The sequence below is a fragment of the Pantoea sp. CFCC18177 genome, from assembly GCF_059412425.1.
The window spans coordinates 1-115,343 of sequence record NZ_JBNBPL010000013.1; the positions used below are offsets into that span (position 1 = coordinate 1).

The window sequence follows — 115,343 nt, forward strand, 5'->3', positions numbered from 1 at the left end:
GCATAGTGAGTCTCCTCTGCTATGCCAATTTATAACTGTTACCCATGTGCCCGGTCTAAAGTGTTACCTATGTGCCCGGTTTGCACCTTTATGCGCACCTGCAAATTCATCAACACAGTTCGAGGTGAACTTCGTGCTGCTCAATCACCTTCAGGACACTGGCCGGTGGGGTTTTATCGGTATACATATAGTCAATCAGGCTCATGCTGCCGAGGTTCACCATCGCATTACGACCAAACTTCGAGTGGTCGACAACCAGCATCACGCAACGCGAGTTTTCGATGATGGCGCGTTTGGTGCGGACTTCGTGGTAATCGAACTCCAGCAGCGAACCATCCATATCGATGCCGCTGATGCCCAGGATGCCGTAATCCAGGCGGAACTGGGAGATAAAATCGAGCGTGGCTTCCCCCATGATGCCACCATCGCGGGTACGGACTTCGCCACCCGCAATGATCACGCGGAAATCCGGCTTCGCCATCAACAAAATCGCGACATTCAGATTGTTGGTGACGATGCGCAGATTATTATGATTCAGCAACGCATGCGCTACCGCTTCCGGCGTGGTGCCGATATCAATAAACAGTGTCGCGCCATCCGGGATTTGGCTCGCCACGCGCTCAGCGATACGCGCTTTCTCTGCCGACCACATCATTTTGCGGTCTTGCCACGCCGTATTTTCGGAGCTGGAAGGTAGCGCCGCACCGCCATGATGGCGCTGAATTTTATTCTGATCGGCCAGATCGTTGAGATCGCGCCGGATAGTTTGCGGGCTCACCTCAAAGTGATCCACCAGCTCTTCCGTGCTGACATATCCCTGACGCCGGACCAGATCGATAATGGCGTCATGACGTTGCGTCTGCTTCACATCCCTCTCCTCGGCTTAACGCCGTTTTCTTCTTTGTTGTCTAACGACGCGCGATATTGCGCGTATCGACAAAGGCCATAGCAAGGCCCACCAGCAAACCAGTGACGTGGGCGGCATTGGCAATCGACAGGCCAAAGGCGCCGTACCAGCCAATAATCAGCCATACAATAGCGAAGCCCATCAAACCACGCTCCAGATAAATGCCACTTTCGGGATCGCGCTCGCCTCGCAACCAGCAATATCCCATCAGCGCGTAGACCACACCGGACAATCCGCCGAAGAGTACGCCGCTAAACTTGGCCTGCATCCAACCGCTTAAAAGCGCGGAAATGAGCATAATCACAAACAGCTTTCCGCTGCCAATGCGCTTCTCAACTGCACCACCGAGATACCACCACCACATCAGATTGAACAAGATGTGCAGCAGTGAGAAATGCAGCAACGCATGGCTAAACCAGCGCCAGACCTGGAAATACTGTGAGGAGTCGGCCGGCCACGCCAGCCAGTCGAGTGCCACATCATCACCCACAATCTGCATCATGATAAACACCGCCACACAGGCGATCATGATGGTCATGGTGAGCGGGCCTGCGCGTTCACGAATGTTCGCCCAGATGTTGCTGCGCTCATAGCGTAAGCCCGATTCGGTGCTGCCGGTGTGCCAACTGGCGGCCTGATAACGCGGATGGTTGGGATCGCGAACGAACTGCGCAAGTTCGTTTTCGACCAGCGAAAGCTGCGTTTCATCATCCAGCATAATCACATAGTGACTTTCGCGCTCAATGCGCAGCGTGACGCCACGCGTGGCCATGTAATCGACAAATGCCTGCGCCATACGAGGATGGTTAAATTGGGTAATGCGCATCGTGCGTACTCTCCTTCCTTTTAGAGATCGGCTCAGACGCTGCCTGTTGCAACCTGCGCCGGAAAGGCAGCACGCCACGCGTCAAAACCGCCATCAATGCTGTAGGTCGCGTTAAACCCTTGTCCTGAAAGGAATTGTGCTGCGCCTTTACTGCTGTTGCCGTGGTAGCACATCACCAGTACCGGCAAGTCGTGATTGGCCTGTGCAATAAAGTCAGCGAGGTTGTCGTTAGAAAGATGTAGCGAGCCCGTAGCATGGCCCATTGCAAAACTTTGCGGATCGCGGATGTCCACCAGCTGTGCGCCTTGTGCCAGGTGCTCGTTAGCCTGCTGAACCGTAATACATTCGAAGTTTTCCATGGTGTCTCTCATTAGGTCGTCACAATTAACGCCTAGTTTAACCTGAGAAGCCGCCGCGATAACCTGACAAAAGTTAAGGCTATGGATTTTTTTTCCTGCAGGAATGTTAGCTATATCACGCAAAAATGTTTTTATTGAGTTAAGCGCTGGCATCAATGTTGGTTTCCGATTATCATTACGCTCGAAAACGAACATTTTAGAACTATTCCGAACATCGGAGGAGATAACGTGGAAACCAAAGACCTGATCGTGATCGGCGGCGGCATTAACGGAGCCGGCATTGCAGTGGACGCTGCAGGACGCGGACTGTCAGTGCTGATGCTGGAGGCGCGGGATTTGGCCTGTGCTACCTCCTCCAATAGCTCAAAGTTGATTCACGGTGGCTTGCGCTATCTGGAACATTACGAATTCCGCCTGGTGGGCGAAGCGTTGGCTGAACGCGAAGTGCTGCTGAAAATGGCACCGCATATTGCCTTCCCTATGCGCTTCCGCTTGCCGCACCGTCCGCACCTGCGTCCGGCGTGGATGATCCGTCTGGGCCTGTTTATGTACGATCGCCTTGGCAAACGTACCACTTTACCCGGCAGTAAAGGTCTGCGTTTTGGCGCGGAATCGGCCCTTAAGCCTGAAATCACGCGCGGATTCGAATATTCGGACTGCTGGGTGGACGATGCGCGCATGGTGGTGCTCAATGCACAAGAAGTGGTGAAGCAGGGTGGTGAAGTCCGCACCCGTACCCGCGTCAACCGCGCATGGCGCGAAGGCGGCTTGTGGATGGTGGAAGCCGAAGATATCGATACTGGCAAAACCTTTACCTGGCGCGCCAAAGGCCTGGTTAACGCAGCCGGCCCATGGGTAAAACAGCTGTTTGACGACGGTCTGAAGTTGAAATCGCCGTATGGCATTCGCTTGATCAAAGGCAGCCACATTGTGGTGCCGCGCGTACACCGCGAAAAGCAGGCCTATATCCTGCAAAACGAAGATAACCGTATCGTGTTTGTGATTCCGTGGATGGATGAATTCTCCATCATCGGCACCACTGACGTGGAGTACAAAGGCGATCCGAAAGATGTGAAGATTGATGACAACGAAATCAGCTATCTGCTGAAGGTGTTCAACGGACACTTCAAACAGCAGTTGAGCAAAGAGGACATTGTCTGGACTTACTCTGGCGTGCGTCCGCTGTGCGATGACGAATCGGATTCGCCGCAGGCGATCACCCGTGATTACACGCTGGATGTGCATGACGACAACGGTCAGGCACCGCTGCTGTCCGTGTTTGGCGGCAAGCTGACCACCTACCGTAAGCTGGCCGAGCACGCGCTGGAAAAACTGGCCAAGTACTACCCGAATGCGGGTCCAGCCTGGACCAAAACGGCGGTGTTGCCGGGCGGTGATTTCTCCGGTTCACGTGAAGATTACGCCGCAGGTCTGCGTCGTCGTTATCCGTTTATAAGTGAAGGGATGGCGCGCCACTTCGCCCGGACTTACGGCAGCCGTACTGAAGTATTACTGGAAGGCGCAACCAGCCTGGCTGATCTGGGTGAGAACTTCGGCCATGAGTTTTACGAAGCCGAACTGCGTTACCTGGTGAAACACGAGTGGGTGCGCGAGTTGGATGATGCCATCTGGCGTCGTACCAAACAGGGCATGTGGTTGACGGAAGCAGAGCAGGCGCGCATTCGCGAATGGCTGGCGGCCAACGGTCAGAAACCGGCGCTGTCACTGGCATCGTAAGCTGAACTCAATTGAAAGGCCGCGATCCCTTCAGGAGAGCGGCCTTTTTTATGTGCCATTGCGCGATAAATCGCGCCGCTGCGGTTATGCACACACTGTAGCGGCGCAATTTATTGCGCGTTGTTGACCTTACAACCCGGTATTCTCACGGATATATTTACGCGCTTTGACCGCATATTCGAACGGGTTGGCCAGCGCCGGATCCTGTTCTGCTTCAACCACCATCCAGCCTTTGTAGCCGTAGTCGTCAAGGATTTTGAACACCGGTTTAAAATCAATCACACCATCGCCCGGTACGGTGAAGGTGCCTTTCTTCACGCCATCGAGGAACGAAAGCGACTTGGCACGCACTTCGGCCACCACGCTGTCACGCACGTCTTTCAGATGCACATGGAAAATACGTGGCAGATATTTGGTCAGCACATCCAGCATCACCTGCTGTGAGCCTTCGGAATAGTAGATGTGGCCGGTGTCATACAGCAGGCCCACGTTGTCATTGGTCGATTCCATAAAGCGATCGATTTCAGCAGGTGTCTGAATGCCAGTGCCCATATGGTGATGCAGCGTCAAACGCATACCTTTCTTCGCCGCGATCTCAGCCAGTTCGTTATAACCTTCTGCCGTCAGACGCCACTCTTCATCAGTAAAGATCGGCTTCTGTTCCAGCACCGCCAGCGTGGTGCCCTGAATGCTTTTGCTCTGCTCTGAGCAGCCAATTACGCGCGCGCCCATCGCATGCAGGAAGTTCATGTGATTAGTGAACTCGTCGATGGTTTTCGCCTTGTCACCGTTTGCGAAGAAGGTGCTGAACCACGCGTTGCAGATTTGGATGCCGCGAATATCCAGCATCGGTTTCAACACCGCCGGATCTTTTGGGTATTTACTGCCCACTTCACTGCCGGTGAAACCCGCCAATGCCATTTCGCTGACTGTCTGCTGGAAGGTGTTTTCGCTGCCCAGCTCTGGCATGTCATCGTTGGTCCAGCCGATTGGCGCAATCGCCAGTTTTACGTTGTCTTTGTTCATTGCAAATCCCTGATTCTTTGAGAGAAGAGTAAGCTCAATTACTTCGCGTAAAATGCCGGGCGTGGCGGCATGGCAACGGCCTCAATCGCACCGCTGTTCTGTGCTTTCAGGCAGGCATCTGCCGCAACAGAAGCGGCGAAACCATCCCAGGCTGAAGGGCCGGAAAGTTGACCCGCTTTCACATCATTGATGAATGCCTGCAGCTCAACGTCGTAAGCTTCGATAAAACGATCTTTCCAGTCGGTCAGCAGGGCATTACCGAGACGCGCGTTTTTGCGCGTTTGGATGGCAGAAGGCTCAGGCAGTTTGGCAATGCCCTCTTCGCCCACCACTTCACACTGAATGTCGTAGCCGTAAGCGCAGTTCACGAAGATCTCGACATCAATACGGATGCCTTTCTGCGTTTCAAACAGGACAATTTGTGGATCTTTCAGTTTGGCGTGTGATTTCGACGTGGTACGTGGGAAGACCACCTGAACGGTTTTGTAGTCGTCTTCTGTTAACCAGCGTAATACATCCAGCTCGTGGATCAGGGTATTGGTGATAGCCATGTCCGTGGTGTAATTCTCACCGACGCTCTGGTTACGGTGCGCACAGTGCAGCATCAGCGGCTCGCCGATTTCACCGTCGGTGATCACTTTCTTCAATGCACGGTAGCCCGCGTCGTAAGGACGCATAAAGCCCACCTGCACCAGACGCTTACCGTGTTTGATCTCAGCGTCAACGATGCGACGGCAACCTTCAGCGCTCAGCGCCAGCGGTTTCTCACAGAATACCGGTTTGCCTGCCGCGATCGCTGCCAGCGTAAACTCTTCATGTGTTGGATCCCATGAGGTGACCAACACCGCATCAACGTCAGGTGAGTTGATGACTTGGTGGCCATCCTGATACACCTCAGCGTCGATATTCAGACGTTGCAGCGCAGCACGCGCCCCTTCCACGTTGATATCTGAAACCGCCACCACTTTCGCGCCCTGCAATACGTTATTGCAGCGACGAATGTGTTCCTGGCCAATTGCACCGGTACCAATTACACCGAGTTTGAGCGTCATAGTTACACCTGTAGAGTCGGATATAGAGAGTAAAACAAGGCCGACGGACGCCGGCCTAAAGGGTATTAGTACTTACGTGCTTGTTGGATGTGCACGTTAAGCTTGTCTGCCACTTCCTGCGTACGCTCGGAGGTGGAGGTTTGCGCCACACCCACGTGCCACCAGCTGAAGTATTTGTGCACCATGGTTTTTGGCAGCACTTTGATGTCGAACAGCACTGAAACGGTTTGTTTCTGCGCATCAATCAAGGCGGCTTCTAACTGCGCCAGCGTGGTGATGCGATAGGTTTTGCAGCCGTAACCGCCCGCGATTGCGGCGAAGTCTACCGGGACAAAACCGCCATCCAGCTTGCCACCTTCCGGGTTACGGAAGCGGAACTCGGTGGTGAAGCTGTCCATGCCGTGTTCCATCTGCAGGTTGTTGATACAACCGTTGGTCATGTTATCCAGCAGCACCACGTTGATTTTTGCGCCTTCCTGGATCGAGGTCACCAGCTCGGAGTGCAACATCATGAAGGAGCCATCCCCCACCATCACGTAGACTTCACGCTGCGGCTGCGCCAGCTTCACGCCCAGTGCAGCGTTGACTTCATAACCCATGCACGAGTAGCCATACTCAACGTGGTACGAGTTGTAATCTTTGGTGCGCCACACGCGCTGCAGGTCGCCCGGCAGACTGCCCGCTGCCGCCACAATCACTGCATCCTTTGGGAGCTGCTCGTTTAAGGTGCCCAGCACGCTACTCTGCGTCAGCACCGACTGGGTCAGGCGCTCGAACTCAGCAAACAGCGCTTCACGGTCGGCGTGGTCGGCGATTTCAGGAATGAAATCATCCGTGTTATAAGTGGCGGCATACACACGCTGCGTTTCTTTCAACAGCTTGCTTTGCGCCTGGTCAATCTGACCGCCCCAATGGTTTTCGAAGCCTTTCAGACCACTTTCCAGCGCCGTCAGACCTTCGCGCGCATCGGCCAGCAGCTGCACCGCATCCAGTTTGTAGCTGTCAAAGTTGCTGACGTTGAGGTTTAGATAGCTCACCTCTGGATTCTGGAAAATCCATTTCGATGCCGTGGTGAAATCGGTGTAGCGCGTACCGATACCGATAACTAAGTCGGCCTCTTTCGCCAGCAGGTTAGCCGCCAGACAGCCGGTTTCACCCACTCCACCCACATTCAACGGATGATCAGACACGATGGTGCCTTTCCCCGCCTGCGTCTCTGCGAACGGAATGTTAAAGCGCTCGGCAAATTTCAGCAGCGCGTCACCCGCATCTGAATATTTCAGGCCACCACCGACAATAATCAGCGGCTTGTGCTTACGGGCAATTAACGCCAGCGCATCTTCCAACTGGGCAGCCGTCGGTAAGCGACGGTCCAGACGGTGTACGCGCTTCTGGAAGAAATATTCCGGGAAGTCCCAGGCTTCACCCTGTACATCCTGAGGCAAGGCGATGGTAACCGCGCCGGTTTCAGCAGGATCGGTCAGTACACGTAAGGCGTTGATACAGGCGGTCATCAGCTGTTCAGGACGACTGACGCGGTCCCAGTATTTGCTTACGGCACGGAAGGCGTCATTGGTGCTGATGCTAAGATCGTGACTCTGTTCAATCTGCTGCAACACCGGATCAGGCTGGCGCGTGGCAAACACATCGCCAGGCAGCAGCAGTAAAGGAATGCGGTTAGCCGTTGCGGTAGCGGCGGCGGTGATCATGTTCGCGGCACCCGGTCCTACCGATGAGGTACAGGCAATGATCTGACGACGCAGTGATTGCTTGGCAAAACCAATCGCCGCGTGGGCCATGCCCTGCTCATTTCGGCCCTGATGCACCACCAGATCGCCGCTGTCTTGCTCCAGCGCCTGTCCGAGTCCCAGCACATTGCCGTGACCGAAAATGGCGAAAACGCCTTTCACAAACTTGGTTTCAACGCCATCTACGTTCAGGTACTGATTATCAAGGAATTTCACCAGCGCCTGTGCCGTGGTAAGTCTGATTGTGCCCATATGCTTCTTCCTTTACATGCTGGTACCCAGGTGATGAGTACAACGCGGTTCGGGTTTCGCTGCCGTAAATGGCGCCCGCGGATAAGTGAAACGTGTGGCGATTATAAACAAATATTTTTTTCATTAAACACGATTACAGAAGAAACATTTCATTTTGCGATGGAGATCAAATTCAGCGATGAAACGTGGGATACGGGAGTAAAGATAAGGAAGAAAGTGGAACAGCATGCTGCCATTTAACCGGGATAACGAAATTTCATTTCACTTCAGTAGCTTCCTTTATTTCACGGCATTTTCCTGCGACCTGGCTCACAAGCCAGAGCATCCGTGAAACTCATGCTGTATGACCGACCGAGACAGCGCATCAATCAGAGTTTTACCTGGCTCACAAAATCGCGATGGATGTTTCATTTCATATTGTATTTGGAATTTTTATTCCTCATACTGCCACCAAAGCCAATAAGGCACCTTGAGAACCCGGAAGCATAGCGCTCGATGTAGGGTGGCCTCGCCCGCAGTGTCTGCTTATCACAGAAGGAAACAATAGGTATGAGTACACAACAGAAGCGGCTTGATGTGATTTGTATCGGACGCATCGCCGTCGACCTCTACGGTCAGCAAATCGGATCACGCCTGGAAGATATGACCAGCTTCAATAAGTATCTGGGCGGCTCCTCCGGCAACGTGGCATATGGCACCGCGATTCAGGGTCTGAAATCGGCGATGCTGGCGCGCGTAGGGGATGAACACAACGGCCGTTTTCTGCGTGAAGAACTGCAGCGTGTCGGTTGCAACACCGACGGGCTGATTACGGATAAAAACCGCCTGACCGGCCTGGTGATACTCGGTATTAAAGATGAAGACACCTTCCCGCTGATTTTCTACCGCGACAACTGCGCCGATATGGGCCTGGTGCCGGAAGACATTAATGAAGAATTTATCACCTCTTCTCGTGCCGTGGCCGTGACGGGTACGCATCTGTCACATCCTCAAACGCGTGCTGCGGTGCTGAAAGCGCTGGATATCGCCAAACGCAACGGGCTGCGTACCGCGCTGGATATTGATTACCGTCCAGTGCTGTGGGGGCTGACTTCACTGGGTGATGGCGAGACCCGTTTCGTTGAATCCGGTGAAGTGACCAAACAGCTGCAGGAAGTGCTGCACTATTTCGATTTGGTGGTCGGAACGGAAGAAGAGTTCCATATCGCGGGCGGCAGCACCGATACGCTGACGGCTCTGAAAAATGTGCGCAAGGCGAGCAAGGCGACGCTGGTGTGCAAACGCGGTCCGTTGGGTTGCGTGGTGTTTGAAGGCGATATTCCAGATAGCTGGGAACAGACCAGGCTGCAAACCGGCGTGCGTGTCGAAGTTCTGAACGTACTGGGTGCCGGTGATGCCTTTATGTCAGGCCTGCTGCGTGGCTGGCTGAACGACGAGAGTTGGGAGCAGGCTTGCCGCTACGCCAACGCATGTGGTGCCTTGGTGGTTTCACGCCATGGCTGCGCCCCAGCGATGCCAACCAAAGAAGAGCTGGACGATTTCCTTAGCCGCGATAAAGACGTGAAACGTCCCGATCTTGATGCGCGTCTGAACCATTTGCATCGCGTCACCACGCGTAAACAGCAGTGGCCAGAGCTGAATGTGTTCGCGTTCGACCACCGTAAGCAGTTGGCTGACATGGCCCGTGAAGCTGGCGTCAGTGAAGATCTCATTCCGCAACTGAAAGTGCTGCTGTTGCAGGCTGCGCAGGAAGCGGCAAACGAAGCCGGTTTGAATGAAAAGAGCGGTATTCTCGCGGATACCACTTACGGTCAGAAGGCGCTGAACGCGATTACCGGCAAAAACTGGTGGATTGGTCGCCCAATCGAACTGCCAAGCTCCCGCCCACTGCGTTTGGAGCACGGTAATATCGGTTCGCAGCTGGTCGATTGGCCGGCAGAACACGTGGTGAAATGTCTGGTGTTCTACCATCCACACGACAGTGCCGAACTGCGTAAAGAGCAGGATGAACTGGTGCTCGATGTGTGGAACGGCTGTAATAAGAGCGGCCACGAATTGTTGCTGGAAGTGATTCTGCCGGAGAGTAATCCCGACCGTAATGAATCTTACTATTACGATATGCTGAGCCACTTCTACAGCCTCGGGATTCAGCCAGACTGGTGGAAATTGCCGCCGCTGTCCGCGGAAAGCTGGCAGTCAATCAGCGGGCTGATCGAACAAAACGATCCCCACTGCCGCGGCATTTTGCTGCTCGGCCTCGACGCGCCGGAAGAGAAACTGAAAGCCGGTTTCGCCGCCGCCGCACAGGCACCGTGGGTGAAAGGCTTTGCGGTGGGTCGCACCATCTTTGGTCAACCTTCACGCCAGTGGCTGAACGGCGAATTGGATGACAAAGCGCTGATTGAAACCGTGAAAGGCAATTATCTGCGATTGATTGGCTACTGGCGCGCAGCTCGCGGCTGACAGGTTGTTATCTTGGTAGTGGCGCACCTTGGTGCGCCTGAAGGCGGCTGCAAAGCCGCCTCTTCTTTGGCTTCCCAACCTTCCCGTAATTAACCACCTTATTTTGTGAGGCATTTCATAAACCGATGAAATAAGCGTCACGAAAGCGTCAAACGAATGAAATTTTCCATCCATCTGGTACTATAGCGCTCATTATCCAGCCATATTTTCTTTTTTAGCGGGCCGAAGTAATGACCAATAATCCAACCCAATTAACCTTGTTACAGGACGATATCCGTCGTCGCTACGAGACGCTGAGTAAACGCCTGAAGCAAGTGGCTCGTTATATTCTTGATAACAGCAACAGTATCGCCTTCGACACCGTGGCTTCTATCGCGCAACAAGCTGATGTGCCGCCCTCCACGCTGATCCGCTTTGCCAATGCGTTTGGCTTCAGCGGCTTCAACGAAATGAAACAGGTTTTCCGTCAGCATCTGATGGAAGAGACCGTGAACTACACCGAGCGCGCACGCCTGTTCCGCCAGACAGCCACGGACGACAGCGCCAGCTCTCCTGAGAGCCCAGTTGAAATCCTTAACGTCTTCACCATGGTGAACAGCCAGGCATTGCAACAGTTGGCGATGCAGGTGAATCCTGACCAGCTGAATAAAGCCGTGAAGATGCTTAATGAAGCGGAAAACATCTACATTATTGGTCTGCGCCGTTCATTTAGCGTTGCATCTTATCTGGTGTATGCGTTGCGCCATCTGGAGCGCAGAGCCTTCCTGATTGACGGCCTCGGCGGCATGTTTACCGAGCAGTTGAGCATGGTGAACCCAAAAGACGTGGTGATTGCAATCAGCTACTCCCCGTATGCTCGTGAAGCGGTGGAATTAGTCGAGCTGGGTGCCAAACGTGGCGCACACCTCATCGCCATCACCGACAGCCAGGTGAGCCCGCTCGCCGCCTTCAGCGATGTGTGCTTTGTGGTGCGTGAAGCTCAGGTGGATGGCTTCCGTTCACAGGTTGCCTCTCTCTGCCTGGCGCAAACGCTGGCCGTCTCTTTAGCGCTGAATAACACCACTACCGGCGAGTGACTTAGCCGGGCGTGATGCATACAAAAGGGCAGCCATTTGGCTGCCCTTTTTACATCTGCGTCATACTGTGTCTGCCTGGTGCGCATCAATGCGCACCCACGGAAACGGCACAACGAGCAGGTTACTTGCTGCGCGGATACTGGTCGCTGTTCACCCAGGCGTGATCTTTCTCCCAGGTAAATTTCCACAGACGCACCGGACCGGCCATCACGTTCAGATAGTAGTTATCGTACCCCGCGATAGTGGCCACCGGGTGATAGCCACGCGGCACGGTCACGACATCGCGGTTATACGGCGCCATGCACTCATCGAGTGAACGGTCGTCGGTGTAAACGCGCTGCATGGCGAAGCCGGGTTCTGGATCGAAACGGTGATAATAGGTCTCTTCCAGATAGGTTTCGTCCGGGCTGGTTTTCTGGTCATGCTTATGGCTCGGGTACGAACTGGTCGCACCCTCGTCGGTATACACTTCCACCACCAGCAAACTATCGGCTTCTTTGTTGTCCGGCAGAATGTTGTGCACCAGGCGCTGGTTGCGCCCTTTGCCTCGATGCTCCACACCGACATCTTCCGGCGCAATCAAGCGCGCCGGTAGGTTACCCTTGCTCGGTGCATTACAGACAGCCAGCTCCAGATCGCTATCCGCGTAGACTTCCACTTCATCGTTGTGCGGCACGTAAACTGAGTAAGGCGGAATACGCTCGAACGGTGACAGACGTTTGCCGAGGTTCGGGAACTCCGCGTGACGGGTTTTCACCGACGCGAATCCGGCCACCAGCACCAGGCACAGCTCCTTATCGCCACTGCTCAGTTTCAGGCTTTGGCCCTTCTTCAGCAGATAGGCATCAAAACCGACGTACTCCCAGCCTGCACTTTCAGGCGTCACATGCTGAATACGACCGTTGCTGTCTGGCTGCTGCACTTTCGAAATCAGAGACATCCTCTTCCTCCTGTTTGCGCGAGATTAGCCCAGCGTTGGCATGCTGAACTCAGAAACCGTTTGCTGACCGCTCGGCCAACGCACAGTCGCCGTTTTCATGCGGGTGTAGAAGCGCACGCCATCTGGACCATGCACATTCAGGGCACCAAACACCGAACGTTTCCAGCCGCCGAAGCTGTGGAAGGCCATTGGCACCGGCACCGGTACGTTGACACCCACCATGCCCGCTTCCACGTTCTGGACGAATTCACGTGCAGTATGGCCGTTGCTGGTGAAGATCGCGCTGCCGTTACCGAATTCATGGCTATTCACCAGTTTCAGTGCGCTATCGAAATCCGTCGCACGCATGATGCTCAACACCGGTCCGAAGATCTCTTCGCGCCAGATCACCATGTCAGGCGTCACGTTATCAAACAGGGTACCGCCAACGTAGTAACCTTCTTCATGGCCAGCCACTTTGATACCACGGCCATCCACCACCAGTTTCGCGCCTTCAGCTTCACCTTTGTCGATGTAGCCCAGCACTTTCTTCTGGTGCGCCGCAGAAACCACCGGCCCCATTTCGTTCTCTTCAGCCCCTTTCTGGATGCCAGGACCCACGCGCAACGCTTTGATCAGCGGCGTTAAACGCGCGATCAGTTTGTCTGCAGTGTCGTTGCCTACGGCAACCACTACAGGCAACGCCATGCAGCGTTCGCCAGCTGAGCCAAACGCGCCGCCCATAATGGCATTCACGGTGGCATCCAGATCGGCATCTGGCATCACGATAGCGTGGTTTTTCGCCGCACCAAACGCCTGAACACGTTTGCCGTGGGCGCTGGCGGTTTTGTAGATGTGCTCAGCCACACCGGAAGAACCGACGAAGCTCACCGCTGCAATGCGCGGATCTTTGTACAGCTGTTCGGCATCTTCGTTGGAAGAGTGCACCACGTTGAACACGCCATCTGGCAGGCCCGCTTCTTTCAGCAGTTCCGCCATACGTACAGAGGCTGATGGGTCCAGCGCCGGTGGCTTCAGGATAAAGGTGTTACCGCAGGCCAGTGCGATAGGGAACATCCACAATGGCACCATTGCCGGGAAGTTGAATGGGGTGATACCGGCGACGACGCCCACCGGCTGCATCAGCGAGTAACTGTCAACGCCCGTTCCCACGCTTGGGGAGTTCTCACCTTTGATCAGGTGCGGAATACCGCAGGCAAACTCGATGACTTCGATACCGCGCGTCAGCTCGCCCAGCGCATCTGACCACACTTTTCCGTGCTCAGAGACAATCAGCGCAGCCAGCTCATCACGGTGTTTTTCCATCAACGCTTTGAAGTTGAACATCACGCGGGCACGACGCAGCGGCGCAGTTTTCGACCATTCAGGGAACGCAGCGTGAGCGATTTCAATCGCTTTTTCGACTTCAGCAGAGGTGCTCTGGGTGAGTTCACGCACTACTTTGCCGGTGGCCGGATCGTATACCGGAATAGTTTCATTGCTGGCGCTGTGGGTAATCTTGCCGCCGATAAAGTTTCCTACGATAGTCATGTCGTTGCCTCTTTGATGTGAAGTTCCCTGCAGGCAGTCGATTAACACCGCAACGCCACCTGATCAGGCAATACGAAAAGCGTGCTATGAAGCTATTACAATGAAATAAATTTTTCAAATACTTCTTTTTGGAAAATTTCCTTTTAGCGGCATGGATCGCATTTTTTCTCTCTACGCTGCCATACGGGCGCAAACCCTGTTCCACAGGCGCTAAGCCCACCGACTCCTCCGCGAATGCTAACCCTCTGTGACAACACTGATTCCCCCGAAATCACGCCAGCCTGATACTACGCGAAACGAAATATGAAATTTTTGCGAGGGAGATCCAATATCTGATATTTCATAATTCACTAACAATGAAATAAATGTTCTCTTTGCAGCATCTTACCCGCATACTCTTACAGGAGCCGAATATGGCCATCGATCCAACCCGTTTCTGTATCAACCGTAAAATTGCGCCGGCCCTCTCGATTGAGGCCTTCTTCCAGTTGGTACAACGTCTGGGATTGAGCAAAGTCGAGCTGCGCAATGACATGACTGGCGGCAAAGTCACCGACGACCTGAGCGCATCCCAACTGCGGGCGTTGGCGGACAAGTACCATATTGAGATCGAGACCATTAACGCGCTTTATCCGTTCAACCGTCCTGATGAAGCGTTACTGGCGAAAGCCACGGCCCTGTTGCAAGAGGCGAAAGCCATTGGCGCTAAAGCGCTGGTGATGTGCCCATTGAATGAAGGCATCGCGATTTCGCCGGAACAGACACAGGAAGCGATGCAAAAGCTGGCGCCGCTGTTTGCTGAATATGGCATTCAAGGCTACGTGGAACCCTTGGGTTTCCCGGTGAGTTCGCTGCGTTCTGCGGTACTGACACAGAAATTAATCGCCCAGGCAGAGGTGCCGTTCAAACTGCTGCTGGATACGTTCCATCATCATTTGTATGAGAACGCTGAACAAGAATTTCCGCAGGAAATTGACGTAAACCGTATTGGTCTGGTGCATCTCTCTGGCGTGGAGGATACCCGCCCAACAGCAGAGTTGACCGATGAAGAACGCATTATGCTCAGCGACAGCGATGTGCTGAACAGCGTGGCGCAGGTGAAACGCCTGGAGATGCTCGGCTACAAAGGCATCTATGCATTTGAGCCGTTCTCGTCTGAGCTGGAAAAATGGGGCGCGAAAGAGATAGAACGCGAAATTCGCCGCAGCATTGAGTTGCTGCAAGCCTGAAACGAACCCTTATCTGTGTCTAAAACAAGACACTTTTGTTAGTGTTGGCCTCGGTCGGAGGCCTTTTTTTCATCCTCGTCATAGTTAAAGCCATAGCGGCGTTGGCTGCGTTTGCGCACCCCAGTCACTTACAGGCGTAAGCTCCTGAGGATTCGCCCGCTTGCCGCCTTGCTCTGACTTAAACTATTTAGGGGTATGTGTGAGATAGAGGATGCCTGAGCTATACACACTAAGCATTTTCCTTTATCTCCACCCTCGCCTCCTCTGGCATGCGCTTCATCATGCGCAGTGTGCAAAACAGCGCTAAACACACCAGCAACGCGGTCAGCAGATACACCAGAGACACGCCGGCATAGCTCATGATGAAACCCGCGATCGGTCCGGTGATACCCAGCGACAAATCCATAAACGCAGTATAGGTCGCCAGTGCGCTGCCTTGGTTTTGCTGCGGCACCACTTTCACCGCCACCACGCCAATCGCCGGGAACACCAGCGAGAAACCCGCGCCTGTCAGGAAGGCACCCATCTTCGCCATCCAGGGATCGAAGGACCCAGCCACCAAAAACAGACCCACCGCTTCCACCGCAAAGCAGATACTGGCCACGCGCAGGCCACCGAGCTTGTTAATTGAGTTGGGAAACAGCAGCCGCGTGCCGACAAAGGCCGCGCTGAACAACGTCAGTGCAAAGGCGGCACCATCCCAGCCTTTATCTTGATAAAACAGGGTGATAAAGGTGGCGATCACACCAAAGCCCGCCGAACCCATCGCCAGAATCAGGCCAAAACCGTAGATTTTCCCCAGCACATCGCGAAACGGCAGCGGTTTGGCTTTGCTGCCTTTGACCGGCGCACGCGGCAGAGCCAGCGCAATTGCCAGCACACAGATGGCAATAATAATGCCAGAGAGCAGCAGCAAACCACCGCTGCGGAAGATCACTACGCCAAGTGGTGCACCAATCGCCATCGCGCCGTAAGTCACGATGCCGTTCCACGAAATCACCCGGCCAATGTGCAGCGAGCCCACGCGCGCCACTCCCCACAATGAGGTGCCGGTGCCGGAGAAGCTCTGCCCGACGCCGAGGATCACACGCCCCAGACAGAGCAAAATCAGACTGAGCACGCCCTGACCTTCAGTGAGCGCGGAGAGCAAAATACAGATGCCGCTGATCAAGCAGCCCACCAATCCCAGTACCACTACTTTTTTTGGCCCCCACATATCCGCATATCGACCGGCATGAGGACGGCTCAGCAGCGTGGCAATGTATTGCAGGCTGATAACCAGCCCTGCCCAGAAGGCGCTGTAGCCCAATCCATCATGGACATAGCCGGGCAGCACGGCTAACGGCAAGCCGATAGTCAGATAGCTGGCAAAGTTGAATTTGACGATAGAGAGGATCAGGAGATTCAGGCGAAGTCGGCCGTGTTCAGGGGCGGCGGCAGGCTGGTCAGGCATGAGTGATTGCGCTCGTGGGTGACGGAATTTTTGTATAGGAGACTAACTATACGCCTTTTCACGCGCGGTGCATCCGCAGAACGCCCTAATTTTTGGTCATCATTTCGTCATAACGCCCCCTTACACTCGCCACCAACGAAATCCCAAAGAGGATATACCCGTCATTCTTCACGTTGAAGCAGCGTTGGCTGCGTGTGCTCATCCCCATCACTTACTTGAGTAAGCTCAGGGGAATTCACACTCTTGCCGCCTTGCTACAACGAGAATTATTTAGGGTATTAAGGAAATGTTATGACGCCCCTGATTTGCTGTCAGGCGCGCGTGCTCCCGTGCCACTCCTTGACCGGAGGTGGTCTGTGAAGCATGCCGTGCCTATCGAACTGAAAAACCTCAGATGGTCGGTGAACAACCTGACTATTCTGCACGATCTCTCCCTGACCATTCCCGCAGGGGAAATTCTTGCGCTGCTCGGCCCGAGCGGCTGCGGCAAAAGCACGTTATTGAAACTGCTGGCGGGCTTGCTGCAACCCACCGCAGGCGAGCTGTGGATTGGCGATCGCTGTGTTGCTTCTGCGCGTCACTGTGATGCCCCGGAAATGCGTAACCTCGGTATGGTGTTCCAGGATTACGCTCTGTGGCCGCACATGACCGTGGTGCAGAACGTGGCGTTTCCGCTGCGCATGCGCGGAATGAAAAAAGCCGCCGCCCAGCAACAGGCCGATGCCGCGCTCGCGCAGGTCGGTCTCGCCGATTTCGGCGATCGTAAACCGGCGTTGCTCTCAGGCGGACAGCAGCAGCGTGTCGCCCTGGCCCGCGCCCTGGTGGCCAAACCCGCGATTTTACTGTTCGACGAACCGCTCTCCAACCTTGACCGCGACCTGCGCGAAACCCTGGTGCACACCATGGCGGATCTGCTGCGCGCGTCGGGCATTACGGCGGTGTACGTCACGCATGATCGCGAAGAAGCCAACACGCTCGCCGACCGCATTATTCACCTGGCTCAGGGCCAGATTGTTTCCGTTACTCACCTCTCAGGGGACCGCAATGCCATCTCTCAAGTCAGTTAAAAACGCCATCAGCCACAAAGGAGCCATCAGCGCGATGATTTTGACTTCCGCCATGATGATGAATGACGCCCACGCACTGACGGTGTACACCGCGGGTCCGGGCTCGCTGTCGAAAAGTCTTGCCGCCGGATTTGAAAAACAAACCGGTATAAAAGTGAATATTTTCCAGGCCACCACCGGTAAGGTGATGGCGCGTCTCGAAGCGGAGCAGGCGAATCCACAAGCCGATGTGTTGATCTCCGCGTCATGGGATACCGCCGAAGATCTGCAAAACCGTGGCTGGTTGCTGCCTTATCAGAGCAGCAACGCGACGAAAGTGCCGGATCAATTTAAAACCGCCAACTACGTGGCGCAGGGTATTTCCGCCCTCGGTATTGTGTGGAACACCAAAAGCGGCACGCCTGAACCTAAAACCTGGCAAGACCTGACCGCACCGGCTTTCAAAGACAAAGTCACTACGCCGGACCCCGCGCTGTCTGGCGCGTCTCTCGATCTGCTGATTGGCCTGCAAAACAGCGAAGGTGAAAAAGCCTGGCAGCTGTTTGATCAGCTGAAAGCCAACGGCATGGTGATGAGTGGCCCAAATGCGCAGGCGGTCACGCCAGTGTTGCAGGGGGCAAAAGCGGCGGTGTTTGGGGCCGTGGATTACGTTACCTATAACAACATCGCGCAGGGTGAGAGCGTGAAAGTGATCTTCCCTGAGAATGGCACCGTGGTCGCGCCGCGTCCGATGATGATACTGAAAAGCAGCCAACACGCCGACGATGCGAAAAAATTCGTCGATTATGTGCTGTCAGATGAAGGTCAGGAGCAGGTTGCCAAAGCCTGGTTGATGCCCGCGCGTACCGATATCAAAGCGCAGCGTCCGCTGTTCACCGAGATCAAACTGCTGCCCGCCAATAACGACGGTAGCAGCGAACGTGCGGCAGTGCTGAAGCGCTTTGGCACATTGTTCGGACAGTAAGCCATGTCGCGTGCCCTGAATGGATTGATTCTACTGGCGCTGGTGCTGCTGGTGGCGCTGCCGCTGCTGTTTATTGTGCTGCAAGCGCTGTTTCCGCAGCTGGGTGAGGGAAACTGGAGCGGCGCTTTTAGTGCATTACCGGCGCTATTCAAGGATCCACAGCTGATGCCGATGTGGCTGGGCACGCTAAAAATCGGTGCTGGCGTCGCGCTGTGCAGTTTGCTGCTGGGCTTACCGCTCGGCGCACTGCGCGGCCTGTTTCGCCTGCCGGGTGCGGCGCTGTGGGACCTGCTGTTCCTGATCCCCTTCCTCACCCCACCCTATATCGTGGCGCTGTCATGGACGCTGGCACTGCAACGCAACGGGTATATCGAACAACTCACCGGCGTTAACTTTGACAGCCTGCTGTTCAGCAGTAGCGGCATGACGCTGGTGATGACGCTGAATATCTTCCCGGTGGTCTATTTTGCCGTGTCGCGTTCGCTGATGGCGAGTGGGCAGCGTCTCGCCTGGGTTGCCCGCGTGCATGGGGCTTCGGCGTGGCGCGCTTTCGCTCAGATTACGCTGCCACTGACCTTGCCCGCTTTGGCCGGTGGCGTGCTATTAGCGTTCACCCTCGCGATTGAAGAGTACGGCGTGCCCGCCGCGCTGGGTACCCAGGCACATCTCACGCTAATGACCGTCGGTATCGAGACCAAACTGGCGGACTGGCCGATTGATTTACCGGGTGCCGCTTCACTCTCCTTGATGCTGAGTTTGGTGGCGCTGACGGCCTGGTTCCTGCAGCGGAAACTCACTGGCAGCAGTGATGTGACAGCGGTCAACGGCAAACCCGTGGTGCAGGAACTCGCCCATGGCGGTCGCTGGTTACCGCTGATGATATTGCCCTTCGCACTGACGCTGGTGTTGGCGGTGATCCTGCCGCTGGGGGCAATGACGCTGAGCGGATTACAGAATACCCTCTCCGGCGGCTTGCATCTGGATAACCTGACGCTGCGCCACTTCGGTGCGCTGTTTAGTCAGCAAGGCGATGCACTGGCGGCTTTCTCCACCAGCATTGGGCTAGCGCTCGGGGCGGCACTGCTGACCGGCCTGCTCGGGTTCCTGATTGCCTGGCGCGTCTCAGAAGGCAAAACGCGCCTGCTGGCAATGATGGATGGGCTGGCGCTACTGCCGGCGGCAATGCCGGGCGTGGTAGTCGGCGTTGGGTTGATTTTGCTGTGGAATCGCGGCTTCTGGCCGGTATCGCCTTACAACACGATATTTATCCTGCTACTTTCCTACAGCTGCCTGTTATTGCCATGGCCAGTGCGCTATGTCAGTAGCGCGTTGCGTCAACTGGCTCCGACGCTGGAACCGGCGGCGCGTGTGCATGGCGCTTCACGTTTGCAGGCACTGCGTTTGATTGTGCTACCGCTGGTGGCTCCCAGCCTGCTGGCAGCGATGATGATGGTGTTCGCGGTAGCTTCACGTGAGCTGGTGACCTCGTTACTACTGGCGCCCGCTGGCACGCAGACCGTGGCGATTTTTATCTGGCGGCAGTTTGAACAAGGTTCAGTAGGCCAAGGCATGGCGATGGCAACCGTCACGCTGTTTGCCAGCCTGACCTTGATGCTGGGCGCTACCGCTCTGATGCAGCGTCAGGGGAAATAACAACCTTGGTCGCCATAAATGGCGCCCCTACATTTTATCCCCCCGTAGGGTGCGCATTTATGCGCACCTGGTTGAGGTCCGCAATGCAGCGTTTCGCTTATTCCTAATTAAACAACCACTTACTCTCATTCAACTACACTCTCCTGAGCCATAAATGACTCAGGAGAGTGCATGAACAACCTGCCACAGGAAAAAATTGGCCAGAACATGCTGGTCAAGATGGCGATGCTGGTGATCATTCTGGCGGGCATTCGCGCCGCATCAGAGATTCTGGTTCCCTTTCTGCTCGCCAGTTTTCTGGCGATTGTGCTTAACCCGCTGGTGACCCTGTTGATGCGACGCGGCGTGCGGCGCAGCCTGGCGATCGCCCTGGTGATTAGCGTGATTTTCATCTTCATATTGCTACTGATTGGTGTGATGGCCAGTTCAGCCAGTGACTTCAGCGATACCTATCCGCAAATTCGTAGCTTGCTGGAGCAGAAACTCGCCGTGGTTCAGCATGTTGCCGCGCGCTTTCATATCAATATCTCTACCGAAGCGCTGGCTGCACGGCTCGATCCCAATGTGATGATGGATATGGCCACCACGCTGTTGAAGCAGTTTTCCGGTGCCATGACCAATGTGCTTCTGCTGATCCTTACCGTGGTATTTATGCTGTTTGAGGTGCGTCATCTGCCTTATAAGATGCGTAATGCCATGATTAACCCGCAAATCCGCATTGCCGGGCTGCATAAGGCCTTCAAAGGCGTCACACATTATCTGGCTCTGAAAACCCTGGTCAGTTTGATTACCGGTGCTGCCGTGTGGCTGGTGCTGGCGTTGATTGGCGTGAAGTTTGCGCTGTTCTGGGGCGTCGTCGCCTTTATCCTTAACTTCATTCCCAACATCGGACCGATTATCGCGGGCATCCCGCCGTTTGTTCAGGCACTGGTGCTCAACGGTGTTTACGATGCGCTATTTGTTGCGGCGTTATTTGGTGCGATTCACATGGTGTTTGGCAATATGCTGGAGCCGAAGCTGATGGGGCGCGGATTAGGGCTTTCGACGTTGGTGGTGTTTCTGTCACTGATTTTCTGGGGCTGGCTACTCGGGCCGATAGGAATGTTGCTGTCGGTTCCACTGACCAGCGTCACCAAGATTTTAATGGAGACCACGCCGGGCGGCAGCCGTTTAGCTATTATGTTGGGCAACGGACGGCCGGGATCGCGACCGCGTTAATCGAATGAAATCGCGCAATACCGCTTACCTAAGCCAAAAATATTTATGCTGGTGCGCATAAATGCGCACCCTACGATAAACCCTACCCATTCTTGCAGGGTCGCCATTCATGGCGACCGTCAGCCGCTTTACTGACAAGCATTACGCACTAACATGCGTATTTCTCGCGCATGTTCAAGGCTGAGAAACAAACACGCTGTTATCCGTAATCGCCTGCACATCGACTTTATTGGGCAGAATCTTCAACTCACTAAACAAATCCGACACCTTCTGCACTTTCGCCACATCCTCCGGTGTCACCGGGCGGATACCGTGGGAAATACGCGGCGTTATTTTCTGCGCATCCTCCGGTGAGAGCCGCGTCAACTGTGCATACACCGCATTGTACTGCTGTGGATGTTCCAGCGCCCACGCACGCGCCTTGGCTAAACGCTGCGTGAAATCAGCAATCGCCGCGCGCTTAGCGGGGTCGTCGAGCGAACTTTGGGTGGCGGTGACAAATGACAGTGCGGTGGTTAAGCCTTTACCGTCACGCAGTAAACGCGCGCCGTGCTGTTCTGCAATGCCCAGATAAGGGTCAAAGGTGGCCCAGGCGGCGATTTGCCCGGAGTTAAATGCGGCGCTGGCGTCGGTCGGCAACACAAAACGAACCGGCACCGCATCGCGTTTTATCTGCGCCTCTTCCAGCGCTTCATACAGCAGATGCTGTGAAATACTGCCACGCGCCGATGACACCACCACTTCCTTTCCAGCCAGATCTTTCACGCTGTGGATCGGTGAATCCGCTGGGACGATCAACCCATTAGAACCGGCATCTCCCACGTTAGTGGCAATAATCTTCAGCGGCACGCCGCCAGATGCCGCCATCAGCACCGGTAAATCTCCAGCGTAGGAAGTATCCACCGCGCCTGCACGCTGCGCTTCAAACAGCGGTGCCGCACCCTGGAAGTTGGCCCAACGATAGTGATAAGGGGCATCCTTCATCACATCGGCGGCTTCAATCAGCGAGCGTAAATTGCGCGCCTGATCCCCCAGCACCAAGGTGACGTTGGTTAAATCAGGCGCCGCCTGGCTGGCAAATGACGCGCACAGCAGCAGCGCAGAAACAGTCGGTTTCAGCCATTTCATGAAGAGACTCTCAAAGTGCGTTGCGGTTGAGCTGACGGATGTAAGCATCCCAGTGCAGCTGATACTTGTGGTTGCGAATGCTGTTATCAAACGCCTGCGCAGCTTTTTCCGCCACCTCATCCGGTAGGATGATCAGATCCGCGCCACCCGATTGGGCCGCCAACTGAGCCTGGCAGGCGCGCTCAAGGTAGTACAGATTGTAAAACGCCTCTTCAATGCTGCCCCCGCTGGTGAGCAGCCCATGGTTACGCAGGATCAAAGCATTAAGATCGCCGAGATCGGCCACGATGCGCTGCTGTTCATCAAGATCCAGCGCGATACCTTCATAATCGTGGTAGCCAAGACGGTTGTGGAAACGCGTGCTGTGCTGCGAAATCATCAGCAAACCGTTGCGCTGTGCCGAAACGCCAATGCCCGCCGCCGTGTGGGTATGCAGTACGGCATGCGCATCCGGGCGCGCGCGATGAATCGCGCTGTGAATCACAAACCCAGCGCGATTGATCCCCAGCCCAGTGGGATCATCGATGATGTTACCGTCGATATCGATTTTCACCAGCGTCTCTGCTGAAATCTCATCAAAGGTTTGCCCAAAAGCGTTGATGAGAAAATGGGGCTGGTCACCCGGCACGCGCAGGGAAAAATGGGTGTAGATATGGTCAGTCCAGCGCAGTTTGGCCGCCAGATGATAGGCCTGAGCCAGTTTTACTCGCGCTTGCCATTCGCCCTCGCTGATCCGCTGCCGCAGTGAAGCAACATCCAAGGTTTCCGTGCTCATTTTCACTCCTCATTTCAGGTCAATATGCTTTCCTGACATCGTGGCACAGCGCTTTTCCCGCAGGGAAATGCCAATAACGGCAAAACATTGTCAATTAACGCAAAGCGACGCGGTAAATTGACCTGTATCAGTTCAGAGGAAAATCAAATCGCTACCATGCACGGCCCCGGGAAGTGATATGCTGCTGACGCCGCAGCGTATTCAGTATCCTGTTGCTTAAACCGACCGAGGAAAGTCTGGTGCCTCCGCAAAAACGAACGCGTGATTTTCGCTGGCTGTTAATTGTCTGTGCCGGGTTATTACCCTTGGTACTGGGCATCCTTTGCACAGCCATCGAAGCGCGCCATACGGTGAGCCAGCAACAGATTTCCACCGCTAACGCCCTGTTAGCGCAAGCCGAAAAGATGAGTGATAACGCCTGGGATATGATTACCCAGTTGCGTCAGTACCATTATCAGCCTTGTGAAAAAATCGAGAACCAACTGCAACGTGTCGGCACGCTGAACGCCTATTTTCGTTCGGTGGGTTTGCTGCGGGGTGAAGATATCAGTTGTTCCTCGGCCTTTGGTTTGACCAATGGCACGCTCACCCAGATGATGCTGCAACCTCCCCCCATTACCGGCAAGGCCTGGTGGAGTGTGTCAATCAAGGGGACTTTTGGCGTACCTGACCGTCCAGCGGTGGTGTTTGTGCGCCAACTGCCCGATACCACCGGCTTTTGGGCAGTGATTGATGGCCAGTATTTAATGGACTTTATGCAGGCGATTGGCGAATCACGCGGTTATCAGATGAGCCTGCAGTTCAGCAACGGCGCGGTGATTGCCAGCGGGCCAAGTGAAGTTGCCCCTCAACTCTATTTCAAGAGTGAAGCCTATCGGGCGGAATCAAACCGCTATCCCATCAGCGTCACCGTCTCCATTCCAGGGTCGGAACTGCTCAAAGCCTGGCGCCAGGCACTGTTTATCTTCCTGCCAATGGCCGCCATTTTCTCGATTTTGTTGATGGTGCTGACGTCCAACTGGTTGCGCCGCCGCATTTCGTGGGGCGATGAGATCCGCCGCGCCATGCGGGGTCGTCAATTTTCCGTGCATTATCAGCCGGTTTACAGCACGGCGCTGCAACGCACCAGCGGCGCAGAGGCCCTGCTGCGCTGGCAGTTGCCGAATGGAGAGATGATTCGGCCAGACATCTTTATCAGCCATGCGGAATCTGAAGGCATGATCGTGCCGCTCACCCAGCATCTGCTGGATCTGATGGCGGAAGATATTCAAAGCTGGGAGGTGGAACCCGGCTTCCACATTGGGCTGAATGTGGCGGCAGAACATTTGCAGCACGCCGATTTTGTGCAGGATATTCAGCGCTTCGCGCGCCGCATTAAAGATAAGCAGATGGTGGTAACCTTAGAACTCACCGAACGCAGCCTGATTGACGACGGTGAACTGGTGGCTCGCAAGCTGCGCCATCTGCAATCCCACGGTATGAAAGTCGCCATCGATGACTTCGGTACCGGTCACTGTTCGCTCTCCTATCTACTGACTTTCCCACTGGATTATCTGAAAATCGATCGCGGATTTATCAACGCCATTGAAGGGCTGGATGTGGAAACGCCAGTGCTGGATGCCATCATCAACCTGTGCCACAAGCTGGAACTGGACGTGTTAGGTGAAGGCGTTGAGACCTCGTTACAATTTGCCTACCTGCAACAACGTGGTGTGGTATTTATTCAGGGCTATTATTATGCCCGTCCGATGGATAATGACCGGCTTCGTGCCTGGCTCAATGAGCAGGGTTCTCAGCCGCTTCTCGTTGAGGAACACCATGAGTCTGAACTGCATCATTCTTGATGATTACCAAAACGTTGCGCTGTCGCTCGCCGACTGGGCAACGCTTGAACCCACCGTTCGCACGACCGCACTCACTCAACACTATGACAATCAGGACGAGCTGGTCAGTCACATTGAACAGGCCGATATCCTGGTGGTGATGCGTGAACGTACCCCACTCACCGCCGAACTAATTGGTCGGTTGCCGAATCTCAAACTGGTGGTCACTTCCGGCATGCGCAATGCCTCCATTGATCTGCACGCCTGCGCCGAACGCTACATCGCGGTATGCGGCACGGCCAGCAGCAGTGCAGCGCCCATGGAACTGAGCTGGGGTTTGCTGATCGGCCTGGCTCGTCACATCTATGCCGAACAGCAAGCACTGCGCAGCAACGGACCATGGCAGCACACGTTAGGACTCGGTTTGCAGGGCAAAACGTTGGGCCTGCTGGGATTAGGTAAAATTGGTGGCGAAATGGCAAAAGTGGCGCAGGCGTTTGGCATGCGCGTCTGCGCGTGGAGCCAGAACCTCACTGAGGCACGTGCGGCGGAATGCGGTGTAGAGCGCATGACCTCGCTGGATGCTTTGCTAGCCGCAAGTGATGCTGTTTCAGTGCATCTGGTGTTGAGTGAACGCACCCATCATCTGATCGACAGCCACGCTTTCGCGCAGATGAAGCCGGGAGCATTGTTGATCAATACCTCGCGCGCCGGGATTGTCGATCAATGCGCGATGATTGCCGCGTTGCAATCCGGCCAGTTAGCCGGTGCCGGTTTGGATGTGTTTGAACAGGAGCCGCTGCCTGTTGACCATCCGCTGCGTCTGCTGCCCAACGTGCTGGCTACACCGCATCTTGGCTATGTTGCTGACAGCAACTACCGCACCTACTTCACGCAGGCCGTTGAAGATATTCAGGGATGGGTCACCGGCGCACCGCTGCGTTCGCTACTCTGATCGGCGGCGTTTTTCAGCGATACGTAACGCCACTTCCAGGCTGTCCTCCGGCATATTGGCGGGCTGCCGCTGGGCGTTGAGCCGTTGGTTAATCCGTTCGAGGGTTGGCGTTAATTGCCCAACCAGCTGTTGATACTCTTCAAGCTGCGTGATGGGTTGGTTACGCGCAATGCTGGTTTGCGTCAGACGTTGAAGTTGGCGAAAGCTCTCTGCGGCCTGGCGCGTGAGCAACCCTGCTTGCCGCCAGTCTTTTAAGCGTTTAAGCAATTCATCAGGCTGTTGTGCCAGTAAAGCTAACTGCGCATCGGCACGCTCCCCGCAGTCAATCCAGCCAACTGGAGGTAAAGGAACAGACGCAACACGCCGTGTATCAGGCGCGTAATTGATAAGATTCCTTTCTACACTGTCGATTTGCGACAGCCAGGGATTCTCAAACAATCGGGCGTTTTTTCTCGACATGAACACTCCACCTGAGCCAGGCGGCAGAGTATTACTGAATGATGACACGCTGGCAAGTAAAGCTTACCGTCTCGCTTATTGATAAGATTTTCTTATTTATTTGTGCAACAATTTTGGCGCTATCACCACATTAAAGCATCTCAGCACATTTGATTGTTCAATCACCGGTCCACAGCTGATAACACCAACAATTCGGCCTGCTTACGCCCGGCAATCGCGAAAAAATATAATTTTTGTTTAGCCACGCGCTCATCAATGCAGAGCATCAGAAAACCTGCGCAACATGCGGCCTTGCGCACGATCATCATGATTATATTTGCTGCGCTTTCCATCTGTTAAACCCCTATCTTTAGCCAAAAAATGGTCAACTAACGGCTTAAACATGACAAATATCACACAAAAACGGTATACTCTGTCGCGTAATGTAATAATTACCCCCCTAATTATTGCTATGGCTGGCCAGGGAAAAATGCTATTTCGCGGCTATGCTTTAATTTTCTCAACGCCGCGGACTATCGCTAAATGCTAGTCCGCAGCGTTGAGGACTTTGTGAATTTCAATACAGGGTAACCTCATGAAACTACGTAGGAAGCGTGTAAAACCTATTGGGCTGGATGATGTCACGATTATCGATGACGCCCGTTTACGTAAAGCCATTACCGCCGCGTCTCTGGGTAACGCGATGGAGTGGTTTGATTTCGGTGTTTATGGCTTTGTGGCGTATGCGTTGGGTAAAGTGTTCTTCCCTGATGCTTCGCCAAGTGTGCAGATGATTGCTGCACTGGGTACGTTCTCCGTTCCCTTCCTGATCCGTCCGCTCGGTGGCCTGTTCTTCGGCATGCTCGGTGATAAGTACGGACGCCAGAAAATCCTCTCCATTACTATTGTGATCATGTCGATCAGTACCTTCTGTATCGGCTTAATCCCCTCTTACGCCACCATTGGTATCTGGGCTCCTATTTTGCTGCTGCTGGCGAAAATGGCGCAGGGCTTCTCGGTGGGTGGTGAATATACCGGTGCTTCGATCTTTGTGGCGGAATACTCACCAGACCGTAAACGTGGCTTTATGGGCAGCTGGCTCGACTTCGGCTCGATCGCCGGCTTTGTGCTGGGTGCGGGTGTCGTGGTGCTCATCTCCACCGTGATTGGTGAAGCGAAGTTCCTTGAGTGGGGCTGGCGTCTGCCGTTCTTCCTTGCGCTGCCATTAGGCATTATTGGTCTTTATCTGCGCCATGCGCTGGAAGAGACCCCAGCGTTCCAACAGCACGTTGATAAGCTGGAGCAAGGCGATCGTGAAGGTCTGCGCGACGGTCCGAAAGTGTCGTTTAAAGAGATCGCCACCAAGCACTGGAAAAGTCTGCTGGCTTGTATCGGTCTGGTGATTGCCACCAACGTGACCTACTACATGCTGCTAACCTACATGCCGAGCTACCTGTCGCATAACCTGCACTACTCGGAAGATCACGGTGTACTGATCATCATCGCGATCATGATGGGGATGCTGTTTGTACAGCCGGTGATGGGCATGCTAAGTGACCGCTTCGGTCGCCGTCCGTTTATCATCATTGGTAGTATCGCGCTGTTTGCCTTCTCGATTCCGGCCTTTATGTTGATCAACAGCGGCGTGCTCGGCCTGATTTTTGCCGGCTTGCTGCTGCTGGCGGTGATCCTGAATGCCTTTACCGGCGTGATGGCTTCTTCTCTGCCCGCGATGTTCCCGACACACATCCGCTACAGTGCGTTGGCCAGCGCCTTTAATATCTCGGTACTGATTGCCGGTTTGACACCGACCTTTGCCGCGTGGCTGGTCGAGACAAGCAATAATCTTTACATGCCGGCTTACTACCTGATGGTGGTGGCGGTGATTGGTTTGATCACCGGCGTCTACATGAAAGAGACCGCCAACAAGCCGCTGCGCGGTGCCACACCTGCGGCTTCAGATATTGAAGAAGCGCGTGAAATCCTGCAGGAGCATCACGACAATATTGAGCAGAAAATTGAAGATATTGATGAAGAGATCGCCAAGCTAGAGGCGAAACGCAAAAACCTGGTGCAGCAGCACCCGGACATCAACGAGTAATCTTCTCACATCTTTTGTAGAGGGCGCGCCAAGGCGCGCCCCTTCAATCCAGCCTCCGTTCTTCCCCACGCAGCACACAATCCTTCATCCCCGCTGGCTAAAAGGGGTAAACTGTCGTCACTTTTTTCACCAGCATAAGTTGTTTAAGCATGTCTGAATTCAATCTGACCCAGCGCCCAAGAAGACTGCGTAAAAGCGCGTCGATGCGTGAAATGTTCCAGGAATCCCACCTCCGTCTGAGCGATCTGGCCCTGCCGATCTTCGTGGAAGAAGGCGTGGATGATTACGTTCCAATCAATGCGATGCCGGGCGTGATGCGTATTCCAGAAAAACGTCTGGCGTATGAAATTGAACGTATTGCCAAAGCAGGAATCCGTTCAGTGATGACGTTTGGTATTTCCCATCACACCGACGCCACCGGCAGCGATGCGTGGAATGAAAACGGCCTGGTGGCGCGTATGTCACGCATCTGCAAAGACACCGTGCCAGAAATGATCGTGATGTCTGACACCTGCTTCTGCGAATACACCAGCCACGGCCATTGCGGCGTACTGTGCGATCACGGCGTTGATAACGACCAGACGCTGATCAACCTCGGCAAACAGGCCGTTGTCGCTGCACAAGCCGGTGCCGATTTCATTGCGCCTTCTGCGGCAATGGATGGTCAGGTCAAAGCCATTCGTCAGGCGCTGGACGCCGCCGGTTTCACTGATACCGCCATCATGTCTTACTCCACCAAGTTCGCTTCCTCGTTCTACGGCCCGTTCCGTGAGGCAGCCGGAACGGCGTTGAAGGGCGATCGTAAAACTTATCAGATGAATCCGATGAACCGCCGTGAGGCGATTCGCGAGTCACTGATCGATGAAGCCGAAGGGGCCGATTCACTGATGGTAAAACCGGCAGGTGCCTACCTGGATATTCTGCGCGATATCCGCGAGCGCACTACTCTGCCGCTGGCTGCGTACCAGGTGAGTGGTGAATACGCGATGATCAAATTCGCCGCTCAAGCCGGTGCTATCGACGAACGTAATGTGGTTCTGGAAAGCCTTGGCGCGATTAAACGGGCCGGCGCTGACCTGATTTTCAGCTATTTCGCCCTTGATCTTGCCGAGCAAAAAGTGCTCTGATAATCGTTACGCTTAGCAACGGACATCGCAGCTGTTGCTAAGCGCTTTATGCCCTCGTGGCAGTAAAACACCAGTGATGTTGTACCCGAATAATTCAAAAGAAAGAGTAACGCGATGAAAGCACCTGCACTGCCTGCGGACGAGCCACATCGTCTGGCCCAGTTACGTGCGCTCAACATTCTGCATACGCCTGCAGAAGAGCGTTTTGACCGATTAACTCGCCTTGCCCGTCGTTTGTTTGGCGTGCCGGTGGCGCTTGTCAGCCTGCTGGAAGAGGACCATCAATGGTTCAAGTCCATTGCCGGGTCCAGCGGTACCACCGCCCCTCGTAATACCTCGTTCTGCGGCCACGCCATCTTGCAGGACGATATCATGGTGGTGGAGAACGCCCTCGAAGATGAGCGCTTCCACGATAACCCCTTAGTGAATACTGCCGATAACCCAGTCCGTTTCTACGCGGGTTGTCCGCTGCGCACGCCCGCGGGTGCGAAGGTCGGCACGTTGTGCATCGTTGACCACCATGCACGCGAATTTAACGCTGACGATATGCATACGCTGCGCGATCTCGCGGCGATGGCCGAAGCGGAGCTGGTGGCTTTCCAGACCGCCACCTCGGATGAGCTGACGCAGATCACCAACCGCCGTGGGTTTATGACACTCGGCCAGTTGGCGCTGAATGAGTGTCAGGTGAAGCAGCTGCCAGCCAGCTTGACCTTCCTCGATCTTGATCGCTTTAAAGCCATCAACGATACGCTGGGCCACCGTGAAGGCGATCGCGCACTGATGGATTTTGCCGATGCGATGAAGGTGAGCTTCCGCCATGCCGATATCTTTGCCCGCTTAGGCGGAGACGAGTTTGTGGTGCTGTTCAACGGCTTGCAGCAGGACGATGCGGAAGGGGTACTGGCGCGTTTTGATCGCTTCCTGCAACAGCAAACCAGTGACCTGGAACGTCGCTATGCGCTGCACTTCTCGTCCGGCATCGTGGAATTTGACCCGGACCATCCGCAATCGCTGGAACAGTTGCTGGAGAGCAGCGATGCGCGCATGTACGCCGCCAAGAACGGCAAAAAGCAGCAGGCGCGATAACATCATGGGCGTGCCAAGTCACGCCCCTACGAACAGCTGCGGCCAGTAGGGTGCGGCTCTCAGGCCGCCCTTCCGCTCGCGCCTTCAATCACTGCGCTAAATCGCTAATTAACGTCTGATTAAATTTCTGCGGCTCTTCCATCTGAGGCGCGTGTCCCAACCCCGGGAACTCGATTAAACGCGCGCCGGGAATCATTTGTGCAACTTGCTTGCCCAACACGTTGTAGTGTCCCAACTGCGCTTTAATGGCTGGAGGCGCGATATCGCTGCCAATCGCCGTGGTATCCGCCGTGCCGATCATCAAGGTGGTGGGTACTTTCAGGTCTTTAAATTCGTAATAGACCGGCTGGGTAAAGATCATGTCGTAAATCAGCGCCGAGTTCCACGCCACTTTCTTGTGGCCCGGTCCGCTGTTTAACCCCGCCAGCATATCCACCCATTTGTCATACTCTGGCTTCCACTGACCACTGTAATAGGTGTTCTGCTCGTACTTTTTAATGCCCGCCGCATTCAGCTTAAGCTCACGTTGATACCACTGATCCACCGAGCGCCATGGCGTACCTTTCGCTTTCCAGTCTTCCAGACCAATCGGATTCACCAGCACCAACTTCTGCGTCTGCTGCGGATACATCAGTGCATAGCGCGTGGCCAGCATACCGCCGGTTGAGTGCCCGACGATAATGGCTTTCTCGATACCCAACTGCTGTAACAGCTGGTGCGTATTCAGCGCCAGTTGCTGGAAGCTGTATTGATAGTTAGCGGGTTTGGTTGAGGTGCAGAAGCCAATCTGATCCGGTGCGATGACGCGATAGCCCTTTTGGCTCAGTGCATTAATGGTGTCGTCCCACGTTGCGCCGCAGAAATTTTTGCCGTGCAGCAACACCACCGTTTGACCATTGGCCTGCTGCGTGGGCTTCACATCCATGTATCCCATGCTGAGCGACTGCTGCTGAGAGGAAAAATTAAAATGTTGCAGCGGATGCGGGTAGGAAAAGCCTTCCAGCTGCTCGCCATACACCGTGGCGGCGAAGGCTGGGGCAGCTTGCAATAACGACATTGATATCAACGTTGCCGCAAGTGATTGTTTTACAGAGAAATGAAAAGCCATGCGTGCCTCTCCTGGACAGTGAAAAAACCATCAGTCTGGCATGTTATTCGCTCTGGCGTATTGATGAGGCGTGCCTGCCCCGATTGGATTTTTCAATGTTAAGCCCGGCAAAGCGATGGAAAATTTGAGTTAATAATAACGGCAGTGATTAGGCTAAATAAACAACATCCACACAACAAGAAATTGTTTATTTTCACGAAAACCAAGACCAGTCTTGATGACAAATAATAAAACAGTCAATTCCTGATAAAACTTTACGTTATTCGGATGATTGGAAAGATTAATTATTTTACACTGTGAGCAGTTAATGGAGGATCACAATGATGCAGAAAAAATACAACGAAGGGGTTATTGATTCGGTGACCAAATGGATTATGGAGAACCTGGATCAGCGTTTGAGCATTGATGATATTGCACTGAAGTCTGGTTATTCAAAATGGTATTTGCAGAAGTTATTTGCCCGTTATCATCATGAAACGCTGGCGCATTACATCCGTAAAAAGAAACTGGTTTGTTGTGTTAGCGAGCTGAAATACAGCAACGCACCCATTATCAGTCTGGCGGTTAAATACCATTTTGAAAGTCAGCAATCGTTCACGCGCTCGTTCAAGCAGATGATGGGATGTACCCCGCTCGCCTGCCGCAAGCGCCAGCTCAGCGCTGACGTCCAGCACGCTTTCCAGGAGAGCACCGATCCCTGTGCCATTTGCCGAAAGCAAGAATTTAACAGCACTGAAACGGTGAAAGAAATACGTGTACCGGTAACTCGAAATGGGAAATTTCCCGCACGCATAGATTGTGTAATGCGTTAATAACTGAAGGAATTACTTTCCTTATTAACCTCTACCATTTTTTAATTTATCAAATAAATATGCGTGAGATTATGACGGGTGATGCGTCACCCGCTCGCATATTGCAATGGGAATCATTCACATCAAGAAAATATTCAGACCCTAATTGAAGTTCGTTGCTTTGCCATTTAAACACTTTAATAAAATGAATACTGAGTAACGACAGAAGGCTCACACGCGCCCGCGAAACGTTTTCCGGTAAAGCAGCGGCGAGGTATTCAGATGTTTTTTAAAATGTCGTCGTAACATTAAGGGTGAAGAGAACCCGGCTTTTTCCGCAATCAATTCCACAGGTTGATCGGTTTTTTCTAAAAATCGCTGTGCCAGTGCCAGCCGTTGATTCACCAGCCATTCGCTGAAGCAGCCACCGGTAGTCTGGGTAAAACGTCGGGTGAAGCTGCGGCGGCTCATTAATGCCTTTTCCGCCAGTTGCTCCAGGGTAAGTACCTGCTGCAAGTTTTCTGTTGCCCAGCTCAACGCTGACATAAAGCGATCGTTGCCCGCCGAGTGATACACCGGCTACTCGATGTATTGCGCCTGGCCGCCCTGCCGATGCGGCGGCACCACCAGCATGCGTGCCACGCTGTTCGCCACATCCACCCCGCACTGCTCTCGTACCAGATGCAGGCAGCAATCGATACTCGCCGCCGTTCCTGCCGAGGTCACAATCTGCCCTTGGTCGATGTAGAGCACATCGCGATCAATCTCAACATCTGGATAAAGCCGTTCAAAGTCAGCCATCCAGCGCCAGTGGGTTGTGACACGCTGTTGATGCAGCAGCCCGGCAGCGCCTAGTACAAATGCGCCGAGACATAACCCCACCATCTGCGCACCACGCTGCGCAGCCTGCTGTAGCGCCTGCAATAACGCGGGCGGTGGAGCGACAGTCGGATCACTCCAGCTCGGCACCACCACCACATCGGCCTCAGCTAGCTGAGCCAGATCATGCTCAGCGATAATCGAAAAACCGCTGTTGGTCTTGAGCGGCCCTGCATGGGTTGCACAGATCATTAACTGGTAGCACGCGCTGCCATCTTCCCGTTCCGCCTTCTCAAATACCGCACAGGGTACGGAAAGGTGGAATGGGATGATGTCGTCAAACACCACAACACCCACTTTTATCGGCGCATCTGCGCGAGCCACTTTTGGCGCAAAGTGAACGCTATTTGTCATGCCATGTACTCCTTCACTCTGGATGGAATCGCCATACTGCTGGGCATCGGAAGTCACCCTGATTTCCTCTTACCCCAGGATTACAAACTATGAAAAACTTCTTTGCTTCAAGCACCCTGGCATTAGCGATGGCAATTTCAGGTTGTGCCATCGCAGAAGAGCGTACAGCAGAAAACGCACCGACTATTCGCACCATGAGCGGAGCCACCGCCACCACGCAACTCACCGCTAAGCAAACCGCCGTTATTGTTATCGATATTCAAAACGAGTATTTCCCCGGCGGTAAGATGCCCATTCCGAATGGCATGCAAGCGCTGAAGAACAGTAAGCGTATCGTTGAGTTTGCCCATAAAAACGGCATGCCAGTGTTCTTCGTGCAGCATCTCGGCGCGGCGGATGGCCCACTGTTCGCCAAAGGCAGCCGCTTCGCCGAATTCCACAAAGATTTGCAGCCAGGTAAAAATGACCGCGTGATCAGCAAAGCCACGCCAAGCTCGTTTGTCGGCACCGACCTGCAACAGCAGTTGGACGCACTGGGCATTAAACAACTGATTGTGACCGGCCTGATGACGCATATGTGCGTTTCTTCCACCGCGCGAGATGCAGTGCCGCTGGGTTACTCGGTGATTATTCCCGAAGATGCCACTGCCACGCGCGATCTGGCCACCTGGGATAACAATGTAGTCGACCATAAAGTGCTGCAACAAAGTGCACTGGCGGGCGTTGCTGACGTCTTTGCTGAAATCAAAACCACCGACGCGGTATTAGCGCTGCCGGTGCAGTGATCACTGAACCGCTTTACCCGGCAGTAATTTCTCAGACATAACGCGTCGGCAGGAGAGACTCTCCTGCCGCGCTTGTTGCTGCTGTTCTGGCGCTAAATCCTGCCACACGGTTTGCAAATGCTCTGCAAGACCTGACTGAAAATGAATTTTCTGCAGTGCGTAATCGGAATTACTGCCTTCAATAATCTGCTGCATCGCCTGTGTTGAGTTGTCGCGCCCATCGTGCGTCAGCGTACAAAACATGGCGATGTAATAGCCTTTGTCTTCATCACTGTAATGCGGCATCAGCCACCAGACCACGGCACTGATAACGATAACCGCAGGCAGCAAAAATTTGAGTTTTAACATATTGAGATTGACCGACTTAAAAAGAATCGCGGCGATCTTAACAGATTTGCCGGTTAACAGCGGCTAAACGCTTGCTTTGCAAGGCACGGATTTCTGTACCCTCTGCGTATTCTCTTAAAGTTGGATTTTTCGGGTTTATTTATTGAGCAGTTCGGCGCTGTTTGTTAATTTTGAGCCACTTTTCGGGCCATTATCGGCTCATTGCGCCAGCTGTTTCAGGGCCAGTTTAGGTCCAGATTTGGGCAAAAACTGGGACAGCGGGCGACCTGGTTACAGGAATCACCATGTTCGATAATAAACTCAAATTACATCTGGTCTCGTTGGCTTTGCTGGCAGAAAAAAAACTGACAACCCGCAAGCGCCTCCCCGACTACAACAGGATCGCCGAGCAGGATATCCATTTTCAGGCCCGTGCCAATTCTCCTGCGCCGATTCCGCGTCAAATTTGGATGTACTGGGAAAGTGAAAAGCTGCCCGCTGAAGTACAAATCTTTGTTGATAAAATAGCGCGTGAAAACCCCAGTTATGCGCTGACGGTCATTAACAACCTCAACATGCACGAGTATTTGCCGGACCTGAAGTTTGTTCACCCGGATATGCGTGCTTCGCATAAAAGTGATGTGATCCGTCTGGAACTATTACACCGCTATGGCGGTGTCTGGATGGATGCCACCATCATTCTCAATCGCACGCTGGATGAACTGCTGGCGGTCAATGCGGATCAACAATATGACCTGGTCGCCTTTTATCGCGAGGAGTCGATTCGCGATCGCGATTATCCGGTGATTGAATCCTGGTTCCTGGCGGCACCGAAAAACAATGCCTTTATTGGCCGCTGGCTACAGTGTTTCCGGCCTATCGTCGAGTTAGGTTCTGCCGCTTTTTTCCAGCAACTGCTGGCGCTGCCCAACTACGACACCATTCTGCAGGGGATTAAAACGCCAGATTATCTGGTGGTCTATATCGCTCAGCAACAGGCGTTGCGCGAAGAGAACCAGTACAACTTCTATTTACGTAAGGCGGAAGCCGGTGCGTTGCTGTATCAAACCCTGAGCGGCTGGCGCCCGGTAAAACTGAGTCGCATGCTGATGGTGGATGCGTTGCCGGAGATTTTGCCGCCGGTGTATAAACTCACCAGCTTTGACCGCAAATATATCGCCACGCACCTGAAATACGGCGTGGTGAACAGAGATAGCCTGTTGGGACGTGTGCTGTTGCAGGATCACTCTAGCGAACTGGCACCCGCCTCGACATTGGCGGGAAAAGCCGCGCAATAGCCAATTCATGTTGGCGTGTGCTGTCACGGAAACGGTCGCCATTGGCCAGGTGCGCATAAATGCGTCATTGCATCCGATGCCGCCATTGGCCCGGTTGTACCTAAATGCGCACCCTACATTTTCCTTGTAGGGTCGCCATTTATGGCGACCGTCTCCAGGGTGCAGATATTTACAGCGCCTGCGCGCACGCCCAGGCCGAACTCCATGCCCACTGGAAGTTATACCCGCCCAGCCAACCGGTGACATCCACCACTTCACCGATAAAGTACAGTCCAGGCACGTCGCGCGCTTCCATGGTTTTTGATGAAAGCTGGGTGGTATCCACACCGCCCAGAGTCACTTCCGCCGTGCGATACCCTTCGGTGCCGTTGGGCTGCACGCGCCATTGATGCAGCGTATTCACCAGTTCACCCTGCTGTTTGCTGTTAAGCTGTTTCAAGGTGACATCCGGGATCTGCTTCAACTCCTGCAACACTTCCACCAGCCGCTTCGGCAAGATTTTTGCCAGGCTGTTTTTCAGGCTGAGATTGGGATGCGCCTCGCGCTGCACGTTGATGAAATCCTCCAGCGAGGTTTCCGGTGACAGGTTGATGGTGACGAATTCCCCAGGTTGCCAGAAGCTGGAGATTTGCAACACCGCCGGGCCGGACAAACCGCGATGGGTAAACAGCATCGCTTCTTTAAACAGCGTGCCGTCTTGTGCTGTTATCGTGGTCGGCAATGCCACGCCCGACAGCGTGTTTAGCTGATCCAGCAACGGCTTGTGCAACGTGAAAGGCACCAGCGCGGCGCGTGTCGGGAAGACTTTCAGGCCAAACTGTTCGGCGACTTTATAGCCAAATGGCGTAGCACCCAGCCCCGGCATCGATAATCCACCGCTGGCGATCACCAGTTTTTCCGCCTGAACCTCTGAGCCGTTGAGTTGCAGCGTGTAACCTTTCTCATCACGTGCCACGCTCAGCACTTCGCTACGCAAACGCAACGTCACCTGTCCGGCTTCACACTCTTTTAAAAGCAGATCGACAATCTGCTGGGCCGAATCATCGCAGAACAGCTGGCCGAGGGTTTTCTCGTGATAGGCAATGCCATGACGGTTCACCAGATCGATGAAATCCCACTGGGTATAACGTGCCAACGCCGATTTACTGAAATGCGGATTGTGCGAAAAATACGCCGCCGGTTCGGTGTACATATTGGTGAAATTACAACGACCACCGCCCGACATCAGGATTTTGCGCCCGGCCTTTTTGCCGTTATCCAGCAGCAGCACGCGACGACCTAACTGTCCTGCCTGCGCTGCGCAGAACATGCCGGCTGCGCCTGCACCAATAATGATAACGTCAAACTTGTCCACAGCTCTTAACCCACCTGATTGAAAGGCGCTGATTGTAGAGATCTGCGGCAATTCGCGCCAGCGTCAAAAAAATGCCGCAAATGTGTCATAATGTAACTGCCTTATTTTTCAGCCTTTTTGCCTTGTCTTAGTGCTTACATTGCAATTTTAAGACAAAAAGGGACTATATTTTCCTTTCACATCATGCGTGTTGTCGCAGATAATGCGCCGCGTTCATGTCCTCCAAAATGGCGTAACGTTTATGCTGCATCTGTTTGCTGGTCTTGACCTAAGCACCGGCCTGTTTTTGGTTATTGCTCTGCTGTTCGTATTGTTCTATGAAGCAATCAACGGTTTCCACGACACGGCTAACGCAGTCGCTACTGTCATTTATACCCGTGCGATGCGGGCGCAGTTGGCGGTTGTGATGGCTGGTGTTTTCAACTTCTTAGGCGTTTTGCTGGGCGGTTTGAGTGTGGCCTATGCCATCGTGCATATGCTGCCTACGGATCTGCTACTGAACGTCGGTTCCGCACATGGCCTTGCCATGGTGTTCTCCATGCTGCTGGCAGCCATTATCTGGAACCTGGGTACCTGGTATCTGGGTTTACCGGCCTCCAGTTCGCATACATTGATTGGCGCCATTATCGGTATTGGTCTCACCAATGCCCTGATGACCGGCACCTCGGTGGTTGACGCGCTCAACCTGCCGAAAGTGATCAATATTTTCCTTTCTCTGATTCTGTCACCGATTGTCGGACTGGTGATTGCGGGTTCGCTGATTTTCTTGCTGCGTCGCTACTGGAGCGGCACCACGAAACGTTCGCGTATCCACATGACCCCTGCAGACCGTGAAAAGATCGATGGCAAGAAGAAGCCACCGTTCTGGACACGTATTGCACTGATTGTCTCAGCAATCGGCGTGAGCTACTCGCACGGTGCTAACGATGGTCAGAAAGGCATTGGCCTGATTATGTTAGTGCTGATTGGCGTAGCACCGGCCGGTTTCGTGGTGAACATGAATGCCTCCGGTTATGACATCACCCGAACACGTGATGCCGTTAATCATCTGCAGCAGTACTATCAGCAGCATGGTGATTCTCTGACGCACATCGTGCAGATGGCGCCCCCTGTGGTGCCGACGCCGGAAGAGTCAGTGGGCGGTCCGCATGAGTTCCATTGCGACAGCAGTCGTGCCCTTCAGGCTATCGACCGCGCACAAGGCTTGCTGGCTAATCTGAACAGCTACGATCAACTGACCGTTGATCAGCGTAGCCAGATGCGTCGTTTGCTGATGTGCGTATCGGATACCGCTGACCGCGCGGCGAAGCTGCCGGAGACCAGTGCTGATGATAAGCGCTTCCTCAACAAGCTGAAGGGCGATCTGCTGGGCACCGTGGAGTACGCACCGGTCTGGATCATCATGGCGGTGGCGTTAGCGCTGGGCATTGGTACCATGATTGGCTGGCGTCGTGTGGCGACCACTATCGGCGAGAAAATCGGTAAGAAAGGCATGACCTATGCGCAGGGCATGTCTGCACAGGTCACCGCTGCGGTCTCTATTGGTATCGCCAGTTATACCGGTATGCCGGTGTCGACCACGCACATCCTGTCGTCATCGGTTGCCGGCACCATGCTGGTTGATGGCGGTGGCTTACAAAGCCGCACCATCAAAAATATCGCCATGGCATGGGTGTTCACCCTGCCGGTGTGTATTGTGCTGTCAGGTTCGCTCTACTGGATTGCCCTGAAGATTATTTAAGCCATCCGTAGAAAACAGAGGGGCGACAGCAATGTCGCCCTTTTTTATTGCCAGATCGCCATGGCTATCAGGCTCACCACCACCAGAAAACACAGCCCACTGGTCAGCACAAACTGCCCACGCACGCGCTCGCAGCGGCGAATGAATTCGTCGTCGTGATGATCGCGATAGCGCTTATCCCAGATATAACGCACCAGCCGCACCTGCTTACTGGGCTGGCCATGAGACGTGAAGAACCCCGCCCCATCCACATATTGATACAGCAGCGGATCACAACCGCGCAGCACAGCCAATAGCGAGCGCAAAGAAGAGAAGTAGCGCGCCATATTCACCAGACAAACCACACACAGAGCCCAAAAAAGCGCGATAGTGCTGATCATGTTCCCCTCCCAGCTGGAGCCGCAATGACGTCGAATGCAGCGGGGAAATGCTGTAGACGCCCCACGGGAAATAAACCAGCCACAGATGAATCGAATTGCATTGTTGTTATGCGAGCCCGAGCGCGTAACCCAGACGGCGGTGGCACTCATTTTCAGTGTAGGAGATCTGTTCAATTTTTTTCCAGCGATGATTTTCGTTCACCGCGAGTGAAAATCGCGATAGCGCTTGATCTTCCTCACAAGCGAGCCGCAGATTGCAGCATTTGTTAACAACTCTGGCTATACTCAAAACATAACAACATACGCCTGTAGGCATAAATTGTGGCTGGCGGCGCTTCATCGCCATTGTGCGCAAAGGACAACGCCCGCCGTGAAGGCAAACTTCGGGTTGCCCCCAGAATCTTGAGAAAGGAGTTTTATCATGGCTTATAAACACATCCTGATTGCAGTAGACCTTTCCCCGGAAAGCCAGTTGCTGGTTGATAAAGCCGTTTCGCTGGCCCGCCCCTACGACGCTAAAATCTCTCTCATCCACGTTGATGTGAACTATTCAGACCTCTACACCGGGCTGATTGACGTCAACCTGGGTGACATGCAGAAGCGCATTTCCGAAGAGACCCACACCGCACTGAAAGAGCTGTCAACCAACGCCGGTTATCCGATCAGTGAAACCCTGAGCGGCAGCGGCGATCTTGGCCAGGTGCTGGTGGATGCGATTAAAAAGTACGATGTGGATTTGGTGGTGTGTGGCCACCATCAGGATTTCTGGAGCAAGTTGATGTCTTCAGCACGCCAGCTGATCAACACCGTGCACATTGATATGTTGATTGTGCCGCTGCGTGATGCAGACGACGAATAAGCCGCAACCGTCTGTTTGGTCGGCATTTATGCCGACCTTTTAACAGGAAAGCATTAAACCAATGGCGGATAAATATCAAACCGATGGCTTTTGGTGACCACCGCAGATTGAGTTTCCACACCCGCCAACGGCGGTGCGTAATCCGGGCGTTTTACCACGATGCGTTTTTTTGCCAGACGGCGCGCCGGTTCCAGCAACGCATCAGCGTCTTCATCCGGGCCCACCAGCGACTGAAACACGCGCATCTCCTTCTTCACCAGCGCGCTCTTCTGACGATGCGGATACATCGGGTCGAGATACACCACATCCGGCGCGGGTGTGATATCACTCAACGCCTGTTGGCTCACCACATGCAGCAACGTCAGCCGTTCACGCAGCCAGCCGCCAATCTCAGCATCTTCATATCCCCGGCGTAAGCCATCATCCAGCAACGCGGCGACCACCGGATGGCGCTCCAGCATGCGTACGCGGCAACCTAACGCCGCCAGCACAAAGGCATCACGCCCCAGCCCCGCCGTTGCGTCAACCACATCCGGCAGATAACCACCTTTGATGCCCACCGCTTTTGCCACCGCTTCACCCCGACCACCGCCAAACTTACGGCGGTGCGCCATGGCGCCAGAAACGAAGTCCACAAAGATGCCGCCTAGTTTCGGCTCATCCCGTTTGCGCAGCTCAAGATGCTCCGACGTCAGCACCAGCGCCATCACGGACTGATCGTCATGCTGCAAACCCCAGCGCTGCGCCAGATGTAATAAGGCGCCGTCTCCGGCGCCTGTTTCATCGATTAAACCGATATTCACAAGCAGGCTTATCCCTGAATTCCGTAGTGTTCCAGCATCGCATCCAGTTGCGGTTCACGGCCACGGAAGCGTTTGAACAGCTCCATTGGCTCTTCTGAACCGCCGCGCGTCAGGATGTTATCGAGGAACGACTGACCGGTTTGACGGTTGAAGATGCCCTCTTCTTCGAAACGAGAGTAAGCATCGGCCGCCAGCACATCCGCCCACAGATAGCTGTAGTAACCGGCGGCATAACCGCCCGCGAAGACGTGGCTGAAGGCGTGTGGGAAACGGCCCCACTCTGGACTTGGCACCACGGCAACCTGCTTCTTCACTTCACGCAACGTTTCGAGGATTTGCGCACCTTTTTCTGGATTAAATTCCGTGTGAAGACGGAAATCGAACAGGCCGAACTCCAGCTGACGCAGGATAAACAGCGCCGCCTGATAGTTCTTCGCCGCCAGCATCTTATCCAGCAGATCTTTTGGCAGCGGCTCACCGGTTTCGTAATGGCCGGAGATAAACGCCAGTGCGTCCGGCTCCCAGCACCAGTTTTCCATAAACTGGCTTGGCAGTTCGACCGCATCCCATGGCACACCGCTGATGCCCGACACGCCAGGCGCTTCGATGCGCGTCAGCATATGGTGCAGGCCGTGACCAAATTCGTGGAACAGCGTGGTCACTTCATCGTGGGTGAACAGCGCAGGCTTGCCCTGCACCGGACGATTGAAGTTACAGGTGAGGTACGCCACTGGCTTCTGCAGGCTGCCATCGGCTTTACGCATCTGGCCGACACAATCATCCATCCAGGCGCCGCCACGTTTGTGCTCACGCGCGTAGAGATCGAGGTAGAAACTGCCACGCAGCTCACCACTTTCATCAAACAGATCGAAGAAGCGCACATCCGGATGGTAAACATCGACGTCTTTGCGCTCTTTCGCGGTAATGCCGTAAATGCGTTTGACCACTTCGAACAAGCCGCTGACCGCACGCTCTTCTGGGAAGTACGGGCGTAGTTGCTCATCGCTGATGGTGTAAAGATGCTGCTTCTGTTTCTCGCCGTAGTAGGTGAGATCCCACGGGTTCATCTCATCAACGCCAAACTCTTTTTTGGCGAAGGCTCTCAGCTGTGCCAACTCTTTCTCGCCCTGAGGACGCGCACGCTTGGCAAGATCGGTCAGGAAGTCGATGACCTGTGCCGGGTTTTCCGCCATTTTGGTGGCAAGGGATTTATCCGCGAAGGAGTCGAAGCCCAGCAGTTGTGCCAGTTCGTGACGCAGTGCCAACTCTTCCGCCATCACCGGGCCGTTATCCCACTTACCGGCATTTGGCCCCTGCTCAGACGCACGCGTCGAGTACGCACGGTACATCTCTTCGCGCAGGGCAGCGTTATCACAGTAGGTCATTACCGGCAGATAGCTCGGGATATCCAGCGTCAGCAGCCAGCCTTCTTGCTCTTTAGCTTCGGCCTGCGCTTTTGCCGCCGCCAGCGCGCTCTCTGGCATCCCCGCCAGATCCGCTTCATCGGTGATTAGCTTGTTCCAGCCCATGGTAGCGTCGAGCACGTTGTTGCTGTAGGTCGAACCCAGTTCAGACAGACGCGCCGCGATTTCGCCATAGCGCTTCTGCTTCTCTTTATCGAGGCCGATACCAGACAGCTCAAAATCACGCAGCGCGTTATCGACGGCTTTCTTCTGTGCGATATCCAGTGCGGCATAGCTGTCGCCCTGTTTTAAATCACGGTAAGCCTGATACAGGCCTTCATGCTGGCCTACCCAGGTGCTGTATTCTGACAGCAGCGGCAGCGTCTGCTCGTAGGCTTCACGCAGTTCCGGGCTGTTTTTAACCGAATTCAGGTGACTGACCGGGGAGAAAATACGGCCCAGGCGGTCATCCACTTCAGCCAGTGGCTGCACTAAATTATCCCAAGTGTAAGGTGCACCCTGCGCCACCACGCGTTCAACTTCGGCACGGCAGTTGTTCAGCGCTTCAGTGACAGCGGGAACCACGTGCTCAGGTTTGATGGCAGAAAACGGCGGAAGCGAAAAAGGGGTGAGTAACGGATTGGTCATAAGCGCAGTCCTTTCATCGTAGTGTTCGGGCGCGAGATTCGCGCGACGCAATCTTTCTAACATGCGGTCAGAGAGCCTGAAAATCAATGCCACTAAGGATGGACCGACGAAGAAAAAAGCGCGAGCGCCAAAACGTCAGCAATTTTTACGCAGCACGGCTATAATCGCGCCACACACGATGTTTTTTACTCCTTTTGATCCAACCGCGGACCTCTCTTTTTTATGCTCAGTTATCGCCACAGTTTTCATGCCGGCAACCACGCCGACGTGCTCAAACATACCGTTGAAAGCCTGATCCTCACCGCGTTGATGGAGAAGGAAAAACCGTTCCTGTATCTGGATACGCATGCCGGTGCCGGCCGTTACCAGTTGAGCGGAGAGCACGCCGAGCGTACCGGTGAATATCTGGAAGGCATTGCGCGCATCTGGCAGCAGCCGGACACGCCAGAGCTGTTGAAGCCCTATCTGTCGGCGGTGCGCAACCTCAACCCGCATGGCAACTTGCGTTACTATCCCGGCTCACCGCTGATCGCACGCCATCTGCTGCGTGAAGATGACAAGTTGGAACTGACCGAACTGCACTCCAGCGATTACCCGCTGCTGCGCAACGAATTCAGCAAAGACAGCCGTGCGCGGGTGGCACGTGGTGACGGCTATCAACAGTTGAAGGCCAAACTCCCGCCGCTGAGCCGTCGTGGTTTGATTCTGATTGACCCCCCGTATGAGCTGAAAAGTGATTATCAGGATGTGGTGAAAGGGATTCAGGAAGGCTACAAGCGTTTTGCCACCGGGGTGTATGCGCTGTGGTATCCGGTGGTGCTGCGCCAGCAGATCAAACACATGATCAAAGACCTGGAAGCCAGCAACATCCGCAACATTCTGCAGATTGAACTGGCGGTGCGCCCAGATAGCGATCAGCGCGGCATGACCGCCTCGGGCATGATTGTGATTAACCCACCGTGGAAGCTGAAAGCACAGATGGAAGAGCTGTTGCCTTGGCTGCATCAGAAGCTGGTGCCAGCAGGAACGGGCCATTACAGCGTGACGCAGATCGTACCCGAGTAAACACATCCCTTGCCAACGCGCGCGCCAAGGCTCGCCCCTACAGATGATTTGTAGGGGGCTCCCTTGGGTCGCCCAAGCCGCCTCTCTTTCAAAGGACCCTTGTTATGTGGATCATTCTGGCTGGTGCGCTTACGGTGCTGTCGCCTGCCAAACGTCTCGCCGTGCTGTTGCTGTTGCTGGCGACGTTGATGGGCCTGTTTCAGGATGTGCTCAACTGGCCAGCTATTGCCATATTGGGTGCTATTGCGTTGCTGGCGTGGATTCGGGTAGAGAACCCGACTAACCGCGTGGTGTTGGTCATCTGTGAAGCTTTACTGGTGCTAATCGCCGGCAGCCTGCTCCTGCACCTGCTGCCCGGCTTCAACAACCCGCGCCAGATCGAAGAGCTACAGGTTGGCCCCAACAGCGCGCCGTTCAGCTTCTACTACAACTTCGATAAAGCGCTGATTCCGTTTGTACTGCTGGCGGCGTTGCCGACGCTGTTCCGCACACAAAAGTTCCCCCCAGCGCACAAGATCCTCTGGCTGCTGCTGTTAGCGGCAATCCCGCTACTGCTGTATGTCGCCGTGATGTTGGGTGGACTGGCGATTGAGCCGCACTGGCCTGAATGGCTCGGCAGCTTTATGCTGGCGAACCTGTTTTTTGTCTCGCTGGCGGAGGAAGCCTTCTTCCGTGGCTATCTGCAACAGCGTCTGCGGCAGAAAATCGGTGGCGTGGCAGCACTATTAATCGCCTCACTGCTGTTTGGCCTGGCACACTTCCCCGGCGGCATGTTGCTGGTGATTTTCGCCACGCTGGCTGGCCTGATATATGGCCTGGCGTGGCACTGGAGCGGACGCGTGTGGGTCGCCACCGGCGTGCATTTTCTGCTGAACCTGACGCATCTGCTGTTCTTCACCTACCCCGCGTTACAGCATTAAATCTCGAATACTGCGAAATCACGTGCCAGCTCGGTAGCCATAAACACCGACTGGCACTCCGCCAGCAATCTCTCCCGATCACTCGACACATAGCGCGAACTGAAATGCGTGGCGATCATGCGCTTCACCCCCGCCAGCCTGGCCACTTCGGCCGCCTGGACCGTGGTGGAGTGGCCGCGACCATTGGCTTTCTCGGCCAATGCCGCTTCCAGCGTGGTTTCATGCACCATCACATCCGCGTTGGCTGCCAACTGCAGTGCCACATCGGTAGGGCCGGTATCACCAAAAATCGCCACCACTTTGCCTTTGGTGGCGGGCCCAAGATACGCCGCACCGTCGATTTCACGTCCATCATCCAGTTGAATACGTTTGCCCTGTTTTAAATCCTGATACCACGGCCCACGCGGCACACCCTCGGCTTTTAACCTTGGTGCATCCAGAAAACCCGGCTTGTCATGCTGTTCGATGCGGTAGCCATAACACTCCACCACATGATTCATCGGATAGGCGGTGACGCGGAATTCACCGTCATCCAATACCTCACCGGCTTCGATTTCGATTATCTCCAGCGGAAAGCTGGTGTAAGAGCCGCTCAGGCTGAGCGCCGTCTCGATAAACTGTTTGATACCTTGCGGACCATAAATGGTCATCGGCTCCAGCAATCCCGCCATTGAGCGGCTGGTGAGCAAACCCGGCAGACCGAAAATGTGGTCACCGTGCAGGTGGGTAATGAAGATTTTTGCCAGCTTGCTGGGCTTAAGCGCGGAGCGCATAAACTGATGCTGTGTCGCCTCACCGCAGTCGAACAGCCAGGTGTCACCGCGTTTCGACAGCGTCAGCGCAATGGCGGTGACGTTGCGTTGCAGGCTCGGCGCACCCGCGCCGGTGCCAAGAAAAGTGAGATGCATAGTTTTCTTCCCTGTGAGCGAAACCTGAATAACACCCTATCATAATCATAGGCTGAACCTTTGCGCCGCTTGCGCAAGCAGCGTTACACTCTATGCCAATTTTCTTCCAACAGATGGACATTCCGGATGACCCGACATTTTGATTACCTCGCGATTGGCGGCGGCAGCGGCGGTATCGCCTCCATTAACCGTGCGGCGATGCATGGCCAGAAGTGCGCCTTGATCGAAGCGAAAGAATTGGGCGGTACCTGTGTCAACGTGGGCTGCGTCCCGAAAAAGGTGATGTGGCATGCGGCACAGATTGCTGAAGCCATCCACTTGTATGGCCCGGATTACGGTTTCGACACCACCGTAAACCGTTTTGACTGGCCTACGCTGGTGAAGAACCGCAGCGCCTATATCGATCGTATTCACACCTCATACGATAACGTGCTGGGTAAAAATAACGTTGAAGTGATCAAAGGCTTCGCGCGCTTTGTTGATGCCAACACTGTGGAAGTGAACGGTGAAACCCTCACCGCCGACCATATCCTGATTGCCACAGGCGGCCGCCCGAGCCATCCGCACGTACCTGGCGCAGAATACGGTATCGATTCCGACGGCTTCTTTGAGCTGGATGCGCTGCCAAAACGTGTTGCAGTGGTCGGCGCCGGCTATATCGCGGTGGAACTGGCGGGCGTGGTGAACGCACTGGGAGCAGAAACCCACCTGTTTGTGCGCAAACATGCACCGCTGCGCAGCTTCGACCCGTTGATCGTTGATACGCTGGTGGAAGTGATGCAAGCCGAAGGCCCGACGCTGCACACTGAATCGATTCCAAAAGCGGTGATCAAAAATGCTGACGGCAGCCTGACGCTGCAACTGGAAAACGGCCATGAGCAAACCGTTGATTGCCTGGTGTGGGCGATTGGTCGCGAACCGGCCACCGATAACCTTAACCTCTCCGTGACCGGCGTTGCGCTGAACGAGAAAGGCTATATCAACGTGGATAAGTTCCAGAATACCAACGTGAAAGGCATCTATGCAGTGGGCGACAACACCGGTGCCGTCGAGCTGACACCGGTGGCGGTGGCTGCTGGCCGTCGTCTCTCTGAACGTCTGTTCAACAATAAGCCGGACGAGCATCTGGACTACAGCAACGTGCCGACCGTGGTGTTTACTCATCCGCCGATTGGTACTGTTGGCCTGACCGAGCCTCAGGCGCGCGAGCAGTATGGCGACGATGAGGTAAAAGTGTATAAATCCTCCTTCACCGCCATGTACACCGCCGTCACGCAGCATCGCCAGCCATGTCGTATGAAGCTGGTGTGCGTTGGACCGGAAGAGAAGATTGTCGGTATCCACGGTATCGGCAACGGTATGGATGAGATGCTGCAAGGCTTCGCCGTGGCGCTGAAAATGGGTGCCACCAAGAAGGACTTCGACAACACCGTGGCGATTCACCCGACGGCGGCGGAAGAGTTCGTTACCATGCGATAATCCGGGTGCGCATCAAGTTGCACCCTACAAAAACCTCGCACGATAGCCCTAGGGTTGCCACTTATGGCAACCGAAAGCGCTAAACTGACGAGCAGTGCGCCATTTATGGCGACCAGAGATAAGGCGGAATGAAATCCGCCTTTTTTATATCTGCAGCACCGGCACTTCCACCACCTGAATCGCTTGCTCACCGCTCTCAATCAGACTAAACACCCTGTCCATCATGCTTGCCACATCCTGTTTCACCATGGTGATGTCTTTGCACAGCAGCGCTACAAACGGGTCCCAATCGAAGCAGCCGATGACGGGATGCTTATCATCCGTTAACAGATTCTCCGCGCGCAGAAACTGCACCACCCCTTCCAGCGAAATCGTGGAGTTTACAAACAGACCGAACTGCCGGACAGGATGCTGCTGAAAGTAACTTTTCAACGCGGTTTGCGCTTTTTCTGGCTCATAACCGCACAGCAGCACATTCTCTTCCGGCACCGCAATTTGGCGTTCCTGATGCGCCGCCAAAAAGCCGCGCAGACGCTCTTTACTGTTGTGGTCACTGGCGCGTCCGCCGATAAAAATCAGCGCCTGCGGGCATTTCTCCAGCAAAGTGCGCGTCAGACTCAGTGCGCCATTGAAGTTATCTGAAATAATGGAAGGAGCCAGCGAACCGGGTAGGTCCAGATTGAGCGAAGGCACGGAAGCGTTCTGACACAGTACAGTGATGCGATCCGGGTCAGTTGCGCCAGTTACCACCATATAATCCACTTGCCAGGACAGCATGGTTTGCACGGCTTCCAGCTCTAAATCGGGATCGCGCTGCGTACAGGTAATCACCGGGAACAGGCCGCGATCGCGCGCCATCTGCTCAAACTTTTCCACAATCGAGCCAAAATAACGGTTGTCGTATTTCGGCACGATCATCCCGATGGTTTTCGAGCGCGTCGTGCGCAGCATGCTGGCCTGCCGATTCAGCGCATAGCCCTGCTCTTGCGCAATCCGGCTCACTTTCTCGGCAGTACTGGCACTGATGCGCCGCTTCTTCCAGTTACCACTCAAAATCGCGCTTACCGCGCTTGCCGAAACCCCTGTGAGTTCCGCCAGGTCATAAATGGTGGTTTTCTTGTTTTTGCCGATCCCCGTCACAGAACCCATCCCTTTATTGCGCATTTTGTTGCTGGTTAGAAGTGGGGGTGATAGTTGTGCTTCATCGATTGAGCACCACCTAAAACGCCATTGATAAAGGATTATAAGATGAACTCGAACCTCTTCTCCATGCATAACCCTCTCAACGGAAAAGTCGCCGCCATTACCGGCGCTGCCTCCGGAATCGGCCTTGAATGCAGTAAGGTATTGCTACAGGCCGGTGCGAAAGTCGTTCTCATCGATCGCGACGGCGACAAGTTGCAGCAGCTGGTGGCGGAGCTGGGCCCTCAGGCACTCGCGCTGCAGATTGACCTGATGGACGGCAAACAGGTTGACGGCATTCTCAATGACATTCTCAAGCTGGCGGGTCGTCTGGATATTTTCCACGCCAACGCCGGGGCCTATATCGGCGGGCCGGTGGCGGAAGGCGATCCCGATATCTGGGATCGTGTACTGAAACTCAACACCAGCGCCGCCTTCCGTTGTGTGCGTTCGGTGCTGCCGCATCTTATCGCCCAGAAATCGGGTGACATCATTTTCACCAGTTCCATTGCGGGCGTGGTGCCGGTGGTCTGGGAACCCATCTATACCGCATCGAAGTTCGCGGTGCAGGCCTTTGTGCATTCCACGCGTCGTCAGGTAGCGCAGTATGGCGTTCGAGTCGGCGCGGTGTTGCCCGGCCCGGTGGTCACTGCCCTGCTCGATGACTGGCCGCAAGAGAAGCTGGATGACGCACTAGCCAATGGCAGCCTGATGCAGCCCATTGAAGTCGCGGAATCGGTGCTGTTTATGGTGACGCGATCGCCTGGCGTGACCGTGCGCGATATCGTTATTCTCCCTAACAGTGTTGACCTGTAACCGTTCGAGGTGAAGCAGCATGAGCAACGAAAAATATCTGATTGGTGTGGATGTCGGTTCTGCCAGTGCCCGTGCCGGGGTGTTTGATCGGGCGGGCAATCTGTTGGGACATGCAAAACAGCGCATCACCACCTTCCGGGCACACGGTAATGTGGTGGAGCAATCCGCCAATGAGATTTGGCAGGCGGTAAGCCACTGCATCCGTGAGGCCATTGCAACGGCCGCCATCGATCCTAAAGCCGTAGCCGGTATCGGTTTTGACGCCACCTGTTCGCTGGTGGTAATCGATGAACACGGCCAACCGTTATCCGTCAGCCCGGATGGCGAAGCGGAACGCAATATCATTGTGTGGATGGACCATCGCGCTACACAGCAGGCCGACGCCATCAATGCCACTGCACACCCGGTACTCGACTACGTTGGTGGCCGCATCTCGCCGGAAATGGAGATGCCAAAACTGCTGTGGCTGAAGACCCACAATCCGCAGACATTCCAGCAGGCGGCCCACTTCTTTGACCTCACCGACTACCTCAGCTGGCGCGCCACCGGCGATACGGCGCGCTCCTCCTGCACGGTGACCTGTAAATGGAACTATCTGGCGCATGAGCAGCGCTGGGATGCGGACTACTTCGATGCCATCGGGCTGCCGGAATTCGCGCAGGAAAACTTTTCACGTATAGGACAGCGCATCGTTGAACCGGGAACGCCTTGCGGTAATGGCTTAACCGCGCAAGCTGCCGCCGATTTTGGTTTACCCGTGGGGACACCGATTGCCGCAGGCTTAATTGATGCCCACGCAGGCGGCGTGGGAACGCTGGGCGCGGATGGCCGCCCGGAAGAGAAACTCGCTTACGTGTTTGGCACCTCATCCTGCACCATGACGCCGACCCACGAAGCAGCTTTTGTGCCCGGCGTGTGGGGGCCTTACTACTCAGCGATGGTGCCCGGCTTGTGGTTAAGCGAAGGAGGACAAAGCGCGGCGGGCGCGGCCATCGATCGCCTGCTGGAAATGCATCCTGCTGCGGTCATCGCGCAGCAGGCCGCTGATGCAGCGGGCCTCTCACTGCCGGTGTATCTCGCGGAGCAGGCCCGGCAAAACGCCCCCAGCGACTCAGAAACCGTGCGGCTGGTGGAAGGCCTGCATATCGTGCCGGAGTTCGCCGGCAATCGTGCCCCCTTTGGCGATCCTTATGCCCGCGCGGTGATTTGCGGTTTAGGCATGGATAATGATGTCGCGAGTCTCATCTCGCTGTATATCGCAGGCTTGTGCAGCCTTGGCTATGGCCTGCGGCAGATCATTGAAGCCCAAACCAGCAAAGGCATTGTCACCCGCTCAATCGTGATCAGCGGCGGTGCCGGGCAGCATCCGCTGGTGCGCCAACTGTTAGCCGACAGCTGCCAACTTCCGGTGCAATCGACCCTGTGCCCGGAACCGGTATTACTGGGCTCAGCGATTCTGGCCGCCACCGCCAGCGGACTGTATAGCGACGTTACCTCAGCGATGCAAAGCATGACCACCCAGGAAAATAGCTGGCATCCCGAACCATTAGTTTCGGCACTGCATCATCACCGATATGACGCATTTAAATTACTGCAAAGCACGGCGCGTAATATTCGCCAGCAGGAAGACTAATATTGCGCGCCGGAAATTGTCCGGCGCTCAATGACCTATTCCTCCCATTTCCCGCAAGATAAAATCCATTTTCTTCACTACTCAAGCGTAGTCTGCCGGGCTAATATTTCAGCCTTTGCTGGCGCCCTTCGCGCTGGCGTTTTTTGATGGCAGAAAGGGGAGCGTGAGCACAATGTTGACGCAGGGTGAGCAGTGGATTTGGCGTCGGGAACCGGCATGAATATCATCACTATTATTATGTCCGCGGGCAAAGCTTCCGTGGATGTTGCACTGTATACGCTTATTCCGATCATGGTGGTGATGTTATTCATCATGAAATATCTGGAAGTGAAAGGCGTACTGGATTTTGTAGTACGTCATTCCACGCCGTTATTAAAACCGTTAGGTATTACCGGGCTGGCATTATTTGCCTTAATTCAGCTTAATTTCGTCAGCTTCGCGGCACCGCTGGCGGCATTAGCGATTATGGAAAAACGCGGCACCTCGGATCGTCATATGGCGGCGACGCTAGCCATGCTGTTCGCCATGGGTCAGGCCAACGCCTTTTATCCGTTGATACCCGCAGGACTGAACTGGAGCGCGGCACTGCTGATCTCCATCTGTGGCGGTGTGCTGGCAGCAGCGGCGACCTATCACTGCTTTGGTCGCAAGCTCTCCGATGCCGCACTGTTGAATGAAGACGAAGCGGTCGCCAACAACGAAAGCAAAATGGGGCTGATTGCGATTATCAACAGCGCAGGCGCCGATGCCATCCGCCTGGCGCTGGGATCGCTGCCGATGTTGATTCTCTCGCTGTCCGTGGTGGGCATTTTGAAAGAATCCGGCGGCATTGAAATGCTCACGCGATTAGTCTCACCGCTGCTGGATAAACTCAACATCTCCGAAGTCTACATATTGCCCGCACTGACCAAATGTCTGGCAGGCGGTACCGCCTACTACGGCGTGGTAGCGGGATTGGTGGAGAAAGGTCTGTACAGTGCCCACAATATCAATGCGTCGGCCGGTTTGCTGATTCAGACCTTTGACCTGCCCGGCATTGGCATCTTCCTTGGGTTATCGAGCCGTTTCCCTCGCCTGTTCCGCTTCGCGGTGCCGGGTATCATCCTCGGTATCGCACTGCGCGGTGTGGCGCACGCCATGCTGTTTTAATTATCCCTGGCGCTGAAAAGGCTTTTCAGCGCCCAATTTTAAATAACACTACAGTTTTCAGGCGTTATTTAAAATTAACCCTATACATTCCATCGTTATTTTCATCAGTTGCAAAACTTTTAATTATCGTACTATTATCCCCAGCATGGCTTTCCAAAAATAATTAATCCCAGATCCATTAAAGGGTTAATTAATACCTTAATTTCATTGCAGGTAATCGTCCTGCATATTCACTATTGATACGCAGATAGGGTAGATCCATGAGCGGTAAACAAATAACCTGGAATGGCGGGTTACAGCCTGAAGCCATCGAGATTTTGTCACAGGACGGTGGCATGATTGTAAGCCCAACCAAAGTGGGTTACATCATTATGACCTCCGATAAAGCCGGGCTGGAGCGCAAGTTTGAAGCTAAGCAGCGCAAGCGCAACAAGCCGGGTGTGGTGCTGTGCGGCTCACTGGAACAACTGCGTTCACTGGCGCAATTAACGCCAGAAATTGATCAGCTTTATCAGCAACATTGGGATCAAGATATTTTACTGGGCTGTATTTTACCGTGGCGCGAAGATGCGCTTTCGCGTATTCCGGATGATGGCTCAAAAGAGCTGATGATGGACGGACGCCAGACCAGCTGCTTCGTGATTAAATTTGGTCGTCCCGGTGAAAATATTGCGAAAGCGCTGTGGGAAGATCACGGGAAATTCTCTTTCGCCAGTTCAGCCAATCCATCGGGTCAGGGTAACCGTGGTTTAGTTGAGGGGATTGGTGAGCGTATTGCATCGCGTGCTGATTTAATTATCGAAGCCAATGATTACGTGAAATCGATTCAGCCTAACGACGCCAATAAAGTGCGCTACGAACAAGGCGTGATGGTGTCGATGGTGGATAGCGAAGGCCGCCTGATCCCGCAACAAAACGGTGAACGCAAAATCACGCCGTGCCCGGTGCTGATCCGCAAAGGTCTGGATGTCGATAAAATCATGGCGCTGCTGTCAGATATCTTCCCATCATGGGATTACCGCCACGGTGATTACTACTGATGTGTTGAAGCCTGTTTCCTCCAAGAGGAAACAGGCGACACGGGTTACCACTCGACGGTAATTTTGCCGAAGTGACCCGCAGCTTGCTGATGCTGGAAGGCCGCAGGCAATTCACCCAACGCACCGTAGCTGTCGCTGATCACCGGGCGAATACCGGTTTGTTCCAGAGCCCGCACAAAGTCCTGCTGCTGGCGGCGATGTCCGACAATCAACCCCTGGATACGCGCCTGTTTCGCCATCAGTTGTGCGGTCGGCACGGAACCTTCGAATCCGGTTAACACCCCAATCAAAGCAATATGGCCACCCACGCGCACTGCCTCAATCGACTGCGCCATGGTGCCCGGTCCGCCGAGCTCAATCACCGCATCCGCCCCTCTGCCGTCAGTGAGTTGTTGCACGGCTTTGCCCCACTCCGATGTGCTGCGATAGTTGATACCTGCATCAGCACCCAACTCTTGCGCCCTCGCCAGCTTCTCATCTGAAGAGGAGGTGACGATTACGCGTGCGCCCATCGCCTTCGCGATTTGCAGTGCGGTAATCGACACACCGCCAGTGCCCAGCGTCACGATGGTGTCCCCTGCTTTGATCTGTGCATCACCCACCAGCGCGCGCCATGCCGTCAGGCCGGAGGTGGTGATGGTTGCCGCTTCCGCATGCCGCCAGCCACGGGGTGCCAGGGTGAAGTGCTGAGCCGAACGCACCACCACTTCCGCCGCAAAGCCCTCAGCGCCATCGCCCGGCGTCTGGGCAAAATTGCCAACCTGTGCGAAAGGCAAACCGTCTTGCCACTGCGGAAAGAAGCAGGAAACCACGTGGTCGCCAGGCTTAAATTCGGTGACGCCTGCGCCGACTTCTTCCACCACGCCCGCACCGTCCGCCATCATGATGCGATCTTGCGCAGTAGGGATCGATCCGTTAGCCACCAGCAGATCGTGGAAATTGAGTGAGGTCGCGTGGATCGCTACACGGATCTCGCCAGCACCCGGTCTGCCGGGATCGGGCAGATCGGTGAGTTGCAACTGATCTAAGCCGCCGGGTTGTTTGAGGATCATCGCTTGCATGGTTGCTGTTCTCCTTATTGAAGCACGCATAACTGACTTCGCACCGTTGTTGTAGCGGCGCGATTTATCGCGCTGGATTTAAAACAACGCGCAATAAATTGCGCCGCTACTTTTCGTGCAGGCCTTTAAACTGTGTGCTTAGTGTGGCAGTGATGCCCGCTCCTTGCCTGCTACAATGTGCGGTTTGCGCCTCGGCGTGTTAACTCGAAACATCCGCGCCATAGGCGATCGCTTTTTGTGCGCGCAACTCCGCCAACCGACGCTCCAGCGCCGCTTCGATGTTGTCGTAAGCCGTGCTGCCAAGGGCTAAACGCAGTGGCATGGCTGCTTGATCCAGCGTGGCGATCATCGCGGTCACCGATTTTGCCGCATCCCCTTTGATGGCGAAATCGCCCGACAAGATCGCCCGGCGCAGTTGGCCAGACGCCGAGTCGTGATAAGCCTCCAGCGCATCCGCAATATCCAGCCCGGCGCCAAAGTTAGTGGCGGTTGGACCCGGCTCAACCAGCAGGAAATCGATGCCAAAACTGGCCACCTCCTGACGCACCGCCTCAACAAAGCCTTCGATGCCCCATTTGCTGGCGTGATACAAACTGAAGTTAGGATAAGCCACCTGCCCACCTTCAGAAGAAACCTGCGCGATGCGTCCTCCGCCCTGCTGGCGCAGCAGCGGAATTACCGCGCGAATCAACTGAATGGAGCCGGTGAGATTGGTGGCGATCTGGCGATCAATCTGCGCATCACTCAGCTCTTCCGCCGCGCCAAACAAACCGTAGGCGGCATTACTCACCACCACGTCAACGCGCTCCACTTGTGCAAAGGCTTGAGCAACCGCCGGCGCGATGCTGGCGGTGTTAGCCAGGTCCAGCGAGATGACCTGTAACTGCTCGACATATCGCGCCTGCAGATCCGCCATTGCAGCGGTGCGGCGCACGCAGGCCAGCACGCGATCGCCGCGCGCCAACAGATCTTCACTCATTAAACGGCCCAGCCCGCTGCTGGCACCAGTGATTAACCAGGTTTTCATTTTGACCTCCTCTTATTGAAAACCTGATAGTAGATCGCTTTACTGGTGGTCATAATCTCCCCAATCGCGCATGACCTGGTGAGGAAAAACCACCAATGAGAAGACCTTCCTGGCAAGAACTGCAGGCCATTAAAACGCTGGGTGAACAGCGCAGCTTTCGCCGTGCCGCCGAGATGCTTGGCCTGAAACGCTCTTCACTCAGCCATCTGGTGAAAACGCTGGAACACAATCTTGGGGTACAACTATTTCAACGCACCACGCGCAGCGTGTCACTTACCGATGTCGGGCAACAGTTACTCGATCGACTCGCCCCACTGCTGAATGAGATGGATGAGGTGCTGCATGATGTCAGCGCGCGCCGCCAGCAGCATGCGGGCATATTGCGCATCAGCGCCAGCGACGCGGCAATCAGTATCCTGCTGGAAAAAGTGGTGCCCGCTTTCAGTCGCGACTATCCCAACATCCAACTCGACTTCGCCGCCCAGGGCGCACTGGTGGATATCACTGCAGCCGGATTCGATGCCGGCATTCGCTTAGTGGAAGATGTGCCGCAGGATATGGTGGCGATTCATTTAGGCGGCCCGCTGAGCTTTATGACGGTCGCCGCACCGTCCTATCTGGCCGCACATCCGTTGGTGCAGCAACCGCAGGATTTATTGCAACAGCAGTGTATTCGACATCGTTTGCCCAGTGGAAAACGCTACCGCTGGGAGTATGAGAAAGCAGGAGAAAGATGTGAGATCGAGGTGCCAGGCATTATCACGCTGGACAACAACGCGCTGATGACCAGTGCGGCCATCAGCGGATTGGGCATTGCTTATGTGCCGTCGCTTTACGCCGAAACGGCGCTGCAATCCGGTCAGTTGGTCGAGCTACTGGCCGACTGGCGGGTGCAGTCGGCAGGTATGGCATTGTGGTTCCCGCCCAACCAGCATCAGTCGATGGCGCTGCGGCTGTTTATCGATGCGCTGAAAATCAGCCTGCCGCGCCGGTCGTGACTCAAGCCTGACGCTGTGGCGCTTTGTGCACCATGGTGTAAGCGTAATCCACGCCCATGCCGTAAGCACCGCTGTGTTCGCGCACCAGATCCATCACTGCATCGTAGGTCTCTTTACGTGACCAGTCGCGTTGGTACTCCAGCAGCACTTGCTGCCAGGTCACTGGCACTGCACCCGCCTGCACCATACGCTGCACAGAACGTTCGTGGGCATCGACGCTGGTGCCGCCAGAAGTATCGGTCACTACGTAAACTTCGTAGCCCTCTTTCAGCGCCATCAGTGCCGGGAAGGTCAGGCACACTTCGGTCCAGAGCGCGGAGATAATCAGCTTCTTGCGACCGGTTTTCTTCACCGCCTCAACGAATTTGGCATCTTCCCATGAGTTCATAGAAGTACGCTCAATCGGTTTCGATTCTGGGTGCACCGCCAGCAGTTCTGGCCAGATGTAGCCGCTGAAGCTTTCGGTTTCTACCGAGGTATAAATCACCGGCACGTCGAAAATCTTGCCCGCTTTGGCCAGGGCAACGGTGTTATTTTTGAGCTGCTGGCGATCAATGTTAGCGACACCAAAAGACATCTGCGGTTGATGGTCGATGAAGATCAGAGTTGAGTTCTGTGGGTCGAGCAGGTCGAGTTTAGACATGATTTATTCCTCAAAGGTATCGTTAAATTTGTGTGTTGTGCTGCTGGAATAAACTTTAGAGAAAGGGTCGAGGAAGAGATAACGCAAAGAATTTTACAACTTGTTCAAACTGTTTTTAGAAGGTTGATTTACAAGAATAAATACACCATAAACACGCCATTTTTAGCGTAAAAATACCCGATATGCACATTGCCTCGACGGCAAAAACGGGCGTAACCTTTGCAGACAAAATCATAAAAAACACCATCGCAAAAATGATCGTACGTCCTCATCAACACTGGTTCCTCCGGCTGTTTGACTGGCACGGCTCGGTGCTGAGTAGCATTGTCTTTCGCCTGTCGCTCAACTTACTGATGTCGGTGGCCGCCATCATCGGCTATCCGTGGTACTCCACCTTCGGCATTCACCTCACTACCGCCCCCTTTAGCCTGATTGGGGTATCGATCGCCATCTTCCTCGGCTTTCGCAACAACGCCAGCTATGCACGCTTTATCGAGGCCCGTACGCTGTGGGGCAATATGCATATCACCCAGCGTTCATTGCTGCGCCAGATAAAATGCCTGCGCGGCATCAGTGAAGCGCAGGTGCAGGAATTTATCGGGCTGCAACTGGCCTTTAGTTGGGCGCTGAAACATCGCTTACGTGAAACTGATGCAAAGGCTGACTTAGCGCGTTTGCTGCCAGAAAAATGGCACAACGCGGTGCTGGGCCATCCAATGCCCACCTCTCAAACGTTGTTGTGCATGGGTGAATGGCTGGCGCAGCGGCGTGATGAAGGTCTGGTGTCGGATATTGTCTGGCAGAGTATTGATGAGAATCTCAGTCATCTGTCGGCTTATCTGGGAGGCTGCGATCGTCTGGCGGGTACACCGATTCCGTTCGCCTACAGCTTGATTCTGCATCGCACGGTTTATCTCTTCTGTACCTTATTGCCGTTCGCGCTGGTGGCGGATTTGCATCTGATGACGCCACTGGTATCGGTGTTTATTTCTTACACCTTCCTGTCACTGGAGTCGCTGGCAGAGGAGTTAGAAGATCCGTTCGGCACCGCGCCAAATCATCTGCCGCTGGATGCGCTGTGCGTGAATATCGAACGTAATTTGAAGGCGATGAATAATGATTTTCCGTTGCCGGAACCGCACCAGCCGGATAAGCATTTTAATTTGACGTAACGAGATGGCCCGCCTGGTGCGCATAAATGCGCACCCAACGCTGTTATAGGGTCGCCATTTATGGCGACCTGACACGCGTTAATTCTGCTTATCCAGCCACCGCACATACGCCTGATCCCAGAGCGCGGATGGCGTACCCGCTTTACCCAGACCAAAACCGTGTCCGCCGCTGCTGAGTTCAATCAGTTCCACCGGCACGCGCATACGGCGGCAGGCATCACGCATCATTTCAGTGTTATGGGGATTGGAGGTGTGATCGTCTTCCGCCTGCGCCAGGAAGGTGGGCGGATAGGCGCGGGTCACATAGTTTTGCACTGACCAGTTCGCTTCCTGGGTTGGCGTCGCGTGGTCGCCCACCATCATCAGGTGCGTTTTGGTGTTCTGATACGGTGCTTCAAGAGTGATCACCGGATAGATCAGGCCCACGCTGTCGGCGGTTGGGCGAATTTGATCGAGCGGGTCCTGCGCAGGATAGGTCGTGAAGTCGGGGCGTGCTGCCGCCATGCCGAGCAGGTGTCCACCGGCAGAAAATCCGAGCAGATGCACTTTACGCTCCATCGAACGCACCAGACGGATAGCGCGTTGGGCATCCTGCAGTGGCGCGAGATTGCCCGCCTGCCATTTCTCACCCGGCAAACGATAACTCAGCACATACACGGTATAACCATTGGCATTTAACCAGCGCGCCACGGGCCAGGCTTCACGGCCCATGCCGATAAAACGATAACCGCCGCCAGCCGCCACAATCACCGCTTCGCCATTGGGATTTTCCGGGCGGAAACGTTGAATCGCTGGAGAAACGATGTTGGTCCAGGAGCCGTTCATACTGACTTTCAACAGACCAGACGGCCCGCCGCCGCCCGGTGGATCATCGGGCCATAATGGAATGATGTCATCACGCGCAAAGAGTTTGCCCGTGGTCATTGAGAGGACGGTAGCCCCGGTAGCCAGCAAAAAGTGACGCCGTGAAAGTTTCATGCCCAGTCGCCAGTATTGAAGATATTTGTCAGCCTTGCGGGCTGAGTCTCGTTATGTGATGCGTGTCGTATTTCAACGCTGGCGATTATGTACGCATTTTGTACAAAAAATCCATAAAAAAAGCGCCTAAAAAAGCGCTTGTTTTATAGCTAATCCAAAAATTCTTTTAATTATCTACTCAGCTCAAATCCCCTAAATAATTCAAGTTGTAGCAAGGCGGCAAGGGGGTAAGTCCCCAGGAGCTTACACAAGTAAGTGACTGGGGCGAGCATCCGCAGCCAACGCCGCGACAGCTTGAAGTATGACGGGGATTTAATCTTGTTGCTGGAATTGGGTCATAACAGTTTGCTCGCATTGCTGCTGGTTGTGCCGCAGCTGCGCGCGCTCATCATCACCCAACTCCATCCAGGCGCTGATCACTTCCTGCGCGGTCTCTTCATTGAATTCGGGCTTCTCCACCGCTGAAGAGGACTGGCTGGCCGCCAGCTGAGACTTCATCTTCGCGGTGTAAGTATCCAGGTCGCTGGTCTTTTTTTCCGTGCTAACGATATGGCACAGCTGGCTGGCGTAGACATTTTCCATCTGATTATCATCACCCTCGGCAGCCAGCACGCTGGCGGACAGGGAAAGTCCCACAAGAGCAAACAGAAACGCTTTCATAACAGGCTCCAGTAATTTCCAGAAAATCACTTTTGATTGTGTTGTGCGCGTGCCGCCTGACGGGCTGCACGCCAGTTTAATAACGGCGTCACCGTGATGCCGTGCAGCACAATGCTGCACACCACTAACGTCAACGCCATATCCACCATTTGCTCCGCCTGCGGGCCATGAAGACCATGCACCCAGGCGTAAGCGATGTAGTTGATACTACCGATGCCGCGAATGCCCAGCCAGCCAATTAACAAGCGGCGTATCAAGGGGATTTCACAGCGCCAGGTGGTGATCCACACCGCCAGCGGCCGCACCACCACAAACAGCAGCAGCGCCAGGCCAATGCCTGTCAGGTTCCAGTGCTGCGCCAGCGTGATACCCAGCACCACCATCATGCCCGCCGCCAGCAGGCGCTCGATGGTATCACCAAATGACAACGCATCACCGATCACCAAACCCACTGATTTCACCATGCCGCTGCCGCCGTGCGCCAGACGCTGGTTAGGATTGACGCGTGCCTCAGCAGGCAGGTATTGCTCTTCTTCTGACACCGCCTCTTGCGGATAGTGCTTCACCACCCGCAATTCTGCGCGTCGCAAACCGACACCCGCCGCGAACGTCGCCAGAAAGCCAGAGGCATCCACCGCTTGTGCTGCCGCATAGCTCAGTGCAATTAACGCCAAAGCGAGGAAGTCATTGGGAGCGATGTCTTGATGGGCACTACGCAGATGAGTGGTTAACTGGCCGATGACGCGTCCCAGCAGATAACCGATGCCCAGCCCACCGGCGATGGCCCACAGCACATCTTTCATTGCCCATGCGCTGAGGTTGCTGACATTCAACGATTCGGGCGCGAGCATTAACAGCGCCAGCATCAATAACGGCAGCGCTGAGCCATCATTCATGCCCGCTTCACTGGAGAGTGCCACGCGCAGAGCATCATCATCACGCGCATCGTTAACCGATATCAGGCTGGCGAGCACCGGATCGGTCGGCGCAACAATCGCGCCAAATGCCAGCGACAGCGCCCAGTCAAAACCTGTGATCCAGTGCACCAGCAGCGTCATGCCCCCCACGGTGAGCAGCATGGCCGGAAAAGCCAGCCGCACCCCCACTCGCCAGGCATGCGCAGTGAGCGGCAAACGTAGCTTGAGCCCGGTGATAAACAGCGAGGCGGCCATGGCGATTTCGGTCAGGTGGGCGGCCAGACTGGCGTGGCCAATAATGTCGAGTTGCAACAGATTGAACATCCACGGGCCACACAAGATGCCCGCGAACAGGTAAAGCCCAAACGCAGTCACTGGCCCGCGGTGAATCCAACCGGAAGCCAGTGACATCAGAAGTAGCAGACCACCGGTGGCGGCAGTCCAGGCCAGGAAGTTCATAACGCTCCGTTTTTAAATCATATTCTCCCTTAAGCCTGGCACAGGAATAGCGATCAGTTTTTCAGGTGGCGGCTCGCCAGACGGATCATCAAAGCAAGCGCAGCGGCCAGCGTTGAGAGTGCCATCACGCCGGTCCAGCCAAAGTGAGCCAGCGCGAGGCTGCCGAGTGCCGCGCCCGTTGCCATGCCGATAAACACCACGGTAAACATCAGCGCATTCAAGCGGCTACGCGCTTCAGGCGCCAGGCTGTACACCAGCGTCTGATGCGCCACCAGCGTGGCCTGTACACCTAAATCGAAGCCCACCGTACTGATGATAATCAGACCAATCTGTGCCGGAACCGGTAAAACTGGCAGCAGGAACATTAGGGCAAATGACACCATCACCAGCGCGGCACCGTACTGCGTGACACGCGCTGGACCAATGCGGTCCGCCACACTGCCCGCCAACGGCGCTGCCAGCGCACCTGCTGCGCCTGCCAGGCCGAATGCCCCCGCCACGGCGCTGTCAAAATGGAATTTATCACTCAGCATCAACGCCAGCGTTGACCAGAAAGCGCTAAAGCCTACCGACAGCAGCCCTTGCGCTATTGCGGCACGACGCAGTGTCTGGTGATGCTGCCACAGGTGCGCCAGCGACAGCAGCAGACGCGGGTAGCTCACCGATGTGCCGGGTTTAAAGCTGGGCAGTACCCGCCACAACGCCAGGCTGATCAACAACACCGCGCCTGCCGCCACCAGGTACATGGTGCGCCAGCCAAAATACTCCGCCACCACGCCACTGACGACGCGTGACAGCAGAATCCCCACCAGCAAGCCAGTCATGACGGTGCCAACGGTTTTCCCGCGACTGCGCTCCGGCGCTAAGGCGGCTGACGCCGGGACGATATCCTGCGCCACGGTGGCGGTTAAGCCGGTGACAAAGCTGGCAATCAACAATGCATTCAAGCCACCAGAAAAGCCGCACAGCAGCAGCGCGGCCATCAGCAGCAGTCCTTTAATCAGGATGATGGTGCGGCGGTCATGGCGGTCACCGAGCGGTGCCAGCAACAGGATGCCGAGCGCGTATCCGGCCTGAGTCAGCATCGGCACCATGCCCACGCTGCCGATACCGACGTTAAATTGTTTACTGATGATATCCAGCATCGGTTGGCTGTAGTAAATCGATGCCACGCTGAGCCCGGCACCCGCCGCGAGCGTAAACACCAGCGGTGCCGGTAGTTTTTCCGCTGGCATGGCAGAAGATTGCGAAATGGCTGACATATTGGTTTCCCCCGTGAAAGTGCGCTTATTAAAGCGCGTTGCCGCCATACGCGGTAGACTGCTCAAACACAGAACTGTTATGCATGGTGTGTATGAGCAATTCAGCCAGTATTGACCGCATTGAACTGATGCAAACTTTTATACGTATTGTCGAGAGCGGCTCGCTTTCCGCAGCCGCCGTGCAGCTGGGCACCACGCAGCCCACCATCAGCCGTCGATTACAGGCGTTGGAACAACGGTTGGGGCTGAAGTTGATCCTGCGCACCACGCATGCTCTGAAACTCACTGACGATGGTGAGCGCTGTTATGCACAGGCCCGGCAGTTACTGGCGACCTGGCATGCACTGGAGGATGAACTCACCGGTTCCAGTGACGATCCGATAGGCACGCTGCGGGTCCGTGCACCGCACGCCTTTGGTCAGGATCAGTTGATTGATCCGCTGGTAGATTATCTCCAGCGCTATCCGCGCCTGACGGTGGAGTGGATGCTCAATGACCGCACGCCAGATTTCATTAGTGAGAACGTTGACTGCGCCATCCAGGTCGGTGTGGTGAGCGATCCCTCCCTGGTGGCGATTTTGCTGGCTGAAGTACCGCGTTTTGTGGTCGCCTCACCGTCACTGCTGGCAAAGCATGCGCCGATTGCCGCGGTGACACAGCTCACCGAACTCCCCTGGCTGGCACTGACCAGCTTCTATCGGAATGAACTGATGCTGCAGCGGCGCAGCGATAGCCAGGCAGTGAATCTGGCGATTGCGCCGCGTCTCGCCAGCGACAGCCTGTACGCCATCCGCAAGGCGGCACTCGCCGGTATGGGCGCAGCGATTCTTTCTTCGTGGGTAGTGCAGGAGGATTTAGCGAAAGGGGCGTTGGTTCAGTTGGTGCCCGAGTGGCAAGCCCCGCCGCTGCCGGTGTGGCTGACCTATCCGTGGGCCAGTTATTATCCCGCGAGGATGCGGCATTTTTTCGCGATGATCAGAGATGTGATGCCGAAACTGGCGGGGACACAACCGGTGTTGAAATGATGGGGGCGAGCGAATGGCCCCCACCTGCTTACTTCTTCTCCACCTTCGACATATTATCCAGCCAGCCCATCACAAAGGCCGACAGCACAAAGGTCAGGTGAATAATCACGTACCACATCAGTTTGCTGTTATCGACGTTGCGCGCGTCCATAAAGATACGCAGCAGGTGGATCGATGAAATCGCCACAATCGAGGCCGCAACTTTGTTCTTCAGCGAGCCGGAATCCATTTTGCCCAGCCAGCTCAGCTTCTCTTTGTTCTCATCAATATCCAGCTTAGAAACAAAGTTCTCATAGCCAGAGAGCATCACCATCACCAGCAATCCGCCGACCAGCGTCATATCCACCAGCGACAGCAGCAGCAGAATTAAATCGTTTTCTGCAATGCTGAAAATATTGGGCAACAGGTGAATAATTTCCTGGAAAAATTTGATGGTCAGCGCCAGCAGCCCCAGCGAAAGTCCAATGTAAACCGGGGCCAACAACCAGCGCGATGTATACATCAGGTTTTCGATAAAACGTTCCATAATTTCCCATTAATCAACAAACAAGTGGTCGAGTATAACCGAACTTGTGTGAAGTTATTTCAGCCCTTCTTCAGAAATTTCAGGGGCCGCAGGCAGCGGCAGCGACAGACGAAACTCCGCGCCGCCTGCCGGGCGGTTTTCCGCCCAGATGCGCCCACGATGGGATTCAATGATGGTTTTACTGATCGCCAAACCCAGCCCGACACCCGGCACAGCGGACTCCTTATCCCCACGCGCGAATTTATCGAAAATACGCGTCATGTTTTCCGCCGCGATACCCGGACCGTTGTCCCACACCGCAATCTCCAGCCGCTCGTTATCACGCCATGCACGAATACCGTGCTGGGCCGCGTTGCCAGCATACTTCAGACTGTTTTCAATCAGGTTGGTAAACACGCGTTCCAGCATGGCGCTGTCGCCTTTGATTAGCACCAGCTCTGGCGGCAGATCGAGTGTAAAATCGTGCCCTTTCAGCGACGGTCCCATGCTGCTTAACGCACCGCCAATCACCTCATCCAGCGCCACCCACTCATCACGCAGGTTGAGGCCACCGGACTGGATACGCGCCATATCCAGCATGTTGCTTACCAGCCGAATGGTGCTGAGCGTCTGTTCGCGAATTTGATTGGCTTGTCCGACATATTTTGAGTCTTCCCCCGCCAAATCGAGCATCAGCATCTCCGCCTGGCCAAACAGCACCGTTAGCGGCGTGCGCAGGTCGTGTGACAGCGCAGACAGCAAGGCATTGCGCAGTTGCTCACGCTCTGCTGCCAGGCGTGAAGAAGCCTCACTCTGCGACAATGCCATACGTTCTAGCGCGTTGGCGATCAGCACGGTGAAGGTTTCCACCAGACGCTGCTGTTCTGGGATCATCAGCTGGCGCAGGTTTTCCGGCTCCACCACCAGCAAGCCGCGACAGTGATTGCCGCTCTTCAACGGCAGGATTTGATAAGGTACGGCGGGCAGTGTGTCCGTGCCCGCTCCCGCTGGTTGCGCCTTGCTGAAGCTCCATTTCGCGATACCGAGATCCGGCGGTGTGCCGATGCTGCTCTCACCGACCGCCTGCAACTCGCCCTGCTCATCCGGCAGCAACAGCTGGCTGCGCGCCTGCAGGGTGACATCAATCACCCGCTGGCTGGTGGCGGCGATATCCTGCGGGGTAAGCGCGCTGCCCAGCGATTTCGCCATCTCATACAGGTGTCGCGCACGCTGTTCACGATAGCGCGCCACTTTGGCCTGATAACGCACGCCAGCCGTCAGGTTCCCGACAATCACCCCCACCGCCAGCATCACCGCAAAGGTCACCAGATACTGCAAATCCGACACCGCCACCGTGCCGGTGGGTGCCACAAAAAACAGGTCGAAGGCAAGGATGTTGATTACCGTGGCAAACACCGATGGCCAGCGTCCGAAGCGCAACGCCACCAGCACCACCGCCAACAGGTAAATCATTACGGCATTGGCCGGATCGAACTCCACCAGCAGCCTGCGTCCCACAATGGTGACCAAAATGCACAGCGCAATCGCCATCAGGCAACCACGCAGATGCAGCCGCCACTTATCGCTGCTGGCCGGTTTTCCTCCCAGCGGATGCGGCGCATCGCGCACCGGTTCATCTAATGCGACCACCAGCAAATCAAGATCGGGGCCGAGTTGGCCCAGACGCTGCGCAAAACTGTCGCGACGCCAGCGCCGCTGCGGCTGGCGTCCGGTAACAATTTTGCCGAGGTTGTGCTCGCGGGCGTAGCGCAGCACTGCTCGCGCTTCATCGGGATCGGACAAGGTGGCGGTTTCAGCCCCCAGCTCCTGCGCCAGTTGCAGGGTGCGCAAAATCCCGCGCCGACGCGCTTCCGGCAGGCGATTAAGACGTGGCGTTTCGACGTAGACCGCATGCCATTCGCTGCCGAGGCGCGCCGCTAAACGTGCCGCAGTACGCACCAGTTTCTCGCTGCCGGTGTCATCACCAATGCACAGCAGGATGGCATCACGCGTGTGCCACACTTTGTCGCGGCCCTGCTGATCGCGCCAGGCGCGCATCTGGTCATCCACGCGGTCTGCCGTGCGGCGCAGCGCCAGTTCGCGCAGGGCAAACAGGTTGCCTTTGCGGAAGAAGTTTTCAATCGCACGTTCAGCGCGATCGCCCACGTAGACTTTGCCCTCTTTCAGCCGCTGGCGCAGATCGTCCGGAGGCAGATCCACCAGCACCACTTCATCGGCGCTATCGAAAAACGGATCGGGCACGGTTTCCCGCACCTGAATGCCCGTCACCCCGCCGACCACATCGTTGAGGCTCTCCAGATGCTGCACGTTGACGGTGGTGATCACGTCAATGCCCGCTTCCAGCAGCTCTTCGATATCCTGCCAGCGTTTGGGATGGCGCGAGCCTTGCACATTGGTGTGCGCCAGCTCGTCCATCAGGATCACCGCAGGATGGCGTGCCAGCGCTGCATCGAGATCGAATTCGGCATGGCGTGAGCGCCCGGTGGCACGACGGGGTAATACCGCCAGACCGCTGAGCAGCGCGGCGGTCTCTTCACGCCCATGGGTTTCCACCACGCCCGCCAGCACATCGAGGCCTTGCGTGCGTAAGCGCTGTGCCTCCTGCAGCATGGCAAAGGTTTTCCCTACGCCTGCACAGGCGCCGAAGTAGATTTTCAGCTTGCCGCGATGGCTGTCGCTATGGTTAAGCAGCAGCGCATCGGGGTCAGGGCGGGTGATGTCGTCGTTCATTCGTCATCCATTTAACAGCATCGTATTGCGCAACGAATTGCGTCATGACAATCGGTGCGTCCATTGAAACGGTCGCCATAAATGGCGCCCCTACAGAATCGTAGGGTGCGCATTTATGCGCACCAGGCCGCATCGCATCATTATCCCTGCAACGCATCTAGCGCCATATTCAATCGCAGCACGTTTACCGTCTCTTCACCGATAAACGGCAGCAGCGGACGTTCGGTGTTGCGGGCAATTAGCGCTTCGACATCCTTCAGCGCCATATTGCGCGCCGCGGCGATACGTGGCGCCTGCCACAGTGCTGCTTCGGGTGAAATATCCGGATCTAAACCACTCGCCGAAGCGGTGACCAACTCCACGGGCACCGCAGCGGGCGCTTGTGGATTGGCGGTGCGTAGCGCGGCCACCCGTTCCGCCACCGCTTTATCCAGCGCCGGATTACTCGCCGCCAGATTGCTGCCACTGGAGGCCAGTGCGTTGTAAGGCGTATCGCCCGTCGCTGACGGGCGGCCCCAAAAGTGCCCCGGCTGATTAAAGAGCTGCCCGATCACATCGGAGCCGCGCACTGCGCCATCTTGCTTAATCAACGACCCGTTGGCCTGCGCCGGGAACCACCACTGCGCTAAGCCAGTGGTGAGCAGCGGATAGACCGCACCGGTTAACAGCGTGAGCAGTAATAACAATACAATAGCCGGACGTAACTGACTCATTTCTCTTCTCCTTAAACCAGGCCAAACAGCGTCAGCAGCAGGTCGATGGCTTTAATACCCACAAACGGCACCACTAATCCGCCGACACCGTAGATCCACAGGTTGCGGCGCAGCAGTGCAGCGGCACTCATCGGGCGATAACTCACGCCTTTTAGTGCCAGCGGAATCAGGAACACAATCACTAGCGCGTTGAAAATCACCGCCGACAGAATCGCTGAGTTCGGTGAGTGCAGCGCCATCACGTTCAGCATATTGAGCTGCGGATAGGTGGCAGCAAACGCCGCTGGGATGATGGCGAAGTACTTCGCCACGTCGTTGGCAATGCTGAAGGTGGTGAGCGAGCCGCGCGTCATCAGCATCTGTTTACCGATATGCACCACTTCCAGCAATTTGGTCGGGTTGGAGTCGAGATCGACCATGTTGCCCGCCTCTTTCGCCGCCTGGGTACCCGAGTTCATCGCCACCGCCACATCCGCTTGCGCCAGCGCAGGCGCATCGTTGGTGCCGTCACCGGTCATCGCCACTAACCGCCCTTCGGCCTGATACTGGCGAATCAGCGCCAGCTTGGCTTCCGGCGTAGCTTCCGAAAGGAAATCATCCACCCCCGCTTCCGCCGCAATCGCTGCCGCCGTTAGCGGGTTGTCACCGGTGATCATCACGGTTTTGATGCCCATTTTGCGCAGTTCGGCGAAACGCTCTTTGATACCGCCTTTGACGATATCTTTCAGCGCCACCACGCCCAGCACCTGCGCACCTTCCGCCACCACCAGCGGTGTGCCCCCGGCACGTGCCACTTCTTCCACGCTGGCGTTGACTTCTGCCGGGAAACGACCGTGATTAGCTTCGATATGGCGGCGAACCGCGTCGACTGCGCCTTTGCGAATCAGACGATCCTGCACGTTGACGCCACTCATACGTGTCTGCGCCGAGAACGGAATAAAGCTGGCTCCCATGCTGCTGAGATCGCGCTCGCGCAGGTTAAATTTCTGCTTCGCCAGTACCACGATGCTGCGCCCTTCCGGGGTTTCATCCGCCAGCGAAGCCAGCTGTGCGGCATCCGCCAACTGCTGCTCAGTAACGCCCGGCGCAGGCATAAACTGCGTGGCCTGACGGTTACCCAAGGTGATGGTGCCGGTTTTGTCCAGCATCAACACATCCACGTCACCAGCGGCTTCCACCGCACGCCCGCTGGTGGCAATCACATTAGCACCCAGCATGCGGCTCATCCCCGCCACCCCAATCGCCGACAGCAAGCCGCCGATGGTGGTCGGAATCAGGCACACCAGCAATGCCACCAGCACCGTCACGCTGACCGGTGTGCCGCCATAGGCGGAAAATGGCCACAAGGTCGCGGTCGCCAGCAGGAACACAATGGTCAGTGACACCAGCAGAATGGTCAGCGCTATCTCGTTCGGCGTTTTGCGGCGTTTAGCGCCTTCCACCATGGCGATCATGCGATCGAGGAAGGTCTCGCCAGGATTGACGCTGCATTGGATCACCAGCCAGTCAGAAAGAATGCGCGTACCACCAGTGACTGAAGAAAAATCGCCGCCGGATTCACGAATGACCGGGGCAGACTCCCCGGTAATCGCGCTCTCATCCACTGATGCGCCGCCCTCCAGCACTTCACCGTCACAGGGAATGATGTCACCGGCTTCCACCAGCACCACATCACCTTTACGCAGCGTATCGGCCGCCACGTTATGCCATTGGGCACCGTAACGCGCTTCCGCCAGCTTTTTCGCATCACTGGTTTTACTGATGCCTTTCAAACTGTTGGCCTGCGCCTTGCTGCGCCCCTCCGCCAGCGCTTCGGCGAAGTTGGCAAACAGCACGGTGAACCACAGCCAGATCGCGACACCGGCGGTAAAGCCGGCATTGCCGCTTAAATGGCCGCTCAGCATGCCGATGGCCAGAAGCGAGGTCAGCACGCTGCCAAGCCACACCAGGAACATCACCGGGTTGCGCACCTGCACACGCGGGTCGAGTTTTTTCACCGCATCGAACACGGCGGTGCGCGTTAACGCCGCATCAAACAGCGCCAGTTGTTGACGACTCATGATTCCGTTATCCCTGAATGAGTTGCAGATGTTCCGCTACCGGGCCGAGTGCCAGCGCGGGGATAAAGGTCAGTGCCCCCACCAGCAATACGGTGCCAATCAGCAGCGCGATAAACAGTGGGCCGTGGGTCGGCAGCGTACCGTTGCCCACCGGCTGGATTTTCTTCGCCGCCAGCGAACCGGCAATCGCCATCACCGGAATGATGATGCCGAAGCGCCCCACCAACATGCAGAAGGCCAGCAGCAGGTTCCAGAACGGGGTATTGGCACTTAAACCAGCAAAGGCACTGCCGTTGTTGTTGGCAGCCGACGAGACGGCGTACAACACTTCGCTGAAACCGTGAATGCCTGGGTTGGCCATCCCGGCGCGTCCGGCGTCCGTCATCATCGCCAGCGCGGTGCCCAGCAGGACCAGGGTAGGGGTCACCAGAATCGCCAGTGCGGTCATTTTCATCTCCCACACGTCGATTTTTTTCCCCATGTACTCCGGCGTGCGACCGATCATTAACCCGGCGATAAATACCCCGAGCAGCACGAACAGCAGCATGCCGTACAGACCCGCCCCCACGCCGCCGAACACCACTTCACCCAACTGCATCAACCACATCGGCACCATACCGCCGAGCGCGGTGAAGGAGTCATGCATGGCGTTGACCGCACCACATGAAGCAGCGGTGGTGATCACGGCAAACAGGCTGGAGTTGAGAATACCGAAGCGCGTCTCTTTGCCTTCCATGTTGATGGCGCTGTCCGCCCCCAGCGTCAGGAAGTGTGGATTGCCGCGAACCTCAGCCCACATCACCGTGATCACCGCCAGTACGAACATAATGGTCATCGCCCACAGCAGCATATGGCCCTGACGACGGTCGCCCAGATGCTGGCCGAAGGTGAAACACAACGCAGCCGGGATCAGGAAAATACTCAGCATCTGCACAAAGTTGGTCAGTGCAGTTGGGTTCTCAAACGGGTGGGCTGAGTTAACGTTGAAGAAGCCACCGCCGTTGGTGCCCAGCATTTTAATCGCCTCCTGCGAGGCCACCGGACCGAGCGGCAGCGTTTGCTGCGCCCCTTCCAGCGTGGTGAGGGCATGGTAAGGTTCAAACGTCTGGATGCTGCCCTGAGAGACAAAAAACAGCGCCATCACCAGACTGATCGGCAGCAGCACGTAGAGGGTGATGCGCATCAAATCGCGCCAGGCGTTGCCCAGCGTATCCAGTGAACGATTGGCAAAGCCACGGATCAGCGCAAACGCCACCGCGATACCGGTTGCCGCCGACAGGAAGTTTTGCACCGTGAGCCCCGCCATCTGGCTGAAATAGCTCACCGTACTTTCGCCCGCATAGGCCTGCCAGTTGGTGTTGGTGACAAAGCTGATTGCGGTGTTCAGCGCCAGATCCCAGCTGAGATTAGGCAAGTGCTGCGGGTTGAGCGGCAGCGTGCCTTGCAGCATCAGAATCGCCAACAGCACCACAAAACCGAGCGCATTGAACAGCAGGATAGCCAGCATATAGTGTGGCCAGCGCATGGCCCCCCTCTCTACACCCGCCAGTCGCCACAGCGCGCGTTCGGTGCGCGGCAGCAACGGCTTGTCGGCCACCAGCAGCACCAGAAAACGCCCCAGCGGTTGCGCCAGCACCATCAGCACCAGCAGGAATACCGCAATCAGTAAAAATGCATTCGCAGCCATCAGAATGCCTCCGCATTAAGCAGGGCATAAATCAGGTAGCCCAGTAGAATAAGCACCAGCACGATGCCGGCAATCACGCCCACGCTCACAGCAACCTCCAGAGGATTTGGTAGTGCTGCAAGCATGCGCGGCGCGGCATAAAGAAGGGGTAAAAAGGCAGGAATCTGGCGTAAAGAAAGTATAAAAATGCTGTGGAATTAAGCGGTTTCCAGCGCCCAGATGCGATTAAGATCGACGTTTTGCCACAGGCCGCTGTCTTCGGCACCGGTGATGCTGTCGGTACAGAATGAGTCACCGAGATCCAACTCTTCCGGTTTGACTTCGCGCTGCGCATGCAGCGACCAGAACACATGGACTTTCGGTTTCAGCAGGGATTTTTCCCCGGCCTTGACCACCAACGCCACGCGTCCAGAGGCCAGCCGCACCAGCGACCCTACCGGATAGATGCCGATGGTGCGCACAAAGGCATGCAGCAGCGTATTATCGAAGTGACCGCGCCAGCTCAGCATGTTGTGCATCGCCTCTGCGGGCGTCCATCCCTTACGGTAAGGGCGATTGGAGGTCACCGCATCATAAACATCACACACTGCGGCCATACGCGAGAACAGCGAAATTTCCTCGCCTTTGAGGCCATGCGGATAACCACTGCCATCGACTTTTTCATGATGGTGCAGCGCGATATCTAACAGATCTTCACCGGCATCGGCCTCCATCAACAGTTGCGCCCCGGTAATCGGGTGCTGGCGCATGATGGTGAACTCTTCTTCAGTGAGTTTGCCCGGCTTGTTGAGGATGTCCAGCGGCACGGCGGCTTTGCCGACATCGTGCAGCAATCCGCCCATCCCCACACGGCGCTGTTGGTGCTCATCCAGACCGATTTTCTTGCCAAGCGAGATCATCAGTCCGCATACCGCCATCGAGTGCAGATAGGTGTAATCATCATGATTCTTCAGGCGCGCCACGCTAAGTAGTGCAGTGGGTTCACGCGTGATGGAACCGGCGATGTCATCAACCAGGTCCAGCATGTAGTCAAGATCCAGCCCCTGCCCCATACGCGCTTCGTTGAACATCGCCAGCACTTGCGGTTTACCTTGCTTGAACAGCGATTGTGCCTGATCCAGCTCTTTGAAAAACGGGGTTTGAGGAATCTCTTTTTTCGGTTCAGGCTTCGCGGGTGCCTGTACCGATTTGTCGAGATCGATCCATAACTGCTGAATCCCCTCATTGCGGATCATCGCGATCTGGCGCTTATCAGTGATCAGCATTTGGTTACGAATGCGTTTGTCCTTGAGCCACCAAACCTCCAGTTTGTGGATGAACATTCCTTGCCGCAGTTCGTCAACGGTAATCAGCTTTATCACGATATCTCTCCTTAATATCAGTGGATGGTAAGGAGAGGTATCGGCAGCTGAGCAAATAATCTTCAGGAGTGATTTGTGCTATCGGGTCGCGGCGTGATGTCGCGCATAGCGGTAGCGGCAGTGTGGGGGGTTCACTTCATGAATTGCACCGCTACGTTTTATGTAGGCATGCGTGTCTGGTGCTTTTCAGGCAACCTGAATCCCACGCTGCGCTAAAAAGGTATTCAACGGCGTGACACGACTTAACTCTTCTTGGGTGCGGGCATCATTTTCCACTTCCCACTGGTCCTGATAGCGTTGCAGGTTGAGCCAGAAATCGACAGAGGTCGCAAATACCGCCGCTAAACGGTACGCCATCTCCGTGGTCATTTTGCGGTTGTTATTGACCAATGCACTGGCCGTATTTCTGTGTACATTCAGCATCTCAGCCAAGTCATTGACTTTAAGATGAAGGGGTTCAAGGAACTCATATTGCAGCACATCACCTACACTGGTGGGCTTACGCTTTGCCTGATTCATTTCGGCTTCTCTTCACTGTTAGTTTCCGACCACATACAGTCGTTATTGGTAGTGTCTGTAACTATGCGGATCGAGATAAAGATCGCTGGCTTCTCCATCTATCCAACGAAAAATAAGCCGATATTGCTCATTTACGCGGATAGCGTAATAACCCTGCAAGGGGGGTTTTAGATTTTCCAGACGGTTCCCGGGTGGCGATCGCAGATCATGATACGTTTTGGCGGCATTGATAATGTCGAGTTTGCGCGCCAGTGCGGATTCAATCGACTTGGGGAGATGTCTGTGCGGTGTGGCATAGATAAAAAATTGCTGAAGCCAATCATCTCTAAAATGTTTAATTGCACCCGTCATTTGCTTCCTGCCTGAAAGTAAAACTTGCGGGAAAGCTAATGACAGATTGCACAGCAATCAAGTGCATAATTTAACATTATAGTCAGTATTTGAACGGGATTACAAAAAGATTTTGGGATTCAGTAAAACATCATGAGAAGCGTGCGCAGACTCGCATGACGCAATAAATTGCGCCTTGGTGTGAAGAGTTAAATCTGTGCTCACCCTACTAAAACCAGACACGATAGTCGTAGAGGCGTCATGGCCTCAGACAATGTGCCCTTTTTGACAACGCGCACTTAAGCTAATGAGCAGGCTGGGGTCGCACCGGGGCAGGCATCCGCAGCGCTGAACGGCGTGAGTATGCCAGGAGAGCCCGCAGGACGCGGGCGAAAGGTGGCGCTGGAACATGGATGTTCCATCGGCACCGGTCCGTAAGGCAGACGAATGGAGTGAAGGTACCGCGTAGCGGCGTAAGGACCGCCAGCCCCGGTGCGACCCCAGACGGCGTTATCGTCAGTCGCTTAACTGACGAGCATTATGCCAATAATGGCGACCTGCAAGCCTTACACCACCCGCGTCAGCACCGCTTCGCCCTGCGAGAACGCCAGCAGATTTTCAAATACCAGGTCGGCCATCGCTGCCATGGTTTCTACGGTGCTGCTGGCGAGGTGTGGGGTGATCACCACATCATCGCGCGTCAATAACGCCGCTGGCACTGACGGTTCCTGCTCAAACACATCCAGACCGGCACCGGCAATCTCACCCGCTTCAAGGGCCGCGATTAACGCCTGCTCATCCACTACGCTGCCGCGCGCGATATTGATCAGGAAGCCCTTTGGCCCCAGCGCACGCAGCACCTCGGCATTCACCAGATGATGGGTCGAGGCACCGCCCGGCAGGGTCAGCACCAGGAAATCAGCCTGCTTTGCCAGTGACAGCAACGAATCGTGGCGGGTATAAGGCACATCCGGGCGCGAACGTGGGTTGTAAAAATGCACATCCATATCAAATACCTGCGCGCGCTTTGCCAACTCTTTACCGATACCGCCCAGCCCAACAATGCCGCACACCTTCCCGCCCACTTTGGTGGTCAGTGGATAACGCCCCTTCGCGAGCCACTCCCCGGCGCGCACATAGCGGTCGGATGCGCTGATGCGGCGCGCCACATCCAGTAGCAGCGCCATACCGGTATCCGCCACACAGCTGTTCAACACTCCCGGCGTATTGGTCACCACAATGCCACGCGCTTCGGCAGCGGCGATATCAATCGCGTCATAGCCGACGCCGTTACTGCAAATCACTTTCAGATTCGGCAGTTGCGCCAGCAACTCCGCGTTTGCGCCCATCAGGGCATTGCCGCTGGTCACCAGCGCATCAATACTGGCACCGTGCTGTGCCAGCCACGCGGCCTGGTCATCCTGCTGCCACAAACGCGAGGTGGCAAAGTGCGCATCAAGGTTGTCCTGCAGCCGCTGCGGCAACAACGGGCCTTTCAGCAATACGTTAAACGGCTTTGATACCATCATGTTTCCCCTGTGTTTTATAGGATGCTATCGATGAGTCTTGTTCATCACCGACACGCTCGATGGGGCCCATCACCAGCAAGAACAGCAGTGCTGCGACAATGCAGTGTGCGCCAACGAACACCAGGCCAATACTGTAGCTGCCGGTCAAACCGACGATGATGCCGAACAGCAGCGGCGTGATGAACCCGGCCATATTGCCGATGCCGTTGAAAATCGCGCCCGCCAGACCTACCGCTTCTTTCGGTGCGGTGTCACTGACAATGGTCCAGGTGCCTGCGCCGGCCGCCACGCCCTTACCGAAGAAGGCAAACGACATAATGGCGATAATGCCCGCATTGGTCGGGATCACGGCAGCCAGAATCAGCGAGGCTGCCATCAGCATACCGACGATGTAGGGAGTTTTACGCGCCCAGGACAGGCTCCAGCCGTTTGCCAGCAGCTTGTCAGAGATGTATCCCCCGCTGATGCCGCCGAGGAAACCAAACAGCGCCGGCGCAATAGTGGCGAAACCGGCTTCCATAATGTTCATGCCACGTGCCTGCACCAGATAGATCGGGAACCAGGTGATAAAGAAGTAGCTGAGCGCAATGATGCAGTACTGCCCAATGTAGGCGCACCACAGCATGCGGTTGCTGAGCAGAGTTTTAAACATCGCTTTACTTAACGGCGGTCGTGCCTTGAGGGTTTGCGCAGAGTCGATGTCCACCAGCGCACCACCCTCCTCGATGTATTGCAACTCACTGGCGGAGACATGCGGATGCTGTTTGGGGATACGCATGTACCAGCCCCAGATAAACACTGCCAGCACGCCAATACCGCCCAGCACAAAGAACGGCCACTCCCAGCCGAAGCGTGATACCAGCCAGCCTGACAGCGGCGAGAAAATTGCCACAGCAAAGTATTGCGCCGAAGCAAACAGAGACGAGGCGCGCCCGCGTTCCGCGCCAGGGAACCACATGATCACCGCACGCGCATTGGCCGGGAAACTGGGTGCTTCAATCAGGCCCAACGCAAAGCGCAGCGCAAACATCAATACTAGCGCCATGGTCATGCCGTTGGAGAACTCCCCAATAAAGCCCATCAGAATGGTGGAAACTGACCACAGCGCCAGCGTCACGCCATAGACTTTTTTGGTGCCGAAACGGTCGAGGAACAGGCCGCCGGGGATCTGACCGATCACATACGCCCAGCTAAATGCTGACAAGATCAGCCCAAGCTGGATCGCCGAAAGGCCAAATTCCTCTTTGATCGCCGATCCAGAGATCGACAGGATCGAGCGGTCGGCATAGGCCACCACGGATAAAAACAGGATCAGACAGAGGATCCAGATTCGCACATGACTGTTCTGTTTAGGGTTTTGACTCTGCAACATGGCTGAATTCCTCAATAAGGGAGCCTCCTGCTCCGAAGCGATGATGATCAGGAATACCGCTTAAATTTCGCTGTTCAGCCACTATAGAGAGCCTGATGCAAGCTGGTCATTGTGCGAATGGAGGAATCCACAGGTTGATTTCACCTGAGTTTTGGCATCTGCCACAACACGAGGTGCGGCGCTGCACAGATTCCCAAATAACCAGATGCTTTTGCTCTGGAATGTGCGCCAGCCCTGAGAAAAAACTTCGCAACATAACTATGAGCCTGCAAATCGTGATGCACCCGCGAGCAAAGTGTGCACTGCGCAGCAAAATCCATTCATGTCGATTGTCAGCATGCTGGCCGCCTCGTAGGCTGAAAATGATTTCAATGATCCATTTTACTTTTCATTGAAATATTCATTCTAATAACAAGCTTACCCTGGAGTCCGCGATGAAAACCCTCAAGGCAATACTGTTGCTTGGCCTGCTGTCCAGCTCAGCCTCTGCGCTGGCAGAAAAAATTGGCGTGTCGATGGCTTACTTCGATCAGAACTTTTTAACCATTATTCGCCACTCCATTGATAAAGAAGCCAAAGCGCGCGGGCTGGATGTGCAGTTTGAAGATGCACGCGGTGATGTCGGTCGCCAGACCGATCAGGTACAAAGTTTTATCGGCGCGGGTGTGGATGCCATTATTGTCGATCCGGTTGATTCCGCCAGCACCCCACAACTGACCAAGCTGGCGCAGCAGGCGAAGATTCCGCTGGTGTATGTCAATCGCACGCCAGGCGATAAAACCTTGCCCGCAGGTGTGGTGTTTGTCGGTTCTGACGAACGCGAGTCCGGCACTTTACAGATGGAAGCGCTGGCGAAAATGGCCAATTACAAAGGCAACGTGGCGATCATGATCGGCAACCTGACCGATGCCGGCGCACTGCAACGCACCAAGGATGTGGAACAGGTAGTGGCAAAATATCCGGGGATGAAAGTGGTGCAGAAGCAGCCTGCCAACTATGCGCGCAACGAAGGCATGGACCTGATGAACAACTGGCTCGGTAACGGCGAAGCGATTGATATTGTCGCCGCCAACAACGACGAGATGGCGATCGGGGCTGCCATGGCGCTGGCAAAAAACAACAAACAGGTGCTGGTGGGCGGTATTGATGCCACGCCGGATGGGCTGAAAGCGATGGCGCAAGGCAAAATGCAGGTCACGGTGTTCCAGGATGCCGTCGGTCAAGGCAAAGCGTCCGTGGATGCGGCGCAGAAGCTGATTAAAGGCGAGAAGATTGACTCACACGTGTGGATCCCGTTCGAGCTGGTGACCAAAGAGAATATGCAGAAGTACGTTGAGAAAAGTCAGTAACGGTTTCGCGGTCGCCATCAATGGCGACCCTACAACCCCTGTTGGGTGCGCATTTATGCGCACCGTTTCCAAGACCGCCCCTCATTTACTCCCGCAGTTTCGCCATCATCACGATGTCGTGATATTCGCCGTTACGCAGGCAGGCTTTACGCTTCACGCCCTCATGCTCAAAACCCAGGCGCTGATAGAGCCGTATCGCACGCGCATTATCGTGAAAGGCTTCCAGCTCAATGCGCATCACGCCCAGCCAGTTGAACGCATAATCGATGGCGTTACGGATCAGTTTCTCGCCAATCCCACGCCCACCAAACGCGGGATCAACGCTGATGCCGAAGCTGATGCTGTGGCGCGTACGTGGACGTTGTTCCACAAATAGCGTCAGTTCGCCCACCATCTGCCCATCCAGTTCAGCCACAAAGCCGATATAACCCAGTGCATCCATATTCTCGAATTTCTTCTGCCACGTCTGCACGCTGGGAAACGGCAGCTGTGTGGTCCAGCTGTACACCTCAGGGTGGCTGTAAAGGCGTTGATAAGCGGCAGCATCGGCTGGTTCGCGACCGCGAATGATCAGATCCATGTCGGTAATCCCTATTTAGTTGCACTAAGCTGTTAACTCTCACCAAACGGAAAGAGTGACTTTATGTTGTATCGTCGTTTTGAACGTTTTATCAATATTTTCCAGGATGCACCAACCGATTCTCCACCCGCCAGCGTATGGCCGTTCTATCTCTACTACCTGCGTCAGGTGTGGCCAAGCTTTGTCGCCCTGCTGATTGTCGGGCTGGCGCAGGCGCTGATTGAAGTGGCGCTGTTTAGCTATCTCAGCCGTATTATCGACCTGGTGAATCACTCCACACCCGCCACCCTTTTTACCGATAACTGGCCGGTGCTGCTGTGGATGGGCTTTGTCGCCCTAATCTTACGGCCAGTGATCATCGCCTTGCACGATATGCTGGTGCACCAAAGCATTAACCCAAGCATGACCAGCATGATCCGTTGGCAGCATCACAACTACGTGCTGCGCCAGAGCCTGAACTTCTTCCAGAATGACTTCGCCGGGCGCATCGCCCAACGCATCATGCAAACCGGCAACTCACTACGCGATTCCGCGGTGCAGTTAGTGGATGCCATCTGGCATGTGGTGATTTACGCCGTGACCTCGCTGGTGCTGTTCGCCGAAGCCGACTGGCGCTTAATGATTCCGCTGATTATCTGGATCGTCGCTTATAGCGTGTCGCTGAGCTTCTTTGTGCCGCGCGTGAAGCAGCGTTCCGTGGTCTCTTCCGAGGCGCGCTCGAAACTGATGGGCACCATTGTGGATGGCTACACCAATATCGCCACCATCAAATTATTTGCCCACAACGATCTGGAGAAGCGCTATGCGCGTGAAGCGATTCAGGAGCAGACCGACAAAACCCAGCACGCCAGCCGCATGGTCACCACCATGGATATCACGCTGTCGACACTGAACGGCCTGCTGATTGTCAGCACCTCAGCCCTGGCATTGTGGTTGTGGAGCCAGTCGCTGATCAGCGTGGGCGCCATTGCGCTGGCCACCGGGTTGGTGATTCGCCTGGTGAATATGTCAGGCTGGATCATGTGGGTGGTCAACGGCATCTTCGAAAACATCGGTATGGTGCAAGATGGTTTGAACACCATTGCCCAGCCGCTGAGCGTGCAGGATGAGCCGCAGGCGAAACAGCTACAGGTCTCACGCGGCCAGATTCGTTTTGAAGATGTGCGCTTTGATTACGGTGGCAGTCGCCAGGTGATCAATCGCCTCAATCTCACCATCAAACCCGGCGAGAAAATCGGTTTGATCGGGCCGTCCGGTGCCGGTAAATCCACGATGGTCAATCTACTGCTGCGTCTCTATGACATCAACGGCGGGCGCATCCTGATAGATGACCAGAACATCGCCGAGGTGACACAAGAGAGCCTACGCGGGCAGATTGGTATGATCACCCAAGACACCTCGCTGCTGCACCGTTCGATTCGTGAAAACCTGCTGTACGGGCGTCCGGATGCCACTGAGGATGAGCTGCAAGCGGCGATTATCCGCGCCCGCGCTGATGAGTTCATTCCGCTGCTGTCCGATCCACAAGGCCGTACCGGGCTGGATGCGCATGTCGGTGAGCGCGGGGTGAAATTGTCTGGTGGGCAGCGTCAGCGTATTGCTATCGCCCGCGTGCTGCTGAAAGATGCGCCGATTCTGATCATGGATGAGGCCACGTCAGCACTGGATTCCGAAGTGGAAGCAGCGATTCAGGAGAGCCTGGAAACCCTGATGCAGGGCAAAACGGTGATTGCCATCGCGCACCGTCTTTCCACTATCGCCAAAATGGATCGCCTGGTGGTGCTGGAGAAAGGTGAAATTGTCGAGATGGGCAACCACCGCGAGCTGCTGGCACACGGCGGCTTGTACGCGCGTTTGTGGCAGCATCAGACCGGTGGCTTTGTCGGCGCGGATTAATCGCCACGTCGATACGGCAGGGCATCGCGCGCTTCAATCGCCCAGGCGCGCATCCCTGCCCGCTCCTGCACCAGATATTCCTCCACCGCTGCACGCAATCCCGGATGGCACAGGTAGTGCCATGAGTGGGTAATTTGCGGTTCGAAGCCGCGCACCAGTTTGTGCTCACCTTGTGCACCGGCATCAAAGCGCTGCAACCCTTCGGCAATGGCGAAATCCATCCCCTGATAGAAGCAGGTTTCAAAGTGCAGGCGGTCAAACTCCGCCAGACAGCCCCAGTAGCGCCCGTAGAGCGTATTATCATCCACCAGATAAAAGGCCATGGCGGCCGGCTGGCCCTGCACGCTGGCGATGGTCACCCGTATCGAGCGCGGCATACGTTCGGCCAGCAAACTGAAGAACTGACGCGTCAGATAGGGACGCTGCCCGCGCACCGCGTAGGTGTTGGCATAACAGGTGTAGACGAAATCCCACTGATCTTCGCTCAGCTCATCACCGCGATACCAATGAAATTCAAAGCCGCTGCTCGCCACCTGTTCACGCTCTTTACGCAGCTGTTTACGCTTGCGCGACATCAGGGTGTCGAGGAAATCCTGAAAATCCCGGTAGCCTTTGTTGTGCCAGTGATACTGAATGCCAAGGCGTGCCAGCCAGTCGGGTTGCTGCGCCATAACATCGTTGGCGAACGGCGTGGTGAAGTTGATATGCGCGCCGCTCAGGCTGTGCTGCTGTAAATGGTCAGGCAATGCCGCCAGCAGTTGGGTAATGGCAGTATGATCCCCCAACAAACGGGCACCGGTCACCGGGCTGAAGGGAATCGCGCCCAGCCATTTCGGGTAATACTGAATGCCCGCACGGTGGCAGGCATCCGCCCAGGCGTGGTCGAACACATACTCGCCCTGAGAATTGCGTTTTCGATAGCCCGGTAGTGCGGCGCTGAGCGTGCCATTTTCACGCCACAGCAGGTGATCGGGCTGCCAGCCATTTTCTGGCCGCACGCAACCGCTCTCTTCAAGCGTGAGCAGAAAGGCGTGGCGTAGAAAAGGTTGATCGTCAGGTAACAGCGCATCCCATTCGAGAGCGGAAATCTCCGTCAGCGATGACAGGTGAAGCAAAGACATTGATGGCTCCCGGCCAGCTTGAGGCGAAAGCCTAGTTCAACAGGTTTTGCGGCAGGGGAAAAGAGGCGGCGCACTGAATGCCTAATGGATCAGATACGATTAAAGTTCATGCGGCCTTTAACCAGATGCGCATGAATGCGCACCCTACAAATGTAGGGTCGCCATTTATGGCGACCGCTTTAATCAGCGCACGTAACCACAGACATTTCAATCAATCACGTATACTCACCCTTTTCCCTTTACTGGAACCGCCATGGATCGTCTCGATTGTGACCGCATGTTTGTCGCGGTGCTGGAAGTGGGCAGTTTTGCTGGCGCCGCTGAGCGTCTTGGCACCAGTAGTGGTCAGGCTTCAAAGCTGGTGTCACGGCTAGAGCAGGAGCTGGGGGTGCAGCTGTTTAAACGCAGCACGCGTGCACTGTCGCCCACGGAAGTGGGTCGGGCCTATTACGAACGGGTGAAAACCCTGCTGGAAGCCTTCGATACGCTGGATGCCACGGTACGTGAAAACGCCACCACCCCCACCGGCCGCCTGAAAATCAGCGCACCTGGCACTTTCGGTACGGCGGTGCTCGCCAGCGTGTTAGTGGCTTTCGCTCGCCACTATCCGTTGATTGAACTGGACGTTAATTTCTCCGATCGTGCAGTCAACATCGTGGATGAAGGCTTCGACATGGCGATTCGCATTGGCAAGCTGGATGACAGCAGCCTGATTGCGCGCCGTCTGGGTGATGTGCCGATTCGCGTGGCGGCATCGCCAGCCTACTTGCTGCAACAAGGCACGCCACAGCACTGGCGCGATCTGGCCGCTCATCAATGTATCAGCGACACCAATTTTCGCGATCCCTGGCACTGGCCGTTTGTCACACCCTGCGGCGATAGCGTCAGCATGCCAATTCGCGGCCGTTTATGTTTTTCTAATACCGAAGCCTGTTTGCAGGCGGCGATTGCTGGTTTGGGCATCGCGCGTTTGCCCGGTTTTATCGCCGCGCCTGCGCTACAGCGGGGTGAAATCGTCTCGCTACTGGAAAACTTTGCCACGCCACCGCTGGGCCTGTTTGCCCTCTATCCGCCCGCCCGCCATCTGGCGCAAAAGACCCGCTTGCTGATTGATTTCCTCGCCGAACATTTCCAGCAGCATCCACCCGGCTGATTCCTTCCAATTTGGAAGCAATGATTGTCATTTTGCCCGGATTATCACCCAACCAGCAGCGCGATATGCTGACTCTATCACCACAGAGGAGCAGAGCGATGTTGGTAAATGGTAAGTGGAGCGCAGAGTGGCATCCGGTACAAGCCACCGATAAACAAGGCGGTTTTGTCCGTCAGACGTCCAGTTTTCGCCACTGGATCACCGCAGACGGCTCCAGCGAATTTGCAGCCGAGCCGGAACGCTATCATCTGTATGTGGCGCTGATTTGCCCGTGGGCTTCCCGTACCTTGGTGGCGCGCAGTCTGAAGGGACTGGAGGATGTCATCAGCGTATCGGTGGTGGAACCTCAGTTGGGCGCACAGGGCTGGCACTTCGGCGACTATCCCGGTTCCGGCCGCGACTGGCTGAATAAGGCCGAATACATTCACGAATTGTATACCCGCGCAGATGCCGACTTTACCGGTCGCGCCACCGTCCCGGTGCTGTGGGATAAAAAGACGCAGACCATAGTGAACAACGAGTCAGCGGATATCCTGCGCATGCTGAACAGTGGATTTGGCGATCTGGCGAACAATAGCCTCGATCTTTATCCCGAGGATCTGCGTGCCGAGATCGACGCGATCAACGAATCGGTCTATCCCCGTCTGAACAATGGCGTCTATCGTACCGGGTTTGCCACCACCCAGGTAAGCTATCAGCAGGCGTTCAATGACGTATTCAGCCAACTCGATGAACTGGAGCAGCGCTTGCAGGATGGTCGCACCTTCCTGTTGGGCGAGCGCCTGACCGAAGCGGATATTCGTCTGTTTGTCACGCTGATCCGCTTTGACGTGGCCTACCACGGCCTGTTCAAATGTAATCTGCGCCGTCTGCGCGACTATCCGCTGCTCGATCGCTATCTGAAGAGTATGCTGGCGGTTTCGGGTGTGCGTCAGACAGTTAACATTGACCATATCAAACAGGGTTATTACTCAATCAAAGCGTTGAATCCCAACGGTATTGTGCCGGTTGGCCCCGATATGGCGGATTACGGTTTTTAAGGAGCAGTGGCATGGCAAAAGCATTAGTGATTTTTTTACACGGTGTAGGCAGTAATGGCGACGATCTGGCGGTGCTGGGTCAGCATTGGTCCAGTCTGCTGCCAGATGTGGCTTTTGCCTCGCCGAATGCGCCTTTTCCGTTTGAACATGCAATGGGTTACCAGTGGTTTAGCCTGACGGGGATCACGACAGAAAACCGTCCAGCGCGCGTACGCGAAGCGCGTGCGACCTTTGATGCGACGTTACAGCAATTGATGGCGCAGCACGGGATGGCTGACGCCTGGGATAAAGTGATTCTGGTGGGCTTTTCTCAGGGCTCGATTATGGCGCTGGATGCGCTGGCATCGGGGCGCTACCCGCTGGCAGGCGTGGTGGCTTTTTCAGGTCGCCTCTCTTATGACGGTGCATTAACCCCGCGAGCCGATACCCCGGCACTGCTGATTCACGGCAAAGCGGATGGCGTGATTCCCTTCAGCGAGACTGAATCCGCCGCGCAGCGTCTGCAGGCAGCGGGTTTGACGGTCGAAGCGCGTTATGAAGCCACTACCGGGCATACCCTCTCTTCACAGGGTGCCATGCAGGCCGCGACCTTTATCGCTCAGTGCCTGCAGGATTAAGGCCAGTAACGGTTTAGTGCCTGCCATGCTTGATGCGCAGCCACTTCCGGCGGCTGCGCTTTTAATGCATCGTTGAACACTTCAATGCCTACCGGCCCACTGTAGCCGCCACTTTTCAGCTTATCGACAAAGCGTTCGACTTCAATGATGCCGTCGCCGGGCAGTAAACGCTGGTGGCGCGCATAGTCACTGAGCGCACCCGGCTCTTGGGGCGGCATCTCCGCCATATCGCACAGTTGCACCTCGTAAATCCGATCGGCGGGTATGCCATCCAGCTGTGAGGCATCGCCGCCTAACGCACAGATGTGGAACAGATCGACCACCAGCCCGATATTAGGCTGATCCAGTCGCTGCAAACGTTCCCATGCCAGCGGCAGCGTATTGTCGACGCTGCACCACGCCATCGGCTCATACATGATGCGCATGTTGTAGCGTGCGGCTTCGGATGCCATCCAGCGCAAATCTTCATCGATACGTTCGGCCACGCAGTCTGTGCGAGTGGTGGCAGGTGCCTGCAGCGTGTTGCAGCCCATCGCCTGTGCAATCTGGATGAACTGCCGCATTTCCTCGCGCTTCTGCAGCCGCAGATGATCCGGCGCACCGGTGAAATCGCGCAGCACCTGCAGATTGGTAAAGCCGAGGGCTAACTGTTGCGCCAGCGGCGCTGTATTGGCTTCAACGTCTTCCCGCCAGATCTCAACCTGCTCGAAACCCGCTGCACGTGCGGCACGCAGCTTTTGCTCAGGTTCACCGTTTAACAACACCAGGTTAAGGAATTTGGGGTTACTTCGCATCAACGGGCTCCCTAATCGTCCGGATAAATCGGTGACAGGTTCTGCTTGTCACGCAAACAGAACACCGACCAGTATCTACCTCTTAGGAGTTATTTCAAGCCCGTGATGCGCCGGGGATTTATCCCAGCAAATTGACCACGGCAAAACCGGCAAAAGTCATCAACAGTGAACCGATAACATGCACCATGACGCTCGACATCGCCCAGAGGTACTTCCCGGTTTGCAGCAAGCCGACAATTTCTGCGGAGAAGGTGGAGAACGTGGTTAAGCCGCCGCACAGGCCGGTGACAATCAGTAACTTCCAGAAAGGATCGATGTGCGGGTTACGCACAAAAAAGGCCAGCGCCGCGCCAATGATAAAGCCGCCCACCAGGTTTACCATCAAAGTGCCCGGCGGCAGATTAGGGAATAGCGCATTAAAACGCAGCGAGATCAGCCAGCGCAGCGAACAGCCCACGGCACCACCGAGCACAACAGCCAGTAACGACTTCAACATACTTTTGGAGCTCCTGAAATGAGTTACGCGCAGGGCCGCGGCAGGACAGAAAAACGCCTGACACACCGCCGTCTCCCGCGCAGGGATACGAGTGTTGTCAGGCGTCATCAGCCGTCTGTTTCCAGAACGGCGGTTGGGGAAGGTGGCACGCCATCACCTTAGCGGCATGATAATACGCTGGCACAGCGGGGGTGACAATATCGGGCAACGATTGGCTTACCTTTGCATACGATTATGTTTTAACGTGGAGCCATCATGAGAGAGGAGATCCCAATGCGTACCCTGATTTTTGACACGGACATCGGTGTGGACGATGCCTTTGCACTGGCCTACGCGGCGAAAACTCAGCAGTTGCTGGGGATTACCACAGTGTTTGGCAATGTGGCGGTTGGCCAGGCGGTGAAAAATGCCCGCCTGTTTTGCCAGAAGATGGGCATTGATGCGCCGGTGTATCGCGGCTGTTCGCGTCCGCTGGCACTGGCCCCCTCTGCGCCCGCCACGCTGCACGGCATCGATGGACTGGGTGATGCCTTCGACAATCCGCACAGCGAAGAGGCCCCCAGCGCGGTGCAGTTCATTATCGACAGCGTGCGTGCGCAGCCGCATGCCATCACGATTGTGGCGATTGGGCCGCTGACCAATATCGCCAGTGCCATCAACCAGGCGCCCGATATTATCCCGCTGGTGAAGGAGTTGGTGATCATGGGCGGTGCATTCGGCACCGACGGCCACTCCGGCAATGTATCGCCCTTCGCCGAGTTCAATATCTGGAAAGATCCGCATGCTGCCGATCAGGTACTGGCCTCGGCGCTACCGGTGGTGGTGGTGCCGCTGGATGTTACCCATAAGGTGTTGATCACCGGAGAGGAAGTGCGGCAGTTAAATCAGCCAGTGCTGAGCGCGATTTGCCGTCCGTATCTGGCTTACAGCTTGCAAAAAGAGGGCTTTGAGGGGATGGCGCTGCATGACACCTTGACGCTGTCATGGCTGGCATTGCCGCAGGCTTTTACGGTGACAGAAGCGCCAGTGCGGGTGGTGACCGAAGGCATTAGCCGCGGTCAAACAGTACGACGCCTGAGCGCCCTCGCCTCGCGTGAAGATCCGTTTGCCGGACTCCGCCCACAGCGCTTGTGCCTCGGCGTGGATGCCGAAGCGGTACGGGAACACTTTTTTGCGGCACTGCAAATGTAGGGTACCGAATAGATGTAGCCTCACAATGCCCTTCACCACTCCGCACCTTAGCTACGAAGCCAGCCGGACCCAAAGCGGCCCCGGCTGACGATATCTCATAGACAAAAGTAGCAAGCTGTAACCCCGATACGCCCAATCTCAGCGTGCGAATTGAATCACACCCTTAATCAGCTCGCGATTGTTAATCACTTCAGACTCGAAGGTTTCCGCCAGGGTCGAAAAATTGTAATGGCGATTTAGCATGATGTCGGCACGTAACTGCCCAGAAGCCATCAGTTCGCCGACTTTAGCGAAATCTTCATGGGTGGCGTTGCGACTGCCCAATACGCTGGCTTCGCGTTTATGAAACTCAATATCCGGGATCACCAGATCGCCTTTGTGCAAGCCAACAAACACGATGGTGCCACCGTGACGAATCAACTTCACCGCACCGTTCATCGCTGCCGGGCTGCCGGTGGCATCAATCACTTTCGCCGCCAGTCGCCCGCCAAACTCTGCCCGCAAAGCCGCGTCAAAATTGTCTGCCAGGGGATTGATCGTCGCTAACCCCAGTTTTTGCGCCACATGCTGACGGCGCGGTTCACTGGTATCTGCGACCACCACCTGCGCGCCCGCCGCCGCTGCAATCGCCGCGACGCCCAAACCGATTGGCCCAGCACCTACCACCAGCACCTGCTCATCCGCTGCTACCGCTGCGCGGCGCACCGCATGGGCGCTGATGGCAAAGGGTTCAATCAATGCCGCCGCTTCCGGCTCCACCTCATCCACGGCCAGCAGATTACTGGCCGGCACACTGAGAAACTCACAGAAGCCGCCGTCCTGGTGCACACCAATCACCGAGATATTTTCGCAGCAGTTGGTTTTTCCGCTCAGGCAGGCATCGCATTGCTGGCATGACACATAGGGAATCAGCGCCACACGCTGCCCCACCTTAAAGCCGTTTGCCCGGTTGCCCAGTTCAACCACTTCACCACAGAGTTCATGACCCAACACGCGTGGGTAGCTGAAGAACGGCTGATTTCCCGCCCAGGCGTGGATATCGGTACCACAAATACCGGCGGCGATGGGTTTAATCAAAATCTCGTGCGCGGCGGGCGTAGGTTTCTCACGCTGCTGCCACACCATGTTGCGCGGCTCGGCAACCACCAGGGTTTTCATTGTTGTCATGGGCTTCTCCTGTGCTGATGTCGCAGTTATGGCGAAAATCGGCGATAACCGCTTTTTGCACCTGCGGAAGTGTGAAGCAGCGCCATTTTTTTGGGCTTTGTGTGGTTTTTAATAAATAAAAAACCGGAGAACACGATGAGTCGAAGCCAAAATTTGCGCCAGAATGTCATTAATCAAATGCTGGAGGGCATCGCCAAACGTCACATCCGTTCTCCATTGCCACCGCAAGCAGCGCTGGCTGAAATGTTTAATATCAGCCGCACCACCGTGCGCCACACCCTGCAACATCTGCATGAGCGTGGCGTACTGGATAAAGTCGAAGAGACCTACGTTATCGTACGCGATCCCAGCGAAGACGATGGTTTTAGCGCCCTCAGCCCGCCGATCGATCAGCAGGCGCTGCAGTTCGAGCAGACGTTTTTTAACCTGATAAACCAGCGCCAGCTGATGCCCGGCGACAGCTTTAGCGAGTTGCAGCTGGCACAGCAGGTGAAAGCCAGCCCGGTGGTGGTGCGCGAATTTCTGCTGCGCTTTATGCGTTACGATCTGCTGGAACCCGTTAAACGCGGGCACTGGCGCATGAAAAAGTTTGATCAGACTTACGCCGAAAACCTGTTCGAGCTGCGTGAGATGCTGGAAACCCATGCCCTGACGCGCTTTCTTAATCTGCCTTCAGAGGATGAGCGCTGGATTCAGGCACGTGACCTGCTAGATCGCCACCGGGCGATGCGCGACACCATTGCCAGCAACTATCGCCACTTTGCTGCACTGGATAAGGAGATGCACACGCTGATTCTTTCCGCCGCTAACAACCCGTTTTTCAATCAGTCACTGGAGATTATATCGGTGATTTTTCATTCGCATTATCAATGGGATGAGACCGATTTGAAGCAGCGGAATATTGTGGCACTTGAGGAGCATATGGCGATTCTGACAGCCTTGATCAGCCGCCGGGATGTGGAGGCGTTATGCGCCTTACATAACCATCTCGGCACGGCGAAGTCATCGATGATCCGCTGTATTCGTCAGTACAATTAAAAACCGATTAAAAACCACAAAGCATAAGCGCCCGCACGAATCTGAAACATCCTCGCAACATCCCGATCGGTTTACTTCTAGTCTCCAAAGCAATCCATTGTGGCAGCACCGTTTCGCTGCCGCAGGATCCCAACAGTTGATAACGATAAGACCCCATACCTGGGAGGTTGCAATGGAAAATACATCCGCACGTGGTCGTGATACCGCACCCGCACCCGTCGCCGACGGACAAGATTTTGTCCCGGCGCGCAGTGACGTGGTGCGCTCACCGCGCATTAAAAAGATTCAGGTGACGGCGATGTTGCTGCTGCTATTTGCCGCCATCATTAACTATCTCGACCGCAGCTCGCTGTCGGTGGCAAATATGACCATCCGGGGTGAACTGGGGCTGTCAGCCACCGAGATTGGCGTGCTGCTGTCAGCCTTTTCGCTGGCTTACGGTTTAGCGCAGCTGCCCTGTGGTGCACTGCTTGATCGCAAAGGGCCACGCATCATGCTGGCACTGGGGATGTTTATCTGGTCACTGTTCCAGGCGGCGGCCGGTCTGGTGCATAACTTCACCCAGTTTGTGCTGGTGCGTATCGGGCTCGGTATCGGTGAAGCGCCGATGAACCCGTGCGGCGTTAAAGTGATCAACGACTGGTTCAACATCAAAGATCGCGGTATGCCGATGGGCATATTTAACGCCGCCTCGATGATCGGCTTATCCGTTGCGCCTCCGATTCTGGCCGCCATGATGTTGGTAATGGGCTGGCGCGGCATGTTCGTCACCATCGGCGTGCTCGGCATGTTCCTCGCCATCGGCTGGTATCTGATGTATCGCAACCGCGATAACAGCAAGCTGAGCGCGGAAGAGATCCACTATTTGCAGGCGGGCAGCGTGGCCTCACGCAAAGAGCCGCTGAGCTTTGCCGAGTGGCGTGGCCTGTTTAAGCAGCGCACCATGTGGGGCATGATGATTGGCTTCAGCGGCATTAACTACACCGCTTGGCTGTACATTGCCTGGCTGCCGGGTTATCTGCAATCCACTTATCATCTGGATCTGAAAAGTACCGGTTTGCTGGCGGCGATTCCATTCCTGTTTGGTGCAGCTGGCATGCTCTTGAATGGCTATGTGGTGGATGCACTGGTGCGTCGCGGCATGGATGCGGTGAAAGTACGTAAGGTGTCGATTGTCAGCGGCATGCTGCTGTCTGCGGCCTTCACGACTTTCGTCACCCGCGCCACAGATACCACCAGCGCCGTTACCTTGATCGGTATGGCCCTGTTCTGTATCCACTTTGCCGGGACATCGTGCTGGGGCTTGATTCACGCCAACGTCACCGCGCGTATGACGGCTTCAGTAGGCAGCATCCAGAACTTCGCCAGCTTTGTCTTCGCCTCGTTCGCCCCGGTGATCACCGGTTGGGTGCTGGATACCACGAAGTCGTTTAGCCTGGCGCTGATGATCTGTGCCGGTGTGGCGGTGGTAGGTGCGCTGGCGTATTTGGTGTTAGTGCGTAAACCGATTACGGATGGGGTGTAATCCAGGTGCGCATTAATGCGCACCCTACAGCGATCTCACGTGATTTCGTAGGGTCGGCATTTATGCCGACCTGGTAAAAAACCGCGTTTCACACTGACGTGCAATTTCCCATAACTTATTGCGAATCACCTGCTTTAACTGCAACGTTGATTGCGATTGCGGCTGATCGCGGCGGCTGATCAGCATCACTTCAAACGGCAGCGGCTGTGCCACTGGCAGTAATTTCAGTTGGTCGGCATAGCGGCAGGCGGTGAACAGATCCACCACGCCGACACCGCCGCCCGCCAGCACCATATCCGCAATCACCGAGTAGGTTTTAATCGACAGTGACACCGCCGGGTCCAGACCTTTATCACGCAGGGCGCGATGCAACACGCGGCCCAGCGGGTCATGATTCTGCATCATCAACAGGTTATTGGCGCACAGCCACTCCAGCGTGGCGGGGGCGTTATAGGTGTGGTGCTGCGGCAATAACGCCACCATCGAGGATTGAAACAGCGGCTCCGCCAGCAAATCGGCATCCACCTGCTGACCAAACACCAGTGCAAAATCGAGCTGATTATCCATGATCATCTGGCACAGCGTACTGAAGTGCTCGGTCACTAACTCCACGCTCACCGACGCCGCTTGTTGACGCCAGTTCACCAGCGCCGGGGCTAACACCATCTGACCAAAAGCATGTGCCGCACCGACACGGACAATTTGTCCCTCGCCGCGTCGCAGCTGCTCGGTTAGCTGGGTAATCGACTGCAAACGCTGGTAGAGATCTTCCACTTCCGGTAACAAACGCCGCCCTTCTGCGGTAACAATCATCCCTTGCGCCCGCCGCTCAAACAGCGCGAAACCCAGTTGCTGTTCTGCATGATTCAGTACCCGGCTGACATTCGGCTGCGACACATTCAGCAATCGCGCCGCCGCACTGATGCTGCCGGTCTGCACAATCGCCTGAAACACCTCAATATGACGCAGCCGCATGATTATTCGCCCCAGGTGGCTTCGAGCACTCGCAGCCAGTTGCCGTGGCAGATTTTTTCCAGCAGCTCACGCGAATAACCGCGTGCCGCCAATGCGTTGACGATCAACGGGAAACCGGCGACATCTTTCATATCCCCCGGCATGGTCGCGCCATCCAGATCAGAGCCAAAGCCCACGCCATCTTCGCCCACTTTTTCCAGCAGATATTCCACGTGCTGCACGATGGCATCAACGGTGGTCGGCGCATGACGGTCGCCATCTTCCCGCAGGAATGGCACCGCGAAGTTGACACCAACAAAGCCGTGGGTTTCTTTGATCGCCGCCAGCTGGCGATCGGTGAGGTTGCGCGATTGAGCGCTAATGACATGGGCATTGGAGTGGCTCGCCACCAGCGGTGCATCACTGATTTCCGCGGTATGCCAGAAGCCTTTTTCATCCATGTGCGACAGATCAACCATGATGCGGCGGCGGTTACAGTCGCGCACCAATTGCTTGCCCGCTGCCGTCAGACCGTTGCCGATATCCGGTGATGAGGGGTAAAGGAACGGCACGCCATCACCAAACTGATTCGGACGGCTCCACAGTGGCCCCAGGGTACGTAAGCCGCTGGCATAGAGAATATCCAGCAGCTCACCATGAGTATCGAGCGCTTCGGCCCCTTCCACATGCATCACCACCGCCAGCATGCCTTTCGCCATGCACTCGCGAATGTCGCGCGCGCTGCAGCAAATTTTCACCTGCCCTGCAGAAGCCTGCTCAATACGCAGCAGCAGCGCCAGCATCGAAAAAGTCGCCTCACGCGCAGCGCCAATAATTTCCTGAGGAAAATCTGAGAGGTCTGGCGCACTTCTTGCAATCAGAGGATGTGACGGCACCCAGGTGGCAAAAATCCCACCTACCATATTTCCTTGGCGGATACGGGGAAGATCCATTTGGCCACGGCCGGTGCCCTGCAGAAATGCCTGCACCGCATCAGGCTGATGGTGCTGCCACAGTTTATTGAGCACATCGTTGTGACCGTCAAAGACCGGTATGTCGAGGTTAAGCGTGTCAGACATGTTGTATCGGTTCCAGGTTCGGGAGAAAGCGCAAGCGCTGCCAATTAGCGGGGCAGGTTGCACCAAAAAGAGGCAAGCATTCAAGCGTGAAACAAATGACTTAATCCCATTATTAATCCCCCTGCACACGGGGAAAGTCAAGACATAAAACAGCAAAATAAAATAATTTAATTTTAATAATCAATAACTTGGAGTTGTCATGGTAACCAGAAGACGTTTTCTCGCAGGATGCGCAGCCGTACCTGCTTTTTCCTACCTCAGCCTTAACACTGCATTTGCCGATACCCCACCCAGCATGTTGGTGATGGCCATGCAGCTCGACAACATTACCAGCCTTGACCCGCATGAAAGCTTCGAAGCCACTGGCGGCCAAATCTGCGGCAACATGTACCAAAAGTTGGTGATGCCCGATCCGCAGCACGCGGAAAAAATCGTCGGCCAACTGGCCAAAAGCTGGGATGTCAGCAGCGATAACGGCACTTACACCTTCCACCTCGATCCGGCGGCAAAATTCGCCGACGGTACGCCACTGACGGCAGAAGACGTCGCCTATTCGATTGAACGTATCGTTAAACTGGATAAAAGCCCGGCCTTTATCATCAACCAGTTTGGCTTCACCAAAGACAACGTCACCCAGTTGGTGACGGCGAAAGATGCCCATACCGTAGAGATGAAACTCGGCGCACCCGCAGCAGAAACCTTCCTGTTGTACTGCCTGTCCGCCACCGTGGGCAGCATCGTGTCGAAAAAAGCCTGTGAAGCCAATCAGCAGAACAATGACTTTGGTAATGCCTGGCTGAAGCAGCACAGCGCCGGTTCGGGTGCTTTCACTCTGCGCACCTGGAAGGCCAGTGAGACGGTGATTCTTGAACTGAGCCCGCAATATGCCGCGCAGAGCAAGATTAAGCGCGTGATCCTCAAGCACATTGCTGACCCAGCCGCGCAGGCGTTGATGGTGAAGAAAGGCGATGTCGATGCGGCCTACGACCTCACCACTGAACAGCTTTTGCCGCTGAAAAACGACAGCAGCGTGTCTCTGGTAAATCAATCGCTGTCGGCCATCATGCTGATGTCATGCAACACCAATAACGAATACCTGAAAAAACCTCAGGTGTGGCAGGCCCTGAAGTGGGCGCTGGACTACGACAGCATCCAGAAAAACATTCTGTCGATGAGCTTTATCACCCATCAAAGTTTCCTGCCGAGTGGCTTCCCCGCCGCGCTGGACGACACGCCATTCCACAAAGATGTGGCGAAAGCCAAGTCACTGCTGGCAGAAGCCGGTTATCCGAATGGCTTTGAGATCACCCTCGACCACTACTCCATGCAGCCTTATCCAGATATTGCCCAGGCCATTCAGACGCAGCTGGGTGCGATTGGTATCAAAGTGTCGCTGATTGCCGCCGAGAACCGTCAGGTGTTGACCAAAATGCGTGCCCGTCAGCATCAGTTGGCGCTCACCGTGTGGGGTGCAGACTATTTCGATCCTAACTCCAACACCGAAGCTTTCTGCGTCAATACCGATAACAGCGACAACGCACGTGCACGCACCCTGGCATGGCGCTGCAGCTGGTCTGATGACGAGTTTAATAAGTTGACAGAACAGGCGTTGCACGAGCCGGATCCGGCCAAACGCATCGCGCTCTATCAGCAGATTCAGCAGTTAGGCCGTGAGAAGAGTCCGTTTATCTTCATGATGCAGAAAACCAAAAATATCGCCTGCGGCAAGAATATCAAAGATGTACACATGACCGTGCTGGAGCAGTGGCCGTATGATCAGGTGAAAAAAGCCTGATGCCATTACTGAAAAAAATCGTCAGCACTCTGGGAAGCCTGGTGCTGACGCTGTTTGGTTTGTCGGTACTGACCTTCTTTATTGGTCGCGTGATGCCCACCGATCCGGTGCTGGCGGCGGTGGGTGATAACGCACCGCAGTCGGTAGTGGATCGCGTGCGGGTGGAAATGGGGCTGGATCAGCCCCTTTACATCCAGTTTGGTCATTACCTCAACCAGCTGTTACATGGCGATCTGGGGCGATCGATTCTGACCTCGAACCCGGTCACCACCGATATTGCGCGCTTCTTCCCCGCCACCATGGAGCTGGCCACGGCCGCAATCATTATCGCCGCACTGATCGGCATCCCGCTCGGCGTGTGGGCGGCAGTGCGGCAGAGCACCTGGGTGGATCAGACCATCCGCGTGGTGTGTCTGGCAGGACACTCGCTGCCGGTGTTCGTGCTGGCGTTACTCAGTCTTCTGGTGTTCTACGCCGTGTTGGGCATCGCGCCCGGCCCAGGTCGGCAAGACATCATCTGGCAGGATATGGTGCCGCAGGTCACCGGATTCCTCACCATCGACTCGTTGCTGGCGGGTGAGACCGATGCCTTCTGGGATGCGCTGGCGCACATGGCGCAGCCAGTGTTAATCCTCGCTTACTTCAGCATGGCCTACATCACGCGTATGACGCGCACCTTCATGCTCAATGCATTGAGCGGCGAGTTCGTGATCACCGCGCGGGCCAAGGGATTGTCATCACGCCGGGTGATATGGCGGCATGCGTTTCCTACCGTTGCCGTGCAGCTGGTGACCGTGCTGGCGCTGACCTATGCCGGTTTACTGGAAGGTGCGGTGGTGACGGAAAACGTCTTCGCCTGGCCTGGTCTCGGCCAGTATCTCACCACTTCTCTGATGAACGCCGACATGAACCCCGTAGTGGGTGCAACGCTATTGGTGGGAACGGTGTATGTGCTGCTCAACCTGCTGGCTGACCTTCTTTATCGACTTTGGGACCCGCGCGTAAAATGATTTTCTTCTCTCGTGACTGGCTGTTGGACGACACGCCAGCAAATCGCCGTCAGGCGGTGTGGGGCCGTCGTTATCGCCTGTGGCTCAGTCTGCGCAGCAACCCGCTGGCGATGGCCGGATTAGCGGTGATTGCCGTGATGCTGCTGCTGGCGTTGTTTGCTCCGTGGTTAACGCCGTTTGACCCCAGTGTTCAGCATCTGGAAAACCGCTTAGCTGCGCCGTCTGCGGCTCACTGGCTCGGCACCGATGAGCTGGGCCGTGATGTCTGGACGCGAATTATCTACGGCGGACGCACTACACTTGGCATGGTGATCGCGGTGGTGGTGTTGACCGCCCCGCTCGGCCTGCTGATTGGTTGTATCGCGGGTTATGCCGGGGGGATTGTCGATAAGGCCTTGATGCGTATTACCGATATCTTTCTCGCCTTTCCGCGTTTGATTCTGGCGCTGGCGTTTGTCGCCGCCCTCAAGCCCGGCGTGGAGAGTGCGATTCTGGCGATTGCCTTAACCGCCTGGCCGCCGTATGCCCGTCTGGCACGTGCAGAGACCCTGCAATTCCGCCACAGCGATTTTATCGCTGCCAGCCGGCTGACCGGTGCCTCGCCAATGCGCATTATCCTGCGCCACATTATGCCGTTGTGTGTGCCGAGCCTGATTGTGCGCATCACGCTGGATATGAGTTCCATCATCATCACTGCCGCCAGCCTGGGCTTCCTCGGTATGGGCGCACAGCCCCCTTCGCCAGAGTGGGGCACGATGATTGCCACCGCACGCCGCTTCCTGTTCAGCGAATGGTGGGTGCCGCTGATGCCATGTATCGCGATTTTCCTGACCTCACTGGCGTTTAACTTTCTCGGCGACGGTCTGCGTGACGTGCTGGATCCCAAGGAGCGCTAAATGTTGGTGGAAATTGAAAACCTGCGTATTGCGTTTCGCAGTCGCACTGAAACCTTTGAAGCGGTCCGCGGCGTGAGTTTTAGCGTCGGCCGCGAGAAGTTCGCCATCGTTGGCGAGAGTGGTTCGGGCAAATCCCTGACCGCACGCAGCCTGATGCAGCTCTTGCCCGGCAACGCCGAAGTGAACGCCGATGTGCTGCGTTTCGATGGTATTGATCTGCGCGGTGCCAGCGAGAAAGTGCTGCGTCAGATTCGCGGTAAGCGCGTGGGCTTTATCCTGCAGGACCCAAAATATTCGCTCAATCCGGTGATGACCATTGGACAGCAGATTGCCGAAGCCTGGCGCGAGCACAAGGGCGGCAGCCGCAAAGCCGCGATGCTGGCGGCGATTGACCTGCTGGAGCAGGTGAAGATTCGTGATGCGGCCGCGGTGGCGAAACGCTACCCCCATGAAGTGTCGGGCGGCATGGGCCAACGCGTGATGATTGCCATGATGCTGGCACCGGACCCGGAATTACTGATTGCGGATGAACCCACCAGCGCACTGGACGCCACGGTGCAGGCGGAGATCCTTAAGTTGATTGACGATCTGGTGTCGGCGCGCGGTATGGGGTTGATCCTGATCAGTCACGATCTGCCGCTGGTGTCGCACTTCTGCGATCGCGTGGCGGTGATGTATGCCGGACGTATTGTCGAGCTGTTGGAGGCCGGACAATTGCAGCAGGCACAGCATCCGTATACGCGCGGGTTACTGGCCTGTTTGCCGTCGTTGAAACATCCTCGCGAGCGTTTACCGGTACTACAGCGCGATGCGGCGTGGCGGGAATAATCCAGCGCCTGGTAACACGGTCGGCATAAATGCCGCCCCTACAAACCCGTAGGGTGCGCATTTATGCGCACTTGGCCAATGACCGCACGGGCCACGATGACGCATTTATGCGCACCGTGATAAAGAACATTCAGAATTAACAGGCAACTCCATGATTCAAATCGATAACCTACGCATTGCCTTTGGTGCGCACCAGGTGGTGAAAGATGTCAGCTTTGCCGTCGCGAACGGCGAAAGCTTTGGCATGGTCGGCGAAAGCGGCTCGGGTAAATCCACCATTTTACGCGCGCTGGCCGGACTGAATGCCGACTGGCAAGGCAGTATGCAGTATGGCGGCATGCAGCTGAGTGCTAAACGCAGCCGCGCCTTCTATCGCCAGGTGCAGATGGTGTTCCAGGACCCGTTCGGTTCGCTGCATCCGCGTCAAACCATTGATCGCATTCTGCATGAGCCGTTATTAGTGCATCAGCTTGATCGCGCGGAGCAGCGCATCAGCCAGGCATTAAGTGAAGTTGGCCTGCCTGCCGCCGTGCGTTTCCGCTACCCGCATCAACTGTCGGGCGGCCAGCGCCAGCGTGTGGCGATTGCCCGCGCCCTGATCGCCGAGCCAGAAGTACTGCTGCTGGATGAACCGACCTCCGCACTGGATGTGTCGGTACAGGCCGAAATCCTCAATTTACTCAGCGATCTACGCTCTGAGCGCAAACTCACCTACATTATGGTGACGCATAACCTCGCGGTGGTGACGCATCTGTGTCAGCGCATTGGGGTGATGCAGCAGGGTGAGATGGTGGAGCAACTGAGCGCGGATGATTTGCGCGCGCGGCGCATCCAACATCCGCATACCGCTCAACTCTTCGATCTCAGCATGACGCTGGAGGAACCGGCATGACCGCAAACTGGCAACAGGCCGCAGAGGTGGCACAACAGATTACCCAAAGCTGGCAGCAACCAGGCGCGCCGGGCGGCGCGGTGGTGCTGTTTGATGCCCATCAGATTCATTCCACCCACTGCGCCGGGCTGGCTGATTTAGCCCAGCAAACGCCCTTCAGCGCCGACAGCGTGGTGCGTTTTGCCTCGATCACCAAGCATCTGTTTGCCGCTCTGGTGACCGGGCCAGGCCGTCGCTATCTGCAACTGGAAGATACGCTGGCCCAGCATCTGCCGCAGCTGACTGGGGCCAACGGCCAGATTACCGTCGGCCAGGCGCTGGATATGAGCAGCGGCTTGCCCGACGTGCGTGAAACCCTGTCGCTGCTGGGATTGTCGGTGTACAACGCCACCAGCGCCGCAGAGTTACTGGAATTTATCGCGCAGAAAGGCGACCTCAATTACGCGCCCGGCAGCGAGATTTCATACACCAACACAGGCTATCGTCTGGTGGAGGAAGCGCTCAAAGCCAAAGGTGTGTTGTTCAACGATCTGCTGCAACAGTATGTGTGTGAGCCGCTGGATATCAATTTGATCGCGCCGGAAACCTGGTTTGATGTCGTGCCGGGGCTGGTGCCGGGATACTGGCAAAACGGCGCACAGTGGCAGCTCGCCAGCGCTGGTTTGCATCTCTCTGCCTCTGGCAGTGTCACGGGCAGCATTCACCATCTGACGCGCTGGCTGCAAAGCCTGCTGGCAGACAACGGTGCAGGCGCGGGCGTGCTGCAACGCCTGACCGCACCGCGCAGCCTGAATGATGGCCGCATCAGCGGCTATGGGTTGGGCATCACCAGCACCACGTTGGGCAGCCAGACGCTGTTTGGTCACGGTGGATCGCATGCCGGATATAAAAGTTATTTCCTGCTGCACCCGGAGCTGAAACTGGGTGTGGCGATTGTCGCGAATCGCGAGGATGTCGCGACCTCGGAAAGCGCCCTGCGCGTGATGGCGGCGCTACTCAATCGCACCCTGCCGGAGAAAGGGCACGATCTTACGCCTGGCCTGTATGTGGCGGAGGACGCCGCCGACTGGCTGGAGATCAACGGCGTGACCGCAACCTGGCTCGGTGCGGGTGAAACCTTATGGCGTGCCGATGCGCATGGCGATGCGGTCTCACTCTCCAGCACCTTCCCGATGCAGCTACGCCATGAGGGTGCAGCGATTGTCGGTGAAATTGGTCATGCACCACGTCGGTTTGTGCCGGTGCAAGCAGACCGTGCCAGCCTTGAGCAAATGCAAGGCCGCTGGTTTGCACAGCCGTGGCGCAGTGAAATGGTGATTGAAGGCGACAGTCTAATCATGGGCATCGGCCCGGCGGCGATACGCGCCAGTTTGCAATCGCTGGGTGGGGGGCGGGTGTTAGCCACCGCGCAGGATGGGCCGTGGGAGAAGCGGTTTGTGATATCGCGCGAAGGTGAGGCACTGCGGCTGCAGTTGAACCGCAGCCGCGTGGTAAGATTTTTACAGACAGCTCGCCCTAAATAATTCGAGTTGCAGCACAAAAGTGCCTTACGGCGCTTTTGAACAGCGCTTGCGCTGGCCCGCAGGGTGAGGCCGAAGGCCGAATCACGCGGCAAGTGGGAGAATCCCCAGGAGCTTACATGAGTAAGTGACTGGGGTGAGCACACGCAGCCAACGCAGCTGCGGCTCGAAGTATGACGGGCGTTAAGCAATGTAATGATGTAGACGACCTATCTTCTCTATTTCCACTTCTATCTCATCACCCGGGAACATAAACAGCGGTGGCGTACGCTTTTTACCCACGCCGCCCGGTGAACCGGTGATGATCACATCGCCCGGCGACAGTGGGCTGAACGCAGAGATGTACTCGATGATTTTCGCCACCGGATGCACCATGCTGGCGGTGGTGTCGTTCTGCACTTCGCGCTTATTTAACCAGGTTTTGATCGCCAGCTGCTGCGGATCGGGGATCTCATCCGCGGTGGTCATCCACGGACCAAAACCGCCGGTCTGCTGCCAGTTTTTCCCGGCGGTAAACCAGGTGAACTGCATGTCACGCACTGTGGCATCCATAAAGCAGCTGTAACCGGCCACGTACTGCAGGGCATCCGCAGCTTTGACCTGATAAGCTGCTTTACCGATGATCACCGCCAGCTCACCTTCGTAATCGAACTCTTGGGTGGTGGCCGGTTTCAGCAACGGCTGCTCATGCCCCGCCAGTGAATCGGCAAAACGGACAAACAGCGTCGGGGCTTCGATAGTCTCCGCAAACTCTTTGCGTTTGTCAGCGTAGTTCATGCCAACACAGAACACTTTACCAGGATTTTCCACCACTGGCAGGAAGCGGATCGCGCTGAACGGGTAATCAACCGGCTGCGTGCGAAAAGCCTCGAGGTCGCTTAGCGCGCCGCGTTGCAACAACGATTTCAGGTCTGGGCATTCGCTGCCAAGGCGTAAACCGAGGTCAATGACGCCCTCATTTAAGGCGATTCCGTAACTTTTTCTTTCCTGGTCAATAAGATAAAAACTGCAGAGTTGCATGACTGCCTCGTTGTTATATATAAATTGCGCGCAGGTTACCAAAAGCCAGCAGGAAATGCGGTACGACCTGCAAAGAATATCCCTAAGCGTTGCATCTCCGTTGCTGAAGTAAGGGTCGCTATAAATGGCGACCCCACGACGATTGTGCGCGGTTTTGTTAGGTGCGCATTCATGCGCACCAAAACTACGACTGCGTACTCGCCAGATAGGAGAAGGCACTGAGCAGGCTGATCAAGGTGCCCATCTGATCGGCACGATACCCAACGGTCACCGCATCGATGCGCGTCACACCGGGAATCAAACTGAATAAATCCGCTAATACCGGTTTGCTGGCCTGTAATTGCATCTCATAGGGTGCCGTCAGGCGTGTGGTGCTGACCTGGCGGGCGCGCTGTACAGCGGCCGTAGCGGCATGGCGAATGGCGTGCTGTGCCGCCTGCGGGCTGATGGATTCGGCGCAGGTATGAGAGATCGCGCGTTTCACGCAGACATAATCCACTGACGGATAGTGCTCCGCTATCCAGCCCTGCAACTGATCATCGCCACTGACTAACCACAGCGGCGTACCCTGCTCGGCAGCGGCAGCGGCATAAATATCGCTTTCCCCCATCACTTTACCGTTGATGTGGATACGCCAGAACGCACGACCATTGATGGTGTGAGCCAGTACGCCGGGTTCACCCGCCGCGCTGTGATAGCCGATAAAAAACAGGCCATCAAACGGCTGCTGCTCAATGCCTTCCACCATCGATAAACCGCGCGGTTTGCCCTGTACCATACGCGCGCGCGGATCGATGTTTTCCGCACGCAGGTTGGTCATTTGCGCGTGGCTGTCTGCGACCACCACTTCGGTGGCTCCGCCTGCGAAGGCACCGTCAATGGCGGCATTCACCTCTTGTTCCATCAGTCCACGCGCCAGCTGGTACTCCGCATGGCCAGGCGAGCACTGCTCCGGACGCATCACGCCCGCAATACCTTCAATATCGGCAGAGATAAAGATTTTCATGAGGTTATGTTAGTTCCGTGCGGTGATGAACAAGGTCGCCATAAATGGCGACCCTACGGGTATCACATGTTTTTGTAGGGGCGGCATTTATGCCGACCGAGATGTCGTCGCCAGTTTATCCAGTACTTCCGTCAATGACGGTCGGTGATGCCCGCGAAAACCGCTGACCGCCTCAGCGCTCAGTAAGGCATCTAACACCGCGTGTTCAGTAGCATCGGCGGCGGCGGCAAGCAGCGGTTCCAGCGCGGCATCTTCCGGCGGCTGTGGCGTGGTTTGGGTAGAAAAGGCCACGGCGATATCACCGGATCCATGTCCCCAATAGCTGCCCAAACGCCCTAACCCCGCCCCAGCGCGTTTAGCGATACGCTTCAACTGGCGCGCATCCAGCGCGGCATCGGTGGCCATGATAATGATGATGGAACCGGCGTCACGCTGTGGTGTCAGCTCTGGCAACAACGGGGCAATCATCTCGCCAAGGCGCACACCATCAAGCGTCAGGGCGGTGAGCGCACCAAAATTGGCCAGCACCAGCACGCCGAGCGTGGCATTCAGGGAAGGAATGAGGCGAGATGCGGTACCGATGCCGCCTTTCAGACTGAAGCAGCTCATGCCGCGCCCCGCTCCGACGCTGCCACGCGCGAAATCGGTCTCGGCGGAATCCAGTGCCTGCTGCGCCATGGCTTCGGTCACCGCTAATGCCTGAATATCATTCAGCCAGCCGTCATTGCACTCCAACGCTAACGGGTTCACCGTGGGCAGGCTGCGGCCTAGTTCCGGGTTGCGGCTGATAGCATCGCGCACCAGAGTGGTAAACAGCGTGCCCACCGCCAGCGTGTTGCTCAGTAAGATCGGCGTTTGCAGTACTCCCAACTCTTCCACTTGCACCAGTCCAACCGGCTTGGCGAAACCGTTAAATACCGCCGCACCGCAGGGTAATGGGTTGAGGAACAGGTTGTCGCCGGGCGGCACAATTGCCGTGACGCCAGTTTGCATCTCACCGTTGTCTAAGGTGTGATGGCCGACGCGCACGCCGGGCACATCGCTGATGCGATTGGTCGGGCCACAGGCACTGCGCGGTTGTCCCAGCTGTCGCTCACTGCGCCAGCGTTGCAGCAGCAAGTCGCGCTGCAGTTGTTGAAAATCCATGTTTAGCTCTTCAGTTTAGGATCGAGCGTATCGCGCAGCGCATCACCCAGCAGGTTGAACGCCAGTACGGTAATAAAGATCGCCAGGCCGGGGAAGACACTGACGTGCCATAAGCCCGCCATCATCATGCTGCGGCTCATCGCCAGGATATTCCCCCACTCTGGCACATCGGGTTCTGGACCGAGGCCAATAAAACTCAAGCCCGCTGCCGTCAGAATACTGGTGCCGATGCGCATGGTGAAATAGACAATCACATTGGAGAGCGTACCCGGCAGAATATGGCGCAGCAGAATCACCCGATCTGGCGCGCCCGCACAGCGCACCGCTTCCACGTAGGCCGCTTGTTTTAGTGACAAGGTGGAGGCACGCACAATGCGGGCAAACACCGGGACGCTAAACACCGCCACGGCAATGATCACATTATTCAGTCCCGGACCGAGAATCGCCACCACCGCAATCGCCAGCAGCATGCCCGGGAAAGCGAACAGCACATCAGCACCGCGCATGATGAGCATATCCACCCAGCGGCCGTAATAGCCCGCCAGCAAGCCGAAGAACACACCGACTACCATGCCCAACGTCACCGACAGCACGCCGACATAGAGCGAAATGCGCGCACCATAGATGATGCGGCTTAGCAGGTCGCGTCCCAGTTCATCAGTGCCCATCCAGTGTGCCGAGGACGGCGGTGATGACAGCGCCATCCAGTCCGGTGCCATCGGGCCCCAGGGTGCCAGCCACGGGGCAAAAATCGCCACCAGCACCAGCAACAAGACAAAACCGCCTGACACCAGCGCCAGCGGGTTGCGCACGAAGGCGTGCAGAAAATCGCGCCACGGCGAGCGAATGCTCTGAGGTGATGCGGCAGACAGAGATTGTGTACTCATCACGACTCCTGTCGCAGGCGAATGGCTGGGTTGACCACGGCGTAAAGCAGATCCACCAGCAGGTTAATCACAATAAATTCAAACACGAACAGCATCACCAACGCCTGAATCACTGGTTGATCCTGTGCTTTGATCGACTCGATCAACAGCCAGCCCAATCCCGGCCAGTTGAAGACACTCTCCACCACGATCGATCCACCGAGCAGAAAACCGAACTGTAGACCCAACATGGTGATCACCGGGATCAGTGCGTTACGCATCACGTGTTTCCACGTTACCAGCCGGTTGCGTAGCCCTTTGGCCTTGGCCGTGCGCACATAATCTTCCTGTGCCACTTCGAGGAAGGCGGAACGGGTGAAGCGCGCCATCACGGCGGCCACGGAGGAACCGAGAGTGATGGCGGGCAGAATGATGTCACTGGCTTTATTGAAACCACTGACCGAAAACAGACCAAACGGCATGGCGACGAACTGGATCAGCAGTAACCCCAGCCAGAAGGTCGGCATTGAGATGCCGCCCACGGCGACGCTCATTAGCGTCCAGTCCTGCCATTTTCCGCGTTTAAGCGCCGCGAAAACGCCGAGGAACAAGCCGAGGATCACTGACCAGGCAAACCCTGCCAGCGCCAGCCACAGCGTAGGCATAAAGCCCTGTTTGATGACGTCCAGCACCGGCTGTTGGGTGCGATAGGTCACACCAAGATCGCCACGCAGTAATCCACCGATCCAGTTAACGTACTGCTGCGGCAGCGGATCGTTGAGACCGAGATGCTGGCGTGCGGCTTCGACCGCTTCGATCTGCGCATCAGGTCCGGCGTAAATGCGCGCCGGATCGCCCGGCAGCAGCTTGATAAAGCCGAACACCAGCAGCGAGACCACCAGCAGGACGGGGATCATCTCCAGTAGTCGACGAATGATGTATGCGAACATGCGCTTCCTTTAATCTAATGCGTTCAATATCGCCATAATCGGTAGCGGCGCGATTCATCGCGCTGTTTGAAAAGCGCGCGATAAATCGCGCCGCTACGTTATGTGCTTATTTGAAAGAAGCTTGGGTATAGAGGAAATTGCCATCCGGCAGCATCGACACACCGCTCAGGTTGCTGCGTTTACCCACCAGGTTATCTGGCGTGCCGAGGAAGGCGACAGGTGCATCTTTCCACAACAGTTTCTGCGCTTCGGCATAGGCTGCGCCGCGCTTGNCACACCGCTCAGGTTGCTGCGTTTACCCACCAGGTTATCTGGCGTGCCGAGGAAGGCGACAGGTGCATCTTTCCACAACAGTTTCTGCGCTTCGGCATAGGCTGCGCCGCGCTTGGCCGGATCGGCCGTGGCTAAACCACCGGCAATGGCTTTATCCACATCCGGGTTGCTGAAGTAGGAAACGTTATACGAGGTTGGCACCCAGGATTCGGTGGCATACAGCGGACGCAGCGCCCAGTCTGCATCACCGGTCGAGGTTGACCAGCCACCGTAGTAAAGGTCAAATTCTGCCTGCTTCGGATCTTTCACGCCCCACAGCTTGGCGTTGCGCGTGCCGGAATCCATTGGCGTCACGGTGGCGCGAATGCCGACAGTCGCCAGCTGCGCTTTCAATACCTGTGCTGCACGCACGCTGGCGGTGGCATTGGTGGTCCAGAGTTTAAGATCCAGCCCGTTCGGATATCCCGCCTCTTTTAGCAGTGCTTTGGCTTGGTCGACGGAATAGCGGTAGTTTGGCTCAGTCTGCTTCTGGTAGAACTGCACCCCCTCTGGCATGGCAGAGGTAGCCGCTTTACCCATACCGGCGAACGCCACTTTCAGCCACAGATCGCGGTCGATGGCGTAGTTAATCGCCTGGCGCACTCGCACGTCGGCCAGCGGTTTATGCTGGGTGTTGATCGCCATGTAATAGAGGTAAATGCTCGGATCGCGCTGGATCGCCAATTTGCTGTCGCTCTGCACGGTGGCGATCAGGTCCGATGGCAGTGGCCAGATCGCATCGACCTGCCCTGATTTCAGCGCCGCTACGCGCGTTGCGTCTTCTGGGCTCGGTGAGAAGGTCACTTTATCCACCTTCGGCCAGCCTTTCTGCCAGTAGCCGTCATACTTCACCAGCGAAACCGCTTTGCCTGGCTGCCACTCGACAAACTTGAACGGGCCAGTGCCGACCGGATGTAAGCGCAACTGGGCTTCTTCTGGATACTGCTTGAGGATCGCCGGGCTCCACATCACCGCCGACGGGTGCGCCAGAGTGTTGATGAAGGCACCAAAAGATTGGTTGAGATCGATTTTCACCTGATCCGGTGCCAGCACCGTGACCTTGGCAATCATCTTGTACAGGCTATTACGCTTCAGCCCTTTGGTTTGATCGGCCAGGCGTTCAAGGTTGGCTTTTACCGCCTCGGCATCAAAAGGCGTGCCGTCCTGGAAGGTGACGCCTTTACGCAGCGTCAGGGTAAATTCGGTGGCGGTGTCATTGCTGGTGTAACTGGTCGCCAGCCAGGGTTGCAGCTTCATCTTGGCATCAAACTGGAACAGACGTTCAAAGATACCGCTCTGTACGGAGTAGCTGACGTTGTCCGAGGTATCATGCGGGTCCAGCCCGGTGATATCTGCATACATTGAGATGCGCAGATCCTGCGCCTGCGCGGCAGCAGCCAGCGCGAGGGTCAATCCAACAGCCAGTGAAGCACGGCGAAAATTCGATTTCATGAAATCTCCTGGTATTGAGCGTTAACGCGATGCAATGTCGTCAGCGACCCAGTGTTGCGGCGCAACCTGGCGATAACGGGGTTTTGTGACCGTTTCGCCCACTTTGCGCAGCGGCGAGGGGATCTCGCTGTCTTCGAAAATGCGGGGTTGACGGTTCTGTGGATCGGCCACCGGCACCGAGGCCAGCAGACGTTGGGTATAAGGATGTTGCGGTTGGTTAAACACCGACTGACGTGGCCCCAGTTCAACAATCTGGCCGAGGTACATCACCGCCACGCGATTGGCGATGCGTTCTATCACCGCCATATCATGCGAGATGAAAATCCATGCCACGCCGGTTTGCTGTTGCAGATCCATCATCAGATTCACCACCTGCGCCTGCACCGATACATCCAGTGCGGACACCGCTTCATCGGCAATGATGACTTTGGGTTTCAACGCCATGGCACGCGCGATGGCGATGCGCTGACGCTGGCCACCAGAGAATTCATGCGGGTAACGCTGGGCATGTTCCGGTAACAGACCGACGCTTTTCAGCAAGGCATTGACCTGCGGCGTGGCTTCCTCCAGCGATTTCACCAAACCGTGCAGCAGCAGGGGTTCCGCAATGGTGAACCCAACGGTGAGTCGTGGATTGAGTGAGGCATACGGGTCCTGAAACACCATCTGGATTTCACGACGCAGCGGCTGGAACTGCGCTTCTTTGAGATCGGCGATTTCACTGCCCTGAAAATGGATACTGTCGGCATGGCTGTTGATCAGGCGCATCAGCGCACGGCCAGTGGTGGATTTGCCACAGCCACTTTCGCCGACAATCGCTAAGGTTTCCCCCGGCCATAAGCTGAAGTCGATCTGCTCGACCGCGTGCACCTGATGCGTCAGTGCGGAGAAGATTCCGCTACGGATCGGGTAATAGACTTTCAGGCCACGCACATCCAGCAGTGGGGTTTCGTCATAACGGGCGGTGCGCTGTTCCGCGTTATGGCTGTGTGGCGCACCCAGCAATGGGAAACGCTGCGGCCAGCTGTGCTCACGCATATCGCCGAGCTTGGGCACCGCCGCGAGCAGGGCCTGGGTGTAAGGATGTTGAGCGGCGTTGAAAATCTCATCGACCGTACCCTCCTCAACCACTTCACCGCGCAGCATCACCACCACACGGTCGGCGATTTCCGCCACTACGCCCATGTCATGGGTAATAAACAGTACCGCCATCTGCTTTTCACGTTGCAGATCGCGCAGGATGTGAAGAATGCGCGCCTGAACCGTTACGTCCAGCGCGGTGGTCGGTTCATCGGCAATTAACAACTGGGGATCGCAGGCCAATGCCTGCGCGATCATCACGCGTTGACGCATGCCACCCGACAGCGAATGCGGGTAGCTTTTCATGATGCGATCGACATCAGCAATACGCACCTGACGCAGCAGTTCACGCGCACGTGCATCCGCCGTGGGCTTATCACACAGCTGGTGATCGCGCAGCGCTTCCGTGAGCTGATCGCCTACCCGCAATACCGGGTTGAGCGAGGTCATCGGCTCCTGAAAAATCATCGCCATCTCACGGCCGCGTAACGCACGGCGCTGTGTTTCATCCAGCTTCTCCAGGGCATGCGCTTTGCCTTGGCGATCGCGGAACTGCATGCTGCCGCGATCGATGCGCCCCGATGCTGCCAGTAAGCCCATCACCGCCAGCGACGTGACCGATTTTCCTGAGCCGCTTTCGCCCACCACGGCGACAATTTCGCCCGGATGAATCGCAAAACTGATGCCTTTGAGAGCCTGGTTTTCGCCGCTGCGGCCGCGAAACGAGACGCTGAGATCCTGAATCGCGAGGACCGGCGCGGAACCGGCAACGCTGGCGGCGTTGGGAGTAAGTAAAGTGTCCGTCATCGTTGCCTCGTGCGGTTATAGCCGGATCCGGCCTTGAGCGTAGGTAAGGAAAGGTGAGCTATCGGCGGCCAGCCAAATCGGGCCATCCAGATCGACATGCTCGGCGGCAATCGCCACCGGCAGCGCGGCTTCCATCGCCAGTGAAGAGCCCAACATGCAGCCCACCATCAAACGCATATCCAGCTTCTGTGCTTCTTCGACCATCGCCAAGGCTTCGGTCAGACCGCCACATTTATCCAGCTTGATGTTGATCATCTCGTAGCGATTGCGCAGCTGCGCGATATCTTCACGGGTGTGGCAGCTTTCATCGGCACACACCGGAATGGGATGGGGAAAACGTTGCAGGTCCTGATCCTGACCGGCAGGCAGTGGCTGTTCGACCATGGCGATGTTGTAGGCTTGCAAAGCGGTGAGCAGGCTGTGCAGATCCACACCTGACCAGGCTTCGTTGGCGTCAATGATCAGCGTGGCACGCGGTGCAACGGCGCGAATCGCCGCAACCTTTTCCAGAATCTCATCGCGATTCAGTTTAATTTTCAGCAGGATGGCACCACGTGAAACCGCATCCGCCGCCGCCGCGGCCATGTTTTCAACCGAATCGAGGCTTAAGGTTTCAGCGGTAATCACCGAAGGCGGAGCAACCCGCTCACACTGTTGCCACAGCGTCTGTTTGGCGAGTGCTGCATCCAGACGCCACAGCGCGCAGTCCAGCGCATTCCGCGCTGAACCCGCAGAGATACGACGTTGCAGATCGAGACGGCTTAAGCCTGCTTCGACATCCTCGCGCAGCGTTTCCAGTTCGGCCTGCACGCTGTCTGGCGTTTCATCGTAGCGCGGCGTCGGTGTGCATTCGCCACGACCAATAAAACCGTTTTGCTCCAGCGTGACGCGGATGACGGTTACAGCCGTGCGTGTGCCACGTGAGATCGCAAAGGGACGCGCCAGCGGCAGCTCAAGCACTTCAATCTGCATGCGCCGCATATTAGCCACGCTCCTGCAGCAGTGCAGCGATATCTGCAATACCAAAACGCACTGGGTCGGTTGCTGGCACGCCGAATTCGGCACTGACTTCTGCGCAGAAGGCGCGCGCTTCCGCTTCGCTGTAGTTTGAGGTGTTGATGGCGAAACCGGCCAGTTGCACATTGTCGCTGGTGACATGAGCGGCGCGCAGGTTGGCTTCAACACAATCTTTCAGGCTGACCATCGGCTGATGCGGCAAATGACGCATATGTGGACGGCCCATTTCATGACACATCACCAGCCAGTGCGGCTGCGCACCATGGATCAGACCCATGCTGACGCCCGCATAAGAAGGATGGAACAGGGAACCCTGACCTTCCACGATATCCCAGTGGTCGGCGTCATTGGCCGGTGACAACGCTTCAACCGCACCGGCGATGAAGTCGGCAATCACCGCATCAATCGCAATCCCTTCACCCGCCACCAGAATGCCGGTTTGGCCGGTGGCACGGAAATCAGCTTTCATGCCGCGCTCACGCATGGCGGCTTCCAGTGCCAGTGAGGTGTACATTTTGCCCACCGAGCAGTCGGTGCCAACAGTAAGCACTCGCTTACCTGTACGCTTCTTACCGCTGCCGACATTCAGTTTTGGACGCATATGGCGCAGGTCAAACAGTTCCACACCAAACTCTTGCGCTAACGCCACCAGCTCGGGCTCATCCACCAGACGATGATGCAGACCGCTGGCCACGTTCATACCGGCTTTAATGGCACCTTTAACGGTTTCAAGCCAGTGCTCAGGCAGATAGCCACCGGCATTCGCGGTACCCAGTACCAGCGTTTTCGCGCCGCGCTCTTTTGCCGTTGCAATATCGAGCACGTCCAGGCCCAGGCTGACAGTACAGCCCGGCAGTTTAATTTCGCCCACGCACTGCTCCGGTCGCCAGACATGAATGCCGCGCGCAGTTTTAGCAGCCAGTGGATCGGTGACATCGCCAAGGAACAGTAAATAGGGTTGAGGGATCAGCATGATGTTTCTCGTTTCAGACGGGTTAGAGGGCCTGAATCGACTATTCCATGCGGAGAAAAAGGTGACGAATGCTTGTTTGGTGGCGGGGTATAACGTCAGGCTATAGCCAGATCAAAAACTGATGGTGCCAGTGCTAGAAAGGATTTTTTGAGGCAATAAGTAGGATGAACTGGCGGGAGAGATAAGAAAATCGTAGGGCCATTCACGGGTGAAATACCCTAAATAATTCGAATCGCAGCATGGCGACAAGCGGGTGAATCCCCAGTCACTTACATCAGTAAGTGACTGGGGTGAGCACGCACAGCCAACGCAGCTGCGGTTCGAAGTATGACGGGTATTTAGAGCGCGCCTGGCGGGACGTGTTTAAAGGTCTCGACATAGGCGCGGAACACGTAGCGGAAAAAGCGTTTCATGATTACCTGTCTCAAAAATTGTTGAAGAAATATGCGAAAAGTATAACTAACGCGCATTTTTCACGCAAATATTTTTGAACCAGATCACAAAAATGGGGATCCAATACCCTAAATAATTCGAATTGCAGCACAAAAGTGCCTTACGGCGCTTTTGAACAGCGCTTGCGCTGGCCCGAAGGGTGAGGCCGAAGGGTGAGGCCGAAGGCCGAATCACGCGGCAAGTGGGTGAATCTCCAGGAGCTTACATCAGTAAGTGACTGGAGTGAGCACGCGCAGCCAACGCAGCTGCGGTTCGAAGTATGACGGGTATAGTTAGCTGAACAGATTCAGATGCTCAATGAGGATGGTACAACCGATACTGATTAACACCACGCCGCCCAACACTTCTGCCCACTTGCCCATCACCGGGCCAATGAAACGTCCCACCATCACGCCGGTGGTCGCCATAATAGTGGTGGCGGCACCAATGGTAACTGCCGTCAGAATAATATTCACCTGCAGGAAGGCAAGGCCGACGCCCACCGCCAACGCATCGAGACTGGTTGCTACCGCTGTCAGTGCCAGCACCATAAAGCCATGACGCTGTGGCGCCTCACACGGCTCATCCGCCGTCTGACGAAAACCTTCCATCATCATACGGCCGCCGAGTACGGTTAACAGGCCAAATGCCACCCAGTGATCCCAAGCCATAATGTAGCGGCTGGCAGCCAGACCAATGGCCCAGCCAATCAGCGGTGTCAGCATTTCAATGACACCAAAAATTAAGCCCGTGCGTAGCGCTTCTTTGAAATTCGGGCGATGCAAGGATGCGCCTTTGCCCAGTGCTGCGGCGAAGGCGTCCATCGACATACCAAAGGCCAGAATCAGAGTTGCGATAAATGTCATGGGTTTTCAATCAATGCCGCGGAAAAAGCGTTCAAACAGGCAATTTTCCGCATCTATTGTTCAGTAATAAAAAAGTGCGCGCAGTCTAGCACGCAAAAACGCCAAAAAAAAGACAGTAAAATCATGGGTTTAAGTATAGCAAAGGCTATAACTCTTAACTTGCGCTATTTATGTCGCTAAGTGAATGGAATTGAAGAAAATTCTGAGGCTTGAGCGGCACGGGGATTGCACCATAGCGCCCTTTTGTGCGCTAATGCCCGCGCTTATTGATAGGAAAACTGCGATGAAAAACCCGTTTGAAACGTTAATCATCCCTGGTGGTATTTTGCTGCTGGGCTTTCTCTCTGCCCTGCTGTTGCCAGCACCTCAGTTTGGCGTCACGCTGGCCAGGCAACTGCAGGAGAATTTGCATTTACAGGATGTAAATCAGCTTTACACCATCGTCTTCTGCTTGTGGTTCCTGATCCTCGGCGCGATTGAATTTTTCGTCATCCGTTTCGCCTGGCGCCTCTGGTCCAAGGCATGATGTTATCCGCTGCGTGATGCATTTTTCTTCTGACCAAAGCAGAACGCGGCAGATAATTTAAGACCCACAGGAATGTAACATTATTTTTACAGAACCTGGCGAAACATTGCGCAACAGAAAAACCGCATAAAAAATCAATTTCACATTTAACCAATTTAATCATAGTGTTAAGTTGTGAGCCAGCTCACTAAGTAATCATCCCCCTGCCTTTCACCCTCACAATATTGCAACAACTGCGTTACCATAACTCTCTGATTAAGGGATAAAAATCCCTTATACCAGCGGGGTTGAGCTGATTAATTCTTATGCTGAATCATTTCCGCCTTTAAAAAATAAACAAACGTTTAATTCCGATACGAGAATGTTATATTCAAATGCATATGCATAACGTGCAGTTAACCGTTATCGTCCCCATGACTTAAACCTGAGTCTTAACCTTTGAGAAACAGCGCGACGCGCTCGAAAGAAGCGTGGCTGTTTCGCCTGCGAACCTGTTGAGCTTCAGGTCAACAGAGAGAGGAGATGTCGCCTCATGAGCAACACTGCGGTAAACCTGGCGCTAGCCGCCGCTGGCATGGATAGCGCAAAACTTCAGGAACGAAAAGACGTTGACGTTCTGCTGATTGGTGCAGGCGTAATGAGTGCGACCTTAGGCACATGGCTGCAGGATCTGGAGCCAGACTGGTCGATTGAAATGGTGGAACGCCTCGATGATGTCGCGGTGGAGTCCTCCAACGGCTGGAATAATGCCGGTACCGGTCACGCTGCGCTGGCCGAGCTGAACTATACGCCACAGAAGGCGGATGGCAGCATCGACATTGCCAAAGCGGTGGCGATCAACGAATCCTTCCAGATTTCCCGTCAGTTCTGGGCGTACCACGTTCAGAAGGGCAACCTGCGCAACCCTAAAAGCTTTATTCACAGCACGCCGCATATGAGCTTTGTCTGGGGCGACGATAACGTTGAATTCCTGCGCAAACGTTTCCAGGCACTGCAAAAAAGTACTCTGTTCCGTGGCATGCATTATTCTGAAGACCGTGAACAGATCACCCAGTGGATCCCGCTGGTGATGAATGGACGCGATAGCAAGCAGAAAGTGGCCGCCACCTGGACCGACATGGGTACTGACGTGAACTTCGGTGAAGTCACGCGCCAACTGATTGCTTCTTTAGAGAAGAAACCTAATTTCCGCCTGCGTCTGCGCCAGGAAGTGCGTGATATCAAGCGCCTGAATGATGGTCGTTGGCAGGTCAGCCTGCATAATCTCACCAGCGGTGAAAATCGCGTGCTGATCACCCGCCAGCTGTTTATCGGTGCGGGCGGCGCAGCGCTGCCACTGCTGCAGAAATCCGGCATTCCAGAAGTGAAAGGCTACGCCGGTTTCCCGGTGGGCGGCTCTTTCCTGGTGACCGAAAACCCAGACGTGGTGCAACAGCACATGGCGAAGGTGTACGGTAAAGCCAGCGTTGGCGCACCGCCGATGTCCGTGCCACACGTGGATACCCGCGTGCTGGATGGCAAACAGGTGCTGCTGTTTGGCCCGTTCGCCACCTTCTCGACTAAGTTCCTGAAGCAAGGCTCGCTGCTGGATATGTTTGGTGCCATGAACACCAGTAACCTGCTGCCGATGGTACAGGTCGGGCTGAAAAGTTTCGATCTGGTGAAATACCTGGTCGATCAGGTATTGCAGAGCGAAGACGATCGTATGGAAGCCCTGCGTGCTTACGTACCACAAGCGAAGCAGGAAGACTGGCGTCTGGTGACCGCTGGCCAGCGCGTGCAGATCATCAAGAATGATGAGAAAGAGGGCGGCGTGTTGCGCCTTGGCACCGAAGTGGTGACCTCGCAAGATGGCTCGATTTCTGCGTTGCTGGGTGCCTCACCAGGTGCTTCAACCGCTGCGCCCATCATGCTGGAGCTGATGGCGAAAGCCTTCCCAGAGCAGATGCGTTCGCCTGAGTGGCAGACCAAAATCCGTGCGGTGATCCCAACCTGGGGCCGCAAGATGAATGGTGATGTGGCGCTGACCGAGAAGATTCTGGCGGAAACCAGCCGCGTACTGCAACTCGATTACGCGCCTGCGGTCACCCCAGACGCCGCGAACGACGAAGCGCGCGAAACCGCTCACGTGGTGGGGAAGTAACCCGGCAATCTTGATTGCCAGATAATGTTGATAAGGCCGCGCAAGCGGCCTTTTTTATGTTCTTTGCGAGAAATGTCCCAAATTGGGATTTAGATTTGCTATAGTCCCAATGCGGGACTAAGATGCGCGAGATGAGAATCATATCGGTAAGGTCACTCAGGGAGTTCATGACGGCGAACCCCGACTCAGCTCAGCCGTTGAGAGCCTGGATTGATGAAGCGCAAAAGGCCAACTGGTCAAATCCGGCAGACATCAAGGATCAATACCTCAGTGCCAGCATTCTTAAAGGCAGCCGCGTGGTATTCAACATTAAGGGAAATGATTATCGACTGGTTGCGGCCATCGCCTACCCGCAAAAGCTGATGTTTATAAAATTTATCGGCACACACCGGGAATACGATGCCATTGACGCAAATACAGTGGAGCAACGTAAATGACACTGACCATTAAACCTATCCACACCGAACTGGATTACGAAGCGGCTCTTGAGGCAATCTCCCCGCTCTTTGATGATGTCCCTGCGCTGGGTACGCCTGAGAGCGATTATATGATTGTGATGAGTATGCTGATTGAGGCGTGGGAAAAAGAACATTATCCCATTGAAGCTGCTGACCCCATTGAGGCGATAAAATTCCGCATGGAGCAGCAAGGCTTAACGGCAAAAGATCTGGAGCCTGCTATTGGTCGCCGTAATCGCGTTTATGAGGTGTTAAACGGTAAACGCTCTTTGTCCCTGGAGATGATCCGAAATCTCCACAAGCAGTTTGGCATCCCTTTGGAGAGCCTGGTGGGACTTTAAAACACACTTTGCCAGGTGCGCGTTTCTGCGCACCTCGATTTAACTCAGTAACACCGCGTCATACAACATCCATCCGGTTGTCGCGACCAGCGACAGCGCCATCAGGCTATTAAATGCCTG

General features: G+C 55.6%; 103 protein-coding genes, 2 pseudogenes and 1 riboswitch (1 of these 106 running past the window's edge). Of the genes and pseudogenes, 46 read left to right on the forward strand and 59 right to left on the reverse strand.

Annotated elements, in window-relative coordinates; all coding sequences use genetic code 11:
• Nucleotides 1–109 precede the first annotated feature (109 nt).
• Genes ACPUC8_RS14575 through glpE form a run of 3 tightly spaced genes read right to left on the reverse strand, consistent with a single transcriptional unit; the run spans nt 110 to nt 2,092 of the window.
• A complete protein-coding gene (locus ACPUC8_RS14575; protein WP_039328437.1) occupies nt 110–868 on the reverse strand; it encodes a DeoR/GlpR family transcriptional regulator in 759 nt (252 codons plus the stop codon).
• Between the two features lie 40 nt (nt 869–908).
• Entirely contained in the window at nt 909–1,733 is an 825-nt protein-coding gene (gene glpG / locus ACPUC8_RS14580; RefSeq protein ID WP_039328435.1) for a rhomboid family intramembrane serine protease GlpG, read from the reverse strand.
• Nucleotides 1,734–1,765: 32 nt separating this feature from the next.
• A complete protein-coding gene (glpE, locus tag ACPUC8_RS14585; protein WP_039328433.1) occupies nt 1,766–2,092 on the reverse strand; it encodes a thiosulfate sulfurtransferase GlpE in 327 nt (108 codons plus the stop codon).
• A gap of 228 nt (nt 2,093–2,320) precedes the next feature.
• Between glpE and glpD the strand changes: the two genes are divergently transcribed.
• Nucleotides 2,321–3,829, forward strand: coding sequence for a glycerol-3-phosphate dehydrogenase (glpD, locus tag ACPUC8_RS14590; protein ID WP_039328431.1), 1,509 nt, complete (start codon nt 2,321–2,323; stop codon nt 3,827–3,829).
• 129 nt (nt 3,830–3,958) lie between these two features.
• On the opposite strand, the gene iolE is transcribed toward glpD, so the two are convergent.
• From iolE to iolD, 3 genes are all read right to left on the reverse strand, one after another.
• Nucleotides 3,959–4,855 (reverse strand): myo-inosose-2 dehydratase, encoded by an 897-nt coding sequence (iolE, locus tag ACPUC8_RS14595; protein WP_039328429.1) that lies wholly within the window; start codon nt 4,853–4,855, stop codon nt 3,959–3,961.
• A gap of 38 nt (nt 4,856–4,893) precedes the next feature.
• Nucleotides 4,894–5,907, reverse strand: a complete 1,014-nt coding sequence (iolG, locus tag ACPUC8_RS14600) for a bifunctional inositol 2-dehydrogenase/D-chiro-inositol 1-dehydrogenase (RefSeq protein WP_039328427.1) — start codon at nt 5,905–5,907, stop codon at nt 4,894–4,896.
• Nucleotides 5,908–5,972: 65 nt separating this feature from the next.
• Complete coding sequence (gene iolD / locus ACPUC8_RS14605; protein ID WP_494926655.1) at nt 5,973–7,907, reverse strand: 3D-(3,5/4)-trihydroxycyclohexane-1,2-dione acylhydrolase (decyclizing); 1,935 nt, start codon at nt 7,905–7,907, stop codon at nt 5,973–5,975.
• 549 nt (nt 7,908–8,456) lie between these two features.
• Here iolD and ACPUC8_RS14610 point away from each other — a divergent pair.
• Both ACPUC8_RS14610 and ACPUC8_RS14615 read left to right on the forward strand, forming a co-directional pair.
• Nucleotides 8,457–10,370, forward strand: coding sequence for a bifunctional 5-dehydro-2-deoxygluconokinase/5-dehydro-2-deoxyphosphogluconate aldolase (locus tag ACPUC8_RS14610; RefSeq protein ID WP_039328422.1), 1,914 nt, complete (start codon nt 8,457–8,459; stop codon nt 10,368–10,370).
• A gap of 230 nt (nt 10,371–10,600) precedes the next feature.
• A complete protein-coding gene (locus tag ACPUC8_RS14615) occupies nt 10,601–11,446 on the forward strand; it encodes a MurR/RpiR family transcriptional regulator (protein WP_039328419.1) in 846 nt (281 codons plus the stop codon).
• Between the two features lie 121 nt (nt 11,447–11,567).
• Here ACPUC8_RS14615 and iolB read toward each other — a convergent pair whose 3' ends face one another.
• Together iolB and ACPUC8_RS14625 are read right to left on the reverse strand one after the other, a co-directional pair.
• Nucleotides 11,568–12,386, reverse strand: coding sequence for a 5-deoxy-glucuronate isomerase (iolB, locus tag ACPUC8_RS14620; RefSeq protein WP_039328417.1), 819 nt, complete (start codon nt 12,384–12,386; stop codon nt 11,568–11,570).
• A 24-nt stretch (nt 12,387–12,410) separates the two neighbouring features.
• Nucleotides 12,411–13,916: a CoA-acylating methylmalonate-semialdehyde dehydrogenase gene (locus ACPUC8_RS14625; RefSeq protein WP_039328415.1), complete on the reverse strand. Its 1,506-nt coding sequence runs from the start codon at nt 13,914–13,916 to the stop codon at nt 12,411–12,413.
• Nucleotides 13,917–14,329: 413 nt separating this feature from the next.
• Here ACPUC8_RS14625 and ACPUC8_RS14630 point away from each other — a divergent pair, with 413 nt between their 5' ends.
• Entirely contained in the window at nt 14,330–15,145 is an 816-nt protein-coding gene (locus tag ACPUC8_RS14630; protein WP_039328414.1) for a TIM barrel protein, read from the forward strand.
• A gap of 229 nt (nt 15,146–15,374) precedes the next feature.
• Here the strand turns inward: ACPUC8_RS14630 and ACPUC8_RS14635 are convergent, their stop codons facing one another.
• Nucleotides 15,375–16,598 (reverse strand): MFS transporter, encoded by a 1,224-nt coding sequence (locus ACPUC8_RS14635; RefSeq protein ID WP_494926656.1) that lies wholly within the window; start codon nt 16,596–16,598, stop codon nt 15,375–15,377.
• A gap of 356 nt (nt 16,599–16,954) precedes the next feature.
• Here ACPUC8_RS14635 and ACPUC8_RS14640 point away from each other — a divergent pair, with 356 nt between their 5' ends.
• From ACPUC8_RS14640 to ACPUC8_RS14655, 4 genes are all read left to right on the forward strand, one after another.
• A complete protein-coding gene (locus ACPUC8_RS14640) occupies nt 16,955–17,665 on the forward strand; it encodes an ABC transporter ATP-binding protein (protein WP_283227997.1) in 711 nt (236 codons plus the stop codon).
• Nucleotides 17,643–18,629, forward strand: coding sequence for an ABC transporter substrate-binding protein (locus ACPUC8_RS14645; RefSeq protein ID WP_197063303.1), 987 nt, complete (start codon nt 17,643–17,645; stop codon nt 18,627–18,629). The genes ACPUC8_RS14640 and ACPUC8_RS14645 overlap by 23 nt, the downstream gene beginning before the upstream one ends.
• A gap of 3 nt (nt 18,630–18,632) precedes the next feature.
• Nucleotides 18,633–20,282 (forward strand): ABC transporter permease, encoded by a 1,650-nt coding sequence (locus tag ACPUC8_RS14650; protein WP_039328408.1) that lies wholly within the window; start codon nt 18,633–18,635, stop codon nt 20,280–20,282.
• A gap of 171 nt (nt 20,283–20,453) precedes the next feature.
• A complete protein-coding gene (locus ACPUC8_RS14655; RefSeq protein WP_039328407.1) occupies nt 20,454–21,500 on the forward strand; it encodes an AI-2E family transporter in 1,047 nt (348 codons plus the stop codon).
• A 174-nt stretch (nt 21,501–21,674) separates the two neighbouring features.
• Here ACPUC8_RS14655 and ACPUC8_RS14660 read toward each other — a convergent pair whose 3' ends face one another.
• Nucleotides 21,675–22,628: an ABC transporter substrate-binding protein gene (locus ACPUC8_RS14660; RefSeq protein ID WP_039328406.1), complete on the reverse strand. Its 954-nt coding sequence runs from the start codon at nt 22,626–22,628 to the stop codon at nt 21,675–21,677.
• Between the two features lie 10 nt (nt 22,629–22,638).
• A complete protein-coding gene (locus ACPUC8_RS14665; protein WP_494926657.1) occupies nt 22,639–23,403 on the reverse strand; it encodes a class II aldolase/adducin family protein in 765 nt (254 codons plus the stop codon).
• A 239-nt stretch (nt 23,404–23,642) separates the two neighbouring features.
• On the opposite strand from ACPUC8_RS14665, the gene ACPUC8_RS14670 reads away from it, so the two are divergent.
• On the forward strand, nt 23,643–25,247 hold the full coding sequence (locus tag ACPUC8_RS14670; RefSeq protein ID WP_039328403.1) for an EAL domain-containing protein: 1,605 nt from the start codon (nt 23,643–23,645) through the stop codon (nt 25,245–25,247).
• The gene (locus ACPUC8_RS14675) at nt 25,222–26,181 is read left to right on the forward strand and encodes a D-2-hydroxyacid dehydrogenase family protein (RefSeq protein WP_494926658.1); all 960 of its coding nucleotides are present in this window, start codon (nt 25,222–25,224) and stop codon (nt 26,179–26,181) included. The genes ACPUC8_RS14670 and ACPUC8_RS14675 overlap by 26 nt, the downstream gene beginning before the upstream one ends.
• Here ACPUC8_RS14675 and ACPUC8_RS14680 read toward each other — a convergent pair.
• On the reverse strand, nt 26,173–26,640 hold the full coding sequence (locus ACPUC8_RS14680) for a hypothetical protein (protein ID WP_494926659.1): 468 nt from the start codon (nt 26,638–26,640) through the stop codon (nt 26,173–26,175). The two genes, ACPUC8_RS14675 and ACPUC8_RS14680, sit on opposite strands and share 9 nt — an antisense overlap.
• A gap of 161 nt (nt 26,641–26,801) precedes the next feature.
• Complete coding sequence (locus ACPUC8_RS14685; protein WP_494926660.1) at nt 26,802–26,972, reverse strand: hypothetical protein; 171 nt, start codon at nt 26,970–26,972, stop codon at nt 26,802–26,804.
• Nucleotides 26,973–27,214: 242 nt separating this feature from the next.
• Here ACPUC8_RS14685 and proP point away from each other — a divergent pair, with 242 nt between their 5' ends.
• The 3 genes from proP to ACPUC8_RS14700 all read left to right on the forward strand — a co-directional run bounded on the left by proP (nt 27,215) and on the right by ACPUC8_RS14700 (nt 30,936).
• On the forward strand, nt 27,215–28,720 hold the full coding sequence (proP, locus tag ACPUC8_RS14690) for a glycine betaine/L-proline transporter ProP (protein WP_039328400.1): 1,506 nt from the start codon (nt 27,215–27,217) through the stop codon (nt 28,718–28,720).
• Nucleotides 28,721–28,869: 149 nt separating this feature from the next.
• Nucleotides 28,870–29,847 (forward strand): porphobilinogen synthase, encoded by a 978-nt coding sequence (gene hemB, locus ACPUC8_RS14695; protein WP_039328399.1) that lies wholly within the window; start codon nt 28,870–28,872, stop codon nt 29,845–29,847.
• Between the two features lie 114 nt (nt 29,848–29,961).
• The gene (locus ACPUC8_RS14700) at nt 29,962–30,936 is read left to right on the forward strand and encodes a GGDEF domain-containing protein (protein ID WP_494926661.1); all 975 of its coding nucleotides are present in this window, start codon (nt 29,962–29,964) and stop codon (nt 30,934–30,936) included.
• 88 nt (nt 30,937–31,024) lie between these two features.
• Here the strand turns inward: ACPUC8_RS14700 and ACPUC8_RS14705 are convergent, their stop codons facing one another.
• Nucleotides 31,025–32,044: an alpha/beta fold hydrolase gene (locus tag ACPUC8_RS14705; protein ID WP_039328396.1), complete on the reverse strand. Its 1,020-nt coding sequence runs from the start codon at nt 32,042–32,044 to the stop codon at nt 31,025–31,027.
• Nucleotides 32,045–32,364: 320 nt separating this feature from the next.
• On the opposite strand from ACPUC8_RS14705, the gene ACPUC8_RS14710 reads away from it, so the two are divergent.
• Nucleotides 32,365–32,856, forward strand: a complete 492-nt coding sequence (locus tag ACPUC8_RS14710) for a helix-turn-helix domain-containing protein (RefSeq protein ID WP_039328395.1) — start codon at nt 32,365–32,367, stop codon at nt 32,854–32,856.
• A 210-nt stretch (nt 32,857–33,066) separates the two neighbouring features.
• Here ACPUC8_RS14710 and ACPUC8_RS14715 read toward each other — a convergent pair.
• Nucleotides 33,067–34,068 (reverse strand): annotated as a pseudogene (locus tag ACPUC8_RS14715) (GlxA family transcriptional regulator).
• Nucleotides 34,069–34,157: 89 nt separating this feature from the next.
• Here ACPUC8_RS14715 and ACPUC8_RS14720 point away from each other — a divergent pair.
• On the forward strand, nt 34,158–34,853 hold the full coding sequence (locus ACPUC8_RS14720; protein WP_494926662.1) for a cysteine hydrolase family protein: 696 nt from the start codon (nt 34,158–34,160) through the stop codon (nt 34,851–34,853).
• Here ACPUC8_RS14720 and ACPUC8_RS14725 read toward each other — a convergent pair whose 3' ends face one another.
• A complete protein-coding gene (locus ACPUC8_RS14725; protein ID WP_494926663.1) occupies nt 34,854–35,201 on the reverse strand; it encodes a hypothetical protein in 348 nt (115 codons plus the stop codon).
• 284 nt (nt 35,202–35,485) lie between these two features.
• Between ACPUC8_RS14725 and ACPUC8_RS14730 the strand changes: the two genes are divergently transcribed.
• The gene (locus ACPUC8_RS14730; RefSeq protein WP_058973790.1) at nt 35,486–36,478 is read left to right on the forward strand and encodes a glycosyltransferase family 32 protein; all 993 of its coding nucleotides are present in this window, start codon (nt 35,486–35,488) and stop codon (nt 36,476–36,478) included.
• A 169-nt stretch (nt 36,479–36,647) separates the two neighbouring features.
• Here ACPUC8_RS14730 and ACPUC8_RS14735 read toward each other — a convergent pair whose 3' ends face one another.
• Complete coding sequence (locus tag ACPUC8_RS14735) at nt 36,648–37,865, reverse strand: BaiN/RdsA family NAD(P)/FAD-dependent oxidoreductase (RefSeq protein ID WP_494926702.1); 1,218 nt, start codon at nt 37,863–37,865, stop codon at nt 36,648–36,650.
• A 208-nt stretch (nt 37,866–38,073) separates the two neighbouring features.
• Here ACPUC8_RS14735 and pitA point away from each other — a divergent pair, with 208 nt between their 5' ends.
• The gene (gene pitA / locus ACPUC8_RS14740) at nt 38,074–39,573 is read left to right on the forward strand and encodes an inorganic phosphate transporter PitA (RefSeq protein WP_058973260.1); all 1,500 of its coding nucleotides are present in this window, start codon (nt 38,074–38,076) and stop codon (nt 39,571–39,573) included.
• Nucleotides 39,574–39,617: 44 nt separating this feature from the next.
• On the opposite strand, the gene uspB is transcribed toward pitA, so the two are convergent.
• Nucleotides 39,618–39,953, reverse strand: coding sequence for a universal stress protein UspB (gene uspB / locus ACPUC8_RS14745; RefSeq protein WP_039328388.1), 336 nt, complete (start codon nt 39,951–39,953; stop codon nt 39,618–39,620).
• A gap of 421 nt (nt 39,954–40,374) precedes the next feature.
• On the opposite strand from uspB, the gene uspA reads away from it, so the two are divergent.
• Nucleotides 40,375–40,812 carry a universal stress protein UspA gene (gene uspA / locus ACPUC8_RS14750; protein ID WP_039328387.1) on the forward strand — a complete coding sequence of 146 codons (438 nt, stop codon included), beginning with the start codon at nt 40,375–40,377 and terminating at the stop codon, nt 40,810–40,812.
• A 53-nt stretch (nt 40,813–40,865) separates the two neighbouring features.
• Here uspA and rsmJ read toward each other — a convergent pair whose 3' ends face one another.
• Both rsmJ and prlC read right to left on the reverse strand, forming a co-directional pair.
• Nucleotides 40,866–41,615, reverse strand: a complete 750-nt coding sequence (rsmJ, locus tag ACPUC8_RS14755) for a 16S rRNA (guanine(1516)-N(2))-methyltransferase RsmJ (protein WP_039328385.1) — start codon at nt 41,613–41,615, stop codon at nt 40,866–40,868.
• Between the two features lie 8 nt (nt 41,616–41,623).
• Nucleotides 41,624–43,666 carry an oligopeptidase A gene (prlC, locus tag ACPUC8_RS14760; protein WP_039328384.1) on the reverse strand — a complete coding sequence of 681 codons (2,043 nt, stop codon included), beginning with the start codon at nt 43,664–43,666 and terminating at the stop codon, nt 41,624–41,626.
• Nucleotides 43,667–43,888: 222 nt separating this feature from the next.
• Between prlC and ACPUC8_RS14765 the strand changes: the two genes are divergently transcribed.
• Nucleotides 43,889–44,731: a 23S rRNA (adenine(2030)-N(6))-methyltransferase RlmJ gene (locus ACPUC8_RS14765; RefSeq protein WP_039328383.1), complete on the forward strand. Its 843-nt coding sequence runs from the start codon at nt 43,889–43,891 to the stop codon at nt 44,729–44,731.
• 104 nt (nt 44,732–44,835) lie between these two features.
• Nucleotides 44,836–45,651: a CPBP family intramembrane glutamic endopeptidase gene (locus ACPUC8_RS14770; protein ID WP_039328382.1), complete on the forward strand. Its 816-nt coding sequence runs from the start codon at nt 44,836–44,838 to the stop codon at nt 45,649–45,651.
• Here ACPUC8_RS14770 and rnz read toward each other — a convergent pair.
• A complete protein-coding gene (gene rnz, locus ACPUC8_RS14775) occupies nt 45,648–46,559 on the reverse strand; it encodes a ribonuclease Z (RefSeq protein ID WP_039328381.1) in 912 nt (303 codons plus the stop codon). The genes ACPUC8_RS14770 and rnz overlap by 4 nt on opposite strands.
• A 126-nt stretch (nt 46,560–46,685) precedes the next feature.
• On the opposite strand from rnz, the gene gorA reads away from it, so the two are divergent.
• Nucleotides 46,686–48,038: a glutathione-disulfide reductase gene (gene gorA / locus ACPUC8_RS14780; protein WP_494926664.1), complete on the forward strand. Its 1,353-nt coding sequence runs from the start codon at nt 46,686–46,688 to the stop codon at nt 48,036–48,038.
• Between the two features lie 144 nt (nt 48,039–48,182).
• Here the strand turns inward: gorA and ACPUC8_RS14785 are convergent, their stop codons facing one another.
• Nucleotides 48,183–49,178, reverse strand: a complete 996-nt coding sequence (locus ACPUC8_RS14785) for a LacI family DNA-binding transcriptional regulator (RefSeq protein ID WP_039328441.1) — start codon at nt 49,176–49,178, stop codon at nt 48,183–48,185.
• 108 nt (nt 49,179–49,286) lie between these two features.
• On the opposite strand from ACPUC8_RS14785, the gene ACPUC8_RS14790 reads away from it, so the two are divergent.
• The 4 genes from ACPUC8_RS14790 (at nt 49,287) to ACPUC8_RS14805 (ending at nt 53,858) form a co-directional block, all read left to right on the forward strand.
• On the forward strand, nt 49,287–50,036 hold the full coding sequence (locus tag ACPUC8_RS14790; protein WP_039328379.1) for an SDR family oxidoreductase: 750 nt from the start codon (nt 49,287–49,289) through the stop codon (nt 50,034–50,036).
• A gap of 19 nt (nt 50,037–50,055) precedes the next feature.
• Nucleotides 50,056–51,669: an FGGY-family carbohydrate kinase gene (locus ACPUC8_RS14795; protein WP_494926665.1), complete on the forward strand. Its 1,614-nt coding sequence runs from the start codon at nt 50,056–50,058 to the stop codon at nt 51,667–51,669.
• Between the two features lie 216 nt (nt 51,670–51,885).
• Nucleotides 51,886–52,818: a nucleoside recognition family protein gene (locus ACPUC8_RS14800; RefSeq protein WP_494926666.1), complete on the forward strand. Its 933-nt coding sequence runs from the start codon at nt 51,886–51,888 to the stop codon at nt 52,816–52,818.
• A gap of 260 nt (nt 52,819–53,078) precedes the next feature.
• On the forward strand, nt 53,079–53,858 hold the full coding sequence (locus ACPUC8_RS14805) for an L-threonylcarbamoyladenylate synthase (protein WP_039328376.1): 780 nt from the start codon (nt 53,079–53,081) through the stop codon (nt 53,856–53,858).
• Nucleotides 53,859–53,902: 44 nt separating this feature from the next.
• Here the strand turns inward: ACPUC8_RS14805 and ACPUC8_RS14810 are convergent, their stop codons facing one another.
• Nucleotides 53,903–54,919, reverse strand: coding sequence for a zinc-dependent alcohol dehydrogenase family protein (locus ACPUC8_RS14810; RefSeq protein WP_494926667.1), 1,017 nt, complete (start codon nt 54,917–54,919; stop codon nt 53,903–53,905).
• A gap of 199 nt (nt 54,920–55,118) precedes the next feature.
• Nucleotides 55,119–55,946 carry an SDR family oxidoreductase gene (locus tag ACPUC8_RS14815; protein ID WP_494926668.1) on the reverse strand — a complete coding sequence of 276 codons (828 nt, stop codon included), beginning with the start codon at nt 55,944–55,946 and terminating at the stop codon, nt 55,119–55,121.
• Nucleotides 55,947–56,041: 95 nt separating this feature from the next.
• On the opposite strand from ACPUC8_RS14815, the gene ACPUC8_RS14820 reads away from it, so the two are divergent.
• Nucleotides 56,042–56,944 (forward strand): LysR family transcriptional regulator, encoded by a 903-nt coding sequence (locus ACPUC8_RS14820; protein WP_494926669.1) that lies wholly within the window; start codon nt 56,042–56,044, stop codon nt 56,942–56,944.
• Between the two features lies 1 nt (nt 56,945).
• Here the strand turns inward: ACPUC8_RS14820 and ACPUC8_RS14825 are convergent, their stop codons facing one another.
• Entirely contained in the window at nt 56,946–57,587 is a 642-nt protein-coding gene (locus ACPUC8_RS14825) for a hydrolase (protein WP_039328370.1), read from the reverse strand.
• 254 nt (nt 57,588–57,841) lie between these two features.
• Between ACPUC8_RS14825 and ACPUC8_RS14830 the strand changes: the two genes are divergently transcribed.
• On the forward strand, nt 57,842–58,759 hold the full coding sequence (locus ACPUC8_RS14830; RefSeq protein WP_039328440.1) for a bestrophin family protein: 918 nt from the start codon (nt 57,842–57,844) through the stop codon (nt 58,757–58,759).
• A 78-nt stretch (nt 58,760–58,837) separates the two neighbouring features.
• Here the strand turns inward: ACPUC8_RS14830 and ACPUC8_RS14835 are convergent, their stop codons facing one another.
• From ACPUC8_RS14835 to ACPUC8_RS14850, 4 genes are all read right to left on the reverse strand, one after another.
• Nucleotides 58,838–59,683 (reverse strand): alpha/beta hydrolase, encoded by an 846-nt coding sequence (locus ACPUC8_RS14835; protein WP_039328439.1) that lies wholly within the window; start codon nt 59,681–59,683, stop codon nt 58,838–58,840.
• A gap of 366 nt (nt 59,684–60,049) precedes the next feature.
• Nucleotides 60,050–60,397: a hypothetical protein gene (locus ACPUC8_RS14840; protein WP_494926670.1), complete on the reverse strand. Its 348-nt coding sequence runs from the start codon at nt 60,395–60,397 to the stop codon at nt 60,050–60,052.
• A gap of 26 nt (nt 60,398–60,423) precedes the next feature.
• Entirely contained in the window at nt 60,424–61,773 is a 1,350-nt protein-coding gene (locus ACPUC8_RS14845) for a cation:proton antiporter (RefSeq protein ID WP_494926671.1), read from the reverse strand.
• A 53-nt stretch (nt 61,774–61,826) separates the two neighbouring features.
• Nucleotides 61,827–63,035, reverse strand: coding sequence for an MFS transporter (locus ACPUC8_RS14850; RefSeq protein WP_494926672.1), 1,209 nt, complete (start codon nt 63,033–63,035; stop codon nt 61,827–61,829).
• Nucleotides 63,036–63,127: 92 nt separating this feature from the next.
• Here ACPUC8_RS14850 and ACPUC8_RS14855 point away from each other — a divergent pair, with 92 nt between their 5' ends.
• On the forward strand, nt 63,128–64,060 hold the full coding sequence (locus tag ACPUC8_RS14855) for a LysR family transcriptional regulator (RefSeq protein ID WP_494926673.1): 933 nt from the start codon (nt 63,128–63,130) through the stop codon (nt 64,058–64,060).
• Between the two features lie 28 nt (nt 64,061–64,088).
• On the opposite strand, the gene ACPUC8_RS14860 is transcribed toward ACPUC8_RS14855, so the two are convergent.
• The 11 genes from ACPUC8_RS14860 to ACPUC8_RS14910 all read right to left on the reverse strand — a co-directional run bounded on the left by ACPUC8_RS14860 (nt 64,089) and on the right by ACPUC8_RS14910 (nt 76,887).
• Nucleotides 64,089–64,586, reverse strand: a complete 498-nt coding sequence (locus tag ACPUC8_RS14860; RefSeq protein ID WP_039328365.1) for a TIGR00645 family protein — start codon at nt 64,584–64,586, stop codon at nt 64,089–64,091.
• A 54-nt stretch (nt 64,587–64,640) separates the two neighbouring features.
• Nucleotides 64,641–67,316 carry a two-component system sensor histidine kinase KdpD gene (gene kdpD / locus ACPUC8_RS14865; RefSeq protein ID WP_494926674.1) on the reverse strand — a complete coding sequence of 892 codons (2,676 nt, stop codon included), beginning with the start codon at nt 67,314–67,316 and terminating at the stop codon, nt 64,641–64,643.
• A 140-nt stretch (nt 67,317–67,456) separates the two neighbouring features.
• Nucleotides 67,457–68,029, reverse strand: a complete 573-nt coding sequence (gene kdpC, locus ACPUC8_RS14870; RefSeq protein WP_494926675.1) for a potassium-transporting ATPase subunit KdpC — start codon at nt 68,027–68,029, stop codon at nt 67,457–67,459.
• Nucleotides 68,030–68,040: 11 nt separating this feature from the next.
• Nucleotides 68,041–70,089, reverse strand: a complete 2,049-nt coding sequence (gene kdpB, locus ACPUC8_RS14875) for a potassium-transporting ATPase subunit KdpB (RefSeq protein ID WP_059109755.1) — start codon at nt 70,087–70,089, stop codon at nt 68,041–68,043.
• Between the two features lie 7 nt (nt 70,090–70,096).
• On the reverse strand, nt 70,097–71,776 hold the full coding sequence (gene kdpA, locus ACPUC8_RS14880) for a potassium-transporting ATPase subunit KdpA (protein ID WP_494926676.1): 1,680 nt from the start codon (nt 71,774–71,776) through the stop codon (nt 70,097–70,099).
• The gene (gene kdpF, locus ACPUC8_RS14885) at nt 71,776–71,865 is read right to left on the reverse strand and encodes a K(+)-transporting ATPase subunit F (protein ID WP_494926677.1); all 90 of its coding nucleotides are present in this window, start codon (nt 71,863–71,865) and stop codon (nt 71,776–71,778) included. The genes kdpA and kdpF overlap by 1 nt, the downstream gene beginning before the upstream one ends.
• A 108-nt stretch (nt 71,866–71,973) precedes the next feature.
• Nucleotides 71,974–73,137, reverse strand: coding sequence for an HD-GYP domain-containing protein (locus ACPUC8_RS14890; RefSeq protein WP_494926678.1), 1,164 nt, complete (start codon nt 73,135–73,137; stop codon nt 71,974–71,976).
• Between the two features lie 186 nt (nt 73,138–73,323).
• Nucleotides 73,324–73,656 carry a HigA family addiction module antitoxin gene (locus ACPUC8_RS14895; protein ID WP_039337346.1) on the reverse strand — a complete coding sequence of 111 codons (333 nt, stop codon included), beginning with the start codon at nt 73,654–73,656 and terminating at the stop codon, nt 73,324–73,326.
• A gap of 42 nt (nt 73,657–73,698) precedes the next feature.
• Entirely contained in the window at nt 73,699–74,007 is a 309-nt protein-coding gene (locus ACPUC8_RS14900) for a type II toxin-antitoxin system RelE/ParE family toxin (protein WP_494926679.1), read from the reverse strand.
• 545 nt (nt 74,008–74,552) lie between these two features.
• Nucleotides 74,553–75,512, reverse strand: coding sequence for a 2-hydroxyacid dehydrogenase (locus ACPUC8_RS14905; RefSeq protein WP_494926703.1), 960 nt, complete (start codon nt 75,510–75,512; stop codon nt 74,553–74,555).
• Nucleotides 75,493–76,887: an MFS transporter gene (locus ACPUC8_RS14910; protein WP_494926680.1), complete on the reverse strand. Its 1,395-nt coding sequence runs from the start codon at nt 76,885–76,887 to the stop codon at nt 75,493–75,495. Before ACPUC8_RS14910 ends, ACPUC8_RS14905 begins: the two co-directional genes overlap by 20 nt.
• A 434-nt stretch (nt 76,888–77,321) precedes the next feature.
• Here ACPUC8_RS14910 and ACPUC8_RS14915 point away from each other — a divergent pair, with 434 nt between their 5' ends.
• Complete coding sequence (locus ACPUC8_RS14915; RefSeq protein ID WP_494926681.1) at nt 77,322–78,236, forward strand: sugar ABC transporter substrate-binding protein; 915 nt, start codon at nt 77,322–77,324, stop codon at nt 78,234–78,236.
• Between the two features lie 85 nt (nt 78,237–78,321).
• Here the strand turns inward: ACPUC8_RS14915 and ACPUC8_RS14920 are convergent, their stop codons facing one another.
• Nucleotides 78,322–78,816 (reverse strand): GNAT family N-acetyltransferase, encoded by a 495-nt coding sequence (locus tag ACPUC8_RS14920; RefSeq protein ID WP_039333095.1) that lies wholly within the window; start codon nt 78,814–78,816, stop codon nt 78,322–78,324.
• A 63-nt stretch (nt 78,817–78,879) separates the two neighbouring features.
• Between ACPUC8_RS14920 and ACPUC8_RS14925 the strand changes: the two genes are divergently transcribed.
• Nucleotides 78,880–80,712, forward strand: a complete 1,833-nt coding sequence (locus ACPUC8_RS14925; protein ID WP_494926682.1) for an ABC transporter ATP-binding protein — start codon at nt 78,880–78,882, stop codon at nt 80,710–80,712.
• Here the strand turns inward: ACPUC8_RS14925 and ACPUC8_RS14930 are convergent.
• The gene (locus ACPUC8_RS14930; RefSeq protein WP_494926683.1) at nt 80,709–81,833 is read right to left on the reverse strand and encodes a GNAT family N-acetyltransferase; all 1,125 of its coding nucleotides are present in this window, start codon (nt 81,831–81,833) and stop codon (nt 80,709–80,711) included. The two genes, ACPUC8_RS14925 and ACPUC8_RS14930, sit on opposite strands and share 4 nt — an antisense overlap.
• Nucleotides 81,834–82,086: 253 nt before the next feature.
• Here ACPUC8_RS14930 and ACPUC8_RS14935 point away from each other — a divergent pair, with 253 nt between their 5' ends.
• From ACPUC8_RS14935 to ACPUC8_RS14945, 3 genes are all read left to right on the forward strand, one after another.
• Nucleotides 82,087–82,986, forward strand: a complete 900-nt coding sequence (locus tag ACPUC8_RS14935; RefSeq protein WP_283228044.1) for a LysR family transcriptional regulator — start codon at nt 82,087–82,089, stop codon at nt 82,984–82,986.
• Nucleotides 82,987–83,084: 98 nt separating this feature from the next.
• Complete coding sequence (locus ACPUC8_RS14940; RefSeq protein ID WP_494926684.1) at nt 83,085–84,026, forward strand: glutathione S-transferase family protein; 942 nt, start codon at nt 83,085–83,087, stop codon at nt 84,024–84,026.
• An 11-nt stretch (nt 84,027–84,037) separates the two neighbouring features.
• Nucleotides 84,038–84,643 (forward strand): alpha/beta hydrolase, encoded by a 606-nt coding sequence (locus ACPUC8_RS14945; RefSeq protein WP_494926685.1) that lies wholly within the window; start codon nt 84,038–84,040, stop codon nt 84,641–84,643.
• Here ACPUC8_RS14945 and ACPUC8_RS14950 read toward each other — a convergent pair.
• Together ACPUC8_RS14950 and crcB are read right to left on the reverse strand one after the other, a co-directional pair.
• On the reverse strand, nt 84,640–85,437 hold the full coding sequence (locus ACPUC8_RS14950; RefSeq protein ID WP_494926686.1) for a sugar phosphate isomerase/epimerase family protein: 798 nt from the start codon (nt 85,435–85,437) through the stop codon (nt 84,640–84,642). The genes ACPUC8_RS14945 and ACPUC8_RS14950 overlap by 4 nt on opposite strands.
• 118 nt (nt 85,438–85,555) lie before the next feature.
• The gene (gene crcB / locus ACPUC8_RS14955) at nt 85,556–85,933 is read right to left on the reverse strand and encodes a fluoride efflux transporter CrcB (protein WP_039333080.1); all 378 of its coding nucleotides are present in this window, start codon (nt 85,931–85,933) and stop codon (nt 85,556–85,558) included.
• Nucleotides 85,934–86,024: 91 nt separating this feature from the next.
• Nucleotides 86,025–86,100: riboswitch (Fluoride riboswitch) on the reverse strand.
• A gap of 106 nt (nt 86,101–86,206) precedes the next feature.
• Between crcB and ACPUC8_RS14960 the strand changes: the two genes are divergently transcribed.
• A complete protein-coding gene (locus tag ACPUC8_RS14960) occupies nt 86,207–87,124 on the forward strand; it encodes a nucleoside hydrolase (RefSeq protein WP_059109753.1) in 918 nt (305 codons plus the stop codon).
• A gap of 138 nt (nt 87,125–87,262) precedes the next feature.
• Here the strand turns inward: ACPUC8_RS14960 and ACPUC8_RS14965 are convergent, their stop codons facing one another.
• Nucleotides 87,263–88,291 carry a zinc-binding alcohol dehydrogenase family protein gene (locus tag ACPUC8_RS14965; protein ID WP_039333327.1) on the reverse strand — a complete coding sequence of 343 codons (1,029 nt, stop codon included), beginning with the start codon at nt 88,289–88,291 and terminating at the stop codon, nt 87,263–87,265.
• A gap of 135 nt (nt 88,292–88,426) precedes the next feature.
• On the opposite strand from ACPUC8_RS14965, the gene ACPUC8_RS14970 reads away from it, so the two are divergent.
• Both ACPUC8_RS14970 and ACPUC8_RS14975 read left to right on the forward strand, forming a co-directional pair.
• Nucleotides 88,427–89,329, forward strand: coding sequence for a GntR family transcriptional regulator (locus ACPUC8_RS14970; RefSeq protein WP_039333329.1), 903 nt, complete (start codon nt 88,427–88,429; stop codon nt 89,327–89,329).
• Nucleotides 89,330–89,501: 172 nt separating this feature from the next.
• Complete coding sequence (locus ACPUC8_RS14975) at nt 89,502–90,854, forward strand: MFS transporter (protein WP_494926687.1); 1,353 nt, start codon at nt 89,502–89,504, stop codon at nt 90,852–90,854.
• Between the two features lie 60 nt (nt 90,855–90,914).
• Here the strand turns inward: ACPUC8_RS14975 and ACPUC8_RS14980 are convergent, their stop codons facing one another.
• Nucleotides 90,915–91,829 (reverse strand): LysR family transcriptional regulator, encoded by a 915-nt coding sequence (locus ACPUC8_RS14980; protein ID WP_494926688.1) that lies wholly within the window; start codon nt 91,827–91,829, stop codon nt 90,915–90,917.
• A gap of 2 nt (nt 91,830–91,831) precedes the next feature.
• On the reverse strand, nt 91,832–92,887 hold the full coding sequence (locus ACPUC8_RS14985; RefSeq protein WP_494926689.1) for a dipeptidase: 1,056 nt from the start codon (nt 92,885–92,887) through the stop codon (nt 91,832–91,834).
• A 199-nt stretch (nt 92,888–93,086) separates the two neighbouring features.
• On the opposite strand from ACPUC8_RS14985, the gene ACPUC8_RS14990 reads away from it, so the two are divergent.
• The 6 genes from ACPUC8_RS14990 (at nt 93,087) to ACPUC8_RS15015 (ending at nt 99,831) form a co-directional block, all read left to right on the forward strand.
• Nucleotides 93,087–94,682 (forward strand): ABC transporter substrate-binding protein, encoded by a 1,596-nt coding sequence (locus ACPUC8_RS14990; RefSeq protein WP_494926690.1) that lies wholly within the window; start codon nt 93,087–93,089, stop codon nt 94,680–94,682.
• Nucleotides 94,682–95,692 (forward strand): ABC transporter permease, encoded by a 1,011-nt coding sequence (locus ACPUC8_RS14995; RefSeq protein WP_058970160.1) that lies wholly within the window; start codon nt 94,682–94,684, stop codon nt 95,690–95,692. The genes ACPUC8_RS14990 and ACPUC8_RS14995 overlap by 1 nt, the downstream gene beginning before the upstream one ends.
• The gene (locus ACPUC8_RS15000) at nt 95,689–96,588 is read left to right on the forward strand and encodes an ABC transporter permease (RefSeq protein WP_494926691.1); all 900 of its coding nucleotides are present in this window, start codon (nt 95,689–95,691) and stop codon (nt 96,586–96,588) included. Before ACPUC8_RS14995 ends, ACPUC8_RS15000 begins: the two co-directional genes overlap by 4 nt.
• On the forward strand, nt 96,589–97,416 hold the full coding sequence (locus tag ACPUC8_RS15005; RefSeq protein ID WP_039333346.1) for an ABC transporter ATP-binding protein: 828 nt from the start codon (nt 96,589–96,591) through the stop codon (nt 97,414–97,416).
• Nucleotides 97,417–97,567: 151 nt separating this feature from the next.
• Nucleotides 97,568–98,308, forward strand: a complete 741-nt coding sequence (locus ACPUC8_RS15010; protein WP_494926692.1) for an ABC transporter ATP-binding protein — start codon at nt 97,568–97,570, stop codon at nt 98,306–98,308.
• Nucleotides 98,305–99,831 (forward strand): serine hydrolase domain-containing protein, encoded by a 1,527-nt coding sequence (locus tag ACPUC8_RS15015; RefSeq protein ID WP_494926693.1) that lies wholly within the window; start codon nt 98,305–98,307, stop codon nt 99,829–99,831. The genes ACPUC8_RS15010 and ACPUC8_RS15015 overlap by 4 nt, the downstream gene beginning before the upstream one ends.
• A 180-nt stretch (nt 99,832–100,011) precedes the next feature.
• Here ACPUC8_RS15015 and ACPUC8_RS15020 read toward each other — a convergent pair whose 3' ends face one another.
• From ACPUC8_RS15020 to mntP, 11 genes and pseudogenes are all read right to left on the reverse strand, one after another.
• Nucleotides 100,012–100,848, reverse strand: a complete 837-nt coding sequence (locus ACPUC8_RS15020) for a fumarylacetoacetate hydrolase family protein (protein WP_494926694.1) — start codon at nt 100,846–100,848, stop codon at nt 100,012–100,014.
• 184 nt (nt 100,849–101,032) lie between these two features.
• Nucleotides 101,033–101,854, reverse strand: a complete 822-nt coding sequence (locus ACPUC8_RS15025; protein ID WP_058970150.1) for a M55 family metallopeptidase — start codon at nt 101,852–101,854, stop codon at nt 101,033–101,035.
• A gap of 87 nt (nt 101,855–101,941) precedes the next feature.
• Nucleotides 101,942–103,000, reverse strand: a complete 1,059-nt coding sequence (locus ACPUC8_RS15030) for a DmpA family aminopeptidase (RefSeq protein ID WP_494926695.1) — start codon at nt 102,998–103,000, stop codon at nt 101,942–101,944.
• A 2-nt stretch (nt 103,001–103,002) separates the two neighbouring features.
• Entirely contained in the window at nt 103,003–103,887 is an 885-nt protein-coding gene (locus ACPUC8_RS15035) for an ABC transporter permease subunit (RefSeq protein ID WP_494926696.1), read from the reverse strand.
• Nucleotides 103,887–104,816 carry an ABC transporter permease gene (locus ACPUC8_RS15040; protein WP_494926697.1) on the reverse strand — a complete coding sequence of 310 codons (930 nt, stop codon included), beginning with the start codon at nt 104,814–104,816 and terminating at the stop codon, nt 103,887–103,889. Before ACPUC8_RS15040 ends, ACPUC8_RS15035 begins: the two co-directional genes overlap by 1 nt.
• 285 nt (nt 104,817–105,101) lie before the next feature.
• Nucleotides 105,102–106,580, reverse strand: a pseudogene (locus ACPUC8_RS15045) (glutathione ABC transporter substrate-binding protein); the annotation flags it as partial.
• Between the two features lie 21 nt (nt 106,581–106,601).
• Nucleotides 106,602–108,467, reverse strand: coding sequence for an ABC transporter ATP-binding protein (locus tag ACPUC8_RS15050; protein ID WP_494926698.1), 1,866 nt, complete (start codon nt 108,465–108,467; stop codon nt 106,602–106,604).
• 15 nt (nt 108,468–108,482) lie between these two features.
• Nucleotides 108,483–109,448 (reverse strand): N-acetyl-D-Glu racemase DgcA, encoded by a 966-nt coding sequence (gene dgcA / locus ACPUC8_RS15055; RefSeq protein ID WP_494926699.1) that lies wholly within the window; start codon nt 109,446–109,448, stop codon nt 108,483–108,485.
• Between the two features lies 1 nt (nt 109,449).
• Nucleotides 109,450–110,457 (reverse strand): N-acetyltransferase DgcN, encoded by a 1,008-nt coding sequence (gene dgcN, locus ACPUC8_RS15060; RefSeq protein ID WP_039333365.1) that lies wholly within the window; start codon nt 110,455–110,457, stop codon nt 109,450–109,452.
• Between the two features lie 338 nt (nt 110,458–110,795).
• Nucleotides 110,796–110,927 (reverse strand): hypothetical protein, encoded by a 132-nt coding sequence (locus ACPUC8_RS15065; protein WP_494926700.1) that lies wholly within the window; start codon nt 110,925–110,927, stop codon nt 110,796–110,798.
• Between the two features lie 255 nt (nt 110,928–111,182).
• The gene (gene mntP / locus ACPUC8_RS15070; RefSeq protein WP_039333367.1) at nt 111,183–111,755 is read right to left on the reverse strand and encodes a manganese efflux pump MntP; all 573 of its coding nucleotides are present in this window, start codon (nt 111,753–111,755) and stop codon (nt 111,183–111,185) included.
• A gap of 283 nt (nt 111,756–112,038) precedes the next feature.
• Here mntP and ACPUC8_RS15075 point away from each other — a divergent pair, with 283 nt between their 5' ends.
• The 4 genes from ACPUC8_RS15075 to ACPUC8_RS15090 all read left to right on the forward strand — a co-directional run bounded on the left by ACPUC8_RS15075 (nt 112,039) and on the right by ACPUC8_RS15090 (nt 115,223).
• A complete protein-coding gene (locus ACPUC8_RS15075; RefSeq protein ID WP_039333369.1) occupies nt 112,039–112,281 on the forward strand; it encodes a DUF1158 domain-containing protein in 243 nt (80 codons plus the stop codon).
• Nucleotides 112,282–112,813: 532 nt separating this feature from the next.
• On the forward strand, nt 112,814–114,424 hold the full coding sequence (gene mqo / locus ACPUC8_RS15080; protein WP_039333371.1) for a malate dehydrogenase (quinone): 1,611 nt from the start codon (nt 112,814–112,816) through the stop codon (nt 114,422–114,424).
• Nucleotides 114,425–114,555: 131 nt separating this feature from the next.
• Entirely contained in the window at nt 114,556–114,861 is a 306-nt protein-coding gene (locus ACPUC8_RS15085; RefSeq protein ID WP_039333393.1) for a type II toxin-antitoxin system HigB family toxin, read from the forward strand.
• A complete protein-coding gene (locus tag ACPUC8_RS15090) occupies nt 114,858–115,223 on the forward strand; it encodes a helix-turn-helix domain-containing protein (protein ID WP_081998112.1) in 366 nt (121 codons plus the stop codon). The genes ACPUC8_RS15085 and ACPUC8_RS15090 overlap by 4 nt, the downstream gene beginning before the upstream one ends.
• 39 nt (nt 115,224–115,262) lie before the next feature.
• Here ACPUC8_RS15090 and ACPUC8_RS15095 read toward each other — a convergent pair whose 3' ends face one another.
• A protein-coding gene (locus tag ACPUC8_RS15095; protein ID WP_039333373.1) for a LysE family translocator crosses the window boundary here: on the reverse strand, nt 115,263–115,343 show its end. The gene runs 507 nt beyond the window's last position; only the last 81 of its 588 coding nucleotides appear in the window; its start codon lies off the right edge, out of view — the gene reads right to left on this strand; it ends in the stop codon at nt 115,263–115,265.

Bases quoted from the DNA above. Each gene is read 5' to 3' on its own strand.
- ACPUC8_RS14830 (WP_039328440.1), top strand. From the start codon at position 57,842: ATGATCGTACGTCCTCATCAACACTGGTTCCTCCGGCTGTTTGACTGG.
- ACPUC8_RS14765 (WP_039328383.1), top strand. From the start codon at position 43,889: ATGCTCAGTTATCGCCACAGTTTTCATGCCGGCAACCACGCCGACGTG.
- ACPUC8_RS14930 (WP_494926683.1), bottom strand. From the start codon at position 81,833: ATGTCTTTGCTTCACCTGTCATCGCTGACGGAGATTTCCGCTCTCGAA.
- ACPUC8_RS15085 (WP_039333393.1), top strand. From the start codon at position 114,556: ATGAGAATCATATCGGTAAGGTCACTCAGGGAGTTCATGACGGCGAAC.
- ACPUC8_RS14860 (WP_039328365.1), bottom strand. From the start codon at position 64,586: ATGGAACGTTTTATCGAAAACCTGATGTATACATCGCGCTGGTTGTTG.
- ACPUC8_RS15090 (WP_081998112.1), top strand. From the start codon at position 114,858: ATGACACTGACCATTAAACCTATCCACACCGAACTGGATTACGAAGCG.
- ACPUC8_RS15075 (WP_039333369.1), top strand. From the start codon at position 112,039: ATGAAAAACCCGTTTGAAACGTTAATCATCCCTGGTGGTATTTTGCTG.
- ACPUC8_RS14935 (WP_283228044.1), top strand. From the start codon at position 82,087: ATGGATCGTCTCGATTGTGACCGCATGTTTGTCGCGGTGCTGGAAGTG.
- ACPUC8_RS14975 (WP_494926687.1), top strand. From the start codon at position 89,502: ATGGAAAATACATCCGCACGTGGTCGTGATACCGCACCCGCACCCGTC.
- ACPUC8_RS14710 (WP_039328395.1), top strand. From the start codon at position 32,365: ATGATGCAGAAAAAATACAACGAAGGGGTTATTGATTCGGTGACCAAA.
- iolE (WP_039328429.1), bottom strand. From the start codon at position 4,855: ATGAACAAAGACAACGTAAAACTGGCGATTGCGCCAATCGGCTGGACC.
- dgcN (WP_039333365.1), bottom strand. From the start codon at position 110,457: ATGCTGATCCCTCAACCCTATTTACTGTTCCTTGGCGATGTCACCGAT.
- kdpC (WP_494926675.1), bottom strand. From the start codon at position 68,029: ATGAGTCAGTTACGTCCGGCTATTGTATTGTTATTACTGCTCACGCTG.
- ACPUC8_RS14845 (WP_494926671.1), bottom strand. From the start codon at position 61,773: ATGAACTTCCTGGCCTGGACTGCCGCCACCGGTGGTCTGCTACTTCTG.
- ACPUC8_RS14625 (WP_039328415.1), bottom strand. From the start codon at position 13,916: ATGACTATCGTAGGAAACTTTATCGGCGGCAAGATTACCCACAGCGCC.
- kdpA (WP_494926676.1), bottom strand. From the start codon at position 71,776: ATGGCTGCGAATGCATTTTTACTGATTGCGGTATTCCTGCTGGTGCTG.
- mntP (WP_039333367.1), bottom strand. From the start codon at position 111,755: ATGACATTTATCGCAACTCTGATTCTGGCCTTTGGTATGTCGATGGAC.
- crcB (WP_039333080.1), bottom strand. From the start codon at position 85,933: ATGTTGAAGTCGTTACTGGCTGTTGTGCTCGGTGGTGCCGTGGGCTGT.
- ACPUC8_RS14940 (WP_494926684.1), top strand. From the start codon at position 83,085: ATGTTGGTAAATGGTAAGTGGAGCGCAGAGTGGCATCCGGTACAAGCC.
- ACPUC8_RS15010 (WP_494926692.1), top strand. From the start codon at position 97,568: ATGATTCAAATCGATAACCTACGCATTGCCTTTGGTGCGCACCAGGTG.
- ACPUC8_RS14630 (WP_039328414.1), top strand. From the start codon at position 14,330: ATGGCCATCGATCCAACCCGTTTCTGTATCAACCGTAAAATTGCGCCG.
- iolD (WP_494926655.1), bottom strand. From the start codon at position 7,907: ATGGGCACAATCAGACTTACCACGGCACAGGCGCTGGTGAAATTCCTT.
- kdpD (WP_494926674.1), bottom strand. From the start codon at position 67,316: ATGAACGACGACATCACCCGCCCTGACCCCGATGCGCTGCTGCTTAAC.
- ACPUC8_RS14895 (WP_039337346.1), bottom strand. From the start codon at position 73,656: ATGAATCAGGCAAAGCGTAAGCCCACCAGTGTAGGTGATGTGCTGCAA.
- ACPUC8_RS14675 (WP_494926658.1), top strand. From the start codon at position 25,222: ATGAGTCTGAACTGCATCATTCTTGATGATTACCAAAACGTTGCGCTG.
- ACPUC8_RS15065 (WP_494926700.1), bottom strand. From the start codon at position 110,927: ATGCGCGTTAGTTATACTTTTCGCATATTTCTTCAACAATTTTTGAGA.
- kdpB (WP_059109755.1), bottom strand. From the start codon at position 70,089: ATGAGTCGTCAACAACTGGCGCTGTTTGATGCGGCGTTAACGCGCACC.
- ACPUC8_RS15005 (WP_039333346.1), top strand. From the start codon at position 96,589: ATGTTGGTGGAAATTGAAAACCTGCGTATTGCGTTTCGCAGTCGCACT.
- iolG (WP_039328427.1), bottom strand. From the start codon at position 5,907: ATGACGCTCAAACTCGGTGTAATTGGTACCGGTGCAATTGGCCAGGAA.
- ACPUC8_RS14920 (WP_039333095.1), bottom strand. From the start codon at position 78,816: ATGGATCTGATCATTCGCGGTCGCGAACCAGCCGATGCTGCCGCTTAT.
- uspB (WP_039328388.1), bottom strand. From the start codon at position 39,953: ATGATCAGCACTATCGCGCTTTTTTGGGCTCTGTGTGTGGTTTGTCTG.
- ACPUC8_RS14700 (WP_494926661.1), top strand. From the start codon at position 29,962: ATGAAAGCACCTGCACTGCCTGCGGACGAGCCACATCGTCTGGCCCAG.
- ACPUC8_RS14685 (WP_494926660.1), bottom strand. From the start codon at position 26,972: ATGGAAAGCGCAGCAAATATAATCATGATGATCGTGCGCAAGGCCGCA.
- rnz (WP_039328381.1), bottom strand. From the start codon at position 46,559: ATGCATCTCACTTTTCTTGGCACCGGCGCGGGTGCGCCGAGCCTGCAA.
- uspA (WP_039328387.1), top strand. From the start codon at position 40,375: ATGGCTTATAAACACATCCTGATTGCAGTAGACCTTTCCCCGGAAAGC.
- proP (WP_039328400.1), top strand. From the start codon at position 27,215: ATGAAACTACGTAGGAAGCGTGTAAAACCTATTGGGCTGGATGATGTC.
- ACPUC8_RS15015 (WP_494926693.1), top strand. From the start codon at position 98,305: ATGACCGCAAACTGGCAACAGGCCGCAGAGGTGGCACAACAGATTACC.
- ACPUC8_RS14795 (WP_494926665.1), top strand. From the start codon at position 50,056: ATGAGCAACGAAAAATATCTGATTGGTGTGGATGTCGGTTCTGCCAGT.
- ACPUC8_RS14825 (WP_039328370.1), bottom strand. From the start codon at position 57,587: ATGTCTAAACTCGACCTGCTCGACCCACAGAACTCAACTCTGATCTTC.
- ACPUC8_RS14820 (WP_494926669.1), top strand. From the start codon at position 56,042: ATGAGAAGACCTTCCTGGCAAGAACTGCAGGCCATTAAAACGCTGGGT.
- prlC (WP_039328384.1), bottom strand. From the start codon at position 43,666: ATGACCAATCCGTTACTCACCCCTTTTTCGCTTCCGCCGTTTTCTGCC.
- ACPUC8_RS14945 (WP_494926685.1), top strand. From the start codon at position 84,038: ATGGCAAAAGCATTAGTGATTTTTTTACACGGTGTAGGCAGTAATGGC.
- gorA (WP_494926664.1), top strand. From the start codon at position 46,686: ATGACCCGACATTTTGATTACCTCGCGATTGGCGGCGGCAGCGGCGGT.
- ACPUC8_RS15040 (WP_494926697.1), bottom strand. From the start codon at position 104,816: ATGTTCGCATACATCATTCGTCGACTACTGGAGATGATCCCCGTCCTG.
- ACPUC8_RS14915 (WP_494926681.1), top strand. From the start codon at position 77,322: ATGAAAACCCTCAAGGCAATACTGTTGCTTGGCCTGCTGTCCAGCTCA.
- glpE (WP_039328433.1), bottom strand. From the start codon at position 2,092: ATGGAAAACTTCGAATGTATTACGGTTCAGCAGGCTAACGAGCACCTG.
- ACPUC8_RS14905 (WP_494926703.1), bottom strand. From the start codon at position 75,512: ATGGTATCAAAGCCGTTTAACGTATTGCTGAAAGGCCCGTTGTTGCCG.
- ACPUC8_RS15020 (WP_494926694.1), bottom strand. From the start codon at position 100,848: ATGCAACTCTGCAGTTTTTATCTTATTGACCAGGAAAGAAAAAGTTAC.
- mqo (WP_039333371.1), top strand. From the start codon at position 112,814: ATGAGCAACACTGCGGTAAACCTGGCGCTAGCCGCCGCTGGCATGGAT.
- hemB (WP_039328399.1), top strand. From the start codon at position 28,870: ATGTCTGAATTCAATCTGACCCAGCGCCCAAGAAGACTGCGTAAAAGC.
- ACPUC8_RS14840 (WP_494926670.1), bottom strand. From the start codon at position 60,397: ATGAAAGCGTTTCTGTTTGCTCTTGTGGGACTTTCCCTGTCCGCCAGC.
- ACPUC8_RS14990 (WP_494926690.1), top strand. From the start codon at position 93,087: ATGGTAACCAGAAGACGTTTTCTCGCAGGATGCGCAGCCGTACCTGCT.
- ACPUC8_RS14800 (WP_494926666.1), top strand. From the start codon at position 51,886: ATGAATATCATCACTATTATTATGTCCGCGGGCAAAGCTTCCGTGGAT.
- ACPUC8_RS14680 (WP_494926659.1), bottom strand. From the start codon at position 26,640: ATGTCGAGAAAAAACGCCCGATTGTTTGAGAATCCCTGGCTGTCGCAA.
- ACPUC8_RS14770 (WP_039328382.1), top strand. From the start codon at position 44,836: ATGTGGATCATTCTGGCTGGTGCGCTTACGGTGCTGTCGCCTGCCAAA.
- ACPUC8_RS15050 (WP_494926698.1), bottom strand. From the start codon at position 108,467: ATGACGGACACTTTACTTACTCCCAACGCCGCCAGCGTTGCCGGTTCC.
- ACPUC8_RS14810 (WP_494926667.1), bottom strand. From the start codon at position 54,919: ATGCAAGCGATGATCCTCAAACAACCCGGCGGCTTAGATCAGTTGCAA.
- ACPUC8_RS14655 (WP_039328407.1), top strand. From the start codon at position 20,454: ATGAACAACCTGCCACAGGAAAAAATTGGCCAGAACATGCTGGTCAAG.
- ACPUC8_RS14720 (WP_494926662.1), top strand. From the start codon at position 34,158: ATGAAAAACTTCTTTGCTTCAAGCACCCTGGCATTAGCGATGGCAATT.
- ACPUC8_RS14730 (WP_058973790.1), top strand. From the start codon at position 35,486: ATGTTCGATAATAAACTCAAATTACATCTGGTCTCGTTGGCTTTGCTG.
- ACPUC8_RS14635 (WP_494926656.1), bottom strand. From the start codon at position 16,598: ATGCCTGACCAGCCTGCCGCCGCCCCTGAACACGGCCGACTTCGCCTG.
- ACPUC8_RS14970 (WP_039333329.1), top strand. From the start codon at position 88,427: ATGAGTCGAAGCCAAAATTTGCGCCAGAATGTCATTAATCAAATGCTG.
- ACPUC8_RS14660 (WP_039328406.1), bottom strand. From the start codon at position 22,628: ATGAAATGGCTGAAACCGACTGTTTCTGCGCTGCTGCTGTGCGCGTCA.
- ACPUC8_RS14855 (WP_494926673.1), top strand. From the start codon at position 63,128: ATGAGCAATTCAGCCAGTATTGACCGCATTGAACTGATGCAAACTTTT.
- dgcA (WP_494926699.1), bottom strand. From the start codon at position 109,448: ATGCGGCGCATGCAGATTGAAGTGCTTGAGCTGCCGCTGGCGCGTCCC.
- ACPUC8_RS14650 (WP_039328408.1), top strand. From the start codon at position 18,633: ATGTCGCGTGCCCTGAATGGATTGATTCTACTGGCGCTGGTGCTGCTG.
- ACPUC8_RS14815 (WP_494926668.1), bottom strand. From the start codon at position 55,946: ATGAAAACCTGGTTAATCACTGGTGCCAGCAGCGGGCTGGGCCGTTTA.
- ACPUC8_RS14925 (WP_494926682.1), top strand. From the start codon at position 78,880: ATGTTGTATCGTCGTTTTGAACGTTTTATCAATATTTTCCAGGATGCA.
- ACPUC8_RS14960 (WP_059109753.1), top strand. From the start codon at position 86,207: ATGCGTACCCTGATTTTTGACACGGACATCGGTGTGGACGATGCCTTT.
- ACPUC8_RS15030 (WP_494926695.1), bottom strand. From the start codon at position 103,000: ATGGATTTTCAACAACTGCAGCGCGACTTGCTGCTGCAACGCTGGCGC.
- ACPUC8_RS15000 (WP_494926691.1), top strand. From the start codon at position 95,689: ATGATTTTCTTCTCTCGTGACTGGCTGTTGGACGACACGCCAGCAAAT.
- ACPUC8_RS14645 (WP_197063303.1), top strand. From the start codon at position 17,643: ATGCCATCTCTCAAGTCAGTTAAAAACGCCATCAGCCACAAAGGAGCC.
- ACPUC8_RS14790 (WP_039328379.1), top strand. From the start codon at position 49,287: ATGAACTCGAACCTCTTCTCCATGCATAACCCTCTCAACGGAAAAGTC.
- ACPUC8_RS15035 (WP_494926696.1), bottom strand. From the start codon at position 103,887: ATGAGTACACAATCTCTGTCTGCCGCATCACCTCAGAGCATTCGCTCG.
- ACPUC8_RS15025 (WP_058970150.1), bottom strand. From the start codon at position 101,854: ATGAAAATCTTTATCTCTGCCGATATTGAAGGTATTGCGGGCGTGATG.
- ACPUC8_RS14835 (WP_039328439.1), bottom strand. From the start codon at position 59,683: ATGACCACGGGCAAACTCTTTGCGCGTGATGACATCATTCCATTATGG.
- pitA (WP_058973260.1), top strand. From the start codon at position 38,074: ATGCTGCATCTGTTTGCTGGTCTTGACCTAAGCACCGGCCTGTTTTTG.
- ACPUC8_RS14805 (WP_039328376.1), top strand. From the start codon at position 53,079: ATGAGCGGTAAACAAATAACCTGGAATGGCGGGTTACAGCCTGAAGCC.
- ACPUC8_RS14985 (WP_494926689.1), bottom strand. From the start codon at position 92,887: ATGTCTGACACGCTTAACCTCGACATACCGGTCTTTGACGGTCACAAC.
- ACPUC8_RS14610 (WP_039328422.1), top strand. From the start codon at position 8,457: ATGAGTACACAACAGAAGCGGCTTGATGTGATTTGTATCGGACGCATC.
- ACPUC8_RS14705 (WP_039328396.1), bottom strand. From the start codon at position 32,044: ATGGCTTTTCATTTCTCTGTAAAACAATCACTTGCGGCAACGTTGATA.
- ACPUC8_RS14665 (WP_494926657.1), bottom strand. From the start codon at position 23,403: ATGAGCACGGAAACCTTGGATGTTGCTTCACTGCGGCAGCGGATCAGC.
- glpG (WP_039328435.1), bottom strand. From the start codon at position 1,733: ATGCGCATTACCCAATTTAACCATCCTCGTATGGCGCAGGCATTTGTC.
- ACPUC8_RS14725 (WP_494926663.1), bottom strand. From the start codon at position 35,201: ATGTTAAAACTCAAATTTTTGCTGCCTGCGGTTATCGTTATCAGTGCC.
- ACPUC8_RS14850 (WP_494926672.1), bottom strand. From the start codon at position 63,035: ATGTCAGCCATTTCGCAATCTTCTGCCATGCCAGCGGAAAAACTACCG.
- ACPUC8_RS14910 (WP_494926680.1), bottom strand. From the start codon at position 76,887: ATGTTGCAGAGTCAAAACCCTAAACAGAACAGTCATGTGCGAATCTGG.
- ACPUC8_RS14995 (WP_058970160.1), top strand. From the start codon at position 94,682: ATGCCATTACTGAAAAAAATCGTCAGCACTCTGGGAAGCCTGGTGCTG.
- ACPUC8_RS14965 (WP_039333327.1), bottom strand. From the start codon at position 88,291: ATGACAACAATGAAAACCCTGGTGGTTGCCGAGCCGCGCAACATGGTG.
- ACPUC8_RS14615 (WP_039328419.1), top strand. From the start codon at position 10,601: ATGACCAATAATCCAACCCAATTAACCTTGTTACAGGACGATATCCGT.
- ACPUC8_RS14900 (WP_494926679.1), bottom strand. From the start codon at position 74,007: ATGACGGGTGCAATTAAACATTTTAGAGATGATTGGCTTCAGCAATTT.
- ACPUC8_RS14950 (WP_494926686.1), bottom strand. From the start codon at position 85,437: ATGCGAAGTAACCCCAAATTCCTTAACCTGGTGTTGTTAAACGGTGAA.
- ACPUC8_RS14980 (WP_494926688.1), bottom strand. From the start codon at position 91,829: ATGCGGCTGCGTCATATTGAGGTGTTTCAGGCGATTGTGCAGACCGGC.
- iolB (WP_039328417.1), bottom strand. From the start codon at position 12,386: ATGTCTCTGATTTCGAAAGTGCAGCAGCCAGACAGCAACGGTCGTATT.